General features: G+C 73.5%; 105 protein-coding genes, 1 tRNA gene and 1 riboswitch (2 of these 107 running past the window's edge). Of the genes, 54 read left to right on the forward strand and 52 right to left on the reverse strand.

Annotated elements, in window-relative coordinates:
• A protein-coding gene (locus ACFY4B_RS01340) for an alcohol dehydrogenase catalytic domain-containing protein (RefSeq protein WP_387966173.1) crosses the window boundary here: on the reverse strand, positions 1-714 show its 5' portion. 369 nt of this gene lie to the left of the window's left edge; the window shows 714 of its 1,083 coding nt (coding positions 1-714); its start codon is at positions 712-714; its stop codon lies off the left edge, out of view.
• A gap of 161 nt (positions 715-875) precedes the next feature.
• Here ACFY4B_RS01340 and ACFY4B_RS01345 point away from each other — a divergent pair, with 161 nt between their 5' ends.
• The 5 genes from ACFY4B_RS01345 to ACFY4B_RS01365 all read left to right on the forward strand — a co-directional run bounded on the left by ACFY4B_RS01345 (position 876) and on the right by ACFY4B_RS01365 (position 6,597).
• Positions 876-2,261 (forward strand): M48 family metalloprotease, encoded by a 1,386-nt coding sequence (locus tag ACFY4B_RS01345; protein WP_387966174.1) that lies wholly within the window; start codon positions 876-878, stop codon positions 2,259-2,261.
• A 121-nt stretch (positions 2,262-2,382) separates the two neighbouring features.
• Positions 2,383-3,036: a class I SAM-dependent methyltransferase gene (locus tag ACFY4B_RS01350; RefSeq protein ID WP_375874062.1), complete on the forward strand. Its 654-nt coding sequence runs from the start codon at positions 2,383-2,385 to the stop codon at positions 3,034-3,036.
• A 134-nt stretch (positions 3,037-3,170) separates the two neighbouring features.
• Positions 3,171-4,442 carry a hypothetical protein gene (locus tag ACFY4B_RS01355; protein ID WP_387966175.1) on the forward strand — a complete coding sequence of 424 codons (1,272 nt, stop codon included), beginning with the start codon at positions 3,171-3,173 and terminating at the stop codon, positions 4,440-4,442.
• 7 nt (positions 4,443-4,449) lie between these two features.
• Positions 4,450-5,490: an N-acetylmuramoyl-L-alanine amidase gene (locus ACFY4B_RS01360; protein ID WP_387966176.1), complete on the forward strand. Its 1,041-nt coding sequence runs from the start codon at positions 4,450-4,452 to the stop codon at positions 5,488-5,490.
• Between the two features lie 195 nt (positions 5,491-5,685).
• Positions 5,686-6,597 (forward strand): hypothetical protein, encoded by a 912-nt coding sequence (locus ACFY4B_RS01365; protein ID WP_074000831.1) that lies wholly within the window; start codon positions 5,686-5,688, stop codon positions 6,595-6,597.
• A gap of 184 nt (positions 6,598-6,781) precedes the next feature.
• On the opposite strand, the gene ACFY4B_RS01370 is transcribed toward ACFY4B_RS01365, so the two are convergent.
• The 3 genes from ACFY4B_RS01370 to ACFY4B_RS01380 all read right to left on the reverse strand — a co-directional run bounded on the left by ACFY4B_RS01370 (position 6,782) and on the right by ACFY4B_RS01380 (position 10,043).
• Complete coding sequence (locus ACFY4B_RS01370) at positions 6,782-7,843, reverse strand: prenyltransferase (RefSeq protein ID WP_234348709.1); 1,062 nt, start codon at positions 7,841-7,843, stop codon at positions 6,782-6,784.
• Positions 7,840-8,583, reverse strand: coding sequence for a class I SAM-dependent methyltransferase (locus ACFY4B_RS01375; protein WP_049660417.1), 744 nt, complete (start codon positions 8,581-8,583; stop codon positions 7,840-7,842). The genes ACFY4B_RS01370 and ACFY4B_RS01375 overlap by 4 nt, the downstream gene beginning before the upstream one ends.
• Positions 8,584-8,732: 149 nt before the next feature.
• Positions 8,733-10,043 (reverse strand): glycosyltransferase family 4 protein, encoded by a 1,311-nt coding sequence (locus ACFY4B_RS01380; RefSeq protein ID WP_074000830.1) that lies wholly within the window; start codon positions 10,041-10,043, stop codon positions 8,733-8,735.
• A 232-nt stretch (positions 10,044-10,275) separates the two neighbouring features.
• On the opposite strand from ACFY4B_RS01380, the gene ACFY4B_RS01385 reads away from it, so the two are divergent.
• The 6 genes from ACFY4B_RS01385 to ACFY4B_RS01410 all read left to right on the forward strand — a co-directional run bounded on the left by ACFY4B_RS01385 (position 10,276) and on the right by ACFY4B_RS01410 (position 16,843).
• Complete coding sequence (locus tag ACFY4B_RS01385; RefSeq protein ID WP_049660100.1) at positions 10,276-10,896, forward strand: TetR family transcriptional regulator; 621 nt, start codon at positions 10,276-10,278, stop codon at positions 10,894-10,896.
• 113 nt (positions 10,897-11,009) lie between these two features.
• A riboswitch (cobalamin riboswitch) is annotated at positions 11,010-11,093 on the forward strand.
• Positions 11,094-11,199: 106 nt separating this feature from the next.
• Positions 11,200-12,468, forward strand: a complete 1,269-nt coding sequence (locus ACFY4B_RS01390) for a prenyltransferase/squalene oxidase repeat-containing protein (protein WP_387966177.1) — start codon at positions 11,200-11,202, stop codon at positions 12,466-12,468.
• A complete protein-coding gene (locus ACFY4B_RS01395; RefSeq protein WP_387966178.1) occupies positions 12,468-13,277 on the forward strand; it encodes an SCO2322 family protein in 810 nt (269 codons plus the stop codon). Before ACFY4B_RS01390 ends, ACFY4B_RS01395 begins: the two co-directional genes overlap by 1 nt.
• A 16-nt stretch (positions 13,278-13,293) precedes the next feature.
• A complete protein-coding gene (locus ACFY4B_RS01400; RefSeq protein ID WP_375874112.1) occupies positions 13,294-14,409 on the forward strand; it encodes a CbiQ family ECF transporter T component in 1,116 nt (371 codons plus the stop codon).
• Positions 14,406-16,010 carry an ABC transporter ATP-binding protein gene (locus ACFY4B_RS01405; RefSeq protein WP_387966179.1) on the forward strand — a complete coding sequence of 535 codons (1,605 nt, stop codon included), beginning with the start codon at positions 14,406-14,408 and terminating at the stop codon, positions 16,008-16,010. Before ACFY4B_RS01400 ends, ACFY4B_RS01405 begins: the two co-directional genes overlap by 4 nt.
• On the forward strand, positions 16,007-16,843 hold the full coding sequence (locus ACFY4B_RS01410) for an ECF transporter S component (protein WP_074000827.1): 837 nt from the start codon (positions 16,007-16,009) through the stop codon (positions 16,841-16,843). The genes ACFY4B_RS01405 and ACFY4B_RS01410 overlap by 4 nt, the downstream gene beginning before the upstream one ends.
• On the opposite strand, the gene ACFY4B_RS01415 is transcribed toward ACFY4B_RS01410, so the two are convergent.
• The 3 genes from ACFY4B_RS01415 to ACFY4B_RS01425 form a co-directional block, all read right to left on the reverse strand.
• A complete protein-coding gene (locus ACFY4B_RS01415; RefSeq protein ID WP_387966180.1) occupies positions 16,840-17,640 on the reverse strand; it encodes a helix-turn-helix domain-containing protein in 801 nt (266 codons plus the stop codon). The two genes, ACFY4B_RS01410 and ACFY4B_RS01415, sit on opposite strands and share 4 nt — an antisense overlap.
• 239 nt (positions 17,641-17,879) lie before the next feature.
• Positions 17,880-18,419 carry a hypothetical protein gene (locus ACFY4B_RS01420; RefSeq protein ID WP_387966181.1) on the reverse strand — a complete coding sequence of 180 codons (540 nt, stop codon included), beginning with the start codon at positions 18,417-18,419 and terminating at the stop codon, positions 17,880-17,882.
• A 98-nt stretch (positions 18,420-18,517) separates the two neighbouring features.
• Positions 18,518-19,606, reverse strand: coding sequence for a methyltransferase domain-containing protein (locus ACFY4B_RS01425; RefSeq protein ID WP_387966182.1), 1,089 nt, complete (start codon positions 19,604-19,606; stop codon positions 18,518-18,520).
• Between the two features lie 151 nt (positions 19,607-19,757).
• Between ACFY4B_RS01425 and ACFY4B_RS01430 the strand changes: the two genes are divergently transcribed.
• The 5 genes from ACFY4B_RS01430 to ACFY4B_RS01450 all read left to right on the forward strand — a co-directional run bounded on the left by ACFY4B_RS01430 (position 19,758) and on the right by ACFY4B_RS01450 (position 25,039).
• Positions 19,758-21,071: an XRE family transcriptional regulator gene (locus tag ACFY4B_RS01430; RefSeq protein WP_387966183.1), complete on the forward strand. Its 1,314-nt coding sequence runs from the start codon at positions 19,758-19,760 to the stop codon at positions 21,069-21,071.
• Positions 21,072-21,169: 98 nt separating this feature from the next.
• On the forward strand, positions 21,170-22,297 hold the full coding sequence (locus tag ACFY4B_RS01435; RefSeq protein WP_387966184.1) for an RICIN domain-containing protein: 1,128 nt from the start codon (positions 21,170-21,172) through the stop codon (positions 22,295-22,297).
• Positions 22,298-22,362: 65 nt separating this feature from the next.
• Positions 22,363-23,028: a M15 family metallopeptidase gene (locus ACFY4B_RS01440; protein WP_387966185.1), complete on the forward strand. Its 666-nt coding sequence runs from the start codon at positions 22,363-22,365 to the stop codon at positions 23,026-23,028.
• A gap of 111 nt (positions 23,029-23,139) precedes the next feature.
• Positions 23,140-23,556: an NUDIX hydrolase gene (locus ACFY4B_RS01445; RefSeq protein ID WP_387966186.1), complete on the forward strand. Its 417-nt coding sequence runs from the start codon at positions 23,140-23,142 to the stop codon at positions 23,554-23,556.
• Positions 23,557-23,638: 82 nt separating this feature from the next.
• Positions 23,639-25,039 carry a hypothetical protein gene (locus ACFY4B_RS01450; RefSeq protein WP_387966187.1) on the forward strand — a complete coding sequence of 467 codons (1,401 nt, stop codon included), beginning with the start codon at positions 23,639-23,641 and terminating at the stop codon, positions 25,037-25,039.
• Here ACFY4B_RS01450 and ACFY4B_RS01455 read toward each other — a convergent pair.
• The 5 genes from ACFY4B_RS01455 to ACFY4B_RS01475 form a co-directional block, all read right to left on the reverse strand.
• On the reverse strand, positions 25,036-26,817 hold the full coding sequence (locus ACFY4B_RS01455) for an ABC transporter ATP-binding protein (protein ID WP_375874078.1): 1,782 nt from the start codon (positions 26,815-26,817) through the stop codon (positions 25,036-25,038). The genes ACFY4B_RS01450 and ACFY4B_RS01455 overlap by 4 nt on opposite strands.
• 238 nt (positions 26,818-27,055) lie before the next feature.
• The gene (locus ACFY4B_RS01460; protein WP_181970555.1) at positions 27,056-28,213 is read right to left on the reverse strand and encodes a cupin domain-containing protein; all 1,158 of its coding nucleotides are present in this window, start codon (positions 28,211-28,213) and stop codon (positions 27,056-27,058) included.
• A gap of 132 nt (positions 28,214-28,345) precedes the next feature.
• Entirely contained in the window at positions 28,346-28,507 is a 162-nt protein-coding gene (locus ACFY4B_RS01465) for a hypothetical protein (RefSeq protein ID WP_181970556.1), read from the reverse strand.
• A gap of 355 nt (positions 28,508-28,862) precedes the next feature.
• A complete protein-coding gene (locus ACFY4B_RS01470; protein ID WP_380738868.1) occupies positions 28,863-29,735 on the reverse strand; it encodes an ABC transporter permease in 873 nt (290 codons plus the stop codon).
• 4 nt (positions 29,736-29,739) lie between these two features.
• Entirely contained in the window at positions 29,740-30,672 is a 933-nt protein-coding gene (locus tag ACFY4B_RS01475; protein WP_117487520.1) for an ABC transporter ATP-binding protein, read from the reverse strand.
• Between the two features lie 261 nt (positions 30,673-30,933).
• On the opposite strand from ACFY4B_RS01475, the gene ACFY4B_RS01480 reads away from it, so the two are divergent.
• The 3 genes from ACFY4B_RS01480 to ACFY4B_RS01490 all read left to right on the forward strand — a co-directional run bounded on the left by ACFY4B_RS01480 (position 30,934) and on the right by ACFY4B_RS01490 (position 34,892).
• On the forward strand, positions 30,934-32,679 hold the full coding sequence (locus ACFY4B_RS01480; protein WP_387966188.1) for a helix-turn-helix domain-containing protein: 1,746 nt from the start codon (positions 30,934-30,936) through the stop codon (positions 32,677-32,679).
• Between the two features lie 136 nt (positions 32,680-32,815).
• Positions 32,816-33,664, forward strand: a complete 849-nt coding sequence (locus ACFY4B_RS01485; protein WP_387966189.1) for a LysR family transcriptional regulator — start codon at positions 32,816-32,818, stop codon at positions 33,662-33,664.
• A gap of 178 nt (positions 33,665-33,842) precedes the next feature.
• Positions 33,843-34,892: an HNH endonuclease gene (locus ACFY4B_RS01490; protein ID WP_387966190.1), complete on the forward strand. Its 1,050-nt coding sequence runs from the start codon at positions 33,843-33,845 to the stop codon at positions 34,890-34,892.
• A 52-nt stretch (positions 34,893-34,944) separates the two neighbouring features.
• Here the strand turns inward: ACFY4B_RS01490 and ACFY4B_RS01495 are convergent, their stop codons facing one another.
• Positions 34,945-35,268 (reverse strand): antibiotic biosynthesis monooxygenase, encoded by a 324-nt coding sequence (locus tag ACFY4B_RS01495; protein WP_049650519.1) that lies wholly within the window; start codon positions 35,266-35,268, stop codon positions 34,945-34,947.
• A gap of 176 nt (positions 35,269-35,444) precedes the next feature.
• Between ACFY4B_RS01495 and ACFY4B_RS01500 the strand changes: the two genes are divergently transcribed.
• Complete coding sequence (locus ACFY4B_RS01500) at positions 35,445-35,621, forward strand: hypothetical protein (RefSeq protein ID WP_199823059.1); 177 nt, start codon at positions 35,445-35,447, stop codon at positions 35,619-35,621.
• Between the two features lie 67 nt (positions 35,622-35,688).
• Here ACFY4B_RS01500 and ACFY4B_RS01505 read toward each other — a convergent pair whose 3' ends face one another.
• Complete coding sequence (locus ACFY4B_RS01505; protein ID WP_049650520.1) at positions 35,689-36,099, reverse strand: cupin domain-containing protein; 411 nt, start codon at positions 36,097-36,099, stop codon at positions 35,689-35,691.
• Positions 36,100-36,146: 47 nt separating this feature from the next.
• Here ACFY4B_RS01505 and ACFY4B_RS01510 point away from each other — a divergent pair, with 47 nt between their 5' ends.
• Entirely contained in the window at positions 36,147-36,638 is a 492-nt protein-coding gene (locus ACFY4B_RS01510) for a MarR family winged helix-turn-helix transcriptional regulator (RefSeq protein ID WP_107086393.1), read from the forward strand.
• Between the two features lie 14 nt (positions 36,639-36,652).
• Here ACFY4B_RS01510 and ACFY4B_RS01515 read toward each other — a convergent pair whose 3' ends face one another.
• Together ACFY4B_RS01515 and ACFY4B_RS01520 are read right to left on the reverse strand one after the other, a co-directional pair.
• A complete protein-coding gene (locus ACFY4B_RS01515) occupies positions 36,653-37,132 on the reverse strand; it encodes a CYTH domain-containing protein (protein ID WP_049650521.1) in 480 nt (159 codons plus the stop codon).
• Positions 37,133-37,184: 52 nt separating this feature from the next.
• Positions 37,185-39,257 carry an MFS transporter gene (locus ACFY4B_RS01520; RefSeq protein WP_387966191.1) on the reverse strand — a complete coding sequence of 691 codons (2,073 nt, stop codon included), beginning with the start codon at positions 39,255-39,257 and terminating at the stop codon, positions 37,185-37,187.
• Positions 39,258-39,713: 456 nt separating this feature from the next.
• Between ACFY4B_RS01520 and ACFY4B_RS01525 the strand changes: the two genes are divergently transcribed.
• Positions 39,714-40,964, forward strand: a complete 1,251-nt coding sequence (locus ACFY4B_RS01525; RefSeq protein ID WP_387966192.1) for a hypothetical protein — start codon at positions 39,714-39,716, stop codon at positions 40,962-40,964.
• Positions 40,965-41,006: 42 nt separating this feature from the next.
• Here the strand turns inward: ACFY4B_RS01525 and ACFY4B_RS01530 are convergent, their stop codons facing one another.
• The 4 genes from ACFY4B_RS01530 to ACFY4B_RS01545 all read right to left on the reverse strand — a co-directional run bounded on the left by ACFY4B_RS01530 (position 41,007) and on the right by ACFY4B_RS01545 (position 45,786).
• The gene (locus ACFY4B_RS01530) at positions 41,007-41,594 is read right to left on the reverse strand and encodes a TMEM165/GDT1 family protein (RefSeq protein ID WP_049656026.1); all 588 of its coding nucleotides are present in this window, start codon (positions 41,592-41,594) and stop codon (positions 41,007-41,009) included.
• A gap of 297 nt (positions 41,595-41,891) precedes the next feature.
• Positions 41,892-42,674 (reverse strand): ABC transporter permease, encoded by a 783-nt coding sequence (locus ACFY4B_RS01535; protein WP_074000810.1) that lies wholly within the window; start codon positions 42,672-42,674, stop codon positions 41,892-41,894.
• On the reverse strand, positions 42,674-44,296 hold the full coding sequence (locus ACFY4B_RS01540) for a dolichyl-phosphate-mannose--protein mannosyltransferase (RefSeq protein ID WP_387966193.1): 1,623 nt from the start codon (positions 44,294-44,296) through the stop codon (positions 42,674-42,676). Before ACFY4B_RS01540 ends, ACFY4B_RS01535 begins: the two co-directional genes overlap by 1 nt.
• 188 nt (positions 44,297-44,484) lie before the next feature.
• The gene (locus tag ACFY4B_RS01545; RefSeq protein WP_234348552.1) at positions 44,485-45,786 is read right to left on the reverse strand and encodes an MFS transporter; all 1,302 of its coding nucleotides are present in this window, start codon (positions 45,784-45,786) and stop codon (positions 44,485-44,487) included.
• A gap of 144 nt (positions 45,787-45,930) precedes the next feature.
• Here ACFY4B_RS01545 and ACFY4B_RS01550 point away from each other — a divergent pair, with 144 nt between their 5' ends.
• On the forward strand, positions 45,931-46,512 hold the full coding sequence (locus ACFY4B_RS01550; RefSeq protein ID WP_375874085.1) for a MarR family winged helix-turn-helix transcriptional regulator: 582 nt from the start codon (positions 45,931-45,933) through the stop codon (positions 46,510-46,512).
• A gap of 148 nt (positions 46,513-46,660) precedes the next feature.
• Here the strand turns inward: ACFY4B_RS01550 and ACFY4B_RS01555 are convergent, their stop codons facing one another.
• The 3 genes from ACFY4B_RS01555 to ACFY4B_RS01565 all read right to left on the reverse strand — a co-directional run bounded on the left by ACFY4B_RS01555 (position 46,661) and on the right by ACFY4B_RS01565 (position 50,108).
• A complete protein-coding gene (locus tag ACFY4B_RS01555; protein WP_082345988.1) occupies positions 46,661-48,484 on the reverse strand; it encodes a glycosyl hydrolase family 18 protein in 1,824 nt (607 codons plus the stop codon).
• A gap of 301 nt (positions 48,485-48,785) precedes the next feature.
• Positions 48,786-49,409, reverse strand: a complete 624-nt coding sequence (locus ACFY4B_RS01560; RefSeq protein ID WP_375874087.1) for an FxLYD domain-containing protein — start codon at positions 49,407-49,409, stop codon at positions 48,786-48,788.
• Positions 49,410-49,547: 138 nt separating this feature from the next.
• Positions 49,548-50,108 carry a DoxX family protein gene (locus ACFY4B_RS01565; RefSeq protein WP_049660922.1) on the reverse strand — a complete coding sequence of 187 codons (561 nt, stop codon included), beginning with the start codon at positions 50,106-50,108 and terminating at the stop codon, positions 49,548-49,550.
• A gap of 213 nt (positions 50,109-50,321) precedes the next feature.
• On the opposite strand from ACFY4B_RS01565, the gene ACFY4B_RS01570 reads away from it, so the two are divergent.
• Positions 50,322-50,954, forward strand: coding sequence for a MarC family protein (locus ACFY4B_RS01570; RefSeq protein WP_049660921.1), 633 nt, complete (start codon positions 50,322-50,324; stop codon positions 50,952-50,954).
• 46 nt (positions 50,955-51,000) lie between these two features.
• Here the strand turns inward: ACFY4B_RS01570 and ACFY4B_RS01575 are convergent, their stop codons facing one another.
• Together ACFY4B_RS01575 and ACFY4B_RS01580 are read right to left on the reverse strand one after the other, a co-directional pair.
• The gene (locus tag ACFY4B_RS01575) at positions 51,001-51,540 is read right to left on the reverse strand and encodes an NADPH-dependent FMN reductase (protein ID WP_387966194.1); all 540 of its coding nucleotides are present in this window, start codon (positions 51,538-51,540) and stop codon (positions 51,001-51,003) included.
• A gap of 101 nt (positions 51,541-51,641) precedes the next feature.
• On the reverse strand, positions 51,642-52,103 hold the full coding sequence (locus ACFY4B_RS01580; RefSeq protein ID WP_234348510.1) for an Lrp/AsnC family transcriptional regulator: 462 nt from the start codon (positions 52,101-52,103) through the stop codon (positions 51,642-51,644).
• Positions 52,104-52,291: 188 nt separating this feature from the next.
• Between ACFY4B_RS01580 and ACFY4B_RS01585 the strand changes: the two genes are divergently transcribed.
• The 3 genes from ACFY4B_RS01585 (at position 52,292) to ACFY4B_RS01595 (ending at position 55,044) form a co-directional block, all read left to right on the forward strand.
• Positions 52,292-53,122 (forward strand): tryptophan 2,3-dioxygenase, encoded by an 831-nt coding sequence (locus ACFY4B_RS01585; RefSeq protein WP_387966195.1) that lies wholly within the window; start codon positions 52,292-52,294, stop codon positions 53,120-53,122.
• Between the two features lie 56 nt (positions 53,123-53,178).
• Positions 53,179-54,405 carry a kynureninase gene (kynU, locus tag ACFY4B_RS01590; protein ID WP_387966196.1) on the forward strand — a complete coding sequence of 409 codons (1,227 nt, stop codon included), beginning with the start codon at positions 53,179-53,181 and terminating at the stop codon, positions 54,403-54,405.
• Between the two features lie 141 nt (positions 54,406-54,546).
• Positions 54,547-55,044: a hypothetical protein gene (locus ACFY4B_RS01595; RefSeq protein WP_387966197.1), complete on the forward strand. Its 498-nt coding sequence runs from the start codon at positions 54,547-54,549 to the stop codon at positions 55,042-55,044.
• A 13-nt stretch (positions 55,045-55,057) separates the two neighbouring features.
• Here the strand turns inward: ACFY4B_RS01595 and ACFY4B_RS01600 are convergent, their stop codons facing one another.
• Entirely contained in the window at positions 55,058-56,002 is a 945-nt protein-coding gene (locus ACFY4B_RS01600; RefSeq protein ID WP_387966198.1) for a hypothetical protein, read from the reverse strand.
• 76 nt (positions 56,003-56,078) lie between these two features.
• On the opposite strand from ACFY4B_RS01600, the gene ACFY4B_RS01605 reads away from it, so the two are divergent.
• Complete coding sequence (locus ACFY4B_RS01605; protein ID WP_387966199.1) at positions 56,079-56,708, forward strand: TetR/AcrR family transcriptional regulator; 630 nt, start codon at positions 56,079-56,081, stop codon at positions 56,706-56,708.
• A gap of 138 nt (positions 56,709-56,846) precedes the next feature.
• Here ACFY4B_RS01605 and ACFY4B_RS01610 read toward each other — a convergent pair whose 3' ends face one another.
• Complete coding sequence (locus ACFY4B_RS01610) at positions 56,847-58,295, reverse strand: choice-of-anchor A family protein (protein WP_380742222.1); 1,449 nt, start codon at positions 58,293-58,295, stop codon at positions 56,847-56,849.
• 319 nt (positions 58,296-58,614) lie between these two features.
• On the opposite strand from ACFY4B_RS01610, the gene ACFY4B_RS01615 reads away from it, so the two are divergent.
• The 3 genes from ACFY4B_RS01615 (at position 58,615) to ACFY4B_RS01625 (ending at position 60,970) form a co-directional block, all read left to right on the forward strand.
• Positions 58,615-59,322, forward strand: coding sequence for a 4'-phosphopantetheinyl transferase family protein (locus ACFY4B_RS01615; RefSeq protein ID WP_387966200.1), 708 nt, complete (start codon positions 58,615-58,617; stop codon positions 59,320-59,322).
• A gap of 175 nt (positions 59,323-59,497) precedes the next feature.
• Complete coding sequence (locus tag ACFY4B_RS01620) at positions 59,498-59,980, forward strand: hypothetical protein (RefSeq protein ID WP_380664762.1); 483 nt, start codon at positions 59,498-59,500, stop codon at positions 59,978-59,980.
• A gap of 120 nt (positions 59,981-60,100) precedes the next feature.
• Positions 60,101-60,970: a helix-turn-helix domain-containing protein gene (locus ACFY4B_RS01625; RefSeq protein WP_387966201.1), complete on the forward strand. Its 870-nt coding sequence runs from the start codon at positions 60,101-60,103 to the stop codon at positions 60,968-60,970.
• Here ACFY4B_RS01625 and ACFY4B_RS01630 read toward each other — a convergent pair.
• Positions 60,967-61,401: a hypothetical protein gene (locus ACFY4B_RS01630; RefSeq protein ID WP_387966202.1), complete on the reverse strand. Its 435-nt coding sequence runs from the start codon at positions 61,399-61,401 to the stop codon at positions 60,967-60,969. The two genes, ACFY4B_RS01625 and ACFY4B_RS01630, sit on opposite strands and share 4 nt — an antisense overlap.
• Positions 61,402-61,597: 196 nt before the next feature.
• The gene (locus tag ACFY4B_RS01635) at positions 61,598-62,590 is read right to left on the reverse strand and encodes an Lrp/AsnC family transcriptional regulator (protein ID WP_387966203.1); all 993 of its coding nucleotides are present in this window, start codon (positions 62,588-62,590) and stop codon (positions 61,598-61,600) included.
• Positions 62,591-62,705: 115 nt separating this feature from the next.
• Here ACFY4B_RS01635 and ACFY4B_RS01640 point away from each other — a divergent pair, with 115 nt between their 5' ends.
• On the forward strand, positions 62,706-63,509 hold the full coding sequence (locus ACFY4B_RS01640; protein WP_387966204.1) for an inositol monophosphatase family protein: 804 nt from the start codon (positions 62,706-62,708) through the stop codon (positions 63,507-63,509).
• Here ACFY4B_RS01640 and ACFY4B_RS01645 read toward each other — a convergent pair whose 3' ends face one another.
• The 6 genes from ACFY4B_RS01645 to ACFY4B_RS01670 form a co-directional block, all read right to left on the reverse strand.
• The gene (locus tag ACFY4B_RS01645; RefSeq protein WP_387966205.1) at positions 63,510-64,484 is read right to left on the reverse strand and encodes an amidohydrolase family protein; all 975 of its coding nucleotides are present in this window, start codon (positions 64,482-64,484) and stop codon (positions 63,510-63,512) included.
• Positions 64,481-66,115, reverse strand: a complete 1,635-nt coding sequence (locus tag ACFY4B_RS01650) for an acyl-CoA dehydrogenase family protein (protein ID WP_387966206.1) — start codon at positions 66,113-66,115, stop codon at positions 64,481-64,483. Before ACFY4B_RS01650 ends, ACFY4B_RS01645 begins: the two co-directional genes overlap by 4 nt.
• On the reverse strand, positions 66,099-66,812 hold the full coding sequence (locus tag ACFY4B_RS01655; RefSeq protein ID WP_387966207.1) for a TetR/AcrR family transcriptional regulator: 714 nt from the start codon (positions 66,810-66,812) through the stop codon (positions 66,099-66,101). Before ACFY4B_RS01655 ends, ACFY4B_RS01650 begins: the two co-directional genes overlap by 17 nt.
• A gap of 160 nt (positions 66,813-66,972) precedes the next feature.
• The gene (locus ACFY4B_RS01660; RefSeq protein ID WP_053112204.1) at positions 66,973-68,493 is read right to left on the reverse strand and encodes a S28 family serine protease; all 1,521 of its coding nucleotides are present in this window, start codon (positions 68,491-68,493) and stop codon (positions 66,973-66,975) included.
• A 295-nt stretch (positions 68,494-68,788) separates the two neighbouring features.
• Positions 68,789-69,652: a serine protease gene (locus ACFY4B_RS01665; protein ID WP_074000795.1), complete on the reverse strand. Its 864-nt coding sequence runs from the start codon at positions 69,650-69,652 to the stop codon at positions 68,789-68,791.
• 149 nt (positions 69,653-69,801) lie between these two features.
• Positions 69,802-70,431 (reverse strand): TetR family transcriptional regulator, encoded by a 630-nt coding sequence (locus ACFY4B_RS01670; RefSeq protein ID WP_049654505.1) that lies wholly within the window; start codon positions 70,429-70,431, stop codon positions 69,802-69,804.
• A gap of 120 nt (positions 70,432-70,551) precedes the next feature.
• Here ACFY4B_RS01670 and ACFY4B_RS01675 point away from each other — a divergent pair, with 120 nt between their 5' ends.
• The 3 genes from ACFY4B_RS01675 to ACFY4B_RS01685 all read left to right on the forward strand — a co-directional run bounded on the left by ACFY4B_RS01675 (position 70,552) and on the right by ACFY4B_RS01685 (position 72,236).
• A complete protein-coding gene (locus tag ACFY4B_RS01675; protein WP_158077657.1) occupies positions 70,552-70,707 on the forward strand; it encodes a hypothetical protein in 156 nt (51 codons plus the stop codon).
• A 57-nt stretch (positions 70,708-70,764) separates the two neighbouring features.
• On the forward strand, positions 70,765-71,103 hold the full coding sequence (locus tag ACFY4B_RS01680; protein ID WP_387966208.1) for a DUF4190 domain-containing protein: 339 nt from the start codon (positions 70,765-70,767) through the stop codon (positions 71,101-71,103).
• A gap of 248 nt (positions 71,104-71,351) precedes the next feature.
• Positions 71,352-72,236 (forward strand): metallophosphoesterase family protein, encoded by an 885-nt coding sequence (locus tag ACFY4B_RS01685; protein WP_387966209.1) that lies wholly within the window; start codon positions 71,352-71,354, stop codon positions 72,234-72,236.
• A gap of 129 nt (positions 72,237-72,365) precedes the next feature.
• On the opposite strand, the gene ACFY4B_RS01690 is transcribed toward ACFY4B_RS01685, so the two are convergent.
• The 6 genes from ACFY4B_RS01690 to ACFY4B_RS01715 form a co-directional block, all read right to left on the reverse strand.
• Positions 72,366-72,677, reverse strand: coding sequence for an SHOCT domain-containing protein (locus ACFY4B_RS01690; protein ID WP_117487545.1), 312 nt, complete (start codon positions 72,675-72,677; stop codon positions 72,366-72,368).
• Positions 72,678-72,842: 165 nt separating this feature from the next.
• Positions 72,843-73,520: a response regulator gene (locus ACFY4B_RS01695; RefSeq protein WP_380742244.1), complete on the reverse strand. Its 678-nt coding sequence runs from the start codon at positions 73,518-73,520 to the stop codon at positions 72,843-72,845.
• On the reverse strand, positions 73,517-74,761 hold the full coding sequence (locus ACFY4B_RS01700; RefSeq protein WP_387966210.1) for a sensor histidine kinase: 1,245 nt from the start codon (positions 74,759-74,761) through the stop codon (positions 73,517-73,519). Before ACFY4B_RS01700 ends, ACFY4B_RS01695 begins: the two co-directional genes overlap by 4 nt.
• Positions 74,762-74,864: 103 nt before the next feature.
• Positions 74,865-77,399, reverse strand: a complete 2,535-nt coding sequence (locus ACFY4B_RS01705; RefSeq protein WP_387966300.1) for an ATP-dependent Clp protease ATP-binding subunit — start codon at positions 77,397-77,399, stop codon at positions 74,865-74,867.
• A 143-nt stretch (positions 77,400-77,542) separates the two neighbouring features.
• The gene (locus ACFY4B_RS01710; protein ID WP_380742248.1) at positions 77,543-78,259 is read right to left on the reverse strand and encodes a VIT family protein; all 717 of its coding nucleotides are present in this window, start codon (positions 78,257-78,259) and stop codon (positions 77,543-77,545) included.
• Positions 78,260-78,427: 168 nt separating this feature from the next.
• Positions 78,428-79,069, reverse strand: coding sequence for an HAD family hydrolase (locus ACFY4B_RS01715; RefSeq protein ID WP_387966211.1), 642 nt, complete (start codon positions 79,067-79,069; stop codon positions 78,428-78,430).
• Between the two features lie 504 nt (positions 79,070-79,573).
• On the opposite strand from ACFY4B_RS01715, the gene ACFY4B_RS01720 reads away from it, so the two are divergent.
• The 6 genes from ACFY4B_RS01720 (at position 79,574) to ACFY4B_RS01745 (ending at position 85,201) form a co-directional block, all read left to right on the forward strand.
• Positions 79,574-81,040 carry a pyridoxal phosphate-dependent decarboxylase family protein gene (locus ACFY4B_RS01720; RefSeq protein WP_387966212.1) on the forward strand — a complete coding sequence of 489 codons (1,467 nt, stop codon included), beginning with the start codon at positions 79,574-79,576 and terminating at the stop codon, positions 81,038-81,040.
• An 89-nt stretch (positions 81,041-81,129) separates the two neighbouring features.
• Entirely contained in the window at positions 81,130-82,689 is a 1,560-nt protein-coding gene (locus ACFY4B_RS01725; RefSeq protein ID WP_387966213.1) for a hypothetical protein, read from the forward strand.
• Between the two features lie 71 nt (positions 82,690-82,760).
• Positions 82,761-83,273 (forward strand): hypothetical protein, encoded by a 513-nt coding sequence (locus ACFY4B_RS01730; protein WP_387966214.1) that lies wholly within the window; start codon positions 82,761-82,763, stop codon positions 83,271-83,273.
• A 28-nt stretch (positions 83,274-83,301) separates the two neighbouring features.
• Positions 83,302-84,099, forward strand: coding sequence for a hypothetical protein (locus ACFY4B_RS01735; protein ID WP_074000784.1), 798 nt, complete (start codon positions 83,302-83,304; stop codon positions 84,097-84,099).
• A gap of 42 nt (positions 84,100-84,141) precedes the next feature.
• Entirely contained in the window at positions 84,142-84,579 is a 438-nt protein-coding gene (locus ACFY4B_RS01740) for a hypothetical protein (RefSeq protein ID WP_074000783.1), read from the forward strand.
• 67 nt (positions 84,580-84,646) lie between these two features.
• On the forward strand, positions 84,647-85,201 hold the full coding sequence (locus tag ACFY4B_RS01745) for a hypothetical protein (protein WP_049654908.1): 555 nt from the start codon (positions 84,647-84,649) through the stop codon (positions 85,199-85,201).
• Between the two features lie 75 nt (positions 85,202-85,276).
• Here ACFY4B_RS01745 and ACFY4B_RS01750 read toward each other — a convergent pair.
• Positions 85,277-85,348, reverse strand: a tRNA-Val gene (locus ACFY4B_RS01750).
• A 145-nt stretch (positions 85,349-85,493) separates the two neighbouring features.
• Between ACFY4B_RS01750 and ACFY4B_RS01755 the strand changes: the two genes are divergently transcribed.
• Both ACFY4B_RS01755 and ACFY4B_RS01760 read left to right on the forward strand, forming a co-directional pair.
• Positions 85,494-86,903, forward strand: coding sequence for a hypothetical protein (locus ACFY4B_RS01755; RefSeq protein ID WP_387966215.1), 1,410 nt, complete (start codon positions 85,494-85,496; stop codon positions 86,901-86,903).
• A gap of 101 nt (positions 86,904-87,004) precedes the next feature.
• On the forward strand, positions 87,005-87,220 hold the full coding sequence (locus ACFY4B_RS01760) for a zinc ribbon domain-containing protein (protein ID WP_049659427.1): 216 nt from the start codon (positions 87,005-87,007) through the stop codon (positions 87,218-87,220).
• A 30-nt stretch (positions 87,221-87,250) separates the two neighbouring features.
• Here ACFY4B_RS01760 and ACFY4B_RS01765 read toward each other — a convergent pair whose 3' ends face one another.
• Genes ACFY4B_RS01765 through ACFY4B_RS01775 form a run of 3 tightly spaced genes read right to left on the reverse strand, consistent with a single transcriptional unit; the run spans position 87,251 to position 91,948 of the window.
• Complete coding sequence (locus ACFY4B_RS01765) at positions 87,251-88,084, reverse strand: HAD family hydrolase (RefSeq protein ID WP_387966216.1); 834 nt, start codon at positions 88,082-88,084, stop codon at positions 87,251-87,253.
• Positions 88,084-90,702 carry a phosphoribosyltransferase gene (locus ACFY4B_RS01770; RefSeq protein ID WP_387966217.1) on the reverse strand — a complete coding sequence of 873 codons (2,619 nt, stop codon included), beginning with the start codon at positions 90,700-90,702 and terminating at the stop codon, positions 88,084-88,086. Before ACFY4B_RS01770 ends, ACFY4B_RS01765 begins: the two co-directional genes overlap by 1 nt.
• A 37-nt stretch (positions 90,703-90,739) precedes the next feature.
• Positions 90,740-91,948, reverse strand: a complete 1,209-nt coding sequence (locus tag ACFY4B_RS01775; RefSeq protein ID WP_375874110.1) for an HpcH/HpaI aldolase/citrate lyase family protein — start codon at positions 91,946-91,948, stop codon at positions 90,740-90,742.
• A 357-nt stretch (positions 91,949-92,305) separates the two neighbouring features.
• Here ACFY4B_RS01775 and ACFY4B_RS01780 point away from each other — a divergent pair, with 357 nt between their 5' ends.
• Positions 92,306-93,463, forward strand: coding sequence for a TerD family protein (locus tag ACFY4B_RS01780; RefSeq protein ID WP_387966218.1), 1,158 nt, complete (start codon positions 92,306-92,308; stop codon positions 93,461-93,463).
• 111 nt (positions 93,464-93,574) lie between these two features.
• Here ACFY4B_RS01780 and ACFY4B_RS01785 read toward each other — a convergent pair whose 3' ends face one another.
• Positions 93,575-94,315: a Tellurium resistance gene (locus tag ACFY4B_RS01785; protein ID WP_049652604.1), complete on the reverse strand. Its 741-nt coding sequence runs from the start codon at positions 94,313-94,315 to the stop codon at positions 93,575-93,577.
• 329 nt (positions 94,316-94,644) lie between these two features.
• Here ACFY4B_RS01785 and ACFY4B_RS01790 point away from each other — a divergent pair, with 329 nt between their 5' ends.
• Positions 94,645-95,790, forward strand: a complete 1,146-nt coding sequence (locus ACFY4B_RS01790; protein WP_049652606.1) for a DUF2637 domain-containing protein — start codon at positions 94,645-94,647, stop codon at positions 95,788-95,790.
• Between the two features lie 99 nt (positions 95,791-95,889).
• Here the strand turns inward: ACFY4B_RS01790 and ACFY4B_RS01795 are convergent, their stop codons facing one another.
• The 5 genes from ACFY4B_RS01795 to ACFY4B_RS01815 form a co-directional block, all read right to left on the reverse strand.
• Positions 95,890-96,990 carry a DUF475 domain-containing protein gene (locus ACFY4B_RS01795; RefSeq protein WP_049652607.1) on the reverse strand — a complete coding sequence of 367 codons (1,101 nt, stop codon included), beginning with the start codon at positions 96,988-96,990 and terminating at the stop codon, positions 95,890-95,892.
• Positions 96,991-97,137: 147 nt separating this feature from the next.
• Positions 97,138-97,716 (reverse strand): TerD family protein, encoded by a 579-nt coding sequence (locus tag ACFY4B_RS01800; protein ID WP_049652609.1) that lies wholly within the window; start codon positions 97,714-97,716, stop codon positions 97,138-97,140.
• 339 nt (positions 97,717-98,055) lie between these two features.
• A complete protein-coding gene (locus ACFY4B_RS01805; RefSeq protein ID WP_074000774.1) occupies positions 98,056-98,631 on the reverse strand; it encodes a TerD family protein in 576 nt (191 codons plus the stop codon).
• A 232-nt stretch (positions 98,632-98,863) separates the two neighbouring features.
• Positions 98,864-99,322 (reverse strand): peroxiredoxin, encoded by a 459-nt coding sequence (locus tag ACFY4B_RS01810; RefSeq protein ID WP_387966219.1) that lies wholly within the window; start codon positions 99,320-99,322, stop codon positions 98,864-98,866.
• A 241-nt stretch (positions 99,323-99,563) separates the two neighbouring features.
• Positions 99,564-100,007, reverse strand: a complete 444-nt coding sequence (locus ACFY4B_RS01815; protein ID WP_049652614.1) for a DUF3052 domain-containing protein — start codon at positions 100,005-100,007, stop codon at positions 99,564-99,566.
• A 517-nt stretch (positions 100,008-100,524) separates the two neighbouring features.
• On the opposite strand from ACFY4B_RS01815, the gene aceE reads away from it, so the two are divergent.
• Both aceE and ACFY4B_RS01825 read left to right on the forward strand, forming a co-directional pair.
• A complete protein-coding gene (gene aceE / locus ACFY4B_RS01820; RefSeq protein WP_074000772.1) occupies positions 100,525-103,275 on the forward strand; it encodes a pyruvate dehydrogenase (acetyl-transferring), homodimeric type in 2,751 nt (916 codons plus the stop codon).
• 117 nt (positions 103,276-103,392) lie between these two features.
• Positions 103,393-103,851 (forward strand): nitroreductase/quinone reductase family protein, encoded by a 459-nt coding sequence (locus tag ACFY4B_RS01825; RefSeq protein ID WP_079271734.1) that lies wholly within the window; start codon positions 103,393-103,395, stop codon positions 103,849-103,851.
• Between the two features lie 89 nt (positions 103,852-103,940).
• Here ACFY4B_RS01825 and ACFY4B_RS01830 read toward each other — a convergent pair whose 3' ends face one another.
• Entirely contained in the window at positions 103,941-105,530 is a 1,590-nt protein-coding gene (locus ACFY4B_RS01830) for an MFS transporter (RefSeq protein ID WP_369808305.1), read from the reverse strand.
• Positions 105,531-105,763: 233 nt separating this feature from the next.
• Here ACFY4B_RS01830 and ACFY4B_RS01835 point away from each other — a divergent pair, with 233 nt between their 5' ends.
• The 7 genes from ACFY4B_RS01835 to ACFY4B_RS01865 all read left to right on the forward strand — a co-directional run.
• Entirely contained in the window at positions 105,764-106,450 is a 687-nt protein-coding gene (locus tag ACFY4B_RS01835) for a TetR/AcrR family transcriptional regulator (protein WP_074000770.1), read from the forward strand.
• A 116-nt stretch (positions 106,451-106,566) separates the two neighbouring features.
• On the forward strand, positions 106,567-107,895 hold the full coding sequence (locus ACFY4B_RS01840) for a sensor histidine kinase (protein ID WP_387966220.1): 1,329 nt from the start codon (positions 106,567-106,569) through the stop codon (positions 107,893-107,895).
• Positions 107,892-108,566, forward strand: coding sequence for a response regulator transcription factor (locus tag ACFY4B_RS01845; protein ID WP_049652627.1), 675 nt, complete (start codon positions 107,892-107,894; stop codon positions 108,564-108,566). Before ACFY4B_RS01840 ends, ACFY4B_RS01845 begins: the two co-directional genes overlap by 4 nt.
• Before the next feature lie 267 nt (positions 108,567-108,833).
• Complete coding sequence (locus tag ACFY4B_RS01850) at positions 108,834-109,958, forward strand: alpha/beta hydrolase (protein WP_107086471.1); 1,125 nt, start codon at positions 108,834-108,836, stop codon at positions 109,956-109,958.
• Positions 109,959-109,985: 27 nt separating this feature from the next.
• Positions 109,986-111,260 (forward strand): acyltransferase, encoded by a 1,275-nt coding sequence (locus ACFY4B_RS01855; RefSeq protein ID WP_387966221.1) that lies wholly within the window; start codon positions 109,986-109,988, stop codon positions 111,258-111,260.
• A gap of 158 nt (positions 111,261-111,418) precedes the next feature.
• Positions 111,419-111,772, forward strand: a complete 354-nt coding sequence (locus ACFY4B_RS01860) for an MmcQ/YjbR family DNA-binding protein (protein WP_387966222.1) — start codon at positions 111,419-111,421, stop codon at positions 111,770-111,772.
• A gap of 225 nt (positions 111,773-111,997) precedes the next feature.
• On the forward strand, positions 111,998-112,702 hold the 5' portion of the coding sequence (locus tag ACFY4B_RS01865) for an alpha/beta hydrolase family protein (protein ID WP_259316584.1). It continues 510 nt past the right edge of the window; the window shows 705 of its 1,215 coding nt (coding positions 1-705); its start codon is at positions 111,998-112,000; its stop codon lies off the right edge, out of view.

Raw genomic sequence — 112,702 nt, forward strand, 5'->3', positions numbered from 1 at the left:
CGTCGCCTTCAGCTCCTCGGGCGCGATCGCCTCGGTGGCGCCGAACGCCAGGGCGCGCTCGCGGCGCGAGGCCACCGGGTCGACGACGGTGATCCGGCCGGCTCCGCAGACCCGGGCGCCCTGCACGGTGGCCACGCCGACCCCGCCCGCGCCGATCACCGCGACGGAGGCGCCGGGCTCGACCCGGGCGGTGTTCACTGCGGCGCCGATGCCCGTGGTCACGCCGCAGCCGATCAGCGCGGCGGCCTCGTACGGGAGGTCGTCGGGCACCTTGATGACGGCGTTCGCCGCGACCACGACCTCTTCGGCGAAGGCCCCGGTGCCGTAGAAGCCGGAGGCGCTCAGCCCGCCCTCGGCGATCCGGAAGCCCGGGGCGCCGAGGCTGCGCAGGCTGGCGATGCAGAGGTGGCCGCGGTCCCGGCGGCAGTGGTCGCAGCGGCCGCAGGGGGCCATCCAGCAGAGCACCACGCGGTCACCGGCGGCGAGGCCGGTGATGCCCTCGCCGACCTCCAGCACGTCCCCGGCGCCCTCGTGCCCGGGGACGAACGGCGCGGGCTGCGGCAGGACGCCGCTCATCGCGGAGAGGTCCGAGTGGCAGAGGCTGGCGGCGCGCATCCGGACCCGTACGGTGCCCGGCCCGAAGCCCACGGCCGTCACGTCCTCGCGGACGTCGAGGGTCTCCTGGCCGGTCTTGTGCAGGACGGCTGCGCGCATGGGTGCTGCTCCCGGGGTGCCTGGTGTTCCTCGGATCGGCGGTCGGGCCGATTCTGGCACGGGCGGCGCGACGCGACTAGAACGCGTTCCACAACAACCGGCCGGCGGAACTGTACGAATTCACTGTCCTTCCACCGCTGCGACACGCCATGATCACCACCGTGTCGACACCCCTTCCGACGTCCCCGCCCGCGCCCTCGCAGGCCTCCCCCGAGCAGCCCGCCCACGGCGCGTCCTGCCCCCGCTGCGCCGCCGAGCTGACCGCCGACCCGCGCTTCACCGCCTGGTGCCCGGCCTGCGACTGGAACCTGTCCCCCGGTCAGGACGGCGCTCCCGCGCCCACCCGGCGCGAGCGGGCGGCGGCCGACCGCACCGACCGGCTGTTCGAGGAGCAGGCCGCCGGCGGCGACTCCCCGACCGCCCGCCGCGACTGGCTGCTGGCCTCCGCCGCCGCCGGCCTGGTCCACCTGGTCACCGTCGGCCTGCTCTGCCTGGCGGTCTGGCTGCTCGTCACCGGGAGCACGGTGCAGCGCTGCGCGGGCGTGGTGGCGCTGGTGGTCGCGGTCGCGCTGCGGCCCCGGTTCGGCCGGGTGCCGCGCGACCAGAACGTCCTCGACCGCGCCTCGGCCCCGGCCCTGTACGGGCTGGCGGACCGGGTGGCCGCCGAGCTGGGTGCCGCGCCGGTGGCCGTCATCCGGGTCACCGACGAGTTCAACGCCTCCTACGGGCTGGTCGGGCTGCGCCGCCGTCCCGTCCTCGAACTGGGCCTGCCGTTCTGGGAGGTGCTGGACGACCGGCAGCGGATCGCCCTGCTCGGCCACGAGTTCGGCCACCACGTCAACGGCGACCACCGCCGCTCGCTCTGGCTGCACAGCGCGGTCTCGGCGCTCGCGGCCTGGTACGGCATGGTCCGGCCCGACCGGCCGGGCCGCGCGCACGGCGACGAGCTCTCGCTGCTGATCCGGATCGGCGCGCTGGTCGGCGCGGTCGTCCTGCGGGCCGTCGCCTGGCTGCTGCTCCAGGGCCTCTACCTGTTCGACCGGCTCACCTCCCGCGCCGGGCAGCAGGCCGAGTACCGCGCGGACGCCCTCGCCGTCCGGGTCGGCGGCAGCGAGGCGGCCGGCGGGATGCTCGCGACGCTCCTGCTGTTCGGCCCGGTATGCACCGCCGTGGGCCGGATCCGCGCCGAGGAGCGCCGGCGCCCCCGGACGGTCCGCCGCGGCCGCGGCCGGGGCCCGGAGCGGCCCGAACAGCCCGAACAGTCCGAGCGGCCGAAGCCGCCCGCCCCGGAACTGCTCTGGGAGCGGCTGCGCGAGCACCTCGGCTCCGTCCCCGCCACCGAGCACGAGCGCCTGCTGCGGCTCAGCGCCCGTGACCACGCCGCCGTGGACTCCACCCACCCTCCGACCCACCTGCGGATCGCCCTGGTCGAGCGCGCCGAGGCCCGGCCGGCCGCCGTCACCGCCACCCCCGCCGAGGTCGGGGCGATCGCCGCCGAGCTGGCCCCGCACCGCGCCCGGATCGCCGCCGACCTGCTCGCGGGCTGACCGCGGCCCGATCGACGCACGGCACCGGTCGGCGCCGGCCGCCCCGGCGGCGCCGCTACCGCTACCGTCGAGTAGGGTCCGTGCACGTCCGCCCGCGTCCCGACCCCCCGAGGAGCACCGCATGTCCGACCTGCTGCTGAGCGCCGAGCCGGCACCCGAGGTGCTGGCGGCGTTCGAGGAGGCCACCGGGTTCATGCCGGTGGACGAGGGGCTCGCGCTGTACGCGGCGGCGGTGGAGGCGGCCCGGAGCACCGGGCTGCCGGTGCTGGAGATCGGCACCTACTGCGGCCGCTCGGCGATCCTGCTCGCGGCGGCGGCCCGGGAGGCGGGGACGGTCGCGCTGACCGTCGACCACCACCGCGGCTCGGAGGAGCAGCAGCCCGGCTGGGAGTACCACGACCCGACCCTGGTCGACCCCGAGGTCGGGCTGATGGACACCCTGCCGCGGTTCCGCCGCGCCCTGCACGCCGCCGGGCTGGAGGAGCACGTGGTGGCGCTGGTCGGCCGCTCGCCGCGGATCGCCGCGCTGTGGGGGCGCCCGCTGGGCCTGGTGTTCATCGACGGCGGGCACACCGACGAGCACGCGACCGGCGACTACGAGGGCTGGGTGCCGCACCTGGCGCCGGAGGGCCTGCTGGTGGTGCACGACGTGTTCCCCGACCCGGCGGACGGCGGCCAGGCCCCGTACCGGGTGTACCTGCGGGCGCTGGCCGAGGGCTTCGAGGAGGTCTCGGTGACCGGCTCCCTGCGCGTCCTGCGCCGCGCCGCGCGGTAGGACATCTGTTCGCTCCCGGGGTCCCGCGCCGATGCTCTAACGTCGTGCCGGGGCTGCCGGGCAGGGGTTCGAACGGTACGGTGGCCGCGCAGCACCAGGCAGAGCATCGGCGGACGGTGGGGGCCAGCAGCGACATGACGGACCAGCAGAACAGCGCTCCGGCGGTCTGGGACCCGACCGCGCGCGGCGGCGCCGGCGGCTGGGTGCGCGGCCCGCAGCGCCCGGCCGACGCGCAGCCCGTCCCCGAGGCGCCCGCCACCCCCCAGCCTCCCGCGGCCCCGCAGCCCACGGCCCCGCAGTCCGCCGCCCAGCCCGGTCCGATGGCCCCGCCGCCCTCGCCCGGCGCCGTCGGCGACCAGGGCCCGCCGCTGGGCGCCCGCCCGTACCTGGCCGCCTCGCCCGGCTACGACCCGCCGACCGCCCGGCTGTTCCCCGGCGCCGCCCCGCCGCCCCCGGCCGCCCCGCCGGCGTCCGCGCCGTTCCCCTCCCACGCGGGTCCGCCGTCCCACGCCCCGCAGCAGGAGACGCAGCAGACCCCCGGCTACGACTACCTCCTGCAGCCGCCCGCCGCCCCGCCGCAGTCCCCGTACGGCGCCCAGCCCCCGTACGGCAGCCCGCTCCCCTACGGCGCCCAGCCCGACTACCCGACCGGGACCGCCCACGGGGACGACGAGGACCGGCCGACCAACCGCAGGGCCCCGCTGCTGATCGGCTTCGCGCTGCTCCTGGTGCTGGCGGTCGGCGGCGGCCTGCTGTTCGCCCTGCGGGGCGGCGGCGACAAGGACGGCCAGGCCGCGCCCGCCCCGGCCTCGGCCCCGGCGACCGGCGCGGAGAACCCGCCGCCCGCGACCGCGCCCACGGGTGCGGACGGTGCGCCGAGCGCCGCCGCGAGCGCGTCCGGCTCGCCCGCCGGTACGCCGTCGCCGAGCTCGACCGCTCCCGGTCCGGGCGCCAAGGCTCAGGCCCAGGCGCTGGACGGCCTGCTCAGCGAGGGCGAGAGCGCCAAGGCCCCGATCGGCAGCGCCGTCGCCAAGGTGACCAGCTGCCCGCCGAAGGCCGACATCGAGAGCGCCGCGCAGGACTTCGACAACGGCGCGAGCCAGCGGACCGCCCTGCTGGCCAAGCTCTCCCAACTGAGCGTCACGGACGTGCCGGGCGGCGCGGACGCGGTGAACTCCCTGAAGTCCGCCTGGCAGTTGTCCGCCGACATAGACAAGGCATACGCGAGCTGGGCGCGCGCCGTCGCCGCCCAGGGCTGCACCGGCCGGGCCCCGGCCACCGCCGACAAGAAGCACGCGGACGAGCTCAACCCGCAGGCGACGCAGGCGAAGACGGACTTCATGACGAAGTGGAACGCGATCGCGAAGAGCTACGGCCTGACTCCGCGCACCCAGGACAGGATCTGACCGACCAGTGACCGGCACCGCCCCCCGACCGCCCCGCCGCTCCGCCCTGCTGCGCGCCACCACCGCCGCGGCCGTGGCCGTTCCGCTCTGCACGGCGGGCTGGTTCGGCTGGCGGGCCCTCGACCACTCAGGCCCGGCGGGCGCCACGGCGGCCCCGGCCGCGTCGGCCCCCGCCGCCTCGTCCCCGACTGCCGACCCGGCTTCGGCGCCGCCCGCCCCGACGGCCACGGACCAGCCGGGGACCGCCGACCCCGGCGCCCCGGCCGACGGCACCGCCGCGCCCCTCACCCCGCCGGTCGCACCGCCGCCGTCCACCACCCCGGCGGCCGAGGCCCCGTCCGCGCCCGCCGACGCCGCGGTCCTGACCGGCCGCACCGTCCTGCTCGACCCCGGCCACAACCCCGGGAACTCCGCCCACACCGCCGAGATCAACCGCCAGGTGGACATCGGCAACGCCCGCAAGGAGTGCGACACCACCGGCACCGAGACCAACGCCGGCTACACCGAGGCCGAGTACACCCTGGACGTCTCCCGCCGGGCCCGCGCCCTGCTGGCCGCCCGGGGCGCCACGGTGGTCCTGGTGCAGGACGGCGACCGGCCCTGGGGCCCGTGCGTCGACGAGCGGGCCCGCGCGGGCGCCGACGCCCACGCCGACGTCGCGGTCTCGGTGCACGGGGACGGCGGCCCGGCGAGCGGCAGCGGGTTCCACGTGATCATGCCCGCCCGGGTGGTGGCGGGGAAGGCGGACAACGCGGCGATCGTCGCCCCCTCGCGCCGGCTCGGCCTCCTGCTGCGCGACCGGTTCCACGCCGCGACCGGCGAGCCGTACGCGGACTACATCGCCAAGGACGGCCTGGACACCCGCTCCGACCTGGGCGGCCTCAACCTCTCGACGGTCCCCAAGGTGTTCATCGAGTGCGGTAACATGCGCAACTCGACGGACGCGAAGCGGATGACGGACCCTCAGTGGCGCCAGCAGGCGGCCCGGGGGATCGCCGACGCGCTGACCGCTTTCCTGACGACCCAAGAGAAGACCGAAGAGCGGTAAGGGAGTTGGGCCGCGACCGGCGGAGGACGACGCTCCGCCCGGACCGCACGGTTTGCAACGACTTCACCCCATTCCCGGTCCCGCCGTGCACCGGCAGGACGGTTGGGCCTAGGCTTCTGGTCCGTTCGGGAGTTTCGGCCGGTCGGCCCGACCGCGCGAACCACCGTCCACGACACGTCAACGAGGGGAACGTTAGTGAATCTGCGCGCTCTCACCAGGGGAGACGCCGCCGTCGCAGGCGCGGCCGTCCTGCTCTTCATCGCCTCCTTCCTGCCTTACTGGACCGTGGACTGCGGCAACAGCCGGTACTGCCCGCCGTCGCAGAACGCGTGGAGCACGGACCTGTTCCCCATCCTGCCGTCGATCTACCTCCTCGGCATCGCCGCCGCGGTGCTGATCCTGGTGCAGCGCTTCCAGGGTGCGGCCGCGGCCAACCGCCAGGTGCTCGGCCTGCGGCTGGACCAGTGGGGCATCGCCCTCTCCGTCGCGGCGCTGTGGACCTCGGTCTGGGCGCTCGGCGGCGGCACCTCCAGCTCCGTCGTCAGCCACGGCTTCGGCGCCTGGCTCGGCTTCATCGCGCTGCTCGCGCTGGCCGGCGCGGCCGCCGCGGGCCCCCTGGTGCCCGCACTGAAGGCCCCGCTGGCCGCCGACCGCCCGGCGGCCGTCCCCGGCCAGTACGGCTACCCGGGCCAGCCCGGTCAGCCGGGTGCCCCCGGCCAGCCCGGCCAGTACGGCTACCCGGCCCAGGGCCACGACCCGGCGTTCGGCGGCCAGGGCGGCTACGGCTACCCGGGTGCCGGCCAGCCGCAGCCCGGCCAGCCGGTCCAGGCCGCCCAGCCGCACGACGCCGGCGCCCCGGCCCCGCAGCCGGTCCCGGCCGCGCAGCAGGCGCCCGCCCCGGCGGCGGACTTCCAGCCGTTCTGGTTCGCCGTCCCGGCCCCGCGCCAGCTGGCCCCGAAGGACAACCCGGCCGGTGCCCCGGTCGGCGAGGTCGTGCCGGGCACCTGGTACCTGGCCGTCGAGCAGCGCGGCGCCGCGCTGGTCGCGCAGCTGCCGGACGGCAGCCAGGGCGTGCTGGCCGACACCACGGGCATCCAGCGCGGCTGAGACAGCACGGCTGACGCCCGCGGACGCACACCGCGAAGGGGCGGGACCGGTTCTCCGGTCCCGCCCCTTCCGCGTGTACGCGCCGTGTCCGCACCCGGTGCGCCCTGTGCGCCCGATCCGTACGGACGTCCGCTCCGCGTACGCCCGTCCCGCGCGCGCCCCGTCCCGCGCGCGTGCGCCGGGCTCAGCAGCAGTCCGCGACCACCAGCCCGGCCGGCAGCTGCTCCCCGCCGAAGACCGCGACCGTCGCCGGGTCCCCGCCGAGCGCGGCCACCGCGAGCAGCAGCGCCCCGGCCGTCCAGGTGGTGCGCTCCTCCGGCCAGATCGCGTCGTCCTCGAAGACGTACCCGGTCCAGTACGAGCCGTCCTCGTGCCGCAGGTGCTTCTGGATCCAGCGCAGGATGTCCACCGCGCGGTCGGACTGGCCGATGGCCCAGAGCGCGAGCGCCAGCTCGGCGCTCTCGCCGCCGGTCACCCACGGGCGGTCGCTGACGCAGCGCACGCCGAGGCCGGGGACGACGAAGCGCTCCCAGTCCCGCTCGATCCGGGCCACCGCCGCCTCGCCGCGCAGGCCGGTGCCGAGCACCGGGTAGTACCAGTCCATCGAGTAGCGGCCCTTGTCCAGGAACCGCTCGGGGTGGTGGGAGACGGCGTGCCCCAGCCGGCCGGCCGCGAGCTCCCAGTCGGGCTGCGGCTCCTCCAGGTACTCGGCGACGGCCAGGCCGCAGCGCAGCGCGTGCAGGATGCTGGACGAGCCGGTGAGCAGCGCCTCGTCGGTGGCGGTGCCGTCCCCGTCGACCCGCCAGGCGATCGGGCCGCCGGGCAGCCGCAGCCCGACGATGAAGTCCAGGGCGCGCCGGACGACCGGCCAGATCCACTCCAGGAACGCGTCGTCGCCGGTGCTGAGGTGGTGGTGCCAGACCCCGACCGCGATGTACGCGCAGAAGTTGCTCTCCTTGGCCCGGTCGGTGACCGCGCCGTCGGTGTACGCGGCGTACCAGGAGCCGTCCGGGTTCTGGGCGGCGGCGAGCCAGCGGTAGGCGGCCTCGGCGGCGGCGTGCTCGCCGGCCGTGTCGAGGGCCATCGCCGCCTCGGTGTGGTCCCAGGGGTCGAGGTGGTGGCCGGCGAACCAGGGTATGGCGCCGTCGGGGCGCTGCTCGGCCAGGATGCTGCGCACGGTGTCGGCGGCCTGCTCGGCGTCGAGCACCCCGTCGAGCAGCAGCACCTCGGGGACGGCGGCCGTCACGCCGTCCCGCCCGGCGCGCGGTTGGGCTTGGAGGCGTACGCGACGAAGCTCTTGCCGATCACCGGGTTGAGGGCCCGCTCGGCGGCCCTGGTGAGGCTGCTGATCACCGGGGTGCCGACGATGTCCCAGACCAGCAGCTGGTGGTAGGCCTTGACCGGCAGCGCCTTGTCGTTGTCGACGCCGACCGCGCACTTGATCCACCAGTACGGCGAGTGCAGCGCGTGCGCGTGATGGGTGCCGTACGGCTCCAGGCCGGCGTCCTTGAGCTTCTCGAGCAGCTCGTCGCCCCGGTAGATCCGGATGTGGCCGCCCTCGTTGGCGTGGTACTCGTCGGACAGCGCCCAGCAGATCTTCTCCGGGAGCCAGCGGGGCACGGTGACGGCGAGCAGGCCGCCCGGCTTGAGGACCCGGAACATCTCGTTGAGCACGCCCTTGTCGTCCGGGATGTGCTCCATCACCTCGGAGATGATGATCTTGTCGAAGTACTCGTCCTCGAACGGCAGCGCCAGCGCGTTGCCCTCCATCGCGACCGCCGACGCGCCCTCGGGGGCCTCACCGGCCTGCTCCATCGCCGCGAACCACTTCCTGACCTCGGCGATCTCCTCGGTGTTCTGGTCGAGGGCGATCACGTTGGCGCCACGGCGGTAGCACTCGAACGCGTGCCGGCCCCCGCCGCAGCCCAGGTCGAGCACCCGGTCGCCGGGGGCGAGCGGGAAGCGCGAGAAATCGACGGTCAGCACTGCAGGACTCCCATTCCTATTGCTACCAAGCGTTCTTGACGCTTCGTCACGCCACTCCCGGCACGTCACGCTTCGTCGGGCAGGCTCGCCCTGCCGCCACCGCCCCGCCTCCGCCGACCGGCCGTCACCGACCTGCCGCGGGCGGGCGGCTAGGCCACGTACCGCCAGCCCGGCCCCGAGCGGGCCCGGGCGCCGACGCCGGTGGCGAGCGCCGCGCGATAGGCCTCGGCGGTCAGCTCGGCGGCCCGCTCCCAGGTGAACCGGGCCAGCACCCGCTCCCGTCCGGCCGCGCCGAGCCCGGCCCGCAGCTCCGGGTCGTCCAGCAGCCGGCCGAGCGCGGCGGCCAGCGCGTCCGCCTCCCCCGGCGGCACCGCCAGACAGGACTCCCCGTCCGGCCCGGCCACCTCGGGGATCGCCCCGCCGGTGGTCGCGACCAGCGGGGTGCCGGTGGCCATCGCCTCGGCGGCGGGCAGCGAGAAGCCCTCGTAGAGCGAGGGGACGCAGGCCACCTCGGCCGAGCGGTAGAGGTCGACCAGCTCCTGGTCGGTCAGCCCGCTGCGGAACTCGATGTGCCCGGCCAGCCCGAAGCGGCGCACCGCCTCGGCCACCGGCCCGTCCTCCTTCTGCGGCTTGCCGACCACCACCAGGTGGGCGTCCCGCTCGGTACGGACCTTGGCGAGCGCCTCGACCAGGAAGACCAGGCCCTTCAGCGGGACGTCCGCGCTGGAGGTGGTGACGATCCGGCCGGGGACGCGCTCGATCTCCGCCGAGGGCGACCAGAGCCGGGTGTCGGCGCCGATCGGCACCACCGAGATCGCGCCGGGCGCGACGCCCAGGTGCTCGGCGATCTCGCGCTGCGAGGTGCCGGAGACGGTGATCACGTGGTCCAGCCGGGCGGCGACCCGGCGCTGCATCCGGGTGAAGGCGTACCAGCGGCGCAGCGAGAGCCGCTTGCCGCGGGTGGTGGCGGCGTCCAGCTCCAGCTGCCGGTCCACGGTGATCGGGTGGTGGATCGTGGTGACCAGCGGGAAGCCGTGCCGGGCCAGGCCGAGCAGGCCGTAGCCGAGGGTCTGGTTGTCGTGCACCACGTCGTAGCGGCCCTTGTGGGCGGCCAGGTAGCGGCGGGCGCGCAGCGAGAAGGTGAGCGGCTCGGGGAAGCCGCCGGTGCGCATGGTGGCGAACTCCAGCACGTCCACCGGGCCGCGGAACTCGTCGCGGGCCGGGGTACGGAAGGGGTCGTCGGCGCGGTAGAGGTCCAGGCTGGGCAGCTCGACCAGGCGCACCGAGCCGGGGCCGTCGACCTCGTCGAGCACCGGGAAGGGCTGGGCGCCGATCACGTCCACGTGGTGGCCGAGCCTGGCCAGCTCCCGGGAGAGGTGCCGTACGTACACGCCCTGACCGCCGCAGAAGGGGTCCCCTCGGTACGACAGCAGGGCAATCCGCAGCGGCTGCGCGGTCATCCTGGGCCCTCTTCTCTAGCTGCTTACGGTGCTGCCGGTCGTGCTTCCGGTCGCTAAAGTAGATCAGGTTTCAGTGGCTGGGGAACTCGTCGTCGACCACGTGAACAATGAGAGACCTCGAAGATACCGGCCCGTAGCTTTCCCTCAGGAGCCAGGGCTGGTGATTCCCGCCACGCCGGATCCTGCCGACCATGTGGAGCACGCCGCCACTCTCGCCCGCCCGGGAGCACCCTTGCCGCCACCCCCTCCTTCCACCTCTCCGCAGCTCTCGCCCCCGGGCGAGCCGCCGCTGACCGCGCGCCAGGCCGAACGGCGCCGGCGCATCCTGCGGGCCGCCACCGCGCTGGCGGTGCGGGGCGGGTACGAGGCGGTGCAGATGCGGGAGGTCGCGGAGGGCGCGCAGGTCGCCCTCGGCACGCTCTACCGGTACTTCCCGTCCAAGGTCCACCTGCTGGTGGCGGTGATGCTGGAGCAGCTCCAGGGCCTCCAGGAGCACATCCGGCGGCACCCGCCGACCGACCGCGAACCCGCGCCGCGGGTCGCCGACGCCCTCACCCGGGCCTTCCACGCGCTGCAGCGCGAGCCGCTGCTGGCCGAGGCCATGGTCCGGGCGCTGTCCTTCGCGGACCGCTCGGTGGGGGCCGAGGTGGACCAGGTCAGCACGGCCACCGGACAGCTCATCCTGGACGCGATCGGCCAGTCCGGGCCGCCCACCGAGAGCCAGCGCGCGGCGGTGCGGGTGATCGAGCACACCTGGCACTCGGCGCTGGTCGCCTGGCTCTCCGGGCGCGCCTCGATCGCCGAGGTCCGGGCCGACCTGCACACCGCGGCCCGGCTGCTCGCCCTGCCGTGAGCCGCCCTCCTCTCCCCACTGACTGGAACCTGTTCCTGGCCGCGCCGGGACGCTCGTCGTGCTCCGGCGGCTAGAGTCGACAGTCGGCACAACTCCATCCCGCTCCTCCCCCGGGGAAAGCCGGTGCGAATCCGGCGCTGACCCCGCAGCCGTGAGACCGGCGCCGCCATCGGCCGCCCGGACGAGTCGGAGCACCCGGGGAGGGGCGAGCGGCCAGTCCGGACGCACGCGCCCGGCACCGTCGAGGACTACGGAACGGCCCCGCCCGGGCCACCACCGCTCACCGAAAGGCACACCCGCACCATGCTGACCGCCGCCCGCCTGGGCGCCGCCGCCCTGTCCGCCGCGCTGCTCACCGGCCTCGCCGCAGGACCGGCCCTCGCCGACAGCCCCGCGCCGACCCCCGCCGCCGTTCCCGACGGGCTGTACGGCAAGAGCGACCCGACGTACGACGGCGTCTGGCGGCAGTCGCTGGCGCTCACCGCGCTGACGGCGGCCAAGGTCACCCCGGCCGACTCGGCCGTCGGCTGGCTCACCGGGCAGCAGTGCGAGGACGGCGGCTGGCCCTCGTACCGGGCCGCCGGCGCGGCCTGCGACCCCAAGACCGAGGACAGCAACGCCACCGCCGTCGCCGTCCAGGCCCTGGTCGCCCTCGGCGGGCACCAGGAGGCCGTCGACAAGGGCGTCGGCTGGCTCAAGGCCAACCAGAACGCCGACGGCAGCTGGGCGTACAACCCGGGCAGCCCCGGCGACGCCGACTCCACCGGCCTCGCCGTCAACGCGCTGTTCGCCGCCAAGACCGACCCGGCGGGCGTCGCCAAGGCCGGCAGGTCCGCCTTCGACGGGCTCGCCCTCTTCCAGCTCGGCTGCGCCGCCCCCGCCGACCAGCGCGGCGCCTTCGCCTACCAGACCGACCCGGCCGGCGGCGCCCTCACCCCGAACGCCCTGGCCAGCGCCCAGGCCGCGCTCGCCGCGAGCGGCGGCCACCTGCCGGTCGCCGGCACGGTGCACGCCGACGCCGCGCCCAAGGCCCTGGCCTGCGCCGACGCCCCGGCCGCCCAGGGCTCCTCGGCCTCCTCGGCCCCGGTTTCGCACGCGGAGTCCGGCGAGGCCGTCGGCGCCTACCTCGCCGCCCAGCTCGCGGCCGGCGGCGACCACCTCACCCTCACCACCCCGGGCGCCGCCCCCACCCCCGACTACACCGCCACCGCCTGGGCCGCCCTCGCCCTCAGCCAGAGCGGCCACCCCCAGCAGGCCGCCGGCGCCGTCGACTGGCTCGGCAAGGAGGGCGCCACCTGGACCAAGGGCGGCACCGACGCCGGCGCCACCGCCACCCTCCTGCTGGTCGCCCAGGCCACCCACCGCGACACCGCCGCCCTGACCGGCCAGCTCACCGCCCTCGGCCCGGCGCCCAAGGCCACCGGCGCCTCCGCCACGGCGACGGCGACCGCCCCGGCGAAGAAGAAGGACAGCGGCATCGGCCAGTACTGGCTGATCGGCGTCGGCCTGCTCATCGGCGTCGGCGGCGGCCTCCTCCTCAGCCTCCAGCGCAAGCGCAACACCCACCTCTGATGCGTCCCGCCTCCCACGCCGCTCCCGGCGGGCCGGGGCCCGGCCTGCCGGGCGGAGGCGCCCGCGCCCGCGCCCGCCGTCGCACCGCCCTCGCCGCGCTGCTCCTCCCCCTCCTCGGGGCGGTGCTGCTGCTCGCCTCCGCCGCTCCGGCGCAGGCCGCCGGGTACCGGTACTGGTCGTTCTGGCGCGGCGCCGAGGGCGGCAGCTGGACGTACCAGCAGCAGGGGCCCTCCGTCGCGGTGCCGCCGGACGGGGCCGTGGACGGCTGGCGGTTCGCGCTGAGCCCGGACGGCGGGCAGGACGCCGCGAAGCCCCGGACGGCCGGGAGCTTCGCCGACATCTGCGCGGACACGCCCGCGCAGGAGGGCCGCAAGCGGGTGGCCGTCGTGCTGGACTTCGGCACCGCCGAGGACGCCGGCTCCGCCGCCGGTTCGTCCGCCTCCGGCTCGTCCGCTTCCGGTTCGTCCGTCTCCGGCTCGTCCACCTCCGGCTCGTCCGCCGCCTCGGTGCCCGAGCAGCGCACGGCGTGCGCCACCGTCGCGCCCCGCGCCACCTCGGCCGAGGTGCTGGCCACCGTCGCCCCGCCGCTGCGCTACGACACCAACGGGCTGCTGTGCGCCATCGCCGGGTACCCGAAGGCGGGCTGCGGCGACCAGGTCGGCGCGGCCGGTGCCGCCCAGCCGGCCGCCGGATCCGCCGACCAGAGCACCGGCAGCGGCCCGGACGTCGGCCTGATCGCCGGTGGCGCGCTGGTGGCCGTCCTCGCCGGTGGCGCCGTCTGGCAGGCGCGCCGCCGCCGTCACCCCTAACGTCCCCCACCCAGGAATCACCGTGAGCAGCACCGCCGTCCGTACCACCCGGCCGCCCACCGGCCCCCGTCAACTGCACCCCGGGGCCTGGTGGTTGTGGGCGCTGGGGCTGGGCGCGGCAGCCACCCGCACCACCAACCCGGCGATCCTGCTGCTACTCGTCGCCGTCGCCGGGTACGTGGTCGCGGCCCGGCGCGGCGATGCGCCGTGGTCGCGCTCGTACGGGGCGTTCCTGCGGCTGGGCCTGCTGGTGCTCGGCATCCGACTGGTCTTCGCGGTCTTCCTCGGCTCGCCGGTCCCGGGCACCCATGTGCTGTTCACGCTGCCCGAACTCCCGCTGCCCGTCTGGGCGCAGGGCGTGCGGATCGGCGGCCGGGTCACCGTCGAGGGGCTGCTCGCGGCGCTGTACGACGGGCTGCGGCTGGCCACCCTGCTGGTCTGCGTCGGCGCCGCCAACTCGCTGGCCAGCCCGGCCCGGCTGCTGCGCGCCCTGCCCGGCGCGCTCTACGAGGCGGGCGTCGCCGTCGTGGTGGCGATGACCTTCGCGCCGAACCTGATCGCGGACGTCCGCCGGCTGCGTGCCGCGCGGCGTCTGCGGGGCCGCTCCGACAAGGGCGTCGCGGCCGTGCTGAGCGTCGGACTCCCGGTGCTGGAGGGCGCGTTGGAGCGGTCCATCGCACTGGCCGCCGCCATGGACACCCGGGGGTTCGGCCGCACCGCCGACGTCCCGCGCCGGCTCGCCCGGGCGACGGCCGCGCTCACCCTGGCCGGACTGCTCGGGGTCTGCCTGGCCGCGTACGGGCTGCTGACGGCCGGTGGCGCGGGCTGGGCGCTGCCCGTCCTGTTGCTCGGCCTGGCCGCCGCCTTCGCCGGCCTGCTGCTGGGTGGCCGACGGTCCGTCAGAAGTCGCTACCGGCCCGACCCTTGGGCCGTCCCCGAGTGGCTGACGGCCGGTTCCGGGGCGGCCGTGGCGGCCCTCACCACCTACCTGGCCGCGCGGGACCCGGCCGCCTTCGCCCCCACCGTCGTCCCGCCGACCGTCCCCGCGCTGCCACTGGCCGCCGTGCTGACCGTGCTGCTCGGCCTGGTACCGGCGTTCGCCGCCCCGACCCCGCCCCGGAGGGCATCGTGATCACCTTCGAGCAGGTCTCCGTCCGGTACGCGGACTCGGCCGCACCCGCCCTCGACGGCGTCGACCTGACCGTCCCCGAGGGCGAACTCTGCCTGCTGGTGGGCCCGTCCGGCTCCGGCAAGTCCACCCTGCTGGGGACGGTCAGCGGCCTGGTGCCGCACTTCACCGGCGGGGTGCTGCACGGCCGGGTCACCGTCGGCGGCCGGGACACCCGCGAGCACCGTCCGCGCGAACTCGCCGACCTGGTCGGCACGGTGGGGCAGGACCCGCTGGCGCACTTCGTCACCGACACCGTGGAGGACGAACTCGCCTACGGCATGGAGTCCCTGGGCCTGCCGGGCGACGTGATGCGCCGCCGGGTCGAGGAGACCCTCGACCTGCTCGGCCTCGCCGACCTGCGCGACCGCGCGCTGAACTCCCTCTCCGGCGGCCAGCAGCAGCGCGTCGCGATCGGCTCGGTGCTCACCGTGCACCCGCGCGTGCTGGTCCTGGACGAGCCCACCTCGGCGCTCGACCCGGGCGCGGCCGAGGAGGTGCTGTCCGTCCTCCAGCGGCTGGTGCACGACCTCGGCACCACCGTGCTGATGGCCGAGCACCGGCTGGAGCGGGTCGTCCAGTACGCCGACCAGGTGCTGCTGCTCACCCCCGACGCCCCGCCCGTCCTCGGCGAGCCCGCCGAGGTGATGGCGCACTCCCCGGTGCACCCGCCGGTGGTCGGCCTCGGCCGGCTCGCGGGCTGGCGGCCGCTGCCGCTCTCGGTCCGCGACGCGCGCCGCAAGGCCGCGCCGCTGCGCGCCCGGCTGGACGGCCGGACGCCCGCTCCCGCCGACCTCCGCGCCACTGCCGCCCCCCTCGCCGTCACCGACCGCCTCGCCGTCCGGCGCGGCCCCGTCCCGGCCCTGCGCGGCGTGGACCTCTCCCTCCACCCCGGCGAGATCACCGCCCTGATGGGCCGCAACGGCGCCGGCAAGTCCACCCTGCTGGGCAGCCTGGTCGGCCTGCACGCCCCCTCCTCCGGCAGCGTCAGGGTCGGCGGCCGCGCCCCGCACCGCACCCGCCCCGCCGAACTGATCCGCGAGGTCGGCCTCGTCCCGCAGGACCCGCGCGACCTGCTGTACGGCGAATCGGTCGCCGCCGAGTGCGCCGCGGCCGACAGCGACGCCGGAGCCGCCGCCGGCACCTGCCGCGCCCTGGTCGAGCGCCTGCTGCCCGGCATCGACGACGACACCCACCCGCGCGACCTCTCCGAGGGCCAGCGGCTCACCCTCGCCCTCGCCGTCGTGCTCACCGCCCGGCCCCCGCTGCTGCTCCTCGACGAGCCGACCCGCGGCCTCGACTACGCCGCCAAGGCCCGGCTGGTGGAGATCCTGCGCGGCCTGGCCGCCGAGGACCACGCCGTGCTCCTCGCCACCCACGACGTCGAGCTGGCCGCCGAACTCGCCCACCGCACGGTGATCCTCGCCGAGGGCGAGATCGTCGCGGACGGTCCGACGGCGGAGGTCGTGGTCTCCTCCCCCGCCTTCGCCCCGCAGGTCGCCAAGGTGCTGGCACCCGGGCCGTGGCTCACCGTCCGGCAGGTCGCGGAGGCGCTGGACGCATGAGCACTCGTCCCGTCCCGCTGGGACGCCGGTCCGTCGCGGCGCTGCTGTCGGTCTCCTTCGTCGGCGTCGCCGCCTTCGGCTGGCCGCTGCTCGCCTCCACCAAGTCGGCGCTGGTCGGCCACTCCACCGACGCGCCCTGGCTGTTCGCCCTGCTGCTCCCCCTCCTCCTCGCCGTCGTCATCGCCCAGATCTCCGAGGGCCGCTCGGCGGGCGGCGGCGCCCCCGGCCTGGACGCCAAGTCCGTGGCCCTGCTGGGCGTCCTGGCCGCCGCCGGCGCGGCGCTGCGCCCCCTCGGCGCGGGCACGGCGGGGCTGGAGCCGATGTTCTTCCTGATGGTGCTGTCCGGGCGGGTGCTCGGCCCGGGCTTCGGCTTCGTCCTCGGCTCGCTGTCGATGTTCGCCTCCGCGCTGCTCACCGGCGGGGTCGGGCCGTGGCTGCCGTTCCAGATGCTGGCGATGGGCTGGGTCTGTCTGGGTGCGGGCCTGCTCCCGGGGGCCTCCTCGCTGCGCGGCCGGCGCGAACTCGTGGTGCTGGCGTCCTATGGCGCCATTGCGTCCCTCCTCTACGGCACGATCATGAACCTCCAGGGCTGGCCGTACATCGGCGGCCTGGCCGGCTCCATCTCCTTCGTCCCCGGCGACCCGCTGCCCGCCAACCTGGTCCGCTTCGCCGCCTACTGCCTGACCACGTCACTGGGCTGGGACCTGCCGCGCGCCGCACTCACCGTGGTGCTCTGCCTCACCCTCGGCACCCCCGTCCTGCGCGCCCTGCGCCGCACCACCCGCCGCGCCGCCTTCGACGCCCCGGTCACCTTCCGCCCGCCGGAGCGCTAAGCCCGGCACGCCCCGCACACCTGCCCGGCTCCCGCCACGGGCCGTCCGCACATCCCGCCCCGGCCGGGGCACTCGTGCCGACGGGTCCCATCGCTTGCCTTCCTGGACGCCGGAACGGTCGGCACCTTGGCGATCCGCGCCGCCAGGATCGCCCCGACGCTGTGCGTGACCTTGTCCGGCAGCGGAGCCGCGATAATCCCCGCCAGCGCGTCCCGCGTCCACCCACTCGCGAGCAACCCCTCCACCCGCGCGGCTTGATCACTCAAGGGCTTCCCCGCCAGGGCCATCTTCGGCTCCCGGCACCCGAGTTCGAGCAGCAGCGCCATGCCAGCCGTCAACTTCTCCGGGGGACGGACGGAAGGTTCTTCCACGTCCTTGGTTTCCCGTTCCTTGGAAGGGCTTCCCGCCTTCCCGACGCCTGGCCCACCTGGAGCTGGACCACCGGCGGCCGGGGGCACGGGAAGCGGCGGCACCGTGTGCACCGCCTTGCCCGTCGTCACCGGCACCTCGTGCACCGAGACGACCGTCCGCACCTGCCCGGTCAGCGGGTCCCGCTGGGTGCGCCGGACGTAGTGCCCGGCCGTCTCCAACTCCCTGAGCGCCCGCGCCACACTCGTCCGACCCTCCACGCTCTTGGCGGCCAGCGTGCGGACGTCTTCGCGCGCCCCGTCCGGCAGGCTGAGCAGGTAGCTCAACAGCCCCCGCGCGGCCCACGACAGCGAGTGCTTACGGACGACATGCCCGTTGTCCAGGATCGTGTACCCGGGAGCATGCTGAGGGATACGATGAATCTGCATCTGGAGTTGCTTTCTCCTGGTGCCAAACCCCGGGGTGTTGGAGCACCGCCGGGGTTACTTGTGCCCATGCACCGGGCGCTTCTCCAAGCACCCGACACCACAATCTTCACCGCAACGCCGTAACACCTCGTCAAACCCCCACCCACATCACCCTTTCGTGCGGCACGAACGCACGCCCCCCAGCGCCCCCACCAAGCACACAAGCCCCGGGCGCACAGGGGCTCTTCCCCTGGTGACGCCTACGCCTTCCTCGCCTTGCGCCGCTTGCCGTACGGCTGTTCCCGACCCCCGGCCGACACTTCCGCGTCGAACCGGACCTTGCTCATCACCACTCGCGGCTCGGGTACGAGCACGGTCGCGGCCGACCGCCAGGGAACGGCCGAAGCCCAACCGATCAGGGGCATCGTCTCGTCGTAATGCGAAGCGAACCGAGCGACGGAGACGGCGGGCATCCGGTAGTCCAGGCTGCGGACGTGCTCCACGAAGGCCCCGGGGAGCGCCACGTGGTGCGTCTCCAGGTAGTGCGGGAAGTCCAGACGCCACAACCACACACCGTCGGTCATCGGGGAGGAGCATCCCGAGGAATGCCGGTGCACGCTGCCGGTGATGACGTCGCGGCCGCCCTCCATGACGTCGATGAGGACATGGCCCGCGTCCAGGTAGGCCACCAGGTCCGCCTCATCCGGCTCCCCCACCGGCCGGACGGCGTCGAGTATCGACCCGTTCGGTGAGCCGGAGCGTTCGTCCAACTCGTCGTAGAAGCCCAGCAGTCCCAACACGGTCTCTCCTTTGCCGCACGGTCCGTCCCACAGACAATGATCCTGGCCGCGCCGCCGGGTCGGCGACGCGGCCAGAAGTCCAGTGCGGCCGTCACCCCTCACCCGACCACGCGATCCGGCTCGTCCAGCCACACCCGGTGCTCGCCCGCGACGGTGACGGTCAGGCCGAACCGGTCGAGGCCCGGCTCGCCCTGGCGCCGCCACCAGGCATGGGCGGCGGTCACCTCGTCCCACAGGTCGCGGGGGCCGGACTGCGAGACGGCGTGCTCGCCGTCCCGGTCGGCGAGGCGGCAGTGGGCGTACGAGACGCCGTCCCACACCTCGAACCGGCCGGTACCGAAACGGTCGTAGCCTGCCCACACCTCCCGCCGGAACAGGCCCGGCAGTCGCAGTCCGATCGCGAACGCGGCGTCGGTGCGCTCGGCCACGGTGGCGGGGTCGAGGGCGGACGGGCCGTGCCGGACGTCCTCAATCTCGAACTCGCCGCTCCCGGGGCGCTGGTCCCGCACCCACATGAACGCCACATCCTCGACGAACGGCCCGCTCGCGGACCGGCCGTCATCGGCGACGGTGAGCCTCAGCAACCCCCCGTTGCAGAACGCCGTGCCGTACGGGACGACGATCACGCCGCCGGGCACCGTCTGCTCGATCAGCGCCCCGGGGACGCGTTGCACGGCCGCGGTGACATGGATCCGGTCGTACGGCGCGCCCGCCGGATGGCCGAGCATGCCGTCGCCGACAACGGCCGTGACCGGCAGGCCGTTCGCCGCCAGGCGCCGCCGCGCGGCACCGGACAGTTCGGGATCCAGCTCCACGGTGGTCACGTTCTCCACCCCGAGCCGGCGCGCCAGCAACGCGGCCGTCCACCCCGCACCGGTGCCGATGTCCAACACCCGCATGCCGTCGGCGACCCGGAGGTGCCAGAGCATCCGGGCCACGACGGTGGGCATCGAACTGGACGAGGCCGGCGTGCGGCCGTCCTCGTCCAGCCTCGTCACGAGCGGGACGTCCGAGGCGACCAACTCGCCCCACTCGCCCGGCCGTTCCGCCCGGTCGAGCCAATCACCCCCGTGGTGGACCCGGTCCGGGACGAACAGGCGTCGGGGCACGGCCCGGAACACCGGCTCCCAGTCGACCGACAGCGCCCCGGACTCCCGGAGCGCGTCGGTGAGCGCGTTCCACTTCACGCGGCCATCCCCTTCGTGGAGGAACTCGGTCGGTGCGAGTCGAGTACAGCCCAACTCGCCCTCACCGGAAAGCCATTGCCCGTGGTCCCGGGGTTGTCCCGCCCGCACCGGCGGTAGGCTCGCGGTCACTGTCGATGATGGGATTGACCCCGTGGACGACCCGATCCGGCATCCCCTCGCCTACGCGCGCGAACTGCGTCACTGGTCGCAGGGCGACCTCGTCGCGGAGCTGAACAAGGCCGCCCGGCGTCACGGGCTCCGCTCCGGCGCCGACAAGGCGGCCGTCAGCCGGTGGGAGCACTGGCGCAAGACGCCGAACACCGACTCCCAGCTCCTCATCGCCGAGGCCTTCGACGTCCCGCTGTCGGAGTTGGAGGCGTACGGCTGGCCGTACTGGCTGCCCGGGCGGGACGAGCCGCTGCCCCTGGGCGCCGCCCACACCGTCCGAGCACTCCACGACGCCCAGAGAGCCGCCATGGACCGCCGCAGCTTCATGACCTTCAGCGCGATCTCGCTGGGCGGCCTGGCCGCCCAGTGGGCCACGACCGGGCCCGGGCGCCTCGCCTCGGCCCTGGACGGCAAGCACGTGGACGGCGAACTCGTGGACTGGCTGGAGGAGACCAGCAGGAAGCTGACGGCCCTGCCCACCGAGCAGCGCCAGCACACCGTCCGCCTGATGGACGCCCACCTGGCCACCGTCACGGAGCTGATCGAGGAGGGCCGCTACGGCGAGGCGACCGGTCGACGCCTCCACCGGCTGGCCGCCTCGCTCGCCACCACCTGCGGCTGGTACCGCTTCGACCAGGGCCGGCACTGGGCGGCCGGAAAGCTGTGGGAGGCCGCCCTGCAGTCCGCGAACGCCGCGGGCGACCGCGACCACGGCGCCGGGGTGCTGTCCGACTTCGCCTACCAGGCCACCTGGCTAGGCGAGGCGGGGGTCTCCGTCGGCCAGCTCGGGCACGCCCTGTCCGGCGTCTCGCACCCGACCGCCCGCTCGCTGCTCCTCCTCCGCCGCGCCAGGGCCCACGCGGTGCTCGGCGACCGCGCCGCCTGCTACCGGGACCTGTCCGACGCCGAGTCCGCCCTCGCCGTCGACGCCGCCGACCCCGCACCCGGGTGGTGCGCGTGGATGGGCCCCGCCGACCTGGCCGTGGACTCCGGCCAGTGCCTCCTGGACCTCGGCCGGCCGGACGAGGCCCGGGCCCGGATCGCGGAGGGGATGGCGCTGCTGCCCCGCGCCAGGGACAAGACGCGCGGCGTCTTCCTGACGTACCAGGCCCGGGGCTACCTGGAGGCCAAGGAGGTCGAGCAGGCCGTGTCCGTCACCGGCGAGTCGCTCGACCTGGCCACCCGGATCGGCGCGCCCCGCTGCGTCGCCCTGGTCCGCGAGCTCGCACCGGCCTTCGAGCCGTACCGCCGGGTCGACGGCGTCCCGGAGTTCCTGGAGCGCCTGCGGGCCTGCTGACCACCGACCCGTTCCTTCGTCCCCGCACGCCCTGGCGCCAATCCGTCCGATCAAGCGATCATGGTCTTGACGTTCTGTCATATCCCCATGCTGAGAAGGTGTCCACGATGCTGGTCGACTGGCCCACCGAAACGTTCGTCCTACGCCTCCACCGCATTCCCGGCCTGGTGGCCGGAGCCGCGCCGGGAAGCCCCGAGGGCACCCCCGTGGTACTCGCGCCCGAGACCGGTGGCGACGGCGAGCAGTGGGTGGCCGAGCGGTTCCGGGTGCTCAACCACCGGATCCGGCACGTGGCCACCGGCCTCTACCTGACCGCCGAGGAATCGAACCGGGGCGCCAAGGTCACCCTGCGGCCCAAGTTCTCCGACACCGGCAGCGACTCCTCGTACTGGCGGCAGGCCTGGCGGGCCTTCGTCCAGCGCGACACCGGCCGGCTGATGGCCCTCCACGACTCCTCCAACTGCCTCCTCGGCCTGGCCGAACCGGCGGCCGAACGGCCGGGCGGGCCCCTGATCCTGGAGAAGGGCGCCGGGGCCCAGGACCTGAACTGCACCGCCTGGGCGCCCGCGCCCCTCCCGGCACCGGAGCCCGCACCCGCCCCGGCGCCGAAGGCCACCGACCTGCCGGTGGGGACGGGACGGGTCCGGGTGCCGGCCCGCCGCTTCGAGAAGCGCGTGCGGACCATCGAGCAGATCTACGACGAGACCAGCTTCCGGGAGGTCCCCGGCGAGCTCCTCACCCCGGGCACCCGCATCGGCGCCTTCGACTTCGACCAGTACTCCCAGGGCGACTGGTACCAGGAGGGGCGGGAGGGAAGTCTCGTGACCTTCACCGACAGCTACGACACGGCGGGCGCCGTGCGCAGGGCCTTCCACCGGCTGAAGGGGGAGCCCGCCCGCTACGTGGACTCCGGCGAGGTCGACGTCCACTACGTCCCGCCGAAGCTCGTCGCCCGCACCAACTTCCCCGCCGCGCTGTTCGACGACTACAGCGGCTCCCTCGTCCGGACGCCGTACCGGCTGCCCAACGGGCACGGCTTCTACAACCAGCCCGAACGCCGCGAGGGCCTCTACTTCCCCAAGCGCGACGGCGCCGGCACCGTCATCCAGTGGAACAAGACCTGGATCGCGGACAACGACACCACGTCCAAGGTCTTCCTCCGCTTCGACAACCGCTACTTCATCGACCAGATGGACATCACCTGGGCCGACGACCAGAAGAGCTGACCCCGCTGCCCGCGAAGTCGTCCTGCCCGGCCCCGTAGCGTTGCCCCCCTTACCCAGGAGGCGTGTTGAGCGAGATCATCCTCATGTCCGACCCGAAGGTCGCCGCGGTCCCCGTCCAGGACTGCGGCGAGCGGCTGTCAGACGTACGGCTGTCGGACGTACGGAGCGGCGGCGTGCTGCCCGTCGACGGGCGAAAGCAGGACGGCACCGGGGCCTTCGCGCAGCTGCGGGCCGGCGTGCTCGACCGGCTGCTCGACGCACAGGCGGCCCTGCCGGACGGCCTGCGGCTGCTGTTCGTCGAGGGCTACCGGCCGCCGGCCCTCCAGAGCCGCTACTTCGACGAGTACGCCGCCGAGTTGCGGGCCGCGAACCCCGACTGGCCGGACGACCGGGTCAGGTCGTCGGCCAGCCGCTACGTCTCCCCGCCGGAGATCGCACCGCACAGTGCCGGGGCCGCCGTCGACCTCACCCTGGTCGACGCCGACGGCCGTGAGCTCGACCTCGGCACCAGGGTCAACGCCAACCCGGAGGAGAGTGCCGGGGCCTGCTACACCCACGCCGACAACATCGGTGCTCAGGCCCGCGCCAACCGGCGACTGCTCGGCAGCGTCCTGACCGGCGCCGGGCTCGTCAACTACCCCACCGAGTGGTGGCACTGGTCGTACGGGGACCGCTACTGGGCACTGGCCACCGGCGCGCCGTCGGCGCTCTACGGGCCAGCGCACCGGTAGCCGACACTGCGCACAACCGACACGACACGCGACCCGCTGCCTGCTGTCGGCCGCGGCCCCGGGTCAGGATGGCGTCGACACCGACGCCGTCCTGACCCGAGGAGCAGAGCGATGACCGAGCAGAACCCCGAGCACGCACCCCCCGCCGTCGCCGTCGCGATCGTCGTCGAGGACGGCCGGGTGCTGATGGTGCGGCGGCGGATCGCCGAGGGCGAACTGTCCTGGCAGTTCCCGGCCGGGGAGGTCGAGGCGGGCGAGTCCGCCGGGGCGGCGGCCGTGCGCGAGACCGCCGAGGAGACCGGCCTGCGCGTCGCCGCCGCCCGGCTGCTCGGCGAGCGGGAGCATCCGCAGAACGGGCGGCGGATGGCGTACACGGCCTGCGAGGTGGTCGGCGGCACCGCCACCGTGGTGGACTCCGACGAGCTGGACCGGGTGGTGTGGGCGTCCCGCGCCGAGCTGGCCGAGTACGTGCCGTTCCCGCTGTTCCCGCCGGTGCGGGAGTACCTCGACGGCGCGCTCGCCGAGTAGGGGCACGCGGTCTCCGGAACTCCTCCCCGCCGGAAGGACGTTCGGACGGGAGACCCCTCTCCCCCGCCCCGGAAGGAAACGCGTGACACCCGCGCACGGAGCCCCGTCCGACCACCCCGCACCGCGAGCCCGCCGGCCCGGGCGGGAACCCGTCACCGACGAGACGGTCGCCCGGCTCCGGGTCCAGGCCCGCACCGACCCCGCCTCGGGCCTGCCCGCGCTGGCCGAGGCACTGCGGGGCCGGGCCTACGGCCGGCCCGAGCCCCGGCCCGAGGACGCCGTCCCGCTCCTGGAGGAGTCCGCCCGCATCTACCGCGCCCTGGTCGCCGACGGCGGCACCGAGCACCTGGCCGACGCCGCCCGCGCGCTGTCCTCCCTCGCCCTGCAACTCTCCCTGGCGCACGCCGACGGCCCCGCCCTCGCCGCCCGGCGGGAGGCGGCCGACCTGGCCCGGCGCGCCGAAGCGGACCAGCCGGTGGAAGGCCTCGGCCAGGCCGCCGTCCTGCACGCCGACCTCGCCCACGGCCTCGCCGAGGCAGGACGGTTCGACGAGGCCGTGGACGCCGCCCGCACGGTGGCCGACCGCTCCCGGGCGGTGACCGAGCCCGGCGGGAGCGACCTGGCGTGGCGGCTGCTCGACCTCACCGTGCTGCTCCGCCTCGCGGACCGCACCGAGGAGGCCGTCGCCGTCGAACACGAGGCCCTCGCCCGGCTGCGCGAGGGCCGCACGGAACCGGCCCGCAGCCCCGTCCCGGTCCTGCGGACGGCCGGCGCCGCCCTGTGGTTCGCCGATCTGGGCCGCGCCGAACAGTCCCACCGGCTGCTCGCGGACGCCGCCCGCTCCTGCGAACTCCTGCCCGCCCGCGGCGACGCCGGCAACTTCGGCTTCAACGAGGGCCTGCGGAGCGCCCTGTTCGCCCGCTCCGGCGTACGGGACGAACAGGCCGCGGCCGACACCCCGGACCCGCTCGCGCTCGGCGTCGACCCGGGCCGACCCCTCCAACCGGTACTGGGCCTGAGCCTCCACCACTGGTCCTTCAGCCTGCGCGAGTCCTTCGAGGACGGCCTGGCCACCCTCGCGCGGGCCGTCGAAACCGTCACCGGCAGGCCCGAGCCCACCGACCACCTGCCCGACGAGGACGGCCCGTCCGAGCACCCCGACGACCCCCTCCCCCTGCCGGAGGACCGCGCCCTGCTCGCCACCCTCGGCACCCTCACCCGGCGGCTCGACCTCCGCCGGGCGGTCCGCGGAGACCACCCCACCTACTACGCCCACCTCACACTCCCCCGGCTACGGCGGAGCGTCCGGATCGAACGCCACCTCCACGCGACCGGCCCCACCGACGACACCCACCGCCTCGTCCGGGCACTCACCGACCTCGCCATGGCCCAACTCGTCCACGGCGCCCACGCCGAAGCGACCGCCACCCTCCACGAGGCCCACACCCTCGCCGTCCGGCCGGAGGACCCAGAAGGGCGCTAACCGCCGGCGGCGGCGAGCGTGTCGCCCACCCGGAGCAAGTGGGCGTACCGCCCGTCCCGGGCCAACAGTTCGGTGTGGGTGCCGCGTTCGACGATCCGTCCGCGGTCCAGGACGACGATCTCGTCGGCGGCCCGGATGGTCGACAGGCGGTGGGCGATGGTGATGGTCGTCCGGCCCGCGGACAAGGTGTCGAGGGCGTCCTGGACCGCGCGTTCGGTATGGGTGTCCAGGGCGCTCGTGGCCTCATCGAGGATGAGGACCGGCGGGTTCCGCAGCATCGCCCGGGCGATGGCCAGCCGCTGCTTCTCGCCGCCGGAGAAGCGGTAGCCGCGCTCTCCGACGATGGTGTCGTAGCCCTCGGGCAGGCTGACGATGAGGTCGTGGATCTGGGCGGCCTTGGCGGCCGCCACGATCTCCTCGTCCGAGGCTCCGACCTTGGCGAAGCGCAGGTTGTCGGTGATGGTCGTGTGGAAGAGGTGGGTGTCCTGGGAGACGACACAGACCTGGTCGGCGAGGTCGGAGAAGCCGAAGTCCCGGACGTCGACCCCGTCGATCGTGACGCTGCCGGCGGTGACGTCGTAGAGCCGGGGCACGAGGTAGCCGAGCGTGGTCTTCCCCGCGCCGGTCGCGCCGACCACGGCGAGCCGGCCGCCGGGCGGCAGGTCGACGTCGATGCCGTGGAGGATCCGCTCGTCGCCGTAGGAGAAGTCGACGCCCTGGAAGCGGATGTGGCCGCGGACGGACGCCGCCGTGACGGGTCGCGGCGGTTCGGCGACCTCGACCGGCAGGTCGAGGTACTCGAAGACCCGCTCGAACAGGGCGAAGGAGCTCTGCAGGTTGATGCCGACCTGCAGGAGTGAGACGGTCGGTCCGAACAGGCCCTGCTGGAGGGTCGTGAAGGCCACCAGGGTGCCGACGGACAGCGCGGGCCGCCCCTGGTCGCCGGTGAGGCCGGCGCTCCAGTAGATGGCGATCGGCATGATCGCCATGATCACCTGCACGACGGACTGCCGCCACCGCCCCGACAGGGCGGACCGGACGGTCAGGTCCGCGAGCGTCCGGGACTGTCCGGCGAACTCGTTGTTCAGCGTCGCGGTGCGCCCCATCACCCGGCCGAGGAGGAAGCCGTTGACCGACAGCGACTCCTCCACGAGGGTTGCCATCGTGGCCAGTTGCTGCTGCCGTTCGAGCACGAGCGCCCGGCGCTCCTGCCCGACCTTGCGGCTGATCCAGACGCACAGCGGGAGGATCAGCAGGGACACCACCGTCAGCCGCCAGTCCAGCAGCAGCATGGCGACCAGGCTGGCCACCAGGGTGGTCACATTGCCGACGACGCCGGTGACGATGTTGGTGACACTCGACCCCATGCCGCCGATGTCGTTGGCGATCCGGGACTGCACCTCGCCGTTGCGGGTGCGCGTGAAGAAGGCCAGCGACATCCGCTGGAGGTGGGTGTAGACGGCGTTGCGGAGGTCGTCCATCACGGACTGGCTGACCGTCAGTGACAGGTACGACTGCAGGACCCCGACCGCGGTGGAGAGCAGGACCAGGCCGAGCATCGCGGCCGCCAGGGCGGTGAGCAGGCCCGTCCTGCCCTGCGGCAGCGCCGTGTCGAGGATCTGCCGCAGGAGGAAGGGCGGCGCGAGGGCCACCAGGGAGGAGCCCAGGATCAGGGTGCAGACCAGCAGCATCCGGCCGCGGTAGGGCCGGAAGAGTCGGGCCACCCGCCGCAGCGACACGTCGGGGACGGGCGCCTCGGGGGTCTCGTTCGCGTCCAACGGGGGTGATCTCCTCGGTGCCGTCACAGGGCTCTTCCGGCGAGCCCGGGCTGTGGTGACGTGTCCCGTCCGGGGCCGGAGCCGGACGGGACGGACGTCGGACGTTCCGCCGCCCCCAGGGGGTGGCGGTCGGGGCCTGCGCTCGGCCCGTCGCTCAGGCCGGCTTTCAGACCCGCGTTCGGGCCTGCGTTCGGGCCTGCGCTCAGGCCAGCGCTCAGGCCAGCGCTCAGGCCAGCGCTCAGGCCAGCGTGAGGAAGCCTTCCCTCAGCAGGGTCCGGACCAGGACCAGGCGGCCGGGCAGGTCGAGGTTCCCGCGGACGTCGTCCGCGGTCAGACCGCCGCCGGCGTGCTCGGCGACGTACCGGACCTCGTCCGCCACGTGCGCGGGGAACTGGACGGTCTTGTTGTTGAAGTCCAGGCACACCTGGCCCTCGGCCACCGTCAGGTTCCACTGCGTCCCCGGACGGCGGGACACCCGGGTACCGGCGTCGACCTCGGCCGCCTGCTCCAGGTCCAGGAGGTGGTGGCGCAGCTGCGGGAGGCTGAGGGAGGCGGCGCGCTTGAGCGAGTTGTCGACCATGGCCTTGGCGGACAGCCGCTCGTGCAGCACGTCCACCAGTTCGGCGAAACGCTTCTCCGCCTGCTGTGGCAGCTCGTCGCCCGCGGCGAAGGCGAGCGGGAGCCCCTCGCGGAAGCGGACGTCGTCCTCGAAGACCTGGCGGACCGCATCGGCCATCATCTCGGACCAGATGACCGGGTGGACGCCGATCGTCACGTGGGCCGAAGCGGTCTCGTTGGAGGTGGCCGAGTGGATGGTGCCGCGCGGCAGGTAGAGGAGGTCGCCCGGGCGCAGCTCGAGTTCCTCCACCGGCCCGTCGGGCAGGGTCCCGGAGCGGTCGAAGGGCTGGGTGCGCAGCGGCAGCGGGTAAGGGGCCCCGTGCAGCTTCCAGCTCTTGGTTCCGTGCACCTGGGCGATGAAGACGTCGTGGGTGTCGTAGTGGGGTGTGAACCCCTGGTTGCCGGCGGGCGTGAGGTAGAGATTCGCCTGGAACCGGCAGTTCGTCTCGACGCCCAGCCGCGCGGTCAGCCGCGCCAGCGGCTCCCAGCGGCCTTCGAGGGCGTTGAGCACGATCGTCGAACCGTTGCGGTACCGCTCGTAGAGCGCCTCCAGGGAGTTCGCGATCCCGTTCCAGCCGAAGCTCACGCCCAGCGTGGAGACCGGCGTCTCCTTGCCGTCGATCACCAGCCGGATGCCCTCGAGGGTCGCCCTGGACGTGGACAGGATGCTGTCCACCTCGTCGAGGGTCGGCAGCTGCGTGTAGTGCGTCGGATCGTCCCGCCGGATGAACAGCGGTTTCTTCTCCCAGTAGTCCCGCAGGAATTCCTCGACGGGCACGGGGTGGATCAGATCGGAGAGATCAGAAAAAGGCTGCGCGCCGGGCGCAGCCTTTCCCTGATCCGCAAGAGTCGTCATCGGGCGAGTCACCTCACGGATTTTCGAACTACGGTCGGACCGGCCGGACCTGGATCAGTCGCGGTCGTCGTGCTCGCCCCACGGGTGCGAGTCCCACGTACCCATGTCGTTGTAGTCGTCGTCGTCGTTGGCGCCCCGGTCCGGGTCGTGCAGGGCGATGTTGGCGGCGATCGGACGAACGACGGTGATGTCCGCCGGGTTCAGCGATGTCGACATCGGTAACCCTCCTTCTGTTGGTAGGAATTACGTGCGGTGAACGTCCGGCGCGGGCGGTCCGGGATGCATGCACGCATGCCACGGAGATGCACGGGGTGATTCCCCCCGCACATGACCCGTCCTCTGGAGAAACGGTTCAGAGCCCGGATTCTCCGCCTGCCGACCGTTCGCTCGAAGTCTTTCGCAGCGGTGGTGGTGTGGCCAGGAGGTCTGTCCGGCAGACTCGGCGGCAGACTTCCACCGAAAGGTGCCGGTCCGCCGGTCTGCCGGTCCCCAAGTCCTGGCCGGGTCCCCGGGTCCGAAGCGGCGCCGGGGACCGGGGACCGGCGTCTGGAGCCCGGGGACAGGCGCCGGGTCAGACGTCCCTGCGGTCGATCACCACCGCCGCCACCGAGAGCAGGACGAGCGGGGTGATCACGAGGACGGCCCAGGCCCCCGGGGTGGAGGGGCCGTGACGCTCCACGTGACCGACGGTGAGGTGGCGGACCGCGCTGTCCATCAGGGACTGGTGGACGCGCAGGAGCCAGCCGCGGTCACCCTGCAGGAAGACCGGCGCCAGGAAGAGGAACCCGAAGCACGCGGTGACGGCGCCCGCACCGTGCCGGAGCAGGGCGGCCAGGGCCAGTCCGACCAGGGTGACCCCGGCGAGGTGCAGCGAGCTCGCGAGGATCGCGCGCAGGGCGCCCGGTGAACCGAGGGAAAGGCCGAAGTGCTTCTCCGCGAACATGGCCTGGCTGACGGTGAACGTCGTCAGGGAGGCGGCGAGGCCGACCCCCGCCGCGAGGGCGCCGACCGTCGCGGCCTTGGCCGCGAGTACGGCGCGGCGGGCCGGGGCGGCGGTGAAGGTCGTCCGGATCAGTCCGCTGGAGTACTCCCGGCCCATGGTGAGGGCACCGACCGCCGTCAGGGCGAGTTGGAGCAGGGCGAAGCCGCTGAAGGAGGCGGCCAGCGGGTCGAAGGCGGCGCGCTCGGCCGGCTCCCAGCCGTCCCACTTGCCCACCGTGGAGTTGTTGTACAGCAGTGCGCTCCCGATGGAGCCCAGCAGCCCGAGGGCGACGATCAGCCAGGTCGACCGGGCCCCGCTCAGCTTGATCCATTCGGCGGCGAGCAGGTCGACGGCGCGCTTCCAGCGGCTGTCACGGGTGGCGATCGGGCCTTCGGCGAGCGGGCCGGTGGCGGCGAGCGGGCCTGCGGCGGGCTCGCGGACCGCCGGACTGTCAGTGGTCATGGTCTCAGTTGTCCTGTTCTGCACCGGCGGCCGGGTGACTGGTGTGCTCGGCCTCGGCCGAGGCGAGGTCCATGAAGGCCTCCTCCAGGCTGGCCGAGCGCGGGGTGAGTTCGTGGATCGCGATCTGCCGGGCGAGGGCGAGGTCCCCGATCCGGGGGGCAGGCAGTCCGAGCACCTCGATCGCCCCGTCCGCGAGGACACGGGTGCGGGCGCCGGCCGCGGCGAGGGCCGCTTCGAGGTCCGCGCCCTGCGGCGTCCGGACGGTGACGGAACTCCCGCTGGAGCCCTGCCTGATGAAGTCCGCCATTCCGGTGTCGGCGATCAGGCGGCCCCGGCCGATGACGATCAGGTGGTCGGCGGTGTTCTCCATCTCGCTCATCACGTGACTGGAGACGAGAACGGTCCGCCCGTCGGCGGCGAGCCGGCGGAACAGCATCCTGATCCAACGGATGCCTTCGGGGTCCAGGCCGTTGACGGGCTCGTCGAAGATGAGCACGGGCGGGTCACCGAGCAGGGCGGCGGCGATGCCGAGGCGCTGCTTCATGCCCAGGGAGTAGCCGGCCGTCCGTTTGCGGGCGGCCGAGGCCAGCCCGACCTCTTCGAGGACCGCGTGCACCCGCGCGCGGCCGATGCCGTTGCTGCGGGCGAGCGCCGCCAGGTGGTGGTAGCCGCTCAGGGCCCCGGGGACGGCACCGGCGTCGAGCAGCGCACCGACCCGGTGGAGCGGGCGGCGCAGCTCCCGGTAGGGGCGGCCGTCGATGACCGCCGATCCGGCGGTGGGCGTGTCGAGGCCGAGGACCAGCCGCAGCGTGGTCGACTTTCCGGCTCCGTTCGGGCCCAGGAACCCGGTCACCCGGCCGGGTTTCACCTCGACCGAGAGTCCGTCGAGCGCGACGGAATTCCCGTAACGCTTCGTCAGGTTTGTTGTGGTTATCATTCGTTGCCCCGTTGCGGATCGTCACTTCCTGTACACGGAGCAGCCTGCCGGAACTTCACCGGCGGAACATCGAACCTGAGAAGGACTGTCGGCGGCCCCACGACGGCGAACGTGCCCGTTCACGGCCGCCACCGTGAGTTCGTAAGCTAGCTTTAGATCCGAACGAATGCTCGATCACTCGACGGGGGGCCGCCGGGGGTGCGGGGCCGACCTGGAGGAAGTCGGCCAGGTGTGACATGTATCGATCACGGGGGATTCTTGATGTCCAGTGAGACTGGGGCACTCATCCGGCATTGGCGCCTACGCGCCGGACTCACCCAGGAGGACCTGGCGACCCGGTCCGACCTGAGCATACGAACCATCAGGGACATCGAGACGGGCCGCAGTCGGCAGCCCTACCGCAGGTCGCTGGAGCAGCTCGCGGCAGCCCTGGGGCTGGACGCCACGACGGTCGTCGCCCTGACCCGCCGGCGACCGGGGCACGACCTGCCGCCGGACCTGCCCGGCCACCCCCGGCCCCAGACCCCGGTCCCGGCCCCGCAGGCTCCGTCGCACCCGACCGCCCTGCCGCACTTGGCCGCCGCGACCGGACCAGAGCCCGCGTACCCCGCGACCACCCTGCCGCGACCAGCTCAACTCCCCCCGGACATCGCTCACTTCACCGGCCGCCAGGAAGCGCTTCGACAGTGCGACGACGAACTCCTGCTGTCGCCACGGCAGCGGATGGGCCGGGGCAAGGTCGTCCAGCTGTTCGGCGCCGCGGGTGCCGGGAAGTCCGCGCTCGCGGTGCACTGGGCCCACCGGGTGGCCGACCGGTTCCCGGACGGCCAGCTCTACGTGGACCTGCACGGGCGCGACGCGAGCGAACCGCTGCGGCCCGCCACCGTCCTGCGGAGCTTCCTGCGCGCACTCGGCATCCAGCAGTCCGCCCTGCCCGAGTCCGGCGCCGAACTGGCGGCGCTGTACCGGTCGACCGTGGCCGGCAAGAGCCTCCTCATCCTCCTCGACAACGCCCGGTCCGCCGAACAGGTACGCCCCCTCCTGCCGAACTCGCCGTCCTGCGCGGTCGTGGTGACCGCCCGGGCCCACCTGACCGGACTCACGGTCAAGGACGGCGCCCGCCCGGTCGGACTCGGCCGGCTGCCCGACCACGACGCCGTCCGGCTGCTCACCTCGATCATCGGCGCCGCATCCGTCTCCGCCGCCCCGGAGGCCCTCGTCGAGCTCGTCGAACTCGCCGAGCGGTGCGCCGGACTCCCCCTCGCCGTCCGGATCATCGGGGAGCGGCTCGCGGGACACCCCGGAACCGTCCTGGCCCACCTGGCGGAAGCGGTCGAGACCGACCCGCTCGACCTCTTCGACAGCCCCGACGACCCCTCGGTCGGCATCCGGACCACCCTGTCCTGGTCGTACCTCCGCCTGCCCGAGCGCTCCGCCCGGCTGTTCCGCCTGCTGAGCCTCCACTGCGGACCGGATCTCAGCCTGCGCGCGGCCGCGGAGATGGCCGACGCCGGCCACACCGCGAAGGCCCTCCACCGGCTCCGGGCCGACCTGGCGGCCCTCGTCCACGAGCACCTGGTCGAATCACCCGAACCCGACCGGTACCGCTTCCCCGCCCTGGTCCGCCTCTACGCAGCCGAACGCGCCGCGGCGGAGGAGCCGGAACACGAGCGGGAGCAGTCCGTCCGGCGCCTGCTCGCCTGGTACGGACACACCTCCGCACTCGCCGCCCACCTGGTCGCGCCCTCGACCGCCCGCACGCCGCAGCCCCGGCCCGCGCCACCGGCGAGGGCACTCCCCTTCAGCCACGCGCAGGACGCCCGGGCCTGGCTCGCACGGGAGTCCGCGAACCTGCGGGACGCCGTCGGAGCGGCCAACCGGCAGCGGGCCTTCACCGCGGCCCAGGCCATCCGCCGATCGCTGAACACCTGGACCGGCTTCCCCTCCGACGCCGCGACGGACCCCGACCGAGCCACCCTGCTGCCCAGACTCGCCGCGGGAGCCTGAACCCCGGGCCGAACGCGGTCCGCCGAAACCACCGAACCGACCGGAATCCCCGTCCGCCCCCGGTACACCCCCCGTACCCTGTCCCGCAGCACTCGCACAGGCACCGTACGGACCTTCGGGGGAACCGGGGAAACCAGTGGAACTACGTCAGTTGCGCGTCTTCGAGGCCCTCGTCGCCCACCGCACCGTCACCGGCGCGGCCATGGCGCTCGGACTCGCCCCGGCCTCCGTCTCCGAACAGGTCCGCACCCTCGAACACAGCCTCGGCACCGACCTGTTCGACCGGGCCGGGCACGACCTGACCCTCACCCCGGCCGGGGAACGCCTCCTGCCCTGGTCCCGCCGACTCCTCGACCAGGCCGACCAGGCCCGCCGCGAAGTCGCCGTCACCCGGACCCGCCTGCGCCTCGGCGTGCTGGCCGCCGTCTCCGCCACCCACCTCCCGGCCGTCCTGGCCCGCCTCACCGACCACCGCCCCGACCTGGACATCTCCCTCCACACCGACACCACCCGGGACGTCCTGCTCGACGGCGTCGCCGCCGGAGCCCTGGAAGCGGCCCTCGTCCTAGACGCCCCCGGCCCGCTCGGCGCCCTCGGCTTCCCCCTGCCGCCCGCCCCGCTCGACCACCTCGACCTCCAGACCGTCCCCCTCACCCTGGTCGCCGCCCCCACCCACCCGCTCGCCCGCGCCACCGCCCTCACCCCCGAGCTCCTCCGCGGCCACCGCCTCCTCGTCGACACCCCCGCCTGCTCCTACCACCTCGCCGGCGAACGCCTCCTCGGCCACCACGTCCGACGCCTCCACACCGGCACCGTCCCCACCACCCGCGCCTGCGCCGAACAGGGCCTCGGCATCGCCCTCCTCCCCACCCACGCCGTCCACACCCACCTCACCGCCGGCACCCTCACCCGCCTCCCCCTCAACCCCCCGCCCCTCCACCTCCGCCTCCTCTGGCCCACCCACCACACCCCCTTCCCCACCTGACCGCCTGAGCCATCGGGGCCACCGAAACACCTCGCAGCAGCTTGCCGTCCCGGCGCGAGAAACCCCGAACCGGACGAGAACCGCCCCCTTCCGGATCATTCACCTCAGGACAGTGCTGCCCCTCCTGTCAGTGCGACATGCGAACCTCTTCCCAGCAGAGGAAGACAAGGGGCAGGCCGTGGGAAATCGCAAGAAGATGAAGACCAAGTCAGCGAGTGACACGGCACCGAAAGGTGTTGCGATCTACCACGACATGAAGGTCTACGAGAACTTCGAGCGAGCAGCAAATAGAATATTTGAGTGCGTGCAGTCGGCACAGAAGACCCGCCCCGGGGCCCCTCGCCACCTGTACCTCGATATCCAAGGGCATCGAAACAGTCAGGGCGGATTCGACCATGACGCCCTGGAGTTGATGCAGGAATTCATTATTGGATACCTCGGCAAATATCTCACCACGATCAATATGCCTCTGCTGCATGGCAGCAATACTGTTCCGCAGAGAAATGACCTCCCCGAGGCCCTGATGATTGGATATCCCGACGACGGCAGCGATTACGGGTACGAGGTTTCCGACCTGTCCCCGAAGCCGCGCGAGAAATTTCCAATCGACCGAAAGTCTCCACCATCCGTGCGAGCAATCGCCGACTACCTGGGTATCGACGATCCGGCATGTCTCGTCTGCTGGCGCACCCCGGTGGAGCGTGCACATGTCGTACCGACATCCCTCGGCGGCTCGATGGACGTACGAAACTTCGCCCTGCTCTGCAAGGGGCACCACTCGGAAGCTCCGGACGTGGCCGATGCGGAGAGCTTCTGGGCATGGGTGGACTACGCCGAACTGCGCGACAGTCCAGACAAATGGCTCGACGCCTCCGATGACCAGAAGGAGTGGCTGGCCCGGAACGGTGTCAAAATTGGCATCGGACAGCGCGAGCCCATGTCGTTCTTCTCTGCCGTAAAGGGCGAGCTCAAGTCACTCTACGGGTGGAGCGAGTCAGATTTCCTGAACATTGACTGGCAACACCTCATGGACGAGTTTCACCAGGTTATGGAATCGGCCACCGGGAGGCACTTCTCCATCGAGAAGAAGGCGTCGACCTATGCATGGGCTTACCATATCGCGCGACAAAGGTGCACCGACCGAGACGGGCGAGCTCTTCCGATCCCGCGCCTCGGCAAGGAACTGCAAAGGCATGCCCACAAAGCCCCGACCATCGCGAAAAGCTGAGCAGGCCCTGCCCGAGAAGGGCAGGGCCTGCAACAGAACGGTGCGCGCCAGGTCAGGCCTTGGGGCCCGCCGACTGGACGACCTCGAAGGACCAGAGGGTGGAGCCGGAGGCGGCGGGGCGCTTGGGGGCCTCGCCGGCGGGGCCGTTCTGGTGGGCGGCCTTCATGGGGCCCTCCATCCAGGCCTTGAAGTCCTCCTCGCTGCGCCAGCGGGTGTAGACGAGGTACTGGTCGGTGCCCTCGACGGGGCGGAGGAGCTCGAACCACTCGAAGCCGTCCGAGTTCTCCACCGCGCCGGCCCGGGAGGCGAAGCGCTGCTCCAGCACCTCGCGCTGCTCGGTCGGCACCGTCAGGACGTTGATCTTGACGACGGACATGGCGCACTCCTTCTGCTCCGGTGACTGCTTACGGGGAGCAGTCTGCTACACCTCACGGCCGGACCGTTCGGAGGCACCGGCGGTCACGGCGGGTAGTGGGGCGTCGACGTGCAGGGACCGGGCCCGGGTGGAAGCCTGGAGGTAGAGCCCAGAACCCGAGGGACAGGGGAACGGTCATGGGTATCGGCGACAAGTTCCGGGACAAGGCCCAGCAGGCCGAGGAAGAGGCCAAGCAGCGCATCGGAAGCGGGCAACCGCAACAGGACGAGGCCCAGCAGAAGGCCTCGCAGGCCCAGCAGCAGGGTCAGCAGAACCTGGACGACGTGCAGGACGACATCGAGGGCCAGCGGTAGCGGCGGCTGTCGAGCGGGGACGGCCGGGGCGAGTCCTCGGCCGCCCCCGTCCCCGTCGGCATCGGGCTCAGGCGATCCACGGCGGGAGGACGCGCTGGTCGTCGCGCGGGGCGAGGGCGCAGGCGTCGGGCGGGGTGACGGCGTCGGGGTTGTAGGCGTGGGCGGGGGACGGGGAGGCGACGACGGCGGTGAAGCCGGTGTCGGTGGCGATCTGCCGGAGGGTGTCGGCGGGGAGGGCGGCGGTGTCTCCGGCGGCGAGGGTGAAGGTCTCCCCCGCCAGGTCGATCCGGGCGGTGCCGGTGAGGAGTGTCCAGACCTGCTCGGTGTCCATGGCGTGCAGCGGGCCCCGGGCGCCGGCGGTCATGTCGACGTGCCAGACGGCGAGGGAGGTGGCGCCCTGGGTGGGCGAGGCGTAGGTGGTCATGACGGCGTTCGGGGTCTCGGTGCGGCGGGCGTCGGTCCGGCGGATGACGGGCATGGCGAGGGAACCCCCTAAGATGGACAATGAAGTTGTCTATATGGTCAATGAGGTTGTCTATCGTGTCAAGTGAACCGTCCCCGCCCGGCTTTGAGCTGCCGCTGCGCCTACTGCTCGCCTTCCGGACGATCATCGACGAGCTGCACGAGCGCATCGCCCGCGAAGGCCACCCCGACCTGCGCCCGATGCACGGCTTCGTCTTCCAGGCGATCGGCCCGCACGGCACCACCGCCACCGAGCTCGGCCGCCGCCTCGGCGTCACCAAGCAGGCCGCGGGCAAGACCATCGACGGCCTGGAGCAGCTCGGCTACGTCGAGCGGGCCGCCGACCCGGCCGACACCCGGCGCAAGCTGGTCCGGCTCACCGCACGCGGGGTGGACTGCCTGCTCCGCTCGGCCCGGATCTTCGACGAGCTGCGCGAGGAATGGTCGGCGGCCCTGGGCGAGGAGCAGCTGCGCCAACTGGAGGACGGCCTGCGCCTGCTCGCCCCCGGCGACCCGTTCCGCCTCGACACCCCGCGCTGGTTCGGGGCACCGTAACCCCGTTACCGGTCTCAGGAGTTGGGCAGACCGCCGGTCGCCAGGGTCTGGTTCTTGTACGCCTTCACGCCGGTGATCTCGGCGCCGAACCACTCCGGCGCCGAGAATGCCGCCGCCTCGGCCTCCGAGCCGAACTCGACCTCGACGGTGCGCAGTCCGGCCAACTCCCCCTGGTAGACGTCCGCGTAGACCGTGACGCCGGACGCGTCGAAGGTGTAGCGCTCCTTGACCAGCCGCGCGCCCTCGGTGGCCGGCCAGAGTTCGGTGAACTCCTGTTCCCCCAGCTCGCGTTCCACCTCGATCCGCACCGGGGAACCGGCACCGGACGCCTTGCGCTTGACGCCGAGGACGCAGCTGCCGCCGATCCGCCGCAGCCGCACCTCCGTCCCGTCGTCCTTGATCGCGATGTACCCCTGCTCGATGTGCTGCCGCACCGCCGTCTCCGGCGGCTCGAAGGCCTCCAGCAGGAACTTGCGCTCGATCTCGAGCGGCACGCCGCACCACCCTTCCCGGTCACGCCCCACGGGCCGACGGACGAACGGACGGTCAGAACGACCGCCCCTCCCCACGGTACGGCCCCTGCGGCCCCGACGGGTCCGGACGGTCGCGCCGGTCCGCGCAGAGCGAGGAGCTGAGCCGGTTCAGGACCCCGGCGAGCTCGGCGTACCGCTGTTCGTCCCAGTCCCCCAGCAGTTCGGCGAGCTGGGTGCGCCGGGCGGCGACCAGCCGCAGCGCCGCCTCCTCCCCCGGTTCGGTGAGCCGCAGCGGCAGCCCGCCGGCCCTCGCCGCCAGCCCCCGGCCCTCCACCTCCCGGACGGCCTCCTCGATCACCGAGACCGGGACGATCCGCCGCTCGGCCAGTTCGGCCGGCTCGACCGAGCCGTGCTGGTGCATCTGGAGGAGCAGCCAGCTGGAGGCGGGCCGCAGGTCCAGCCCGGCGGTCTCGGTGATCCGCCGGAAGAGGTCGCGCCGGGCCTCGCGGCTGTTCAGCACCGAGAGGGCGCGGGCGATCTCGTCCAGCGAGGTGCGCTCGACCGGGTTGAACCCGATGGACTCGCTGAGGTCCGGAGCGGTGACGGTGGAGCGCAGCTTCTGTTCGCGCAGGAACAGCGACAGCACGAAGGCGACCACCGCGACCGGCACCGCGTACAGGAACACCCGGGTGATCGACTCGGCGTACGCGTGGTAGACGCCCGGCTGGACGGCGGCCGGCAGCCGGGGGATGACCCGCGGGTCGGAGGTGATGACCTCCGGCCGGAAGCCGGGCGGCAGCGGCACCCCCGCCAGGGCGTCGGCGAGCCGGCTGCGCAGTCCGCTCGCGAAGACCGTCCCGAAGATGGAGACGCCGAAGGAGGCCCCGATGGAGCGGAAGAAGGTGGCGCCCGCGGTGGCCACGCCGAGGTCCTCGTAGCCGACCGAGTTCTGCACGATCAGCACCAGCACCTGCATGACCAGTCCCAGCCCGAGGCCGAAGACCAGGAAGTAGAAGCTCATCTCGGCGGTGCTGCTGTGCTCGTCCAGCCGGGAGAGCAGCAGCAGCCCGACCGTCGTCACGGCCGTCCCGGCGATCGGGAAGATCCGGTAGTGGCCGGTGCGGGCGACGATCTGGCCGGAGCCGATCGAGGTGAGCAGCATGCCGAGCACCATCGGCAGCATGTGGATGCCGGACATGGTGGGCGAGACCTGCTGGACCACCTGGAGGAAGGTCGGCAGGTAGGTCAGCGCGCCGAACATCGCGAAGCCGACCACGAAGGAGATCACCGCGACCAGGCTGAACGTCCGCGAGCGGAACAGCCGCAGCGGCAGCACCGGCTCCACGGCCGTCCGCTCGACCTGGACGAAGGCGAGCAGCAGCACCAGCCCGAGCACGCCGAGGCCGACGACCTGCCAGGACGTCCAGGCCCAGGTGGTCCCGCCGAGCGAGGTCATCAGCACCAGGCAGGTGGCGACGGCGGCAATCAGGACGGTGCCCAGGTAGTCGATCCGGTGCTCGCGCCGGACCTCCAGCCCGTGCAGCACCGCCGCGATCACCACCAGGGCGACGATGCCGATCGGCAGGTTGATGTAGAACACCCAGCGCCAGCTGAGGTGGTCGACGAACACCCCGCCGAGCAGCGGGCCGAGCACGCTGGTGACGCCGAAGACGGCGCCGAAGAGGCCCTGGTAGCGGCCGCGGTCCCGGGGCGCGACGAGGTCGCCGACGATCGCCTGGGAGAGCACCATCAGCCCGCCGCCGCCCAGGCCCTGGAGGGCGCGGAAGGCGATCAGCTCGCCCATGTTCTGGGCGATCCCGCACAGCACCGAGCCGAGCAGGAAGATCACGATGGAGGCCTGGAAGAAGCGCTTCCGGCCGTACATGTCGCCGAGCTTGCCCCACAGCGGGGTCGCGGCGGTGGAGGCCAGCAGGTAGGCGGTGACCACCCAGGAGAGGTGGTCGAGGCCGCCGAGGTCGCTGACGATGGTCGGCAGCGCGGTGGAGACGATGGTCTGGTCGAGGGCCGCGAGCAGCATCGCCAGCAGCAGGGCGCCGATCGGCACCCAGAGGTTGGGGACGGTGACCGCCGGCGGGCCGGGCTCGCCCGCCGGGCTCCGGCCGGACGCGGTGCGCGGCTCCGTCATCGGGTCCCCGCGGGCGTCACGGCGTCCGCGCGGGGCATCACGGCGTCTCCCCGGGCATCACGGCGTCTCCGTGGGCATGGCGTCTCCATGGGGTCCCGGGCCCGTCGGCCGGGCCGTGCGGATGATCACTCCCAGCTCACCGCGCTGGTCGGTTTCGTCCCGGTATGTTCCACCGGGTTGAGCCGAGCGTAAGCGCCGGGGACAACCGCCGCGCTCCGGGCGTTCTCGGAGGAGCCAACCCGCACCAACCGGCACAACACCCCCGCCGGGGGACGGACGCCCCTGTCCCCTCTTCGGACGGTCCTGCATAATCAGGCCCGATCGTGCGCCCGGATCCGCCGGGAACACGCGCCGAACGCGCGCCGGACGATCGACCGACTGAACGAACGAACGACGACTGACCGACGACCGACCGACCGACCGCGAAGTCGACGCGAACCCGAGGAGGACCGGCCGATGCCGGACCAGCACTGCCCGACGTGCGGCACCGCACGCTCCACCGGGTGCGGCTGCGTCCCGGACCCGAGCCTCACCGAGACCGCCGTCCTGCCGCACGTCGAGGGCCCGCCGCTGGTCCGCCCGTACGTTCCGCAGACCGCCGACCAGGTGGCCGACGAGAGCCACCCGAACGCGCCGGTGGTGGACCCGTTCGCGACCACGGTGCTGCCGCCGGTCCCCCCGGGGCAGCCCGCCCCCGGGCAGCCGGCCGCTCCCCCGCTCGGACCGGACGCGGACGCGTACGCCACCACGGTGCTGCCGCCCGTCGCCCCGGGACAGGACCCGTTCGGGTCGGCGCAGGCCCCCTTCGGGTCGGGACAGGCCCCGGCCGGCCCCGGGCAGGACCCGTTCGGCCCCGCCGCCGACGGCTACCCCGGCGCCTACCCCGAGGCCCACCCCGGCGGCCACGGGGACGCGTACGCCACCACCGTGCTGCCGCCGGTCCCGCACGCCGGGCCGGGCGGGAACGAGATCGGCCTCTTCGCCTTCGGGCAGGCACCCGGCGCCGGGCAGGGCCCGGACGTCGCGCGGGCCCCGGACGTGCCCGGGCCCGAGGGCGGCGGCCGGGCCGCCAGACGGGCGGCCGAGCAGGCCGAGCGGCGCCCGCTCGCCCAGCGCAAGGGGCTGCTCGCCGGGATCGGCGCCGCCCTGGTCGCGCTCACCATCGGCGTCGCGTACGCGGTGACGCCCTCCGCCGAACCGCCGGCCAAGCAGGCGCAGCCGCTGCCGACGAGCACCCTGGCGCCCGCCCCGGTGGACCCGCCCACCCTGGCGACACCCGTTCCGACCACGGCGGCGCCGACCAGCGAGGCGCCCAGCCCGACGCCCACCGCCACCCGCAAGCCGAGCCCGACGAAGACGGTCACCCCGCCGCCGACGGCCGCACCGACCACCGAGGCCCCGGCCGCTCCCCCCGCCCCGGCCCCCACGCCGACCGTTCCCCCGGCCCCCTCCCCGACCCCGACGCCCACCACCGCCCCGACCCCGCGCGTGCTGCAGTCCGGGATGAGCGGGCCCGACGTGACCGCCCTCCAGCAGAAGCTCGCCGTCGTCGTCTGCTGGGCGAGCGTGCCGGTGACCGGGGTGTACGACGACACCACCGTGAACACCGTCGGCTACGTCCAGTGGATGTGGGCCGTCAAGGGGGACAAGCGGGGCGTCTTCGGCCCCAACACCCGTGCCGCCCTGGACGCCCACAACAGCTGCTGAGGCCGACGGGCGACACGCGGCGGACGGCGGACGACGGACGGATCAGCCGGTGATCGCCCCGAAGATGCTGATGCCCGCCAGCACCACCATGATCGCCGCCGCCACCCGGATGATCAGCTTCATCGGCACGTACTTGAGCAGCTTCTGGCCGCCCACGATGGCGATCCCGCCGACCGCGCACAGCGCCAGCCAGGAGCCGAGGCCGACGGCCAGCGGGTCGGCGTACTTGGCGGCCAGGTTGGCGGTCATGATCTGGGTCAGGTCGCCGAACTCGGCGATCGCGACCACCACGAAGCTGGCCCCGGCCACCTTCCAGAAGCTGTTCGAGGACGGCTCCTTGGCCGCGTGCTCGTCCTCGTCCTCGCCGCCGTGGAACAGCAGCATCGCCGCGCCGACCAGGAACAGCAGGCCGGTGACGCCCTCCACCCAGCGGTGCGGCAGCAGCGAGAGCAGGTGCCCGGCGGCGAGCGCGAGGCCCACCTGGAGGGCGAAGGCGGCGGCGATGCCCGCGAAGACGTAGCTCGCGCGGTACTTGGTGCCGAGCACCAGGCTGGCCAGCGCGGTCTTGTCCGGCAGTTCGGCCAGGAAGATGATGCCGAAGGTCAACGCGGCAACGGTGAGACTCATCAGGGGTTTTCCTCGGTCGGAGGCTGCCCGGCCGCCGCGGCTCCGTCAGGGGACGCTTCGGCCCGACAGCACTGGTCATGGTCACAGCACTGCGGCCGAAGGTCTCGCCGGCACCGTTCATCGAGCGGTGCCCCGGGCGCCGGGCCCCTGGGGGCCAGTATGTCGACGGTCCGGTGGAGGGCTACTCCCCTTCAACGGCCCCAAGCGTACCCGACGGCGTCAACCGACCCCTCTCGGAAGACCGACGAGGGCCACGACGACCCACGGTGACCTACGACGGGCCGACGGGGACCGCCCCGCCTACCGGCCGCCCCCGTCCGGCTCGACCGCGACCAGCCCGCGCCCGACCAGTTCCAGCACCACCACGATCGCCACCGATTCCACCGCCAGCAACCCGATCAGCACGAACAGCTGCACCGCCCCCGCCTGGACCGGCGAGGACCCGCCCAGCAGCATCCCGACGAACGCCCCGGGCAGGGTGACCAGGCCGACCGTCCGGGTCTGGTCCAGCGCCGGGACGAGCGAGGTCGCCGCCGCCGTCCGGCAGATCTCCAGCCGGGCGTCTCGCTCCTCGAAGCCGAGCGCCAGCGCGGCCTCCACCTCGCCGCGCCGCAGCCGCAGCTCGTCCAGGGCCCGCCGCCCGGCCAGCGAGGTCGCGCTGAGCGCGCCGCCGATCAGGATGCCCGCGACCGGGATGACGGACAGGCCCTCGGCCGGCAGCAGTCCGACGCCCAGCAGCAGGGCGAGCACCGGCAGCACCCCGGCACCGATCGGGGCGGCCGCCCAGACCCAGCCCGGGCCCGGGGTCATCCGCCGGCCGGCGGTGCGCACCGCGACCGAGAACATCACCAGCACGAACAGCGCCGACCACCAGAGCGAACCGACCACCCAGCTGATCACCGCGGCGACGGCCGCCAGCTGCACCACCGCGCGCAGCCCGGCCCGCAGGACGGCGTGCCCGTGGCCGAGCAGGCCCCGCCCGGCCACCGCGACGGCGGCCAGCAGCAGCACCGCGGTGACCACCCCGAGCACCGGGGTGACCGGCAGCAGCTGGCCGCCCGACGCCGCCAGCGGCACCGGCATCAGATCCAGCTGGTGAACCACATCCGGTCCTGCCAGGACGACATCGGGATCACCTCCGCCGTGTACAACGGGTAGAAGAAGGCGAAGCAGCCGACGATCGCGAGCACGACCGCCCCGGCCCCGATCGCCCCGACCCGGCGGCGCTCGGGGCTGCACCCGGCCGGGCCGAGGACCGCCCCGAGCATCTGGGCGACGGCCAGGCAGAGGAAGGGCACCAGCACGACCATGTAGAAGGAGAAGATCGTCCGCTCCTGGTAACGGAACCAGGGCAGGTAGACCGCGGCGACCGCGCACAGCACCGCGCCCGAGCGCCAGTCCCGCCGGAAGAACCAGCGCCACAGCAGGTAGACCAGCGCGAAGCAGGCCGCCCACCACAGGAACGGCGTGCCGAGGCCCAGGATCTGCGCCGCGCAGCCGCCCGAGGAGGTGCAGCCGTGCTGCCCGTACGGGATCTGCTCCCAGTACATCGAGACCGGGCGCCCGTCGACCAGCCAGGCGAAGGGGTTGGACTGGTAGGTATGCGGGGTGCTCAGGCCGGTGTTGAAGTCGTACATCTGCGCGTGGTAGTGCCACAGGCTGCGCAGCGGCGCGGGCACCCAGCCCATCGGGACCTGCGGCAGCGGGATGCCGAGGACGCTGTCCGGGGAGAGCCCGGCGCGCCCGTCGGCCCAGTGCCGGTCGTAGCCGCCCCCGCCGTTGGCGCCGCTGCCTCCGGTGGCCAGCCAGCCGCTCCAGGCGCCGACGTACACCACCACGGCGGAGCCGACCATGGCGAGGAAGGCGGGGACGGCGTCCAGGCGCAGCATGGAGCGCCAGGGGCGGCGGGCGCCGGCCCCGCGGCGGCCGGACTGGTCCCACAGGACGGTCAGGATGCCGAAGGCGGCGAGGATCGGGGCGCCGTTCCACTTGACCGCGCAGGCGGCGCCGACGAACACCCCGGCGGCGATCCGCCAGGGGCGCCAGCCGAGCCGGACGGCGTCGGCGTCGGCCACCCCGGCGAGCCTGGCGCGGACGTGGTCGCGGTCGACCAGCAGGCTGCCGAAGGACGCGAGCACGAAGAACATCTGGATGCCGTCGAGCAGGCCGACCCGGCTCATCACCAGCTGGAGGCCGTCCACCGCCATCAGCAGCGCGGCGGTGCAGCCGACCAGGGTGGAGCCGAAGAGGCGGCGGCCGATCCGGGCGAGCATCAGCACGGCGAGGGTGCCGAGCAGGGCGGTCATGAACCGCCAGCCGAAGGGGTTGAGCCCGAACAACTGCTCGCCGGTCGCCATCACCCACTTGCCGAGCGGCGGGTGCGCGACGAACTCGGGCGCGGAGCCCAGCGGGATCGACTGCGGGACGGAGAGGATGTCGGCGTTGGCGTGGTCCGGCCAGGTGCCCTCGTAGCCCTGCTGGAGCAGCGACCAGGCGTCCTTGGGGTAGTACGTCTCGTCGAAGACGAAGGCGTTGGGGTGGCCGAGGTTCCAGAACCGCAGCAGGCCGGCGAAGAGCGCGACGGCGATCGGTCCGAGCCAGCCGGAGCGGTCGGCCGCCCAGCGGACCAGGCCCCCGCGCGGGGCCGGGGCCGGGGCGGCGGAGGTCGGGGCCGCCGGTGGGTGCGTGAGCGCCGCTTGCGTCATAGCCTCGCCGATTTCGCCTGTCTGCTCTGCCCGGGGCCTGGCTCCGCCCGGGTCGCGCCGCGCCCGCCGGGGCCGGGCGGTCAACAGCCACTGACACTATGTGGCGGTGCCCGCGAAGCCAAGCGCGACGGGCGCCGACCAGGTGACCTGGTCGGCGCCCGTGACGAACACCCGTGCGGGCCGTTCCGCTACGCGGCGGTCTGCAGTTCCCGGACCGGGACGGCGTGGACCACGGCCGGGGCCGCGTTGTCCTGCTCCGGCGTGAGGTACGGGCGCAGCCGCAGCGCCAGGACGACGATCAGCACCGTGGAGCCCGCCATGGCCGCCAGGTAGAGCGGCCAGGCGCCGGAGCCGACCAGCAGCACGCCGACGGCGGGGCCGACCGCGATCGCGATCTGCTTCACCAGGGAGTACCCGGCGTTGTAGGTGCCCAGCAGCCGGGCCGGGGCGAGGTCCGCGACGATCGGGCCCATGGTGGGCGCGAGCAGCGACTCGCCGACGCCGAAGAGGGCGTAGATCGAGACGATGGCGACCGTGGCGGCCATGGTCTCCGTCCGGATCAGGCCGGCCACCAGGGCCATCGCCCAGGCGCCGAGCCAGACCACGCCGGCCGCGGCCATCGCGGTGGTGCGGCGGCGGCGCGCGGTGATCCGCACCATGAACATCTGCAGCACCACGATGGTCAGCGCGTTGGCGCCGATCGCGAAGCCCAGGGTGGAGGGCGCGGTGCCGACGGTGGAGGTCGCGAAGGCCGCGACACCGGACTCGAACTGGCCGTAGCAGGTGAAGAAGATCAGCCCCGCGAGCAGGCAGAGCCGCAGCATCGCCTTGTCGGCGACCAGGGCGCGCAGGCCGGTCGGGCCGTCGGCCTTCTCGTGGACGGCGGTCAGCTGGACCTTGGATATCCGGGCGGTGCCGGTGACCAGGGCGAGGCCGAGGAACGTCGCCGCCTCGATGGTGAACAGCCGGGTGAGGCTGGCCGGGTCGGACACGTTCACGATCTGCCCGCCGACCAGCGCACCGATGCCCATGCCCAGGTTGACCAGGGTGAACTGGAGCGCGAAGGCACGCGAGCGGGTGGCGGCCGTGGAGCAGCGGACGATCATGGTGGCGAGCGCCGGCTGGCAGGTGGTGACACCCGCGCCGAACAGGAAGGCGGAGACCAGCAGGGCCGGGGTGCCGGTGGCGTGGCCGAAGGCGAACGCGCCGGTGGCGGCGAGCGCCGTACCGGCCAGCAGCACCGGGCGGGGGCCGTACTTGTCGATGCCGCGGCCGATGAACGGGAGGACGGCGAGGGCCGCCAGCGCGAAGAGGGTGAACACCATCCAGGCGACCATCGACCCCAGCCCGCGCACCTGGTCCACGTACACGAACATGTACGGCATCGTGAACCCGCTGCCGAACGCACTGAGTGCGTTGCCGATCTGGACGCGGCGCAGCGGGCCGCCCGCTCCACGCCGCTGCCTCTGCTGCTTCACCGTGCCGGTCACCGTGCACATCCCTTCCTGGTTTCAACTGGATACTCTTAAGTCCAGAAGATTTCAGAGCTAAAGTTTGACGAGATAAAGTCTTAGCACCGGAAGAGTGCGGAGTCAAAGGCTTAAGGAGTGCACGCTCGTGCGACACTGGTCCGCATGACTACGGACAAGCCGCGGCCGGCCGCTGACAAGCCCGCCCCGGCCACCCCCCTGGAGTTCGGCATCGCCGAGCAAGTGGCCCTCTACCAGCGGGAGTTCCCCACGGTCGACCCCCAGGTGGAGACCATCGTGCAGACCCTCAACCGGGTCTCCCGGCGGATGGGCGTGGCGTACGACCGCCAGCTGACTGTGCTCGGAATCACCTCCGCCGAGTGGGAGGTGCTCAAGGCCCTGGTGGTCGCCGGCAGCCCGTACCAGCTGGGGCCGGGCGAGCTGGCCAAGCGGCTCGGGCTCACCCCGGCGGCGATGACGCACCGGATCGACCGGATGGTCGCCGACGGCCTGGTCACCCGGGAGCGGGACGAGAACAACCGGGTGCGGGTGATCATCGAGCTGACCGAGACCGGTCGGGACAAGTGGCTGGAGTCGATGCGGATGGCGGCGGTGTTCGAGGAGGAGCTGCTCCAGGACGTCGCGGGCGAGGACCGCGCCGCGCTCTCCGCGATGCTGGGCCGGATGCTGCGGCGGATCGAGGAGAGCCGGCCGGACGCCCCCGGCCGCACCCCCGGCCAGGCGTAGCCCGGCACTGGGAACACAAAGGAGCCCGGGGCCGGGAACGCGGACGAGTCCGGCCTGCCGGGAGGATGATCCTCCCGGCAGGCCGGACTCGTCACTTCAGGTGCCGCGAGGGTCCGTCAGGCCCCTCGGTCAGTCGGTGGTGCGGGTCTCAGCAGGGGCCGTTGTCGGTCCAGACGCCCCACTGGCCGCTCTGGCTCGGGTCGTCGCCCTTGGTCCACCACTTGTTGGTGTAGTAGTGGCCCTTCCACGAGACCTTGGTGCCGCCGGCCGCGTAGGTGGTGTTCGCGTCCCAGCTCGGGGCGGCCGGGCAGGAGGCCGGCGTGGTCGGGGTGCCGGTCGGGGTCCCGGTCGGCGTGCCCGTGGGGGTCCCGGTCGGGGTGCCGGTCGGCGTGCCGGTGGGGGTGCCGGTGGAGGTCGGGGTCGGCGTGCCGGTCGGCGGGGCCGGGCAGGCGGACGCGGAGCCGTTGGTGGCGCTCACCATCTTGTCGAACAGGGCGGTCTTGGTGCCCAGGTCGTACAGCGAGAAGGCGAAGGCGCCGCCGAGGCCGTTGCAGTGCGCGTAGTCGAGCTTGGCCTGGATCGACTTGGCGTCCTCACCGCTCCAGAAGGTGTTGCCGTCGTAGAAGTACGTGGCCTGGGCCGCGTCGTCCCAGAAGGTCTTGGACGGGTTGTCGACGAAGCCCGCGAGCTCCTTGAACATCTGGATGCCGGGGACGTTGCCGGACATCGCCGCGCCGGCCGCCGGCTGGGTGGCGGGCTGGTACAGGCCGTGCTTGCCGTTGTCCTTCACGCCGGTCCAGCCGCGGTAGTAGAACGGCACACCCATGTTGATCTTGTTGGCGGGGAAGCCGCCGGGGATGCCGTACTCCTTGTCGCCGACCGTCCACGCCTTGATGGCGTTGTCGATGGAGTACTTGCCGTTGCCCGGCTTGGCCGGGGTCGACGGGTCGTCCGGGGTCGAGTAGAGCGCGGCCTGGTGGTTGGTCGGCCCCTGGGCGTCCCAGCCGCCGTGCATGTCGTAGGTCATGACGTCGAGGAAGGTCAGGTACTGACCGATCTTGTCGGTCTCGACGTTCATGATCTTGTCCTGGCCGGCGCCGACCGCCGCCGCCAGGGCGTAGGTCTTCTTGTCGGCCGCGCCCTGCGCGTCCAGCTGGGTGCGGAACTCCTTCAGCAGCGCGGTGAAGTTCTGCTTGTCCGCAGGGCTGGAGATGTTGCCGGTGTGGCCGCCGCCGCCCGGGTACTCCCAGTCGATGTCGATGCCGTCGAAGACGCCGGCCGCCGAGCCCGGCCCGCCGAAGCCGGCGTCGGCGGGCAGGTTGCCCTTGATGAACATGTCGATGCAGGACGACACCAGGTGCTTGCGCGAGGCGTCCGTGGCGGAGGCCGGCGAGAAGTACTTGGAGTAGGTCCAACCGCCCAGCGAGAGCAGGACCTTGAGGTTCGGGTTCTTCGCCTTCAGCTTCTTCAGCTGGTTGAAGTTGCCCGCGATCGGCTGGTTCCAGACGTCGCCGACGCCGTCGACCGAGATGTCCGCGCCGAAGCTCTTCTGGTAGTCGGCGAACGCGTCGGCGGCGCCGTCACCCGCGTTGGGGTTGTTGTCGTTCGTGTCCGCGGCCTTGGTGGCCTCGAAACACCCCAGGTCGGTCGGGTGGATGTTGGCGAAGTCGTAGATCAGGTAGTCCAGCTTTCCGGCGACGCCGGTGTCCTGGATCGTCTTGGGGTAGTACGCGTTCGCGTAGACCGACCACTGGTCGTAGTAGGCGACCTTGATGCCGCCGCTGGTGGCGGGCGCGCCGGTGGAGTTGGTGGTCGCGGCGTTGGCCGCGGCGCCGCCGGTCAGCGCGAGACCGGCGCCGAGCAGCAGGGAGGCGGTGGTGCCGGCCGCGATGGCGGCCAGGCTCTTGGGACGGCGTCGGCGGCCGCCCTGCGGAGCCGGGGTCCCGGCCCTTTCAATGCGTGAGCGCAGCATGGGTGCGTGACTCCTGGTTGTGGGGGTACCCGCCGTCCCGGGGGCGCGCGTCCGGGGTGGGGCCGGACGACCGGGACATGACAGGCATGGGTGGGGAATCGAGCGGATCAGACCATGACGGACTACCGGGATGTGCCGAACCGGCGCCGGCAGCACGAGGCCGCCGGCGCCGGTTCAGGGGCTCCCTGCACCTGGGCAATAAAAATGGACTAGACCAACTCGCCCGTCAAGGGGTGCTGTTGGGCCTTGAGCCCCGCTTAAGGTTCCGCACCCGCGCTGAGCTGGGCGGCCGGGCCCCGACTCAATAGCGGACGGCGTTGGCCACCTCGGCCTTGACCGTGCCGGACAGGTCCCGGTTGGCGTGCCCGGTGGCCTGGGCGCTCTGCCCGGCGGCCACGTCCTGGACGGTCACCGCGGTCGCGTCCAGCACCTTGCCGGACTCGTCGGTGAAGTCCAGCTGGATCACGTACCGGTACGACTGCTGCCCGTGGTTGGTGACGGTCAGCGACACCTGCGGCTTGCCGTCCGAACCGGTGCTCACCGCCCCGACCGCGACGTCCCCCTTGGCGTCCAGCCCGCCCTTGATCCCGGCGACGGCCGAGGAGGCCGCCGACACCGCCGCCGAGGCCTGCGCCTCCGCCGAGGCGATCGCCGCACCCGCCCCGCCGGCCACCGAGGCCAGCGCCGAGGCCGCGGAGGCGGCGGCGCTCGCACCCCGCTCCACCGCGGCCGCCGCCCCGGAGGCCACACTGCTCGCACTCTGGCCGGAGGAGCAGCCCGCGAGCACCGCCGCACCGACCACCGCGGCGACCAACACCCCTGCCACCGCCCGCCGTTGGCGGCGCAGCGGCGGTGCGTCCAGGTCCTGGGCGGTGGCCCTCGGCGGGGTACAGGCCCTCGCGCGGGTGAGCGGCTGGCGGTCCATGCGGTCCCTCGTTTCCGGTCGGCGCCGGGCTGCCCGGCACACCTCCCGGCCCACCCTCCGAGGGCGGGCGGGCCTCCGCCAGCAGGGCTGCTGCCTCCGGGTGAACCGGCCTGCGGGACCCGCCCTCCACGAGGGGCCCTATGAGAGCCCCGAGCCCTCCTGCTCGTCCGCCTCCACCGCGGCCCGTTCCTCGCGCAGCCGCACCTGGTGCCGGCGCCGGGCGACCGCGCCGTACGCCCCGGCGGCACTCGCCACGAAGGCCACCAGCCCGACCCACGGCCGGTCGAAGACGTGGCCGGTCAGGTGGTCCAGCGAGTACCGGCCGGCACCGGCCAGGCCGATCGCCAGCCCGGTCGCGCCGAGGAAGGCCGGGTACTCGTAGCCACCGGACATCGCGAAGAAGCCGGCCGGGGCGTGCACCGACACCGCGCCCGCCATCGTCCCGGCCACCACCGCGCCGGCCGCCGGGGTGGCCAGCCCGGCCACCAGCAGCGCCCCGCCGCCCGCCTCGCCGAGGCCGGCCGCGAGCGCGCTCTCCCGGGCCGGGTGGAAGCCCATGTGCTCCATGGCCTGGGTGGTGCCCTCCAGGCCGCCGCCCCCGAACCAGCCGAACAGCTTCTGGGTGCCGTGCGCGATCAGCACCCCGCCGACCGCGCCGCGCAGGGCCAGCAGGCCCAGGTCCTTACGGTTCAGGCACATGTCGCATCCTCGCTTCCGCGGCGGGCTGGTCCCGCTCGCTGGCAGTCCTGCCTCCATAGCAACCGAGAGCGCCCGTCCCTTCGAGCCGGGACCGCCATCCGGGCGAATTCGCCCCTGACCAGGAATGGAACGGCCGCCGGGGAGATTCACGCCACGCCCGGCCGCGGGGCGTGGCGCCCCGGCCGCCCGGGGCCGCGCGGTCATGCTGGGCCCATGTTCGTCTTCAACCTGGGCAGCGCCTTCATCACCTTCTTCGCCGTGGTCGGTCCGCCGAAGACCCTGCTGGCCTTCGCCCGGCTGGCCGGGACCAGGAGCAACCTGGAGCTGCGGCGGCTGGCGGCGCTGAGCACGGCCATCTCGGCGGTGATCGGCCTGGTGCTCGGCTTCGGGGCCGACGAGCTGACCACCCTGTTCCACATCAGCGACCAGTCGCTGCAGCTCGCGGGCGGGGCGATCTTCTTCGTCTACGCCGTCGCGCTGGTCTTCGGCGTCCACCTCGGCTCGGACGGCGAGGAGGACGAGCACCTCGCGAACCCGCTGGTGGACGGAATCCGCGAACTGCTGCTGCCGTACATCGCCAGCCCGCTCGCCATCACGGCCGTCCTGGTCGCCTCGCTCAACCAGGACAACTGGGGCTGGAAGGCCGCCGTCTCCGGGGCGTACGTGGCCGTCGCGGTGATCAACTACCTCTGCGTGGCGGTGCTCGCCCCGCTGATGCGGCGCACCCACCGCACCTCGCTGGAGGTGCTGTCCCGGCTGCTCGGGCTGCTGCTGGCGGCGGTCGGCGTCGAGCTGTTCCTGGAGGGCCTGGCCGGGCTCGGGGTGCACCTGCCGACGGGGCACTGAGCCCGGCCCGCCCCCAGCCCCCGCCCGGCCCCCGCTCAGCCCCCGCTCAGCCCGCCGCGAGCCGGGCCAGCACCCCGCCGATCCACTCGCGCACCAGCGGGTCGGCGACCAGCCCGTCCGGGCCGACCGCGCCGCGCTCCAGCGGCAGTCGGACGCAGGCCTCGTCCAGCACCGCCGCACCGGTGTAGCCGAGGACGGTGCGCAGGGTGGCCTCGGCCCCCAGACCGCGGCCCGGGCCGGCGGCGTTGATCCAGCCGGTCGGCTTGTCCGAGATCTCGACCCCGCCAACCGTCCAGTCCAGCAGGTTCTTGAACGCGCCCGGCAGCGTCCCGGCGTACTCGGGGGTGCAGACCAGCAGCGCGTCGGCCGCCCCGATCGCGGCCCGCAGCCCGGCCACCGGCTCCGGCAGCGGGTCGGTGTCGTGGTCCGGGTTGAAGTGCGGCAGCCCGGCCAGGCCCTCGTAGTAGGCGGCCCGCAGGCCCGGGGTGGCGGCCGCCACCGCGGCCGCGGTGCGCAGCACCGTCTCATTGGTGGAACCGGCCCGCAGGCTCCCGGGCAGCAGCAGGATGTGGCGCTCGTTCGGCATGCCGGGCAACCTACCCCTTGACGTCCGCGTCAGGGCCGGCCGGCCGCGGTGCCGCGACCCGACCGCGGCCCGACCGCGGCCCGACCGCGACCCGGCGGCGCTCAGTGCGGCACCACCGGCCGCCAGGGCACCGGGCTGGAGAGGATCATCGAGCTGGACGGCTGGCCGTAGCCGCCGAGCCGGTCGCACACCGCCTCGAACTCGGCCATCGTCGACACCGCGACCAGCAGCACGCAGCACGCCCCGCCGGTGACCCGGTGCAGCTGGACCACCTCCGGCCAGGTCGGCACCTCCGGGTCGCGCAGCACGCAGCGCGGGCCGTAGCACTGGATCTGGACCAGCGCGGTGATCGGCAGCCCGGCCCGGGTGAGGTCCACGTGGGCGTGGTAGCCGCTGATCACGCCCTCGGACTCCAGCCGGCGGACCCGTTCGGCCACCGCGGGTGCGGACAGGCTCACCCGGCGGGAGAGTTCGTTGTACGAGAGCCGGGCGTCGGCCTGGAGCTCGGCGAGCAGACGGCGGTCGACGGCGTCCAAGGCGGCCTCCCGGGTGGTCGGGATCAAGGGATTTCCATTCGTAAAGCGAATCGGCGGAACGCCTCGCGAACGACAGCTCCGAAGGCGGTTGTGATGCCCGTCGACCATTCAAGCGGGGGGCACCGCCGCCGCACAATGGGCACCCGGTGGAACCCGGCAGTCCGGCTGGTCCACCGGACCGGGTGACGCGGCCCGGAGGATCTGGAGGGATCGGGATGGGGCACGACACGGTGGAGACGCCCAACCTGTCGTTCGGCCGGGGCGGAGCGCCCGGCCGGGGCACCCCGTACGCCGAGTACGTACGCCTGGAGGAACTGCACGGCCTGCAGCACCCGCGCAGCAAGGAGCCGGCCGAGCTGTCGTTCATCGTCACCACCCAGGTGATGGAGCTGCTGTTCGACCTGCTGCGGCACGAGTGGACGCTCGCCCGGCAGGCGCTGCGCGAGGACGACCTGGCCGCCGCCCTGGCCGCGCTGCGCCGGGGCACCCACGTCCAGGACGTGCTGGTGGAGTCCTGGGACCTGCTGGCCACCATGACCCCGCACGAGTTCAACTCCTTCCGCTCGCTGTTCGGCGAGGCCTCCGGCTTCCAGTCCGCCGCCTTCCTGCGGCTGGAGTTCCTGCTCGGCAACAAGAACGCCGCGCTGCTGGCGATGTACGACGGGATGCCCGACACCCGGGCCGAGCTGGCCGAGGCACTGCGCTCCCCCGGCCTGTACGACGAGGCGCTGGCGCTGCTGGCGCGCCGCGGCCTGGCCCCGCACCCGGCCCCCTCCGAGCAGCGCTACCAGCCGTCGGCGGAGGTCGAGGCGGCCTGGCGGCGGGTGTACACCGAGCCGGAGCTCGCCGCGCTCCGGCCGCTCGGCGAGGCCCTGCTGGACGTGGCCGAGCGGGTCACCCGGTGGCGCCAGCGCCACCTCTCGGCGGTCAAGCGGACCATGGGCGGCAAGCCCGGCTCGGGCGGCTCCAGCGGGCTGACCTGGCTGCGCAAGTCGGCCGAGCAGGACGTCTTCCCGGAGCTGTGGACGATCCGGGACGGGCTGTGACGGGCACAACGGGTACGGAACGGGACGGGCAGAGGATGACGAGGGAGGAACGGGCAATGACCACGCGCGAGGACTGCGCGGCGCTGGACGCCGCCGACCCGCTGGCGGCGTTCCGCAAGGAGTTCGCCCTGCCGGACGGGGTGGTCTACCTGGACGGCAACTCGCTGGGCGCGCTGCCGGCGCGCACGCCCGAGCGGGTGCGCCGGGTGGTCGAGGAGGAGTGGGGCCGGGAGCTGATCCGCAGCTGGAACGACGCCGGCTGGTTCGAGCAGCCGTACCGGCTGGGGCGGCGGATCGCGCCGCTGGTCGGCGCCGCTCCGGCGGAGGTGGTCGTCTGCGACACCACCTCGGTCAACCTGTTCAAGGTGCTGTCGGCCGCGCTGCGGCTGCGCCCGGGCCGGCGCACGGTGCTCGGCGACGCCGAGGCCTTCCCGACCGACCTGTACATCGCCGAGGGCGTGACCGGCCTGGTCGAGGGCGCGCGCAGCGCGCTGATCCGCCCCGAGGAGCTGGACCGGCACCTGGACGAGGACGTCGCCGCGGTCGTCCTCTCGCACGTCGACTACCGCACCGGCGAGCTGCTGGACATGCCCGGGATCACCGCCCGGGTGCACGCCGCGGGCGCCCTGATGATCTGGGACGTGTGCCACTCCGTGGGCGCGCTGCCGGTCGGACTCGACGCCGCCGGCGCGGACTTCGCGATCGGCTGCACCTACAAGTACCTGAACGGCGGCCCCGGCTCGCCGGCCTTCCTGTACGTCGCCGAACGGCACCTGGCGGCCGGCCCGTTCCAACCGCTCAGCGGCTGGTTCGGCCACGCCCGGCCGTTCGCCTTCGAGCCCGGCTACGAGCCGAAGCCGGGCATCGGCCGGTTCCTGACCAGCTCGCCCTCGCTGCTCGGCCAGGCCGCCCTCGGCGCCTCGCTGGACATCTGGGAGCGGGTCGACCTGGCGAAGGTGCGGGCGAAGAGCCTGGCACTGACCGACCTGTTCATCTCACTGACCGAGGGCCTGGACGGCGTCGAGGTGGCGACCCCGCGCGAGCACGCCCGGCGCGGCAGCCAGGTCGCGCTGCGGCACGCCGACGGCTACCCGGTGGTGCAGGCGCTGATCGAGCGCGGGGTGATCGGCGACTTCCGCGCGCCGGACCTGATGCGCTTCGGCTTCACGCCGCTCTACCTGTCGTACACCGAGGTCTGGGACGCGGCCCGGCAGTTGGCCGAGGTGCTGGAGAGCGGCGAGTGGCGGGCGGAGCGCTTCTCCCGCCGGGGCGAGGTGACGTAGCCGGCCGGGAGGGCCGGCCCCCGGAGCGGCGGCACGACCCGGGGGCCGCCGTGACGCAGCTCATGCCCGGGCCGAGTTCGACCTCCGTCGTCCTTGGGGATGCTCAAGGCTGACGGAACGTCACACCCTGGGGAGGCGTGCGTGAACCTCGAACTCGGCCCGCTCAAGCCCGAACCGGCCCCGCTGCTGCTGGGCCTGGCACTGCTCTTCCTGCTGATGTGGGCGCTCGGCCGCCGTCTGCTCCCGCGGATCGAACGGGTGCAGTCCGAACGCTGGGAGGCCACCGAGGGCCGCGCCGAACGCGCCGAGGCCCTGCTCGCCGAGGCCGAGGCCACCCGGGAGGCCCGACTGCTGGAGCTGGCCGAGGCACGGCACGAGGCGGCCCGGATCCGGGAGGAGTACGCCGAGCGCGGCGCGGCGGCGATGGTCGCGGCCCGCGCGGAGGGCATCCGCACCCGGGACGAACTGCTCACCACCGGCCGCGCCCGGATCGCCGCCGACCGGGCCGAGGCGGCCCGCGTGCTGCGGCAGGACGTCGGCGAGCTGGCCGTCGCCCTGGCCGGCCGGGTGATCGGCGAACCGGTGCACGCCGTCGCCGCGCGACGTCGCACGGTGGAGCGCTTCTTCGAGGCGAACTAACCTCGCCGGAAGGTCAGTTCGTCAGCTCCTGGACCAGCCCGCGGTAGACCGCGAAGGCCGGCTTGGGCGTGTAGTCGTCGCGCAGCAGGCCGAAGCGCGGGAACAGCCCGGCACCCGCACTGTCCGCGTCGCGCAGCGCGAAGAACGCGTAACCGGTGACGTGGAGTTCGGCGGCGAGCCCGGCGACCGTCCGGACCACCTCCGCCACCACCTCGGCCTGCCGCGCCTCGCTCCGCCCGGGGCCGGTGGGCCAGCCGTTCTCGCAGATCCGCAGCGGGACGTCCGGCCCGATCCCGGCCCGGGGCAGCGCGTCCCGGCGGAAGCCGGTGAGCACCGCCCGTACCGCGTCGGCGAGTTGGGACGGCTGGACGGGGCGAAAGACGTCCGGGAAGAAGTCCAGGCCGACGTAGTCCAGGGCGCGGTGGAAGCGCTCGTCGGCGAGCTCCCCGAGCTCGGTCCAGAAGGTGTCCGCGGGGTCGAAGGAGGGCACCGCGTTGAAGCCGACGGCCAGCCGGTCGAATCCGTGGGCCAGCGCCTCCTCCTTGGCCGCGACCACGCCCTCGACCAGCGCCCGGCGGACGTTCGGGATGCTGCCGTCCACGGGCGGGAGGTCCAGGTTGGGCTCCTCGCAGATCTGGAGCAGGGCGAGGCGGTGCCCCTCGGTCCGGACCGTCCGCCGGACGAAGTCCAGCCAGCCCGCCAACTCCCCGCTCCGCTCCCGGTACTGGACCACCAGGTCGAGCCGGCGGCCGTCGACGGCGTACCGCTCGGGCCGCTCGGGGGTGTGCTCGCCGCCCGGGTACGAGCGGTAGGCGCGGACCAGGAACTCCCCTGCACCGCCCTGGAGTTCGCGCAGGGCGGCGGTGATCCGGGCCGGGTCGTCGGGGCGGGCGGGGGTGATCACGCCGGTGTCGTCGCCCGCCAGCCCGCCGGGATAGATGCCGAAGGTGAAGGTCATGCCGTCACCGTAGCGGATATTTTTGGTGTCACTGCAAGTTTTCAGTGACACCATGATTGGCGGATAGGATCCGGCCATGGGACTTCGCGAACTCAAGAAGCAGCAGACCCGGGAGCTGCTCTCCGACACCGCCATGGGCCTGTTCGCCGAGCGCGGCTTCGACCGGGTCACGGTGGTCGAGGTGGCCCGGGCCGCCGGGGTCTCGCCGAACACGGTCTTCAACTACTTCCCGACCAAGGAGGACCTGTTCTTCGACCGCCAGGAGGAGGTGGTCGCCCACCTGGCCGAGGTGGTCCGGCACCGCCCCCCGGGCAGCTCGGCCGTGGACGCCGTCCGGGCCGACCTGCTGGCGGCCTTCGCGAGCGGCGAGCCGACGGTCGGACTGAACCCGGGGATCGCGGCGTTCTGGCGGATCGTCGAGGACAGCGCCGCCCTGCGGGCCCGACTGCTGGAGCTCGGCGAACGGGCCGAGGCGGCGCTGGCGGCCGCCCTGGCCGAGGAATCGGGCGCCGCACCGGAGGACCCGCTCCCCCGGGTCGTGGCCGGAGCCGTCGCGGGGGCCCACCGGGCGGTGCTCGGCGAGATCCGGCGGGCCATGGTCGCCGGGGAGCCGGCCGAGGCGGTACGGACCCGGGTCGAGGCGGCGGTGCGGCACGCCTTCGGCCTGCTCGCCTCTGGCCTCGCCCACTACCCGGCCGGGCGGTAGGCGGCCGGACCGGGGGAAACCCGCGGCGCCGGGGGCGGGAACGGCGCAGGCCGCCCGGTCGGGGTCGACTCGGGCGGCCTGCGCCGCTGTCCGGCTGATCAGTTCGTCAGTTCGTCAGTTCGTCAGCGGTACGGTCCGTCAGCTGTGGCGGCCGCGGCGGCGGGCGGCCAGTACGGCCAGACCGCCGAGGCCGAGCAGGCCGACGCCCGCCAGGCCGAAGACCACCGGGGCGTTGCCCGCACCGGTGGAGGGCAGCTCACCGCCACCGGGGTGCTGGCTGGTCGGCGCCTTGGTCGGGTGGTGGCTGGTCGGGCCCGGACCGGCGCTCGACGTCGTCGCGCTGGCCGACGGCGAGGTCGGCGCCGGAGAGGTCGGCGCGGGAGACGTCGGGGACGGCGAGGTCGGGGACGGGGACGTCGGCGACGGCGAGGTCGGCGACGGCGACGTCGGACTCGGCGAGGTCGGTGAGGGGGACGTGGGCGAGGGGGACGGCGTCGGCGAGGTCGGCGACGGGCTGGGCGTCACGGCGCAGTCCGGCAGGTCGCCGTCGAACGGGTAGCTGTGGATCTCGTAGCCACCGGTACCGGTGTGGACCAGGTTGCCCGCCAGGTACACCCGGCCGTTCATGCCCGGCTGGGCGATGGTCGTGGTGCCGCCCGGGTTGCCGGCCATGACCGAGCCCTGGAACTGGGCGCTGCCGAGGATCTGCGCCGAGGTCGCGGTCGGGAAGTTGTACATCAGCTTCGAGCGCATGTCGGTGGTCTGGTCCCCGGCCAGGCCGGTGCCGGTGTAGGTGTTGATGATCGGGCTGTCCCCGAGCATGTTCACCACGACGGTGGCGCCGGCCGGGATGTTGTTGAAGACCAGGCCGATCTGCCCGCCGGACGGCGAGGCGAGGTTCTGGGTGACGTTGAAGACCTGCTTCATGCTGGTCCCGTCACCGGTGAAGGTCGCCTGGCTCGGGGAGATGTCGACGGTGCCGGTCGCGGTGGCCCGGCCGACGCAGTCGGAGACCTCCTCGATCTGGGTCAGCACCGACTGGTAGGGCGCGGCCGCGTTCGGGTCCTGGATCGACTCGCCGGTGGGGTCGATGTTCACGGTGCCGGTGACGGAGCCCGCGTGGCGCAGGTTGCCGAAGGCCGGGCCGTGCGAGTCGCTGCCGCCGATCAGGATCGCGTTGCCGGTCAGCACGTCGACGTTGCCGCCGGTGGTCACGAAGTCGCTGCCGTTCGGCGGTACCACGCGCGAGCCGACGCCGACGACGCCCATGTTGTAGATGCCGCCGCCGTTCTTGTCGACGGTCAGGTTCCCCAGCGTGACGATCTTGCCCTCGGCCTCCGCGGCGCGGCCGGTCACCGTGTAGTCGCCGCCGGTGAAGACGTTGATGGTGGCGTCGCGGCCGGGGAAGTCGCCGTTGTTGGGCGGCGGCCAGGTGGCGGGGCAGTCGGGCCCCGAGCAGGCGCCCAGCGGCGGGGCCAGCGGAGCGGCGGAACCGACCGTCAGCACCGCGGCCAGCGGCAGCGCGGTGAGGGCGGTCGCCACCGCCACCCGGACGGCCCGGCGCCTTCGTGTGGCCGGTGTTCTCACGGCGGTCGTTCTGTGATCCGGCGAACCGGTGGCCTGACCCATCGACAATTCCTCCGTGCATGAGAAAAGGACAGGCCGGGACGACCTGCCATGTTCCGTGCCATCTGCTGGCGATCTCACAGATCCGGGACATCCAACCCCAAAACGGACCATCCGCACTTTACAGACCCTCAGATCGGATCCGAAATTCATCCGTACGGAGCAGCGCTTCCTCGGGCGGGCGCCGACGGACGGCAAGGCCCTCGGGCGTGTCTTCGAGGTGCGTGCCCTGGCGTCGCCCCGCAGACGCGAGTTCGAAGACAGGCCCTAAGTTGGAGGCATGACCACCGAGGCCCAGGAACAGAGCGCGCCGCTCGTCGCCGTCGCGTCCGCCGACGCCGTACTGCGGCACCCCGAGGCGGGCGAGCACCTGCTGACCGCCATGGAGCGGGAGCGCGCCGCGCGCTTCCGGCACGAGTCCGGGCGGACCGACTTCACCGCCGGCCACGTCCTGGTCCGGCTCTGCGCCGCCCGGCTGCTCGACGTGCCGGTGGCCGGCCTCGTCCTCGCCCAGCAGTGCCCGGACTGCGGGCTCGCCGACCACGGCAAGCCCTACCTGCCGGACCACCCCGGGGTGCACGTGAGCCTGTCGCACACCCGGGGCGTGGTCGCGGCCGGCGCCGGGTTCCAGCCGATCGGGGTCGACGTCGAGCTGTCCACCCGGGGCGGCTCGCTGCGCTCGGTCGCCCGCCGGGTGCTCGCCCCGGCCGAGCTCGCCCTGGTCGAGGCCGACCCGGAGTCGGAGCGGGCGTTCCTGCGGCTCTGGGTGCGCAAGGAGTCGCTGATCAAGATCGGGCGGGCCACCCTGGACACCCTCGGCCGGGTCGACCTCTCCGCCCTGCCGCTGACCGTCCCGCCGGGCGCCCCGCTGCGCAGCCGGTACGAGGACCTGCACCTGCTCGACTGGACCGACCCGGAGCACGCCGCCGCCGTCGCGGCCGTCAGCACCGCCCCGCCCCGGATCGTGGAGCTCACGGCGGCCGGCTGAGCGAAGGGGCGGGGCGCCGGGCATCGGCGGGCTCCGGCGGCGGGCTCCGGCGCCCACCCGCGCGGTGGGCCGGTGAATAAGCGGTGTTAGCGTGCCTGGTCGTGGGCCCGCCGATCGCGTGCGCCCCGCCCCCAGCCGACCAGCTGCCCACCGGAATTCAAGAGGGTGCCCCGCCATGGCCAAGTTCCTGCTGAGCCTGCACGTCCTCGTGTCGGTCCTGTTCATAGGCCCGGTCGCGGTGGCCGTCAGCATGTTCCCGCGCCGGGCGAAGGCCGCGCTGGCGGGCGGACCGGACCGGGCCTCCGACGCCGGCGTGCTGCGGGTGCTGCACCGGATCACCCAGGTCTACGCGCTGCTCGGGGTCGCGGTGCCGGTGCTGGGCATCGGCTTGGCCCAGGTGATGGACGTGCTCGGGCAGTCCTGGGTGATCGTCTCGATGGTGCTGACCGCGATCGCCGCGCTCTCCCTCCTGCTCTTCGTGCTGCCCGGCCAGCAGGCCGCCGTGGACGCGCTCGAACTCGACCCGTCGGACGAGCAGCACGCCAAGGCCGTCGGCGGCCTGAAGCTGCTGCCGATGACCGCCGGGGTGTTCAACCTGCTGTGGGCCGTGGTCGTGGTGCTCATGGTCATCCGCCCGGGGTCCAGCACCGGCGTCTGAGCCCCGGATCCCCCGGGCTCTGATCCCCCAGCCCTGATCCCCCGGGCCCCGGGCTCCTTGTCGCCTGGTCCCCCGCGCCCCCTCCCGCCGACCGGGGTGGTTCGAGTACCGTCCTGGGCCATGACGATCATGGCGGGCATGGGCAGCCCGACGGGAACCGGCGTCGGTCCGCTGCTGCGCGGCTGGCGGGTACGACGGCAGCTCAGCCAGCTGCAACTGGCACTGCGAGCGGACTCCTCGGCCCGCCACCTCAGCTTCGTCGAGAACGGCCGCTCCCGCCCCAGCCGGGAGCTGGTGCTGCGGCTGGCCGAGGAGCTGGACGTCCCGGTGCGCGAGCGCAACGCCCTGCTGCTGGCGGCCGGTTACGCCCCGCACTACCCCGAGACACCGCTGGACGACCCGTCGATGGCCGCGCTGCGCGGCGGGCTGGAGCGGCTGCTGGCCGCCCACGACCCGTACCCGGCGGTCGTGGTCGACGGGTCCTTCCGGGTGCTGGCGGCCAACCGCTCGCTCGGGCTGCTCCTGGCCGGCGTCGCCCCGCACCTGCTGGAGCCGCCGTTCAACGCGATCCGGATCACCCTGCACCCGGACGGGCTCGCGCCGCGCATCGTCAACCTGCGGCAGTGGCGGCGGCACCTGCTGGAGCGGATGGAACGGCAGCTGGAGCTGGTCCGCGCCGAGCCGCTGCGCCGGCTGTACGAGGAGGTCCGCGGCTACCCCGAACCGGCCGGCGACCCGGCGGACGAGCCGGCCGACGACCGGGTGGACGGGCCGGCCGCGTACGGGTCCCCGTTCGCGCTGCCGCTGCGGATCCGGTACGAGGAGCGGGTGCTCTCCTTCCTCTCCACCATCGCGACCTTCAACACGCCGCTGGACGTCACCGTCTCCGAGCTGGCCATGGAGACCTTCCTGCCGGCCGACGCGGAGACGGTGCGGTTCCTGCAGTCCGTGGTCGGCCCCGAGCGTCAGGTCGTGCCCGACACGCCTTAGCCCTGCTGCCGGGCCCGGCGCCGCAGGGCGGTGAACTGGAGGACGGCGAACAGGGCCACCGCCGCGGCCTGCACCGGGATCCAGACGAACCCGGCGGTGGTCGGCTCCAGCCACACCTCCATCGCGACCAGGCTGAGCACCACCCAGGCCAGGTTGACGCCGATCACCGCCCGCACCCCCGGCCCCGGCGGCTGCCGCCGGGCGGCCAGCGCGCCGACCGCGAGGGCGTACCCGAGGAGCAGCAGCCCGACCTCGACCAGGGTGGTGCGGCCCGCGCCGAGCAGCTCGCCGAGCGGACCGGAGAAGGCCAGGTAGGCCAGGCCGTTGCCGCCGGTCACCAGGGCGTCCAGGGTCAGGGCGCCGCGCACCGTCCACGGCGACAAGACGGAACCGGGCCGGGCGGGGCTGAGGGTGTTCGCGTGGGCGGACATGGCGGATCGCCTCCTGTCGGGGGTGGGCCCCGGGACCGTGGCGGCCGCACCGGGTGCCCCCACCCTGCCCGGCCCGGCGGCGGGCGTCGATTACCCCGCAGGTAAGGGCGGGCGCCCGCACGGGCACGGGCGTCGGGCTACGGCCGCCGGGCCACGGGCAACGCGGGCTACGGCCGCTGGGCCACGAGCAGTCGGGCTACGGCCGCCGGGGTGGCTGCCGGAGCAGGACGCCCGCCCGCTTCACCGCGCGGGCGGTGATGGTGGTCTCGGCCCGGGTGACGCCGAGCGGTCCGAGGGTGTCGGTGAGGAAGCGGTACAGCTCACCGTGGTCCGGGCAGAACACCGTGGCCAGCAGGTTGGCCGGGCCGCTGGTGGCGAACACCCCGTGCACCCGCGGGTGGCGGGCCAGCACCGTGCCGACCTCGGCGATCCGGCCGGGCGGCACGTCCAGCCAGAGGTTGGCGTCCACGGCCAGGCCGAGCAGCCGCGGGTCCACGGTGGCGTGGGTGCGCAGCAGCCCGGCCCCGTCCAGCCGGTGCAGCCGGCAGCGCACCGTGGACTCGGGCGCGCCCACCGCCGCGGCCAGTACGGCGTGGGACTGCCGGGCGTCCTCGCCGAGCCGCTCCAGCAGCGCGCGGTCGAGATCGTCCAGCGGCGGGGGCGCGGCGGGGCGCAGGACGGCGGGCCGGGCGAGCGCGGCGGCCTCCTCCCCGGTCAGGTACCCGGCCCGCCACTGCCCGGCGTCGGCGAAGGCGTGCAGCACCGCGTGGGTGGTGGTCTCGGTGACGGCGCCGGTCGCGGGCAGCTGCCCGTACAGCAGCCGGTCGCGGGAGCCGGCGTCGGTGAGCACCACGGCGCCGACCTCGTGGCCGCCGAGCATCACGTCGACGAACGGCACGTCGGGGCGGTCGGCGAGGGCCCGCGCGATGGCGTCCACCCGGCCGCTCAGCACCCGGACCCGCAGCAGCAGCGCGCCCACGGCGGCGTCCTCGACATCCGGCAGCCGGACCACCCGCAGCACCCCGGCCTGCCGCATCCGGCCCAGCCGGCGGGTGACCGTCCGGGCGGAGACGCCCAGCACCTCGGCGATCCGGCCGGGCTCGGCCCGTCCGTCCACCTGGAGGGCGCACACCAGGCGGCGGTCGAGGGTGTCCAGCACGCTGTCCGGATCGGCGGTGGAGAGGTCCATGGTGTCCGATCCCCGCCACTTCCGGCGGCTGCTGCGTCCTCTTCGGCAGCCCTGACGGTACTCCTTGTCCCGGGCGGCCGGAGCGGACACCGGCCCGGAGCGAGGAGGAGTCACCGTGACGGACGGGCTGTGGAGGCTGGCGGAGGACGTGGAGGCCGCGGTGCGCGAGGTCGGTGCGGGGCTGGCGGCACGCCGGTCCGCCGAGCCGGTCACGGCGCGGACCGTCGAGGAGGCGGCGGCCCGCTTCGCCGAGCTGGACGGCCCGGCGGCCGCCGCCCTGCGGGAGCGGCTGACGGCGCTGCGCCCCCGGGCCGGCTGGGTGTCCGAGGAACTGGACGGCCCGGTGCCCGCCGAGGGCGAGTGGTGGCTGTGCGACGCGACCGACGGCGCGGTGCAGTACCTGCTCGGGCAGCCGCACTGGGCGGTGACCGCCACGCTGGTGCGGGACGGCGCGGCGGTGCTGGCCGTGGTGCACGCCCCGGAGCAGGACGGCCGTACCTACCGGGCGGTGCTCGGCGGCGGGGCCGAGCTGGACGGGCGGCCGATCGCGCCCCTGGAACGGGAGTTGGCCGTCACCGTCGCCGCCACCAGCCAGCCGCCCCGGGTGGCCGCCGACCCGGTGGCGCTGCGCCGGGCCGGCGAGTCGCTGTCCGCGATGGCGGGCGCCGTCCTGGCGGTGCGCAACCTCGGCCCGACCGCGCTCCAGGTGGCCCAGGTCGGCTCCGGGCACCTGGCGCTGTTCTGGGAGTACGGCCTGGACGCGGGCAACCTGCTGCCCGGCGCGCTGATCGCGCGCGAGGCGGGCGCCACGGTGACGGACGCCGCCGGGGCGGCCTGGACGGCCGGCTCCGACGGCTTCCTCGCCGCCGCGCCCGGGCTGCACGCCAGGGCGCTGGAGGTGCTGCGGACGGTGCGGTGATCAGCCCCTCGGCTCGGGCCCCGCTTCGGACCCCGGTTCGGACCCCGGTTCGGGTCGCGGTTCCGGTCGCGGTTCCGGTCGCGGTTCGGGGCCCGGTCCGAGTCCGAAGAGGGCGGCCGCGTTGTCGTGGCAGACCGCCCGCAGCCACTCCTCCCCCAGCCCCAGCCCGGCCAGCGCCTCCAGCTGGTGGACGTACCGGTAGGGGATGTTGGGGAAGTCGCTGCCGAGCAGGACGCGCTCCCGCAGCCCGCGCAGGCGCGGCAGTTCCGCGCGCGGGAACGGGACGTCGGCCTCGGCGAAGTCGGTGAACGCGATGGTGGTGTCCAGCCGGACGGCCGGGTGGCGCTCGGCCAGGTCGAGGAAGTCGCGGTACTCGGGCATCCCGAGGTGGGCGACCACCAGGACCAGGCCGGGGTGCCGCTCCAGCACCGCGCCGATCGGGCCGGGGCCGGTGAACTTGCCCGGCACCGGCCCGGACCCGCAGTGGGTGACCACCGGGGTGCCGGTCTCGGCGAGCAGCCCCCAGACCCCGTCCAGCAGCGGGTCCGCCGGGTCGTAGCCGCCGACCTGGAGGTGCGCCTTGAACACCCGGGCGCCGTCCTCGATCGCCCGGGCCACGTAGCCGGGCGCCCCGGGCTCGGGGAAGAAGGTCGCGGTGTGCAGGCACTCCGGGGTGCGGGCGGCGAAGTCGGCGGCCCAGCCGTTCAGCCAGCCGGCCATGCCGGGCTTGTGCGGGTAGAGCATGGACGTGAACGCCCGGACGCCGAAGTCCCGCAGCCGCCGGACCCGTTGCTCCTCGGCCTCGCGGTAGGTGATCGGCCACGGGCGGTTCACCAGCGGACCGGCCGCGTCGAAGTACGCCCACACCTTGTCGAGGACGTTCTTCGGCATGAAGTGGGTGTGCACGTCGATCAGCCCCGGCAGGCCGAGGCCCTGCCAGAACGCCCGGACGCCCTCCGCCTCCCGGTCGCTCACGCGATCACCGGGCGGGCGCGGTCGATGATCGCCCCGGTGTCGACGCCGGACGGCAGGGTGCCGAAGGCCGCGCCGTGGTCGCCGCCGAGCCGGCTCGCGCAGAACGCGTCGGCGACCGCCGGGCTGCCGTACCGGACCAGCAGCGAGCCCTGGAGGGCCAGCGCCATCGACTCGACCAGCCGGCGGGTGCGGTACTCCAGGTCCCCCGGGTCGGTCAGCTCCTTGCGCAGCGCGGCGACGGCCGCGTCCAGCCGGCGGTCCGCGCCGGCGGCGGCGTCGAGTTCGCCGAGGAAGGCCTCGACGGTCTCCGGGCGCTTGGCCATGGCGCGCAGCGCGTCCAGGGCGGCGACGTTGCCGGAGCCCTCCCAGATCGACACCAGCGGCGCCTCCCGGTAGAGCCGGGGCATCCCGGACTCCTCCACGTAGCCGTTGCCGCCCAGGCACTCCAGCGCCTCGGCGGCGTGCGCCGGACCGCGCTTGCACACCCAGTACTTGGCCACCGCGAGGCCCAACCGCCGGACCAGCGCGTCGGTTTCGTCGCCGGCCAGGGCGCGGTCGGTGGCCCGGGCGAGCCGCATCGCGACGATCGTGGCCGCCTCGGACTCCACCACCAGGTCGGCGAGCACGTTGCGCATCAGCGGCTGGTCGACCAGCGCCTTGCCGAACGCCCGCCGGTGCAGGGCGTGGTGCACCGCCCGGGTGGCGCCGTAGCGCATGCCGGAGGCCGCGCCGACGGTGCAGTCCAGGCGGGTCATGTTGACCATCTCGATGATGGTCGGGACGCCCCGGCCCTCCTCGCCGACCAGCCAGCCGACCGCGCCGTCGTACTCCAGCTCGGCGGAGGCGTTGGACTTGTTGCCGAGCTTGTCCTTGAGCCGCATCAGCTGCAGGCGGTTGCGGCCGCCGTCCGGCAGGACGCGCGGCAGCACGAAGCAGCTGAGGCCGCCCGGGGCCTGGGCGAGGGTCAGGAAGAGGTCGGACATCGGCGCCGAGGTGAACCACTTGTGGCCGGTGAGCCGGTAGGTACCGTCGGCCTGCGGGGTGGCGGTGGTGGTGTTGGTGCGGACGTCCGAGCCGCCCTGCTTCTCGGTCATCGACATGCCGGCGATCAGCCCGCGCTTGGTACGCGGCTCGCGCAGCCCGTAGTCGTACTCCCGGGCGGCCAGCAGCGGCTCCAACTCGGCGGCCAGGGCCGGGTTGGCGCGCAGGGCCGGGACGGCGGCGTAGGTCATCGAGATCGGGCAGGTGTGGCCGGCCTCGACCTGGCCCCAGACGAAGAACCGGGCGGCGCGGGCGGAGTGGGCGCCGGGGCGCTCGTCGCGCCAGGGGGCGGCGTGCAGGCCGTACCCGACGGCGGTGCGCATCAGCTCGTGCCAGGCCGGGTGGAACTCGACCTCGTCGATCCGGTGGCCGAAGCGGTCATGGGTGCGCAGCACCGGCGGGTTCTCGTTGGCCAGCCGGGCCCACTCGGCGGCCTGCTCGGAACCGGCCAGCCGGCCCAGCTCGCGCAGCTCGGGCTCGGCCCAGCCGGCGTCGGCCCGCTGGAGGGCGGCGAGCAGGGTGGGGTCGGCGGCGGTGTCGTGTCCGTACGGCAGGGGCACCTGGTTGGTGACCTCATGCGTCGCTGTCATCGCGTCCTCCCAGGGCACGCAGGGTGAAGGAGACCAGGGCGGGGACCACCGTGGTCTTGTCGCTCTGTTCGGGCTCGGCGGCTCCGGTCCCGGCCGCTCCGGTCTCGGCCGCTCCGGGTGTGGCAGCGGCTCCGGACGCGGCTGTTCCGGGTACGGCTGTTCCGGGTGCGGCGGCGAGCGGGCCGGCCAGGGCCTCGCCGACCGCGCCGACCAGGGCGGCGGCGGTCAGCACCGGGTCCTGCTCGGGCAGTTCGCCGCTCGCCACGGCGGCGGCGATCTCGGTGGCGATCACGTCCCGGAACGCCCGCCGGAACACCAGGCGCTCCTCGTCCACGACCGCGTCGGCCGGCTCGACCAGCAGCGCGTACGCCAGCCGGGGCGCGCGCAGGGCGCGGGCGGCGAAGGTCTCGACCACGGCGGCGATCCGCCTCCGCGGGGTGTCCTGGCGGGCGACGGCGGCGTTGACCGCGTCGATCTCGTGCGTGACCACCCGGCGGAACAGCTGCACCGACAGCTCGGCCTTGCCGCTGAAGTGCTGGTAGAGGCTGCCGGTGGCGATCCCGGCTCGGTCCGCCACGGCGGCCATCGTGCAGCCGCCGTAGCCGCGCTCGGCGAGCAGGCCGACCGCCGACTGGAGCACCGCTTCGCGCTGGGCGTCCAGGCGGGCTTGTACGGCGGGCGTGCGTCGGTAGGCCATGCAAGCATTGAAGCACTGATTCACTGCTTCGGGGAGGGGCTGGGGCGGCCCGACCTTCCCGCCGGCGGGGCGCGGGACGACGCGAGGAGGCCGCCCCGGGTTCCGGGACGGCCTCCTCCTCGTGCGTGGTGGTGCGACCTGCCTAGCGCGAGCGCGAGCGCTACAGCGGGCGGCGCTCCTGCTCCAGCCGCTGGCCCTCGACGTCCAGCGGGCCGAAGTCCGAGCCCGGCTGCGGCGTCTTGGCGAGCGAGCGGGCGGCGTTCGCGTCGCCCAGACCGGCCCACTCCAGCACCTTGGCGGTGGCCTCCGCCGACTGCGCGGCGGGCAGCTGCTCGATCTTCGAGCCGTGGTTGCCGCCGGGCACGGTGTAGACGTAGCTGTCCTCGCTGCCCCGGCCGAGGTGGAACGGCTTGGCACCCCACGGGTCGTTGCCGCCGTAGACGTACATGATCCGCTCACCCTCGCGCTTCACCCAGCGGTCGATGTCGGGCATCGCGTTCGGGTTGAAGACGGTCGGGATCTCCTTCGGCACGTAGCTGCGGACCGAGTAGAGCTCCTTGTAGTCGTAGTGCAGCACGTCCTTCAGGTGCGAGACGTCGAAGAACGGCGCACCCAGCTCGGTCGCGGCCTGGTAGTAGTACGCGGTGTACTTCGCCAGCGACTGGTCGCTGTTGCCGGTGATGCCGGACTGCGAGTCGAACCAGGCGTACAGCTCGTCGTCGGTCGCGGTCGCGGCGACCGGGACCTTGGCGCAGTCGGCCTCCAGGCTGTACTGCCAGAAGCCCCAGACCACGTCCAGCACGCCGGCCTCGTACGCGCGGTCCGGGGAGCCGAGGGTGTTGAAGGTGGAGCCGGACGCCTTGTTGTCGGCGACGTAGCGGGGCACCAGGCGGTCACGGCGCACCAGCAGCTCGCGCTGGGCGGCGTTCAGCCTCGCCCGGCACTCGGGGGTGCCGACGGTCCGGAAGAAATCGCTGTACGCCTGGTAGTCGTTGACGTTCGTGTTGTTCGGCGCGACGTAGGCGATCGTGCCGGCCACGTCGTCCGGGTAGAAGCGGCGGAAGTAGGTGGAGGACATGCCGCCCTTGCTGGCGCCGGTGGACAGCCACTCCTCCTGGTAGATCCGCTTGAGCGCGGTCACCAGCCGGTGCGAGTCCGCGGCGCCCTGGCGGATGCCGGCCTTCGACCAGTCCGCCGGCTCCGGGCGGGAGGGGGTGAAGAACCGGTACTCGATGGACACCTGGTTGCCGTCCACCAGCCGGGTCGGCTCGGTGCGGGACGGGTTGGTGCCCAGCGTGTAGCCGTTGGTGTAGAAGACGGTCGGGCGGTCGTAGCCGCGGTGCAGCAGGCTGAAGCGCTGCTGGAAGGTGCCCAGCCAGGGCCGGAAGTGGTCGATCGGCTGGGTGTACGTGGCGACGAAGTAGCGGTGACCGGTGGTGGTCGGCTTCTCCTCGGTGATCGTCACGCCGGGGATCGCCGCCAGGCGGTCCTTGATGTCGGCGGTCGGGTCGTCGGCGGGGCTCCGGCCGTGGCGGGACCCCTTGCCCTGGTCACCCTGCGCCCCCTGGGCACCCTGCGCGCCCTGGCCGTCGGCGGCGGACGCCGGGCTCGCCAGGCCGCCGAGCGCGAGCAGCGGTATCAGCAGGGCGGAAGCCAGCAGCCTTCTCACGGTGGTGGTCATCAACTCTCCATCTGTTCAGCTGACATGATCGCCGCCCGCCGGTACGGCCGCGCGGCGCGGGTGGAGCGGATGGTGCGGGTGGAGCGCGGTGGAACTGGTGGAACTGGTGGAACGGGGTGGAGCGGATGGTGCGGGTGGAGCGCGGTGGAACTGGTGGAGCGGTGGCCGACCGTCGGACGGCCGGGTGGAGCCGGGTGGAGCGGTGGCCGACCGATGGACGGCCGAATGGGCCACCCGCCGTTCGCGGATGGCCCATCGGGGGAAAAGTGCTGGTCAGCGCGGTTGCCCTGGTGGCTTACGGGCGGGGCAGGGTGCAGCCGGCGAGGGTGAGGTCGAAGCGGTTGCCGGCGGCGAAGCAGGCCGGGATCCCGTAGGTCTCCTGGGCGTAGCCGATGCCCGGACGGACCGTCACCGCGCCGTTCTGGTCCACCTCACAGGGGTTGTCCAGGGTGCAGGTCTCGCCGCTCTCGTTGATCGTGTTGTTGACGGCGACCACCTGGCCGGTCGAGGCGTCGACCACCGGCGAGCCGGAGGTGCCGCCGATCACGTTGCAGGTGGAGGTGTAGCGGACCGAGTCCTTGAAGGTCCAGTCGGCTTCCTTCAGCCGGTAGGCGAAGCCGTCCACCGAGCAGGAGTAGATCTTCTTCCAGTAGCCGGAGACGACCTTGATCGAGGTGCCCTGGACCGGGTGGGTGGCGGCGATCGTCAACGGGGCTATGCCGTACCGGGACTGGATCGAGGCGTAGGTGGTGTTCAGCTGGTAGATCGACACGTCGGTGTCGGTCATCGCGCCGTAGACGATCTTGTTCGCGCGCAGCGTGGCGACACCGCTGCCGCTCCCGTTGAGCAGGGTGAAGGTCCGGCTGGAGGACCGGTTGAGGACCACCTCGCCCGGACCGGGCATGCCGGTCTCCAGGCAGTGGCCGTTGGAGAGTATGAGGGCCGGGTCGTTCGCGGTCGAGCCGGGCATCCGCACCAGCGAACCGGAGCAGTTGCTGAGGGCGACCGTCCCGGCGAAGTTGACGGCGGTGACGGGCTTGGCGGCGGACTTGTCGGCGGAGGCCGCGGCCTGGGCCGGAGCGGCTCCGCCGAGGGCGGTGGCCCCGGCGACCAGGAGCGCGGCGACCGTGCCTATGAGCGGCTTGAGCGGCTTCTTCATGAGAGACCTCTCGATGTGGGGGGATCCACTGGTGGGGGTGCACCAAAGCTGTCGCGGACATGACCCACTGTCAAGAGTCAAAGCAACACCAAGAACCGCCCAAGCCGCAATGACCGGTTATCGTCGCCACCCGGCCAACTCCCGGACGGTCAACCCGCCTGCCAGTGCTCCCGACCGAGACTGATCAGGCGCAGTTGGAGGCGCGCGGTGGCGGCGATCCGCCGCTCCCGGGCCGGGTCCGTCTCCAGCGCCTCCAGGAAGGCGGCGGCCGTGGAGACCATGTGGTCGACGTACAGCTCGGCGAGCATCCGCAGGTCCTGCTCGCTCCACCCCCGCGACTGCGGCTGCAGCGCCAGGGCGGCTCCCACCTCGGCGGCGAAGCGGCCGAGTTCGGCGTCGATCGCCTCGCGCACCCGCCGCACCCCGCCGTGCCGCTCGCGCGCCAGGAAGCGGACGTGCGGCCGGTGTTCGCGGACGTGCCGCTCGATCACGTCCACCGCGCGGTCGATCAGCTCCTCGGCGTCGCCGGCCTCGGCGAGCACCGAACGGATCATGACGTGCAGGCTGGCCAGCGACTCCTCGACCAGCGCCACCCCGAGGGCGGCGAGGTCCGGGAAGTGCCGATAGAAGGCGGCCGGGGAGAGCCCCGCCTCGCGGGTGACCTCGCGGACGCCCAGGCTCGCCAGGTTCTGATCGGCCAACAGGTGCAGCCCGGCGTCCAGCAGGGCCCGCCGACTCTGCTGCTTCTGGGCCTGTCTGGCCCCAACGGTGTGACTCACGCCATTCAGTAAACATTCGTTTGCCGAACTTGGCCAGCCGAGCGTAGAGTGGGGCCGAAGTCAGTGAACACTTGTCAACCGAAATCGGCGCAGTCCCCGCCGCAGCCGAAGGAGTCAGCCGTGATCCTGCTCTCCGCCCTGGTCGCCATGGGCATCCTGATCGGCACCGCCGCCCACACCTCGCTCCCGGTCTTCCTCGCCGCTTCCGCCGGCATCACCGCCTGGTTGCTCGCCTTCGGCGCCCGTGAGGGCATCGCCCGCCTCCGGCACCGCTGACCCGGCCGCTCCGCGGACCGCACCCGCGGCCACTCTCCAGAGAGGACCCGCACCACCATGAGCACCGTCACCGACCGCATCGCCACCGGCCGCCAGAACATTGACCGCCCGGAGCGCCAGGCCCAGCAGACTGCCCGTCAGGCGGCCGGCCGTCAGGGCACCGCCGAGGCCGACGGCCTCGCTGTCGCCTCCTTCCTCCTCGGCCTGCCCGGCCTGCTGCTGTTCAACATCGTCCTCGGGCCGATCGCCATCACCCTGGCCACCCTGGCCCTGGTCCGCGGCACCAACCGGCGCGGCCGCGCCGTCCTCGGCCTGACCCTCGGCATCGCCTCGCTGGCGATCCTCGCCGTCACCACCACCACCTCCCACGGGGTGCTCATCGACATCAGCTCCTGAACCGGCTCGACCCCAACTCCCCTTCTGCTCCTGGCCCCTGATCCAGCCTCCTGTCCTCAGCCCGCCTTCCGCTCGGCTCCCGATCCACCGTCCCGGCCCTGACCCGCCGGTGAACCACCGGTGAATCGCCGGGCTGACCTCGGCTCCTGAACCGACGGTTCGAACGACTGATCCCGTCAACCCGCCCCACTCCCCCCGCCCGCCACGTAGGGTGGGCCCCATTGGCCAGGCGACCTCAGGGGGCAGGAGTGACTACGGAGAACCGCAGCGAGGCACAGCCGGAACGGACCACCCCGACGGGTGGACGGCTGCTCGCCGTGAGCGATCTGCACATCTCCTACCAGGAGAACCGCGACCTGGTGGAGAAGCTCCAGCCCTCCCACCCCGGGGACTGGCTGCTCGTCGCCGGTGACGTCGCCGAGATCACGACCAGCATCGAGTGGGCCCTCGGCCTGCTCGCCGAACGCTTCGCCCGCGTGGTGTGGGTGCCCGGCAACCACGAGCTGTGGACCCACCCCGAGGACCCGGTCCAGCTGCGCGGAGTGGCCCGCTACGAGCACCTGGTGGAACGCTGCCGCCGGCTCGGTGTGGTGACCCCCGAGGACCCGTACCCGGTCTGGGAGGGCCCCGGCGGACCCGTCCGCATCGCCCCGCTCTTCCTCCTCTACGACTACACCTTCCGCGCGCCGGGCACGACCACCAAGGAGGCCTCCCTGGCGGCCGCCTACGAGAGCGGCATCGTCTGCGCGGACGAGCGGATGCTCTACCCGGACCCGTTCCCGGACCGCGACTCCTGGTGCCGCGAGCGCATCCGGCTGACCGAGAAGCGACTGGCGGCCTGCGACCCGGACATCCCGCTCGTCCTGGTCAACCACTACCCGCTGGTCCGTCAGCCCACCGAGATCCTCTGGTACCCCGAGTTCGCCCAGTGGTGCGGGACCGAGCTGACCGCCGACTGGCACACCCGGTTCAACACCGCGGCGATGATCTACGGCCACCTCCACATCCCGCGCCGAACCACCTACGACGGCGTCCCGTTCACGGAGGTCTCGCTCGGCTACCCGCGCGAGTGGCGCAAGCGCGGACTGCCGGACCCGCTGCTGCGGGAGGTCTTCCCGCAGCAGGCGGGCTGAGCCTCCGGCCCGCCGTCACGCGGCCGGATTGCCGGCCCCCGGTGCCGCCGACGCCGTGGACCTCCACGGCGTCGGCGACCCGGTCGTCGGCCACCCGGGCGGCGGCGCCCCGTACGACGCCCGGGGCGGTCACTTGGCGCCACCTCCTCCGGGGTCGCCCCGCGGCGGTTCGCTGAGCACGGCCCGCTTGGCGCGGTACTCCTCGGCGTCGATGTCGCCCTCGGCGTAGCGGCGGCCCAGGACGGCCAGCGGATGCTCCGCGACGGCCCCGGCTCCCGATCCGGGCCCGAACCCGGCCCTGGCGCCGTACCCGCAGCCGTGCCGCCGCCAGACCGTGCGGCGCAGGACCGCGATCACCAGGACCACCACGGCGATCCAGACCAGGGGGATCAGCAGGATCCACGGGCCCGGGCCGTGCCAGTCGGCCAGCTGGGTGTACATGGTGGTTCAACTCCTCGGTGGTGGGCTTCCAGCACCTCGGGCGGTTCCCGAGACACCTGAAGCGTCCCGCCGAAGACCCTCATCGCGCGTCCTACCAGCAGCGGCAGTTGGGATACTCCCGGGAGAGTACGAACCACCCGCGACGCTCCGGCCCGGGAGCAGCCCTCAGCCCAGCCAGCCCGGCCGCACCAGCCCCGACTCGTAGGCCAGCACCACCAGTTGCGCCCGGTCCCGCACCCCGAGCTTCACCATCGCCCGGCTGACGTGCGTCTTCGCCGTCAGCGGGCTGACCACCAGCCGCCGGGCGATCTCCTCGTTGGACAGCCCCATCCCGACCAGCGCCAGCACCTCGCGCTCCCGCTCGGTCAGCATCGAGATGTCCGAGAGCCCCTGCGGCACGGCCTCGGGCCGCTTCGACCGGGCGGCGAACTCGCCGATCAGCCGCCGGGTGACCCCCGGCGAGAGCAGCGCGTCCCCCGCGACGGCGACCCGGACCGCCCGCAGCAGGTCGGCCGGCTCGGTGTCCTTGACCAGGAAGCCCGCCGCCCCGGAGCGCAGCGCCTCGAAGACGTACTCGTCCAGCTCGAAGGTGGTCAGCACGACCACCCGCACGGAGGACAGCGCCGGGTCCTCGGCGATCCTCCTGGTCGCCTCCAGCCCGTCCATCCGCGGCATCCGGATGTCCATCAGCACGACGTCCGGCACGAGTTCGCGGGCGAGCCGAACCGCCGCCTCGCCGTCGTCCGCCTCGCCGACCACCGTGAGGTCGTCCTGGAGGTCCAGCAGGGCCCGGAAGCCCGCCCTGACCAGCAGTTGGTCATCCGCCAGCAGTACCCGAATCAATCGCTCTCCGCCTTCGGTGTCGGCAGCTCCGCCCGGACCCGGAAGCCGCCGTCGGGCAGCGGCCCCGCCGTGATGGTGCCACCGAACGCCGCCGCGCGTTCCCGCATCCCGACCAGCCCGCTGCCCGACCCGCCCGCGTCACCGGGCACCGCGGGCCCCGGGTCCTCCACCCGGACCACCAGCACGGCCCGGTCCGTCCAGTCCAGCACCACGACCGCCTGCCGGGCCGCCGAGTGCCGGACCACGTTGGTGAGCGCCTCCTGGACGATCCGGAAGGCGGTGAGGTCGACGGCGGCGGACAGCGCGCGCCGCTCGCCGCGCTCCTGCACCTCCGCCTCCAGGCCCACCCGGTCCGCCTGCTCGGTGAGTTCGTCCAGCCGGTCCAGCCCCGGGGCCGGCCCGCGCGGCGGCGCGCCGGGCCCGCGCAGCGTCGCGAGCACCTGGCGGACCTCGCCGAGCGCCTCCTTGCTGGTCGACTTGATGGTGACCAGCGCCCCGCGCGCCTCCTCCGGCCGCCGGTCGAGCAGCGCGAGCGCGACCCCGGCCTGGATGTTGATCAGCGACAGGCTGTGCGCCAGGATGTCGTGCAACTCCCGGGCCATCTTGAGCCGTTCCTCGTTGGCCCGGCGCTCCTCCAGCTGCTGCCGGTAGGCCCGGTGGGCGGCGATCCGCTCGCGCCGGAACCGGACCAGCTCGCCGCCCGCCATCACCAGCAGCAGCCAGGCCAGCAGCCCGAGCTCCTGCGGCCAGACGCTGCCGGACGGCGGGGCGGCGCGCTGCCAGCTCGCCGGCAGCACGAAGGCGCCCAGCAGGTGCACCAGGTAGACCCCGGCCGCGCCCGTCCAGGCCGCCCGGCGGTGCCCGGAGCCGATCGCCGCGCAGCAGGCGATCAGCCAGCTCACGAAGACCGGCCCGTACGGGTACCCGGCGGCCAGGTACCCGGCGGTGACCACCGAGGTGCCGGCCGCCACCGCGACCGGCCGGCGGCCGCGCAGCACCAGCAGGGCAGGCCCGAGCAGCAGCAGGAGGTAGCCGAGGGCGTCCAGCGGGACCCGCCCGTGCTGGCCGTGCGCGGCGACGGTCGAGCCGACCACCTGGATCGCCGCGACCGCCACCGCCGGCCCCAGCGCGTGGCCCACTGCGGCCGCGCGCGCCCACGGCGGGCGCGGCGGCTCGGGCGGCTCCCCCGGCGGCTGCTCCGCCACGGGCGGCTCGGTCGGCGGGGAGGTGGGCGGCATCATGCCCACAAGCTAGACCCGCGCCGCGCCCGTACGCGTCCTCCAGCAGTGGCGTTCGGGCGTACTCCCCCTGGAGTACGCCCGAACCAGGCCCGCCGCGACCGGATCAGCCCTCGGCGGCAGCGGCGGCGGCCTTCGCCTCCGCCTCCTCGAAGGTCGCCGAGGCCTCCGGCCGCGCCAGCGTGACCACCAGCTCCCCGTCGCTCACCTCCGCGATCAGGGTGTCCCCCTCCCGCACCGAACCGTCCAGCAGCAGGTTGGAGATCCGGTTGTCCAGCTCCGACTGGATCGTCCGGCGCAGCGGCCGGGCCCCGAACTCCGGCTGGTAGCCCCGGTTGACCAGGTACTCCTTGGCCGCCTCGGTGACCTCCAGCCGGACGTCCTGGGCCCGTAGCCGCCGCCGGCTGCGCTCCAGCAGCAGGTCCACCACCGACAGCAGGTCCTTCCGGGTGAGCGCGTGGAAGACGATCACCTCGTCGATCCGGTTGAGGAACTCCGGCCGGAAGTGCTGCCGCAGATCCCGCATCAGGTCGTCTCGGATCTCGTCCACGTTGCCCGCGTGGTCGAGGATCCGCTGCGAGCCGATGTTGCTGGTCATGATCACCACGGTGTTGCGGAAGTCGACCGTACGCCCCTGGGAGTCGGTCAGCCGCCCGTCGTCCAGCACCTGGAGCAGCAGGTTGAAGACGTCCGGGTGGGCCTTCTCCACCTCGTCGAAGAGCAGCACGCTGTACGGCTTGCGGCGCACCGCCTCGGTCAGCTGCCCGGCCTCCTCATAGCCGACGTACCCGGGCGGGGAGCCGACCAGCCGGGAGACGGTGTGCTTCTCCTGGAACTCGCTCATGTCGAAGCGGATCATCCGGTCCGGGTCGCCGAACAGCAGTGCCGCCAGCGCCTTCGCCAGCTCGGTCTTGCCGACGCCGGTCGGCCCGAGGAAGAGGAAGGAGCCGGTCGGGCGCTCCGGGTCGCCCATCCCGGCCCGGCCGCGGCGCACCGCCTGGGAGACGGCGGTGACCGCCTCGTCCTGGCCGATCACCTTCTGGTGCAGGTGGTCCTCCAGCTTGAGCAGCCGCTCCTTCTCCGTCGCGTTCAGCTCCGCGACCGGGATGCCGGTCCGGGAGGAGAGCACCTGCGCGATGTCGTCGGCCGTCACGTCGACGACCTCCTCGCGGGACTCGGCGACCGTCGCCAGCTCGTCCTCGGTCTGCCGCAGCTCGGTCTTCAGGTTGGCGGCCCGGACGAACTCCTCGTCCGCGACGGCCTCGTCCAGCTCCCGCTTCAGCTTGGTGATCCGGTCCCGCACCCCGGTCGCCTCGGTGGAGCCGCTCAGGCTGCGCAGCCGGACCCGCGCACCGGCCTGGTCCAGCAGGTCGATCGCCTTGTCGGGCAGGAAGCGGTCGCTGACGTACCGGTCGGAGAGCGTCGCCGCGGCGTCCAGCGCCTCGTCGGTGAACCGCACCTGGTGGTGCGCCTCGTACGCGTCGCGCAGCCCCTGGAGGATCTCGATCGTCTCCTCGACGCTCGGCTCGGGCACCAGCACCGGCTGGAAGCGGCGCTCCAGCGCGGCGTCCTTCTCCACGTGCTTGCGGTACTCGTCCAGGGTGGTCGCGCCGACCACGCTCAACTCACCGCGCGCGAGCGCCGGTTTGAGGATGTTGCCGGCGTCCATCGACCCCTCGCCTCCACCGCCCGCGCCGACCACGGTGTGCAGCTCGTCCAGGAACAGGATCACGCTCTTCTCGGCCGCGGTGACCTCGTCGATCACGTTCTTCAGCCGCTCCTCGAACTCGCCCCGGTACTTGGAGCCGGCCACCAGCGCGGTCAGGTCGAGGGTGACCACCCGCTTCTCCCTGAGGCTCTGCGGCACGTCCCCGGAGACGATCCGCTGGGCCAGGCCCTCGACGATCGCGGTCTTGCCGACGCCCGGCTCACCGATCAGCACCGGGTTGTTCTTGGTCCGCCGGGAGAGGATCTCGACGGTCTGCTCGATCTCCTCGGCCCGGCCCACCACCGGGTCCAGCCGGCCCGAGCGCGCCTCCTCGGTGAGGTCGCGCCCGTACTCGTCCAGCGTCGGCGTCTCGCTCGGGTGGGCGCCCGTACTGCTGCGCTCGCCGCCGGTGCCGCGGCCCTCCAGCACCGACTTCAGCGCCTCCTGCGAGGGCGCCGCGTTGCGCAGCGCCACCCCGGCGCCCGAGCGCTCCTGGTCGAGCAGCGCGCCGAGGATGTGCTCCGGGCCGATGTACGAGGCCCCGGCCTCCTGCGAGCGGGCGTGCGCGGCGAGCAGCGCGCGCTTGGCCGAGGGGGTGAGCGCCGGCCGGCCGTCCACCGTGTCGGGGTTGCCGGACGGCAGGGCGTGCTCCAGGTCGCCGGAGAGCCGGTCCGGGTCGATGCCGGCCCGTTCCAGCATCCGGCGCGAGGGGTCCACCCGGGTGGCCGCCCAGGCCAGGTGCGCGGTGTCGAGGTCGCTGGAGCCGTCCTCGGCCGCCCGCTGCGCGGCCAGCGCGAGCAGCTCCTGCGAGGACTCGCTGAGCAGCCGCCCGATCGGCACCCGCTGCACGGCGGGCGGGGAGGCCATCGGGCTCATCCCGAAGAACCGGCTGAGCAGGTCGGAGAACGGATCGTTCGATCCGAACGGGGGCATGGTCACGGCAAGTCACCTCTCCCAAGCGGTTTGCAGCCACACAAACACAGGCCGGACGGGCCCGCCCGTCGAGCCGACCGGGGCCGTCACCCGGCGTGCCCGGGCCCCGCCGCCACGGTCCGCCCGTACGGCCGGGGGCGCGATCACCCGGTGACCTGGTCCAGCAGCACGCCACCGCTGTACGTCACCGCCATCGCCAGCAACCCGCCCACGACGTTGCGCAGGACCGCCCGGGCCGGACCGGCTCCCCCCAGCCGGGCGCTCGCCCAGCCCGACAGGGTCAGCGCGGCCACCACCGCCACCACCGTCACCACCAGCCGCCACGACTCCGGCGGCAGCAGCACCGCCAGCAGCGGCACCAGCGCGCCCAGGGTGAACGCCGCCGCGCTGGCCAGTGCCGCCTCCCAGGGGTTGGTCAACACGTCGGGGTCGATGCCGAGTTCGGTCTGCGCGTGGGCGGCCAGCGCGTCCCGCTCGGTCAGCGCCGTCGCCACCTCCCGGGCCAGGCCGTCCGCCAGCCCGCTGCCCCGGTAGTAGTCGGTCAGCTCGTCGAGCTCCCCCTCCGGGTCCTCCGCGAGCTCCCGCCGCTCCCGCGCCAACGCGGCCCGCTCGGTGTCCCGTTGGGTGCTGACCGAGACGTACTCGCCGGCCGCCATCGACATCGCCCCGGCCAGCAGCCCGGCCACCCCGGCCGCGAGCAGCGCCGTCCGGGAGCCCGCCGCACCCGCCACGCCGGTCAGGATGCCCGCCGTCGACACCACGCCGTCGTTGGCCCCCAGCACGGCCGCGCGCAGCCAGTTCAGGCGCGAGGACAGCTCCGCCCGCGACCCCCCGGCCTGCGCCCCGACCTGCTCAGCCATCCGCCCACCGCTCCCAGGGATCCGACCGGTCCCCCCGATCCTCGCCCGGCGCCCCCGGCCCCGCCACCCGCCGCCGAGCACGGCCCGCCGACCCGAGCCCCCTCAGCCCGAGCACCGCCCGCCGACCCGAGCCCCCTCAGCCCAGCACCCCCTCAGCCCAGCACCCCGTCAGCCCGACACCCCCCGCCCGTCCAGCACCGCCGCCAGCGCCCGCCGCAGGTCCTCCGGCCCCCGGTAGCGCACCCCGGTCATGCCCAGCGCCACCGCCGCGTCCACGTTCTCCTGGCGGTCGTCGACGAACAGGCACCGCTCGGGCGCCGCCCCGGCCCGCTCGGCGGCGATCTCGTAGATCCGCCGGTCCGGCTTGGCACTGCCCACCCGGGAGCTGTTCACCACCTCGTCCGCCAGGTCCGTCAGCCCCAGCAGCGCCAGGTCCTCGTCCAGCCACGCTGTCGCGTTGGTCACCAGCACCACCCGGCAGTGCTCCCGGGCCCGCCGCAGCAGCCCCACCACCGCCGCGTCCGCCCGGAACGGCGAGTCCGCGAACGCCTGTGCCAGGGCGCGCGCCTGTGCGTCCGTCACCCGGCCGGCCAGCCCCCGCGCGATCGAGTCCACCCACTGGGCCTTCCCGATCCGCCCGAGCAGCAGCGGGAGGTCGTTCTCCGGCGCGAACCCGACCTCCGCCGTGCTCCCCTCCGCCAGTCCCGCCGCCCGCTCCAGCGCGGCCACCCGGTTCCCGTCGAAGAACCGGATCACGCCGTCCACATCGCACAGCACCGCGTCGAACGCCACCTCAGCCACCTCAGCCATCCCACCTCCCTATCACCCGGGATCGCCGGCCCCCGGAGCGGGTGCGGCACGAGGACCGGGCGGCGGTCCTGGTCCGTTACCGGCCAGAAGGGGCAGAATCGGCCCGCCGGGCGGACCCGGGGGCCAAAACGGCACATTCCCGGCTGGCGTTCGAATAACAACCTCAGCGTTCGATTGCAATGTTCGAAATGTGACAAGCCGCCCTACCACCCTGGCCAGCAGCGATGCCGGATGTCACACACCGGAGTCGTCCGGCGACGGGCCGCAATCGAACGCCGATAAAAAACGAAGATTCACCCGTTGGAGTGACCCAGCTGGACATGCACCGTTCCGGAAAGGGAAAGTCTCGATGTCCTCAACAAGGGCCATTGGGGGGCTCCTATGGTGGAATCTCGCTCGAATCAGAAGACGATCGAGCAAAAAAGCGGAGTCGGATCGCTGCTCGGCGCTCAGAAGCCGAGTCGCTCCGCAACTCCCGGGGTCGGAAAACCGTGCGACGGCGGAATGCCGGCGGACACGTTCGACCCCGAGCTGTTCCGGGAGAATTCCGAGACGGTACTGAACCGGCTCGAAAGCCATCTGGCCGATTCCTCGATCAGAGGGCTCGAACTCATCGACCCCGAAACGCTGACCCTGGCCGCCAGGGCCCTGATGACCTCCGAGCGCGAGAAGATCGCGGCCTTCGACGAGAAGCGGCTGGACGCGATCACCGACCTGTACATCAGGACGGGGATCCAGGTCCACTCGCCGGGGTACATGGGCCGGCAGTTCTCGGGCGTGGTGCCGCTGGGCGGGGTCGTCGACTTCGTCAGCTCGGTGGTCAACCAGCCGTCCTCGTTCTACGAGGCCGGCCAGCTGCCCAGCGTGGCGGAGCGCATCATGGCCGAGGAGCTGAACCGTTTCATCGGGTGGGAACCGGACTCCTTCGCCATGGTGACCACCTCGGGCGGGTCGCTGGCCAATCTGACCGCGCTGCTGGCGGCCAGGAACAAGATGTTCCCCGGCTTCTGGTCGGACGGCAGTCCGTCGGGGGACGGCCTGCCCCGCCCGGCCATCGCGGTCGGCGCGGACGTGCACTACAGCGTCTCGCGGGCGGCCGGGATCCTGGGGATCGGCGAGTCGCAGATCGTCCGCCTGCCGATCAACGCGGAGCAGCAGATCTGCCTGGAGCAGGTGCGGCCCGCCCTGGCGGCGGCCGAGCAGCGGGGGCTGAAGGTGTTCGCCCTGGTCGCCTCGGCCGGCACCACCTCGGTCGGCGCCTTCGACCCGCTCGACGGACTCGCCGACATCGCCCGGGAAGCCGGCATCTGGCTGCACGTGGACGGCGCCCACGGCGCCAGCCTGCTGGTCTCCGACCGGCTCCGGCACAAGCTGCGGGGCATCGAGAAGGTCGACTCGGTGGCCTGGGACGCGCACAAGATGATGTTCGTCCCGGCGCCCTGCACGCTGCTGTTCTACCGGAACAAGGAGGACAGCCTCGGGGCCTTCCAGCAGCGCGCCAGCTACGTCTTCGACGAGGAGCCGGACCGCTACACCGAGCTCGACAGCGGAGCCCGGAACTTCGAGTGCACCAAGCGGCCCATGATCATGCCGCTGTGGACCCTCTGGTCCGTCTACGGCCCGGCCCTGTTCGCCGAGAAGATCGAGTACCTCTGCGACCTGACCGGGGAAATCCACCGGATTCTCCTGGACGAGCCGGATTTCGAGACGCTGCACTGCCCGGAGGCCAACATCCTGTGCTTCCGCTACCGACCGGCAGAACTTCCGGACGACGGCGTGCACCGCCTCCAGGTGGCGATCAGGAACCGGATCAAAATCCGGGGGAATTTCTTCATCTCCAAGGTGAACATCGACGGGGTCGCCGCCCTGCGCGTGGTGATGATGAACCACCAGATCACCGCCGAACACTTCCGGATGCTGCTCGGTGAGATCAGGCGGGTCGGTACCGACCTCCTGGCCGACGCCCGCTGAGGGCCGCCGAAGAACCGTGCCCGAACAATCCCTGCCGAACGAACGACGGCACATGAACACGTGAACAACAGAAGGACGGGGAATTGACGATGAGTGCAGTGAGTGTCGCGCCCGACCGGCCGGCGGCACCCGGCGGCATCGACGAACTGGCGAGCTGGCTGATCCCCGAGTGGGAGCTGAATCCGGAGTCGGTCGACGCGGTGGAGAAGCTCCCCTCGTTCGCGAGCAAGCTCCGCGAGTGCGAGCGGGTCTGCCAGGCGCCGTACAGCGAGGTGTCGCACGAGCTCCAGGACGCCCTGGTGCTGCGCCGCCTGCAGCAGATGGTCAACACGGTGCGGCTCAACCCGCTCTGGCGCAGCCGCCTGTCGGGCGCCGGCGTCGACGCCGCCCCGCAGACGTACGAGGACTGGCAGCGGATCCCGCTGTCGGACAAGGAGACCCAGCGCGAGTTCTTCATGGGTTCGCGCCCGGGCATGGTGGTGCCGCTGGCGCGCGGCGGCTTCGAGATCGTGGCCAGCGGCGGCACCAGCGGCGGGAAGCCCCTGGAGTCGGTGTACTCGCTGCGGGAGCTGCGGGACACCTACGAGGTGGCCGGCCGCTTCATGGGCACCTACCAGCTCGCCAAGTACCTGCCCGGCACCGACCCCAAGTGGCTGTACACCACGCTGGCGGACTACCAGATGTGGAGCAGCGGCACCATGGTGGGCGGGGTGCTGGCCCAGGTGCCGGGGGTCAACTACATCGGCGCGGGACCGGTCACCGCCCCGGTGCTGGAGCACATGTTCTCCTACCCCGGCCCGAAGGCGCTGATGGGGATCACCGCCGGCATCGCGATCCTCAGCGAGCTGGGCGCGGGCATGAGCCAGGAGGCCAAGGAGAGCTTCCGGGTGGCGCTGTACGGGAGCGGGGTGCTGCCGCAGCGCAAGCGGGCGGAGCTCAAGGCGATGTACCCGAACCTGTCGATCCTCAGCTACTTCGCCGCCACCCAGGCCGAGACCATCGGGCTGCAGCTGACGGAGGAGTCCCCCTGCCTGGCGGCCGTGCCCGGGCTGCACCTGGTGGAGATCGTCGACGAGAAGGGCCGCTGGGTCGCCGAGGGCGAGGAGGGCGAGCTGGTCGTCACCCGGCTGCACGGGCACGAGGCCCCGCTGCTGCGGCTGAAGCTGGGCGACCGGATGATCCGCCGCCCCCGGCTGGACGGGCCCGGGCTGAAGACCGGCCAGTTCGAGTTCGCCGGCCGCACCGGGGACATCCTGCACCTGAACGACAGCCAGTACTCGGCCCCGCGCGCGTACGAGGCGCTGCGGGACGACCTGCTCAAGGCCACCGCGATGGACCTGGACGTGGTGGCCCACGAGATCCAGTTCGTGAACCACCGCGAGGGCAAGACGATCACGCTGCTGGCCTCGGTCGACGACGTCGCCGGTCTGACGTACCGGATGGACGCCGCGCTCGGCCCGTACGGGGTCCAGCACGTCTTCGTCAACGCGCTGCCCCGCTCGCTCTCGCTGTTCAACCAGGGCGAGGCGAACCCCGCCTCGATCGAGAAGACCGGTTACCGGTTCCTGGTCAAGTTCGTGCCCCGGGCGTCCACGGAGATCGAGCGGACGTCGGTCGGCAAGGTGCCGCTGGTGCGCGACCGGGGCTGACCGGGACTGACCAAGCCGGCGGGGCGGTACGACCGCCGCTCCGGAACGTTGGTTCGAGGAATGGAGTGAGGATGAAACCGCAAGTGAACATCGCCGTCGTGGTGGACGTGATCGGCGCGCTCTCGGACAAGTCGCTGCTCAACGGCAACCTCTGCCTGATCGACGACGGGTCGTTCGACAGCAAGAACCAGGGGACGCCCGACCTGGTCACCGTGGTGGTCCCCGGCCAGGTGGTCCAGTGGTCCGCCCTGGCGGTGGACCTGCAGACGCCCGTCGAGATCCGGAGCATCAGCTTCGTGCCGGCGGACGGGACCGCGGGCGCGGCCGCGTACGGCGTCGACCCCGCCGCTCCGGCCGGCTCCGCGGTCGAGGGCGTGGACGCCGGTGCGGCGGACGGCGCGGACGGCGCTGCGCCCGCCGACCACCGGGTGGCGGCCGGCCAGCTGGACCTCAACGTCTGGTCCGGCGTGGTCCCGCCGTACCTGGTGCCCGGGGTGCCGTACCGGTACCGGCTGGAGCTCCAGATGTACGAGGGCGAGCACAGCGTGCTGCACATCGACTCGCCCGCACTGATGTGCCTGTAGGCGGAACACCGACAAGGAGGGTGGGCGCATGGCCCAACAACTGGCGATCATCGTGCTCGTGGACGTCGGCAACGCGCTGGAGTCCCGGACGCTGACCGGCAACACCTATCTGTTCGACAACATGAAGCTCCACGGCTCCCTGAACCAGGGCACCGGCGAGCTGGTCACCGCGATCAACGGCAGCTACTGGAGCGACGGCTCGCAGGCCGGCGAGCAGGTGCTCAACTGGCTGCCGTACAGCCTCGGTTCGATCCCCCCGACGGTGCCCCGCGGCTACCACACCACCCGGGCGCGGGCGGCCGAGAAGGAGGCGCTGGCGGAGCTCGCGAACCTGAGCGAGAAGGCCGGGGTCGCGAACGGCGACACCGAGGCCGCGCTCACCCGGATCCGGCAGACCGTCGGCACCCGGGTCAACGGCGCCTCGCGCACCGCGGCCCTCTCCGGGCAGCGGGTCCTGGACGTCACCGGCCGGGTGGTCTCCGACCACGGCCAGGACACCCACAGCTACCCGGCGCCGGTGATCACCGACATCTTCGGCGAGGCGGTGGACGAGAAGATCATCTACCCGGCCGAGTACGGCTCCCCGGACCTGGTCACCGACGGCTGGTACTGGTCGGCGACGATCGACACCTCCCGGCCCGGGACCTACAGCTACAAGATGCGGATCCAGCTCCACGAGCTGATCCAGCGGGCGGGCGAGTGGACCTGGGAGCCGGTCAACCTCACCTGCGAGTCGAAGCTGCGGATCACCGCGGAGCCCAAGCGGAACGGCTTCACCGGGGCGGGCGTGGGCTACCTGCCGATCGCCCCGGCCGCCTTCGGCTGAACCGCTGTCCCAGGAAGTCCCCGTAAGGACGAGGAGGAGTAGATGACCACCAAGCCACGGCTGAAGACCACGCCGAAGCGCCCGATCTCGATCACCGCGGTGGTGGACTGCGTGGGCATGCTGGCGTCCCAGAGCACCCACGGCCACCTGTACCTGTACGACACCAACAAGGCCGGCGGGTCCGCCGACTTCGGCACCGAGGAGCTGCGGACCAAGGTCAAGGCCGGCGACCAGCTGCTCTGGAACGTGCTGGCGCTCGAGTGCGAGGCCTACGTGGCCATCGACGGGATCGAGATCGACCACGAGGTGTGCGAGCCGGTCCGGAAGGTGTACCCGGGCACCGACGTCGCCTACTGGACCGGGACGGTGAAGAAGGACGCCGCGTCCCCCGTGCCGTACCGGATCCGGTTCCGGCTGGGCACCCAGGCCGAGCCGATCACCACCACCGTGTCGCCCGTCCTGGTCGGCCGGGCCACCTGACCGCTCCGCGCAACGGACGGCTCCGGGCGGGTGGACCGCCCGGAGCGGCGCGCTCGAAGGAGGAACCTTGACAACCACGGCAAGCAGCGCCACCGAGGGGAAGCAGAACCCCGGGCAGCTGAACTCGGTCCAGCTCAACGTCGTCACGCTCGTGAACATGGAGCGGGCCACGGCCAACCGCTCGCTGGGCGACGCGATGTACATGATGGACAACAGCGTCGGCGGGTCCGGCCAGGGCACCCGGCAGCTGGAGACGGTCTGCAAGCAGGGCCAGGTGATCAACTGGATCATCCGCCCGCTCGACATGGAGCGGCGGCTGGACGGCACCTGGCCGCCCATGCCCAAGATCAACAACATCGTGGTCCTCGACACCGAACTGGGTGACGAGGAGGACGTGGCCGAGCGGAAGCTCTTCACCGAGCTCAAGATCTACGGCATGCCCGACCGCATGCGCTCCCCGCTGACCCCGGTCTACTACTACTGGGCCGGCACCGTGCTCAGCACCGCCAAGCCCGGCCTGTACCGGTACCGGCTGGTCGTCGAGCTGGAGCAGGAGGGCACCAAGGAGAAGCTCTACCTCAACACGGTCGACCACCCCGCCCTGCGGGTCCTCGAGGTCTGACCCGGCCCCGGCGCCGACACCACGAGAGCCCGGTGCCCCCGACCATCCCGGTCGGGGGCACCGGGCTCCCTGCTGTGGGCGCGGACGGTTTCGAACCGCCGACATCTGCTTTGTAAGAGCAGCGCTCTACCACTGAGCTACGCGCCCCCTGCCGTGGCCCGACCGGGCGCACGACGAGAGCCTAGGGTACCTGGTCCCGGGAGGTGGTGGGGGACGGGCGCCCGGTGAGGGGCGGGGCCGTGCGGCGGGCGGGGTGGGAGGGGGTGCCGGGCCGGCGGGGGGATCGGGGAGAATGGGGGCCGGATCAGCGGGTCGGAGCAGGGAGCGCGCAGTGACGGTGGCCGGCGGGAGCGGGCGGGGGCGGCGTCGGGCGGGAGCGGCACTGGCCGACGCGTTGGTGGTGCCGGTGGCGCTGGCGGGTGCGCTGGCCGCGGTCGGGCTGGCCTCCGCCGGAACCGGCGGCTGGTGGGGCCGGCGCGGCGGCGGCGAGGGCGGACGGGCGCAGGCCCGGGAGGCCCGGGCGGCGGCCCAGGAGGCGTTCTACGAGCTGGAGGAGACCCAGCGCGAGGTGCAGCTCGCGGTGGAGACCGTCCGCGCGGCCGAGGAGGGCCCGGCGGCGCAGCGCGCGCTGGCCGACCTGGCGGCGATCTCCGGCCGGGTCGAGCAGGTCACCGTGAACTACCTCGCCGCGCTCGACGCCCACAACCTGGACAGCGAGACCCTGGACGCCGGCACGGCCGCGCAGGCCAGGCGCCGGCTGGAGGACGTGAAGAGCCAGCTCGGCTCGGCCCGCGCGGAGCTGAACGACTTCCTGCGCCGCCTGCAGCCGACCGTCGAGCACGCCGAGCAGCAGCTGATGCGGGTCACCCCGGCGGTCGAGCAGGCCAAGCGCGCGCTGCTCGCGGCCACCACCGCGCTGGACGGGGCGCGCGGCGCCGGCCTGCGGGCGGACGACCTGGCGGCCCGGCTCGCCGAACTGGCGCCCGAGCTCGGCCGGCTGAACGAGGGCCCGGCCCGGCACGGGGTCGCGGACACCCTGCGGCGCGCGGAGGACGTGAAGCAGCGCGCCGAGGCGATCGCCGCCGACGCCGGACAACTGCCGGAGCGGGCGCGGGAGATCGACCGGCGGGTGGCGAGCCTGCGGACCCGCATCCAGGCGCTGGAGACCAAGGCCGAGACGGTCGAGCCCGCCCTGAGCGAGCTGCGCCGCCGGTTCAGCACCGCCTGCTGGCAGGACCTCCAGCGGGTGCCGGACCAGGTCGCGGAGGCCGGGCGGGCCGCCGAGCGCAAGCTCGCCGAGGCCGCCCGGGCCCGGGACGAGCAGCGCTGGGCCGACGCCACCGCCGCGATCGGGACGGTCCGCGCGCTGCTGGAGACCGCCGACGGCTCGGTGCTCGCGGCGAACGACCGGCTGCGGCAGCTGAACGAGGTGCAGCACGACCCCAACCGGGAGATCGAGCGCGCCCGCTTCGCCATCCGGGACGCGCAGCGGCTGGCGATGGCCGGGCGCAGCGCGCCGGACCCGCGGCACGCCGCCCCGCTGGACGAGGCGGTGGCCCGGCTGGACCGCGCCGTGGCCACCCTGGAGGCGGCCGGCCGGCACCCCGACTACTGGCACTTCCTGACCGAGCTCGCGGCGGTGCGGGACACGGCGGCACGGGTGATCGAGCTGATCCGCGGGGACCTCGGCGGCCACCGGTAGCACCGGGAGCGCCAAGGCATCGGTAGCACCGAAGCACCCGGAAGCCCTGGAAGCACCGGAAGCGGGCTGCCGGCGGGGACCCCGCTCGGTACCCTGCCGGTATGCCTCGCTACGACTTCCGCTGCCGCTCCTGCGGCGCCACCTTCGAGCTCCGCCGCCCGATGGCCCAGGCCAACGACCCCGCCGTCTGCCCGCAGGGCCACCAGGACACCGTGAAGCTGCTGTCCACCGTCGCCGTCACGGGCGGCGCGGCCGCCGCCCCGCAGGCCCCCGCCGGGGGCGGGGGCGGTTGCTGCGGCGGCGGCTGCTGCGGCTGACCCACCCGGACCCGAACCCGGACCCGGGGGTCAGCCCCCGACCGGCAGGGCCGACGCCCCCGCCAGGAACCGCCGGACGATCTCCTCCCCCGCCGTCACCCCCACCTCCGTCAGGGCGGTGACGCCGGGGGCCGTCCAGCCGCTGTCCGCGAGTTCGCCGTGCCCCGGGCGCCAGCCCGCGTCCGCCGCGAGCAGCAGGTCGGCGTCGAGCAGCGAGTCCCCGGCTGCCAGCACGGTGTCCGCGCCGCGGCGCCGGACGACCTCGGCCAGCGCGGCGCTCTTGGTGAGCGGCGCGGGCACCGCGTACACCTTGCGGCCCTGCAGGGAGACCGTCCAGCCGCGCTCGGCGCACCAGCCGGTCAGCTCCGCCAGCCAGCCCTCCGGCAGCGCGGCGCGCTCGACCAGCAGGTAGGCGAACAGCTCGTCGGCGACCCGCCGCTTGTGCGTCCACTCCGGGTCGGCGCACAGGGCGAGCCGCCGGACGACCTCCTCCAGCGGGGCCGAGCCGGCGGCTATCCGCGCGGTGATCTCGGCCCGCCAGTCACCGTCCGGCACGCCGTCCACCAGCAGCTGCCCGCCGTTGGCGCAGATCGCGTACGCGGGGACCCAGTCCGGCGTCGGGCCCGGCAGGTTGACCCGCCCGTACTGCTCCGGCGTGCGGGTGGTGGCCGGCACGAAGCAGGCCTCCCGGGCGAGTTCGGCGAGCAGCCCGGCGGCCCGCTCGGTCATGAAGGACAGCGGCCGCCCCTGGTACACCTCGACGCAGAGCAGCCTCGGCGCCAGCCGGTCGGGCCCGGCCAGGGCCATGGCCCGCTCGGAGTAGATCAGCGTCCGGTCGAGGTCGCTGGCCACCAGGACACCCATCAGGATTCCCTCCCCGTCGTCTCGGTCACGGTGCCCCCGTCGGCCACCGCGCGCCCGTCTCCCCCGGTCGCCCCGCGGCTGTAGCGGGGGTGGATCAGGCCGACGCAGGTGTACGGCAGGCCGTCCACCTCCTCGACCTCGACGCCGCGCTGGGCGGCGAGCAGCCGGACGTGGTCGAGGTCCGCCCCGGCGCCGCGCCGGGCGAGGATCCGCCAGGGGACGCGGCGCAGCAGCACCCGGGTGGTCTCGCCGACACCGGGCTTGACCAGGTTGACGTTGTCGATGCCGTACTCGGCGCTGATCCGCTCGACGGCGGCCCAGCCGGCCAGGTCGGGCTCCCGGTGCGGGTCGGCGGCGAGCCGGTCGGCGCCCTCGACCGCCGCGGCGCGGACCTCGCCGAAGCGGGCGGCCACCGCGTCCAGGAAGAGCGCCGAGACGTCGTTCCCGGCCAGGTCGGCGTAGTGCTTGGCGCCGTGGAAGTCGTCCGGCCCGATCAGCCCGGCGCGCAGCACGGTGCGCGAAACCAGCCCGGAGACCGTGGAGTTGAGGCAGGCGGACGGGATCAGGAAGTCGTCCCTGGTGCCGTACGTCCGCACGCAGCGGCCCGGGTCGGCGAGCACCGCGAGGTCCGGGTCGAAGCCGGTGCCGGCCAGCGCGTCGGCCAGTTCGCGGGTGATCGCGCCCTTGCCCGTCCAGCCGTCCACGAACACCACGTCCTGCGCCCGGTGGTGGGCCGCCAGGTACCGCAGCGCGACCGGGTCGATGCCGCGGCCGCGCACGATCGAGACCGCGTAGTGCGGCACCGACAGGCCGTGGGCGAAGGCCAGCCAGCGGCGGACCAGGATGCCGACGGGCGTGCCGGCCCGGGCCAGCGAGGCCAGCACCAGCCCGGGGCCGCGCTCGCGCAGCAGCGTCTCGGCGACGGTGCCGACGGCGAGCGCGATCCGGCCGGCGGAGCCGCGCAGCGCCTGGTGGAACAGCTCCTGGTACTCGGGGCTGGGCTGGTACTCGACCGGCAGCGACTCGGCGTAGTGGGCGCCGCCGTTCTGGACGGCCTCCTCGCGCTCCTCGGTGGGGGCTTCGAGCGCGACCCCGGAGAGGTCCTTGAGCAGCCAGGCCACCTCCTCGGCCGGGTACGAGGAGAACGCCGGCCCGTACAGGGGCGCGGGCAACTCCGAAGACCCGGGCAGCTTCGAAGACCCGGGCGGAGACAGGGGTGCGGCGAGCGGAGCGGGCACGACGGGCACCGGCCGGTGCGAGGGCAGCACGGCGAGCACCACCCGGTCGGTCACCCGCCGCAGCTGGCCGAGCAGCGCGTGCTCGCCCTCGTGCAGCGCTGGGGTGTCGGCCACGTCGTCCACCACCAGCACCACGGCGTCGAAGCGCCGCGCCGGGTCGCTGCCGGGGGCGACGTTGTACGCGTAGCGCTCGGACGAGCCACCGTCCCGCGGGTCGTCGTGGGCGGGGAAGGCGAGCCGGGTGCGGATGGCGTAGCCGGGGTCGTCCACCGCCAGGACGGGCGAGCGGGTGGTGGTGGAGAACCGGACGCGGTCGCCGCCGAGCCGCTCGGCGAGGGCGTCGGCCAGGCGCAGCGGCGCGTACATCAGCTCCTCGAAGCCGAGCACCAGCACCCGCCGCGCACCGGCGGGCAGGGCCTCGGCGAGCTGCCCGGCCAGCCGGGGCAGTGCGGCGTCCAGCCGGGCGCGGTCGCGGGCGGTGAAGCCGTGCCGGCCGCCGTCCGGGAGCCCGGCGGGCCAGTCCAGTTCGACCCGGTCCAGCGGCGCGGGGCCGGCCGACGGCGGCTCCCCGGCCGGGGGCGCCGTGGTCGGCGCCGCCTCGGCGATCAGCCGCTCGGCCCGCGCCACGACGTCCTCCGGCAGCTCGACGCCGCCGCTCGCGGTGGCCACCAGGTCCAGCCGGACGCCGAGTTCGGCGGCGGCCTCATCGAGCCGGCGCCGGTCGGCCGCGGAGCGCAGGTCCACCAGGGCGACCACCACGTAGTGCCCGCGCGGGTGGCGGGCGTGCAGGTCGCGGATGGTGTTGAGCACCGTCCGTCCGGTCGAGAACTCGTCGTCCACCAGCACCAGCGGCCCGTCGCCGGCGAGGAGTCCGGGGTCGGCGGGGAGCAGCAGGTGCGAGGTGGCGTGCGAGTGCTCCTCCTCGAAGCCGCCGACCGGGTCCAGGCCGGGCACCGGCCGGCGGGTGGAGTGCAGGTAGGGGGCGTCCAGGCCGTCGGCGACGCTGTGGCCGAGGCCGGTGGCCGTCTCCGCGTAGCCGAGTACGACGGCCCGCCCGGCCGCCTCCGCGCCGAGCAGGTCGCGGACCCGGCGGCCGAGTTCGAGCCCGGCGCCGTGGACCACCGAGGGCCGCTGCGGCACATGCTTGCCGAGCACGGTGGAGACCAGCAGGTGGGCGCGCTTGGGGTTCCCCGAGCGCAGCGCCAGGCCGACGAGTTCGGGGAGGCGCTCGGAGCCGGTCAGGGCGATCCCGGCCCGGTCGGCGACCCAACGGCCGGTCCACGTCTGCGGTGTTGCTGTCACTGCTGGTCCTGCCTTCGGTGGTGCGATGGTGCGTTCGTCGGTGCGTTCGTAGCCGGCGTTCACGGGTGCGTTCGTCATGTCCGTCGGTGTGTCCGTCGTGTCCGTCCGGGCGCCGTCAGCCGCACAGGCAGGCCGACAGCAGTTCGGCGAAGCTCACGTCCTCCCGGGCCACCCCGAACACCTCCGCCCGCAGCAGCACCCGCTCCGCCCAGGCCCGGTGCGGCCGGGCCTCGTTCATCTTGTTGGTGTACGCCGAGCGCAGTACCCCGCCGCCGTCCTGCTCCTGCCGGAGGATGTCGCGGGCGTCGCAGTACTCCTCGTGCGTGACCACGGAGAGGGCGTGCACGGCCGGTACGTGGCTGGGGTGGATGCAGGTCTTGCCGAGCAGGCCGTTGGCCCGGTCGAGTTCGACCTCCCGGATCAGCCCGTCCAGGTCGTGTTCGATGATCCGCCGGCGGACCTCCTCGCCGGAGGCCCGGAGCACCCCGGCCGCGGCCGGGACGGAGGCCCCGGCGAACGGGGTCCGGCGCAGCTGCGGCTTGAACATCCGCTCCTGCACCGGGAAGTACTCCCAGACCGGGCCGGTGACGGTGTACCCGGTGCCGTCCGCCCGGCCGAGCACGTTGACCACGTCCCCGATCACCGAGGCGACCAGCGCCACGTCGTACGCGGTGAGGTCGGGCGAGCGCCGCAGGCCGTACGCGGAGCAGAGGTCGGTGACCCCGAGCCGGACGGCGAGCACCCGTTCGCGGTGGCCGGCGAGCAGCTCGGCGATGCCGAACAGCTGCTCCCGCCTGGTCTCCAGGTGGGCGAGTTCGGGCGACTCCAGGACGGGCATGGCGAACAGCCGCCGCCCGGTCGCGGCCTCGGCGGCGGCCAGCGCGGCCAGGTACCCGCCGCCGTTCGCCGGGGTGAACTTCGGCAGCACGAAGCCGCTGAGCAGTTCGACGGCCGGGCCGAGACGCTCGGCCAGGTCGAGGATCTGGGCGGCGCTGCGGACCCTGATGAAGAGCAGGGGGTGGCTCTGTGCACAGTCGGTGAAATCCTTGACCAGGTCATTCAACTGCTCGACCAGGTTCCGTTCGCCCGCGTCCACCTCGTGGTCGGCGATCGCGTCCTCCAGGCAGAGCACCATCGACACCACGCCCCGACCAGCGAGTTTGCGGATGTCGGCGGCCAGGGCGGGCCTGGTGGCCGGGCTGTAGAGGGTGCCACCGAGGGCGGTGGCGATCACCTCCGGCCCGCTCCGCGCGCTGAACGGGCGCGGCTGTTCCAGGAAGAGCCGGCCGCGTACGTCCTCGGCGAGGTGGCCGAAATGGCGCAAGGTGCTCTCCTCCAGGAAGTGGACCGGCCCCCGGCCCGTTGCCGACGACACCCTGGTCAACCGGCCGACCGGGCGCCAAGGTTCCCGGGCACGCCACCGCCGGACGCCCCTCCGCCGAACCCCCGGAGACCTTTCGACCGCCCATCGTACGGACGGGATCCGGCCGGTCCCGGTTCCCCGGCACTGAACTCCCGGAACATCCCGGTCCACTTGGACGATCATGGGCGCATCGATGCCCCATCCCGGAAACGACGGCGGCAAACCTCGGAAAGCGCAAGTCTTGGCAAAGTCCGACTCCGCGCGGACCGGTCCGGTCACGTTGTCCGAAGGGGTGGCGAACAGGCAGGATGGTCGGCTATGACGCACGTGATGGCCAAGGGCGCCAACATCGCACTGCCGGCGGCGGCGGTCCGCGCCGTGCTGCGCTGGAGCGCCACGCCCGGTGCGCCGGACGTGGACGCGTCCGCGCTGCTGCTCGGCGCCTCCGGAAAGGTCCGCTCGGACGCCGACTTCGTCTTCTACAACCAGCCCCGCCACCCCTCCGGCCTGGTCCGCCACCTGCCCAAGCAGCAGACCTCCGGCGGCGCCGAGATCATCGACACGGTCGAGGTCGAACTGGGCAAGCTGCCCGCCGAGGTGGACCGCGTGGTGCTGGCCGGCTCCTCCGAGGGCGGGCCGTTCCGCGCCGTGCCGGGGCTGCGCCTGCTGCTCTTCGACGCCACGGCCGGCGAGGGCGTCCCCGCGCTCGCCGAGTTCGCGATCGACGACGCCGAGAACGTCACCGCCCTGGTCGCGGGCGAGCTGTACCGCCGGTCCGGGGCCTGGAAGTTCCGGGCGATCGGCCAGGGCTACACCTCCGGGCTGATCGGCCTCGCCACCGACTTCGGCATCACCGTGGACGACGAGGCGGAGGCCGACCAGGCCCCCGGCGCCACCCCCGCCCCGTCCGGCGCGTTCGACCCGCGCAGCACCCCGCTGCCGGACCCGCGCTCGACCACCCCCGAGCCGGGCACCTTCACCCTGGCCCCGGCCGTCCCGCAGTCACCGCCCACCCCGGCCCCGGCCACCGCACCGGCCCCGGCCACCGCCGCGAACGCCGCGCCCGCGCCGGCGACCCCGCCGCCGCCCACCGCCCCGCCGACCGTGCCCCCGCCGCCCACCGCTCCCCCGAGCAACCGACCCGGCACCGGCTACGGCTACCCCCAGCAGCCCGGCACGGGGTACGGCTACCCCCAGCAGCAGCCCGCACCGCAGCAGCAGCCCACCGGCGGCTACGGCTACCCGCAACCGGGCACCGGCCAGCAGCCCTACCAGCAGCAGCCGGGCGGTTACGGCTACCCCCAGCAGAACCAGCCCGCGCCGCCGCAGCAGCGCCCCGCCGGCTACGGCTACCCGCAGCCCGGCACCGGCCAGCAGCCGCCCGTCCCACCGCAGCCGCCGACGGCCCAGCCCCCGGCGCCCACCGGCGAGGAGTTCGCGCTGCCCCCGCAGGGCCCGCAGTTCCAGCCCCGCTGACACCCCCGGCGGGGCCGCCGGACGACCCCGGCCCCGCCGCGCGCACCGCCCTCCGCCGTGGAACCGCCGCCCGCACCGCCCTCCGCCGTGGAACCGCCGCGCCCGCCGGCGTCAGTCGCCCTTGTACCCGCGCTGCCACTGCATCCCGAACCCGTACAGCCGGTCGATGTCCGCCTGGAACCCGTTGACGTACCGCACCTCGCGCCGCACCGTCAGCTGGTTGTCCCCCGCGTTCTCGATCAGCACCACCGCGCAGGAGCGCGCCGCCCGGGCCCGCTCCTCCAGCTTGATCTCGATCCGCGGCCCGGTCTGCGGCACGATCGTGACCACCGCGTGCGACTGCTCGAAGGCCGGCGTGCCGTCGTAGATGTAGACGAAGATCAGCAGCCGCTTGAACTTGTCCTTCTTCTCCAGGTTGACGTACATCGTCTCGCCGGACGGCGCCCCGTACTGGTCGTCGCCGCTGAGCTTGATGTACGGCGCGTTCTGGAGGTCGCCGAAGAGCCCGCCGAGCGGCTGCACCACGCCGGTGCTCCCGTCGGAGAGCTCGTACATGCAGGCCAGGTCGAGGTCGACGTTCATCGGCTCGCTGTTCTGCGGCGAATCCGGGTCCTGCGGCCGCAGGATCCGCGGGCTGAAGAACCGCTTGACGGACTCCCGGGCGCTCGGCCGGCGGGAGCCCCCGGCGCTCATCGTCCAGTGCAGGTTGACGTAGAGGTAGCCGGTGGTGGCGGCCGACCCGGTGATCGCGTGCTGCGGAGTCGACTTGGTGAGTATGACCTTGTGCTGACCGCCGGGGTTGTCGAAGGTGTAGCTCTTGTCCCCGCGCAGGTACTCCCAGATCGAGACCATGCCGTCCTCTCCCCCTGCTCCCGCCAGGCGTTCTGACGGTCCGCCGACCAATGATCGGGCATCGGCCCGGCCGTCGGATACCCCGTCCACCCCTCCCCTATCCAACCGGCGGGTCGATTGGCAGGAGGAAGCCGCCCTCCCGTAACATGCCGCCCCTTCGGACGCGATATCGTCTAGCCGCACAGGCGTCCCGTCCGCCCCTGCGCGGGTGCGGCGGGCATGCCGTGCGGCGACGAACCGACCGTCAGGCGGTGCCCGTACAGCGGGCCCTGACCACCTGTGTCGCGCTGTGATCCTGTCCCCTGCGGAAACCCGAGGCCCGACCCGCAATGAACCTGACCTCCATACAGCTGGTCTGGACCGTCATCGGCGGCGCAGCCCTGCTGTTCGTCGCCGTCCTGCTGGCGACGCTGCGTTTCAAGAGCTCGAAGAAGGACGAGTCCGGCGACTCCTGGGAGCGCAGCGAGGAGCGCCGCCGGCGCAAGGAGATGATCTACGGCATCTCCTCGTACACGCTGCTGTTCTGCTGCGCCGGCGTCGCCGCGGCCCTCTCCTTCCACGGCCTGGTCGGCTTCGGCAAGGAGAACCTTGGCCTGTCCGGCGGCTGGGAGTACCTCGTCCCGTTCGGCCTGGACGGCGCCGCGATGTTCTGCTCGGTGCTCGCCGTCCGCGAGGCCAGCCACGGTGACGCCGCGCTCGGCTCGCGCCTGCTGGTCTGGGTGTTCGCGATCGCCTCGGCCTGGTTCAACTGGGTGCACGCCCCGCGCGGCGTGTCGCACGACGGCGCCCCGCAGTTCTTCTCCGGCATGTCGATCTCGGCGGCGATCCTGTTCGACCGCGCGCTGAAGCAGACCCGCAAGGCCGCGCTGCGCGAGCAGGGCCTGGTGCCGCGCCCGCTGCCGCAGATCCGCATCGTCCGCTGGCTGCGCGCCCCGCGCGAGACCTACGCGGCCTGGTCGCTGATGCTGCTGGAGAACGTCCGCAGCCTGGACGAGGCGGTCGAGGAGGTGCGCGAGGAGCGCCAGGCGAAGCTGGACGCCAAGGCCCGCGCCCGCACCGCCGACCGCCGCGAGCGGGCCGAGCTGAAGGCCATCTCGCGCCAGGGCGGCATGCTCGCCCGGGGCCGCGGCGGCCGCCAGGTTCCCGCCCTCACGGCTGCCGGAGACGGCCCGAGCGCTACGGAGCCTGCCCTAGCCGCGGAAACCGACGCCACCACCTCGACCTCCCCGGCCTCCTCGTACGCGGACTCGCACCGGTCCGCCGACTCCTTCGAGCCGGCCGCCCTGGACGCCGGCCGCCGGCCGCGCGCCGCCGTCGGCTCCTCGTACGCGTCCTCCTCGTACGCGTCCTCCGGCACCGGGTCGTCCCGCAGCGACTCGACCATCGACCTGACGGCCGACGACGACACCCTGTCGATGCCGAAGCTGGACTCGCTGGAGCGCAAGCTGCGCGCGATCGAGCAGCAGCTCGGCTGACCGGGCGTCCCCCGGGGACAACCAGGAAGCACGGGAAAGGCCGCCCCCGGGAGACCCCGGGGGCGGCCTTTCCGCTTGTCCTGCGGACCGCGTGGGCGGCTACTTGCCGCTGCCCACCAGCTCCGGTTCCTCGTCCTCGCCGGCGCCCTCGCGCCGGTTGCGCAGGATCGACGAGCCGAGTGCCAGTCCGATGAAGGCGACGCCGATCAGGCCGGTGACGATCTCCGGGATGTGGAACTTGATGCCGACCAGCAGGATCGCCGCCAGCGCGCCGATCGCGTAGTGCGCGCCGTGCTCCAGGTAGACGTAGTCGTCCAGGGTGCCCTTGCGGACCAGGAAGACGGTCAGCGAGCGGATGTACATCGCGCCGATGCCGAGGCCCAGGGTGATCTGGAAGATGTCGCTGGAGATGGCGAACGCGCCGACCACGCCGTCGAAGGAGAACGAGGCGTCCAGGACCTCCAGGTAGAGGAAGAGGAAGAACGCGGCCTTGCCGCCGACCTGCATGATCGACTTGCCGGACTTCTCCGCCTCCTCCTCGCGCTCCTCCTCGGCCTCCAGGCCGGACTCGAAGATCGAGGAGAGGCCGTTGACCGCGAGGTAGGTCACCAGGCCGAGGACGCCGGCGAGCAGAACGGTTTCCGCGTGCTCCCCGGCGAAGAAGTTGGAGGCCAGCAGCAGGGCGACCAGGGCGACGACGGTGGAGAAGGCCTCCAGCTTGCCGACCTTCTCCAGCGGGCGCTCGATCCAGGACAGCCAGTTGTAGTCCTTCTCCCCGAGGATGAAGTCGAGGAAGATCATCAGCAGGAAGACGCCGCCGAAGGCCGCGATGGCCGGGTTGGCCGCCTCCAGGTACTGGCCGTAGGTGAGGCCGTCGTGGGTCTTGTCGGAGTGCAGCGCCAGGTCGATGACCGTCGTGGGGTTGAGCTTCGCGGTGAGGCCGACGACCAGCAGCGGGAAGACCAGGCGCATGCCGAAGACCGCGATGAGCACACCGACGGTCAGGAAGATCTTCTGCCAGTACGGGTTCATCCGCTTCAACACCGTGGCGTTGACCACCGCGTTGTCGAACGACAGGGAGATCTCCAGGATGGAGAGGATCAGCACGATGCCGAAGCCTTGGGCTCCCCAGAGCAGTCCGGCCGCGACCAGGCCGATGGCGGTGATCGCGAGCGACCAGCCGAATGTGCGGAGGAACACGGGAGTTGGCTACCTTTCGGGTTTTGGCCGTGCCGGGGTCGGCCTCGTACCCGAGACGCCCTGACCGGGCCGGGCCCGGTCAGGCCACCCCCGCACTGCCCTCTGTTCTCATGATCGGGTCGGGTGCGATAAGTCCGATTTCCGCCCTTACTGTACGTTCACGCCGAAGTCGAGCGCGATGCCACGCAGGCCGGAGGCGTACCCCTGGCCCACTGCGCGGAACTTCCACTCGCCCGCGTAGCGGTACAGCTCGCCGAAGATCATCGCGGTCTCGCTGGACGCGTCCTCGGACAGGTCGTACCGGGCGATCTCCTGGCCGTCGACCGAGTTGACGACCCGGATGTAGGCGTTGCGGACCTGACCGAAGTTCTGGAGCCGCGCCTCGGCCTCGTAGATCGAGACCGCGAAGATCACCTTGTCGGCCTGCACCGGGACGAGGTCCAGGTTGACCTCGACCACCTCGTCGTCACCCGTGTCGTCGCCGCCGGTGAGGTTGTCGCCCTGGTGCTCCACCGAGCCCTCGGGGCTCTTGAGGTTGTTGTAGAAGACGAAGTACTCGTCACCGAGCACTCGCCCGCCACCGCAGATCAGGGCGCTCGCGTCGAGGTCGAACGGGGCGCCCGTGGTTGAACGGGCGGACCAGCCGAGGCCGATCCGAACCTGCGTCAGGTTCGGCGCGGCCTTGGTGAGCGAGACGTTGCCACCCTTGGCAAGCGTGACCACCATGACGTTCTTCCTCCCTTGCTTCTCCCGGGGCGCCATCCAGGTGTAGTCCCCCGCGGCCCCGGCCGACCGGCTTTGGTCGGCTGAACTTCCTGAACTCACATCCTCGCAGCGCCGCGGACCAGCGCGGCACCGGGTCGGACGAAGCCGGGGCGGGCCCCGGCCCCCGGGGGGGGGGGGCGCCCCCCGGGGCCCGCGCGCCGCCCGCGCCGCCGGGGGCCGGCGCCGCCCCCCCCCCGGCCCCCGGGGGCGCCCGCGGGGGGGGCGCCCCGGCCCCCGGGGGGGCGGGCCCCGCCCCGGGAGAACGGCGCGCAGCCCGCGCCGCAGGGCGCCGGCGACGGCTCAGACGTTGACGCCGAAGTCCTGCGCGATGCCGCGCAGGCCGGAGGCGTAGCCCTGGCCGATGGCGCGGAACTTCCACTCGCTGCCATTGCGGTACAGCTCGCCGAAGACCATCGCGGTCTCGGTGGAGGCGTCCTCGGAGAGGTCGTAGCGGGCCAGCTCCGAGTTGTCGGCCTGGTTCACCACGCGGATGAACGCGTTGCGCACCTGGCCGAAGTTCTGGCTGCGGGTCTCGGCGTCGTAGATCGACACCGGGAAGACGATCTTCTCCACGTCCGCCGGGACGCCGGCCAGGTTGACCTTGATCGCCTCGTCGTCGCCCTCGCCCTCGCCGGTCAGGTTGTCACCGGTGTGCTCGACCGAGCCGTCCGGGCTCTTCAGGTTGTTGAAGAACACGAAGTTGCCGTCCGAGGCGACCTTGCCCTGGGCGTTGCACAGCAGGGCGCTGGCGTCCAGGTCGAAGTCCGCACCGGTGGTGGTCCGGACATCCCAGCCCAGGCCGACGACCACGGCCGTGAGGCCGGGTGCCTCCTTGGTGAGCGAGACGTTGCCGCCCTTGCTGAGGCTGACTCCCACTAGTCCTCCAAGAATCGGGAGGCACGTCCAGTGGTGCCCCCGGTGGTGCGGTCCGGGGCGGCGGGAGGCCGATCGGCCCCCGCGTCCCACCCCGCCAACGGCCCGAGCGTAGTACGGGGTTCCCGCCCGCACCCCTGATCAGGCCGGACACGGCCCCACGGCACCCGGCCGGCGGGCGCCGAAGGGGCCCGGCGGGCGCGCCCGGGACGCGTCCGGGGCCCCCGGCGGGGCCTCAGAGCGCCGCGAGCACCTTCAGGTACTCCTGCTCGTCCCGGGCGTCCGGGAGGCCGTTGACGACGCTCCAGCGCACCGCGCCGGCGGTGTCGACCACGAAGGTGCCGCGCAGCGGGCAGCCCCGCTCCTCGTCGAGGACGCCGTACGCGCGGGCGACCTCGCCGTGCGGCCAGAAGTCGGCCAGCAGCGGGAACTCCAGGCCCTCCCGGTCGGCGAAGACCCGCTGGGAGAACTGGGAGTCGCAGGAGAGCCCGAGCACCTGCACGGTGTCGTTCTGCAGGCCCGCCAGCTCCCGCTGGATCGCGCCCAGCTCGCTGGTGCAGACGCCGGTGAAGGCGAACGGGTAGAAGACCAGGACGACGTTCTTCCGGCCGCGGAAGTCGGAGAGCCGGACGGACTCGCCGTGCTGGTTGCGGAGCTCGAAGTCCGGAGCCTGGGTGCCGACCTCGATGGCCATGAACGGGACCTTTCTGACGCGAGCGCGCCGCGCGGCGGGCGCGGCAGGCCACATCCTCGCATTCGTTTACGGCCGTTCCGCCGAACGGATGAGGCGGGCGGCCGCGGCCCGCCGCGTTCGCCGTCCGCGAACGGGCCGGTCCGGAGCGCCGGCCGGGCCCCGGGCGGGCGGCGGGCATGCAGCGGGCCCCGCCGGAGGGGGTTCCTCCGGCGGGGCCCGGTGCGGGGACTTCAGAGCCCGCTCAGCGCTTTCCGCCGCTCTGCTTCGCCGTGGACTTGGTCGCGAGCCGGGTGGCCGCCCAGTCCTTGACGATGTTGATCGAGCTGGTCTGGGAGAGACCGGCGGTCTTGGCCGAGTCGTTGATGTCGGACGCCTCGATGTGGCCGTCCCGCCCGGTCTTGGGCGTCATCAGCCAGATGAGGCCGCCCTCCGCCAGGTACTCCAGCGCGTCGACGAGGGCGTCGGTGAGGTCCCCGTCGTCGTCGCGGTGCCACAGCAGGACGGCGTCGGCGACGTCGTCGTAGTCCTCGTCGACGAGATCCGTCCCGGTGAGCTCCTCGATGCCTTCGCGGAGGTCCTGGTCAGTGTCTTCGTCGTACCCCAGCTCCTGGATGATCTGGCCCTCTTCGAAGCCGAGACGGGTCGCCGGGTTGGACTTGTCCGCGGGGTCCGCGGTCGCGCTCACGGGAATAACCTCCAGTATTCGGCTCGGCATCCATGCCGAGGCTGTGGCCGTAGTCCACACGGGCGCGGCGGTTCGCGCAAGTACCCGACCCCCGATCCCCTCCAAAGGTTGACGTGTCGCACCGGAACACGCCGTGGGACGTGTCGGGAATCACACCGATTTGCCCTTTTCTGCATGGTCCGAGGATGCTTCGGGTGGTCCCGGCCCACAGGCCGTACGTGTGCCCGAGATGCGAACGGCATTCGGGGTCCGCGCGTGCGCGGGCGTAGAGTCTCCTGTTGGCCCTCACCCCGGCCGCCCGCCATCGGGCGGACGGGACACCAGGTCGGACCACCTCTTTTCGTAACACCCGGGGGTGTGCGGAGCGGACGGAGACGCCCGCACCGCGCACCACCAGACCGGACCGCCCACCGGGCGCGACGGTTACCGATCGGTAGAGATGACGGATCTCCGAGCGCGGTAGCACGATGGAGGCGGCGCGACACACCTCAGTTTCGACCGACAGTGAAGGAACAGCGTGGCTTCCGGATCCGATCGCAACCCGATCATCATTGGCGGCCTTCCGAGTCAGGTCCCGGACTTCGATCCCGAGGAGACCGCGGAATGGCTGGAGTCGCTCGATGCGGCCATCGACGAGCGGGGGCGTGAGCGTGCCCGTTACCTGATGCTGCGGCTGATCGAGCGCGCCCGCGAGAAGCGTGTCGCCGTGCCCGAGATGCGCAGCACGGACTACGTCAACACCATCGCGACCAAGGACGAGCCGTTCTTCCCCGGCAACGAGGAGATCGAGCGGAAGATCCTCAACGCGACCCGGTGGAACGCGGCCGTCATGGTCTCCCGGGCGCAGCGCCCCGGCATCGGCGTCGGTGGCCACATCGCCACCTTCGCCTCCTCCGCGTCGCTCTACGACGTCGGCTTCAACTACTTCTTCCGCGGCAAGGACGCCGAGGGCGAGTCGGGCGACCAGATCTTCTTCCAGGGTCACGCCTCCCCCGGCATCTACGCCCGCGCCTTCCTGCTGGACCGGCTCACCGAGCAGCAGCTCGACGCCTTCCGCCAGGAGAAGTCGAAGGCCCCGTACGGCCTCTCCAGCTACCCGCACCCGCGGCTGATGCCGGACTTCTGGGAGTTCCCGACCGTCTCGATGGGCCTCGGCCCGCTCGGCGCGATCTACCAGGCGCGGATGAACCGCTACCTGGAGCACCGCGGCATCAAGGACACCTCGGACTCGCAGGTCTACGCCTTCCTCGGCGACGGCGAGATGGACGAGCCCGAGTCGCTCGGCCAGCTCTCGCTGGCCGCCCGCGAGGGCCTGGACAACCTGACCTTCGTGGTCAACTGCAACCTGCAGCGCCTGGACGGCCCGGTCCGCGGCAACGGCAAGATCATCCAGGAGCTGGAGTCCCAGTTCCGGGGCGCCGGCTGGAACGTGATCAAGCTGGTCTGGGACCGCTCCTGGGACCCGCTGCTCGCGCAGGACCGCGACGGCGTCCTGGTCAACAAGCTGAACACCACGGTGGACGGCCAGTTCCAGACCTACGCCACCGAGACCGGCCAGTACATCCGCGAGCACTTCTTCGGCGGCGACCTGCGCCTGCGCGCCATGGTCGAGAACATGACCGACCAGCAGATCCAGCACCTGGGTCGCGGCGGCCACGACCACAAGAAGATCTACGCGGCGTTCAAGGCGGCCCGCGAGCACAAGGGCCAGCCGACGGTCATCCTGGCGCAGACGGTCAAGGGCTGGACGCTGGGCCCCAACTTCGAGGGCCGCAACGCCACCCACCAGATGAAGAAGCTGACGGTCGAGGACCTGAAGCGCTTCCGCGACCGGCTGCACCTGCCGATCACCGACAAGCAGCTGGACGAGGGCTACCCGCCCTACTACCACCCGGGCCGCGACTCGGAGGAGATCCAGTACATGCACGACCGCCGGGAGGAGCTCGGCGGCTACGTGCCGACCCGCAAGGTCCGCCCGCGGAAGCTGGAGCTGCCCGGCGACGACGCCTACAAGGCGGTCAAGAAGGGCTCCGGCAACCAGACCATCGCCACCACCATGGCGTTCGTCCGGGTGCTCAAGGACCTCATGCGGGACAAGGGCATCGGCAACCGCTTCGTGCCGATCGCGCCGGACGAGTACCGCACCTTCGGCATGGACTCGCTCTTCCCGTCGGCGAAGATCTACAACCCGCTCGGCCAGACCTACGAGTCGGTCGACCGGGACCTGCTCCTCGCCTACAAGGAGTCGCCGACCGGCCAGATGCTGCACGACGGCATCTCCGAGGCGGGCTGCACCGCCTCGCTGATCGCCGCCGGCTCGTCCTACGCCACCCACGGCGAGCCGCTGATCCCGGTGTACGTCTTCTACTCGATGTTCGGGTTCCAGCGCACCGGCGACCAGTTCTGGCAGATGGCCGACCAGCTGGCCCGCGGCTTCGTGATCGGCGCCACCGCCGGCCGCACCACGCTGACCGGTGAGGGCCTGCAGCACGCCGACGGCCACTCGCACCTGCTGGCCTCGACCAACCCCGGCGTCGTCGCGTACGACCCGGCGTACGGCTTCGAGATCGCGCACATCGTCCAGGACGGTCTGCGGCGGATGTACGGCTCCAGCGCCGAGCACCCGCACGGCGAGGACGTGTTCTACTACATGACCGTCTACAACGAGCCGATCAAGATGCCGGCCGAGCCGGAGAACGTGGACGTCGAGGGCATCCTCAAGGGTCTGCACAGGTACGCGCCGGGCACCGCGGGCCAGATCCCGGCCCAGATCCTCGCCTCCGGCGTGGCCGTGCCGTGGGCCCTGGAGGCCCAGCGCATCCTCGCCGAGGAGTGGAACGTCAAGGCCGACGTCTGGTCCGCGACCTCCTGGAACGAGCTGCGCCGCGACGCGGTGGAGGCCGAGGAGTTCAACCTGCTGCACCCCGAGGAGCAGCAGCGCGTGCCGTACGTCACCCAGAAGCTCCAGGGTGCCGAGGGCCCGGTCGTCGCGGTGTCCGACTGGATGCGCGCGGTGCCGGACCAGATCGCCCGCTGGGTGCCGGGTCAGTACCAGTCGCTGGGCGCCGACGGCTTCGGCTTCGCCGACACCCGTGGCGCGGCCCGTCGCTTCTTCCACATCGACGCGCAGTCGGTCGTCCTGGGTGTGCTCACCGAGCTCGCCAAGCAGGGCAAGATCGACCGCTCGGCCCTGAAGGACGCGATCGACCGCTACCAGCTGCTCGACGTGACCGCGGCCGACCCGGGCGCCGCCGGCGGCGACGCCTGACCGGCCGGTAGGCACTGAGGCACCGAGGGGCCGGACCTCCCGCACGGGGGGTCCGGCCCTTCGCCGTCCGTCGTGTTCTTGACCCTCACACCGGTGTGAGGTCCTAGGCTCGGCGTCATGACCGACGAGACGAGGCCCGGGCCCTCCGGGCGGCACCCCGAACCCGCCGACGGTGCGGGCGAGTTCAACCGGAACGTGATCGCGGAGTTCCGCACCCGGCAGGGGGCCGTCGGCGGCCCGCTCGCCGACGCGCCGGTCCTCCTGCTCACCGTGGTCGGCGCCCGCAGCGGCGAGCCGCGCACCACTCCCCTGGTCTACCTGCCGGACGGCGGGCGGCTGGTGGTCTTCGCCTCCAACGGCGGCAGCGAGCAGGACCCGCTCTGGTACCGCAACCTGGTGGCCCACCCCGAGGTGACCGTCGAGGTCGGCGCCGAGCGCTACCCGGCCCTGGCGGCCCCGGTCGACCCGGCCGAGCACGACGCGCTCTGGGCCCGTCAGATCGCCGCCCAGCCCCAGTTCGCCGGCTACCGCACCACCGCCAGGACCGTCCCGCTGGTGGCCCTCAGCCGCGCCTGACGCACAGGGGCGCCCGCCGCCCGGGCACCACGACGGCCCCGGACTCCGAGGAGTCCGGGGCCGTGGCGTGCGGCGGGGCCGTGGGGCCGTCAGATGTGCACGGACGGGCCCGCGTCGGTGGTGCCGCGGCGGGTGAGCAGGCCGAGCGCGGCGGCGGCGAGGGCCACCACGGAGGCCACCGCGAAGGCGAGCGACATGCCGCTGACGAAAGACTCGTGGACGGCGCCGGCCATCGCGTCCACCGCCTGCTGCGGGGTGCCGGCCGGGGCCGGCGGGGCGATGCCGAGCTGGGCGGCCTGCTTGAGGCCCTCGCCCGCCGCGCCCTCGACCGGCGGCAGGCCGGCCTTCGCCCAGTTGCCCGGCAGCACGTCGCCGACCTTGGCGGCCATCAGCGCGCCCAGCACCGCGGTGCCAAGGCTGCCGCCGACCTGCATCGCGGCCTGCTGGAGGCCGCCGGCCACGCCGGAGAGCTCCAGCGGGGCGTTGCCGACGATCACCTCGGTGGCGCCCACCATGACGGGGCTGATGCCGAGGCCCATCAGGACGAACCAGAGCGACATCACGCCGTTGCCGGAGCCAGTGTCCAGGGTGGACATGCCGTACATCGCGACGGTGGTGATCAGCATCCCGGCCACGATCGGGATGCGCGGGCCCAGCTTCCCGATCGCCAGGCCGGCCAGCGGCGAGCCGACGATCATCATGCCGGTCATCGGCAGCAGGTGGACGCCGGCGTCGACCGGCTTCATCCCGTGCACGTTCTGGAGGTAGAAGGTCACGAAGAAGATCGCGCCGAAGAACGCGAAGGCCATCAGCGCCATCAGCAGCACGCCCGCCGACAGCGGCACCGAGCGGAACAGGCCGAGCGGCACCAGCGGCTCGCGGGCCTTGCCCTGCCAGAGCGCGAACAGCACCATCAGGACCACCGCGCCGCCCAGGAACAGCAGCGTCCGCCCGTCGCCCCAGCCCCACTCGGGGGCCTTGATGATGCCGAAGACCAGCGCGAACATCCCCACCGAGAGCAGCGCGATGCCGGGCAGGTCGAAGGACTTGGCGGCCTTCTCGGCGCGGACGTCCCGCAGGATCCACAGGCCCAGCGCCAGCGCGATCAGGCCGACCGGGACGTTGATGAAGAACACCGACTCCCAGTTGACGTGCTCGACCAGCAGGCCGCCGACGATCGGGCCGGCCGCGGTGGAGGCGCCGATCACGCCGCCCCAGATGCCGATCGCCATGTTGAGCCGCTCGGCCGGGAAGGCCCCGCGCAGCAGGCCGAGCGCGGCCGGCTGGAGCAGCGCGCCGAACAGGCCCTGGAGCACCCGGAAGGCGATCACGGTCTGGATGTTGCCGGCGAAGCCGATCGCGGCCGAGGTCACGGCGAAGCCCACCGCGCCGACCAGGAAGGTGGCCTTGTGGCCGAAGCGGTCGCCGATCTTGCCGGCGGTGACCAGGAAGACCGCCAGGGCCAGCAGGTAGCCGCTGGTGACCCACTGGATCTCGGCGGGCGCCGCGTGCAGCTTCTCCTGGATCACCGGGTTGGCGATGGCGACGATCGTGCCGTCCAGCGCGACCATCATGACGCCGACCGCGACGGTCAGCAGGGTCAGCCAGGGGTGCCCCTTGAGGCCGCCCCCCGACGGCGGGTTCGGCGGCGGCGGTGCGTCCGCCTCGGAGTTCTTCACGACGGACTGGCTCATCAGGGCCCTCCGGGGGCGTGGCTGGGGTGCAGGACGTGGTCGTGGCGCCCCGGCCCACCCGTCCCCACAGGTGCCCCGGCCCGACGGGCGCCACCTCGGCAGATTATGTCAGCCGCTGACATTCGGCAAACAGTGACTTCTGGCCATAACTGACATTTGTCAGAGCGCTAGGATCGTGCTCCCACCGCCGTACCCAGCCCTCCGGAAGGCCCCTGCTCATGGCCGCTCACACCCCCCGCACCACCGACGCCCCGGAGGGCCCCGGGCGCACCCCCGGACTGCGCGAGCGCAAGAAGCAGCAGACCCGGTACGCCCTGATCCAGGCCGCCCACGTGCTCTTCCTCCGGCAGGGCTTCGCCCGGACGACCGTCGACGAGATCGCCTCCGCCGTCGACGTCTCCCAGCGCACCTTCTTCCGCTACTTCGCCAACAAGGACGAGGTCGCGCTCGCCGTGATGGCCGTGGCCGAGGACTACTTCATGGAGTGCCTGCGCCACCGCCCGGCCGAGGAGACCCCGCTCCAGGCCCTGCGCGCCTCGATCGTCAAGGCCTGGCACGACCTCGGCAGCGAGGAGGCCGCCGGCCCCGGCTCGATCCACAGCGCCCTCGAACTCATGCGGATGATCGAGGAGACGCCCCCGCTGCTCGCCGCCCACCTGCGGCGGGTCAACGAGCAGGAGCGGCTGGTCGTCCGGGTGCTCGCCGAGCGCGAGGGCCTGGACCCGGCCGAGGACCTGCGCCCGGCCGTGCTCGCCGCCGTCTTCGGCGGACTGCTGCGCCTGGCCCACCTCTCCTGGAGCGCCGAGCACGAGCCGGCCGGCCCCGAGGGCATGGTCGCGGTGATCGAGCGTCACTTCGACCAGCTCGGCCCGGCCCTGGCCGGCCACTGGCACGACCGCGCGTAGTACCCGGCCGCGCACCCGCGTCATACCGGGGTATCACCCGGTACCCCGGTAGCACCCGGAAAATCGGGCTCCGGTGCGACGCCCGGCGGGGCCCCGCCCTCCTAGGCTGGCGCGCGATGAAGAACCTCACCGCCGCCGAGCTCCGCCCGCACGCCCTGCGCCTGCTGGGCACCTTCCGACACCACCTGACCACCCCGAGCGGCGGCCACACCCCGCTGCTCGGAACGTCGCCCCGGCGCTGGGTGCGCCGGCTGCCGTACGCCGTCGTCCTGATCATGCTGTCCTCGCTGATCCCCGCCGGGATCGCCACCCTGGTCGGCTTCTTCGGCCTGGTGCTCCCGGTGGCCGGCGCGCTCACCGTCGCCCAGACGGTGCCGCTGCTGCTCGCCATCACCCGGCCCCTGGCCGCCTGGTGGATCAGCGCGGGCACCCTGGTCGCCACCGCCACCATCACCGCCCGGTACGACCAGGACGGCGGCACCTGGCCGTGGACCGCGCCGATGATCCTCTCGTACCTCTTCCTGCTGATCGCCCTGGCGCTGCGGGAGAGCCGGGCCACCCTGCTCTCGGTCTGGCTCGCCACCATCGCGCTCACCGCGCTCACCACCACGCTCGGCCTGCCCCGCTCCGGCGACGGCACCACCATGCTGCTGATCGCGCTCAGCGGCGCCGTGCTGCTGCTCGGCTGGGCCGTCCGGGACCGCGCCGAGGCGCGCCGGCTGCTCAGCGAGCAGGAGCAGATCAGCGAGGTCGAACGTGAACGCCGCACCCTGCTGGAGGAACGCGCCCGGATCGCACGGGAGTTGCACGACGTGGTCGCGCACCACATGTCGGTCATCGCGGTGCAGGCCGCCAGCGCGCCGTACCGGATCACCGGGGTGCCGGACGAGGCCGCCGAGGAGTTCACCGCGATAGCCGGCACCGCCCGCGAGTCGCTGGCCGAGATGCGCCGGCTGCTCGGCGTGCTGCGCAGCGAGGAGTCCGGCGGGGAGCGGGCCCCGCAGCCCGGGGTGGGCCAACTCGCCCAGCTGGTCGAGACGGTGGGCCGGGCCGGGGTGCCTGCCGAACTGACCGTGGAACCGGGCCTGGTGGACCTGCTGGACCAGGCACCGCAGGCCGTCGGCCTGTCCGCCTACCGGATCGTGCAGGAGGCGCTGGCCAACGTGGTGCGGCACGCCCCCGGCGCGCGGGCCTGGGTGTCGCTGAGCACGGACGGCCCGGCGCTGCTGGTGACGGTGGTCAACGCGCCCCCGCCGCAGCGCACCGAGTCGCTGGAGGCCTCGGTCGAGGGCACCGGGCAGGGGCTGGTCGGAATGCGTGAACGCGTCCGGTTGGTCGATGGCAGGCTGGACACCGGCCCGTTGCCGGACGGCGGCTTCAAGGTGGCCGCCGTCCTGCCCGTCGACCGCCCCGACACCGACACCCCCCAGGAGACCACCGCATGACCATCCGCGTGATCATCGTCGACGACCAGGCCATGGTGCGCGCGGGCTTCGCGGCCCTGCTCAACGCCCAGAGCGACATCGACGTGGTGGGGGACGCGGCGGACGGCGCCCAGGCCCTGGAGGTCAACGGCCGCACCCACCCGGACCTGGTGCTGATGGACGTCCGGATGCCCGTCATGGACGGCCTGGAGGCGGCCCGGCGGCTGCTCGAACCGGCCGTGCCCGGCGCCCACCGGCCCAAGGTGCTGATGCTGACCACCTTCGACGTGGACGACTACGTGTACGAGGCGCTGCGCGCCGGGGCCAGCGGCTTCCTGCTCAAGGACGCCCCGCCGGCCGACCTGATCGCCGCGGTCCGGGTGGTCGCGGCCGGCGAGGCGCTGCTCGCCCCCTCGGTGACCCGCCGGCTGATCGAGGACTTCGCCCGCACCCGCCCGGCCAGGCGCCGCGACCCCAAGGTGCGGCTCAACGGCCTGACCCCGCGCGAGACCGAGGTGCTGGAGCTGATCGCCCGCGGCCTGTCCAACCAGGAGATAGCCGCCGGGCTGGTGCTCGCCGAGCAGACCGTCAAGACCCACATCGGGCGCATCCTCGCCAAGCTCGGCCTGCACAACCGCGCCCAGGCGGTGATCCTGGCCTACGAGTCCGGCCTGGTGACACCGGGTCAGTAACCGGCAGCTGTTCGCCCGCTCGCCTCCGGGCGCTCTCGACCCGGCGCCGACGGTCGGCGCTCCCTCGCTCCTTCGTCACTCCCTCGCTTCTCCCTTTCGGCACCGGCGCGCCCTTCGGCTCGGGGCGGCCGTCTCCCCTGATACCCGGGTAGCACCCGGGAGTTGGCCCCGCGGTGTGACGTCCGCGGGGCCGTCGCATTCCTACCTTCCTCCTCGTCGGAAGCCGAACCGAGTCGGCGGCCGAACGGACGAGGAGGGAGCAGGGACATGCGCAGGTTTCGAGCCGGGCGGGCGATCGCCGGCGCCGCGGTGGCAGTGGCGATCATGCTCGGCGCGGGCGGCTGGGCCGCCGACACCCAGACCCCGGTCACCGGCCCGCCGCCCGGCAGCGCCGCGTGGACGGCCGACACCTCGCTCGGCCTGCGGCTGCCCGACCCGGCCACCACCGAACCGGCCCGGGTCGCCGCGTTCTTCGCCGGGCTGGACCCGGCCCGGCAGGACGCCCTGACCGCCCGGTACCCGCTGGTGGTCGGCAACCTGGACGGCGCCCCGGTCGCCCTCCGGTACCGGGCCAACGCCCTGGCCCTGACCGCCGAGCGCACCCGCGAACTCGCCCGGGCCACCGACCCCGCCCTCACCCCGCAGGACCACGAGGCCGCCCGCACCCGCGCCGAGCGCTACCGCGCCCTGCTGGACGGCGGCCGGCGGATCCTCGCCTTCGACCCGCGCGGCCGCGGCCAGGTCGCCGAGGTGTACGGCGACCTCGCCACCGCCCGCCGCACCGCCGTGATCGTCCCCGGCTCCGACACCGACCTGCTCCGCTTCGACCGCGCCGGCGACCCGTACGGCACCCCGGCCGGCATGGCCCGGGCGCTCCTGGACGCCACCGGCGGACAGACCGCCGTGATCGCCTGGGCCGGCTACACCACCCCGCTCGGCCTCGGCCTGGACGCCGCCACCGAGGACCTGGCCCGGGCCGGCGCCCCCCGCCTCACCCGGCTGCTCGACGGACTCGCCGCCACCACCCGCCCGCAGGACCCGCCCACCGTGTTCTGCCACAGCTACGGCTCGGTGGTCTGCGGCCTGGCCCGCCCCACCCCCGCACAGGCCTCCGGCGTGGTGGTGCTCGGCTCGCCCGGCATGGGTGTCGGCTCGGCCGCCGACCTCGACCCGGGCGTCCCGCTCTGGGCCACCGCCCGCAACGACTCCGACTGGATCGGCGACGTGCCCAAGGTCCGGCTGTTCGGCCTCGGCCACGGCGCCGACCCGACCGCCCCCGGCTTCGGCGCCCGCCCGCTGCCCGCCGCCGGATCCCACGGCCACACCGGCTACTTCGCCCCCGGCACCGCCTCCCTCGCCGCCTACGCCGCCGTCGCCCTCGGCCGCGCCTGACCCGCCCGCACCGGAAGGAGCACCACCATGGCCGACACCCTCGCCGCCCCGCCCCGTACCCCCCGAGCGCTCGCCGCCGGACCGCTCACCGCCCTGCGCCGCGCCGCCGCGCGGGTCGACGCGAAGACCCCGGCCGACCGCGACCGCGCCCTGGACGGGCTGCGCGCCCTCGCCCTGCTCGCCGTACCGGTCGGCCACTGGATGCTCGGCGGCTTCACCCGCTCCCCCGACGGCGCCCTGCACAACGCCAGCCCGCTCTCCACCCTCGGCTTCTTCGCCCCGCTCAGCTGGGTGCTCCAGATGCTCGGGGTGTTCTTCCTGGTCGGCGGCCACTCCTCGGTCCGCTCGCTGGAGCGGGCCCGGGCCAAGGGCGTCACGTACGGCGGCTGGCTGCGGGCCCGTGCGGTCCGGCTGCTGCGCCCGGTGCTCGGGGTGGCGGCCGTCTGGGCGGCGCTGATCCCGCTGCTGCCCGCGCTCGGCGTCCCCGAGGACACCGTGCGCACCGGCGCCACCCTGGTGGTGCAGCCGCTCTGGTACATCGGGGTCTACCTGGGGCTGACGGCCCTCACCCCGCTCTGCGTGGCCGCCGGGCGCCGGCTGGGCGGCTGGTCGGCGGGCCTGCTGGTGGCCTCGGTCGCCGCCGTCGACCTGCTGCGGTACGGGCCGTGGGCCGGGTCGGTGCCGTCCTGGGTCGCGCTGCTGAACATCCTGCCGGGCTGGCTGTTCGGCTACCAGCTGGGCGTGCTCTGGGCGCAGGGCCGGCTCGGCCGCCCGACGGCCCGGGTGCTGCTGCTCGGCGGCGGCGCGCTGTTCGCCGCGCTGCTGCTGGTCTTCCACTACCCGGCCAGCATGGTCGGCGTGCCCGGGGCGGAGCGGACCAACTCGCACCCGCCGTCCCTGCTGGTGCTCGCCCTGGCGGCGTTCCAGTGCGGCGCCGCGGTGCTGCTGCGGGAGCGGCTGGGCCGGCTGCTGACCGGCCGTCCGCTGCTCTGGCTGCCGGTCGTGGTGGTCAACCTGTCGGCGATGACGATCTTCTGCTGGCACCAGAGCGCGATGCTCGCGGTGGCGGTGCCCGGCGCGGCCGCCCTGGGCGCCGTCCCGGGGCTGAGCACGGCGCCGGACTCGCTCGGCTGGGTGGTCGCCCGGCTGGCGCTGCTGCCGCTGTTCGGCGCCGTGCTGGTGGCGGTCGGCTGGTTCACCCGCCGGTTCGACGGCCCGTGGACGGCCTTCTCCCGGGGCGGCAAGGCGGTGGCCGGGGCCGCGGCGGCGCTGTTCGCGGCGTACGCGCTGGGCATGGTGTGACGGTCCGCCGGGTGCGGCCTGGCCGAACGACGGGGCGCACCACCGTCGATGGGGCGTGGACCGGTCGGTCCGCGCCCCTGCGGCCGTCGCCCGCCGCCCCCGGTGCGCCGTGCCGCGCGCCGGGGCGCACTGTCAGTGCCCTGCCCTACCCTGCCGCCATGGTGACGTTCGACGAGTTCCGCACGATGGCCCTGGCCCTGCCGGAGGCCGCCCAGGAGCCGACCTGGGACATCGAGACGCTGCGGGTGCGCGGCCGGATCTTCGCGATGGGCGCGCCCGACGGGGACCGGGTCACCGTCAAGGCCTCCCCCGAGGACCAGGCCGAACTGCTCGCCGCCGAGCCCGAGGTGTTCTCCTCCGCCCCGTACGTCGGCCGGCACGGCTGGGTGAGCGTCCGGCTGGACCTGGTGGACGGGGACGAGCTGCGCGACCTGGTCACCGAGGCCTGGCGGCGGACGGCGCCGAAGCGCCTGGTCCGCGCGTTCGACGAATCCGGAGAGTCCGGGGTCTGAGCGCGCCCCTTCCCACCGGCCACACCGGCCTCCGTACGAACCACTGTCCGAACCACTGGGAGACGTCGGACAGACACCCCTGGTTCATGTGAGCCATCCCACAGTTTAGGCGTTCCCGGCATCCCTTCGGGCCCCCTAGGCTTGCGCAGGGAAGTCAGCAGAGCTATCGCACCCTCCGGGCACCACCGCCCGCGAAACGGTGCGGGCCCCAAGGGAGTTGGTGCGGTGCGCATCCGTCGGCGCTGGAAGCGGGTACTGATCGGGGCGTTCGCCGGCTGCGCGGTGCTCGCCGACGCCGGGGCCGTCGCCGCCGCGGCCGCCGTCTCCTCCGAACAGCTGGCGATCTCCACGCCCCCGGCCGGCAGCGCCGCCTGGGTCGAGGACCACTCCTTCGGCCGCTCCCTGCCCGACCCGGCGACCACCACGCCGGCCGCCGCCGCGGCATTCTTCGCCTCGCTCGCGCCCACCGAGCTGGACCGGCTGATCCAGGACTACCCGCTGGTCGTCGGCAACTACGACGGCGCCCCGCTGGACCTGCGCTACCGCGCCAACCGGATCGCCCTGGCCGCCGAGCACGACCGGGCCCTGGCCCGCGCCGCCGACGGCACGCTGGACTCCGACACCCGCGCGCTGGCCGTCTCCCGCGCCAACGACGTCGAGCACCTGCTCGCCCCCGACCGGCAGATCCTGGCCTTCGACCCGCGCGGCCGCGGCCTGGTCACCGAGGTGTGGGGCGACCTCGCCGACGCCGAGCGGATCTCCGTGCTCGTCCCCGGCTCGGACGCCGACCTCGGCCACCACGACCAGGCGGCCGACCCGCTGCGCTCCCCGGCCGGCATGGCCCGCGCCCTCCACACCGAGGAGCAGCGCCAGGCCCCGGACACCCGGACCGCCGTGATCTCCTGGACCGGCTACGTCACCCCGTCCGGC

Origin of the sequence: Kitasatospora sp. NPDC001261 (assembly GCF_042896795.1) — a bacterium.
GTDB lineage: Bacteria > Actinomycetota > Actinomycetes > Streptomycetales > Streptomycetaceae > Kitasatospora.

Coding starts and splice junctions, on each gene's coding strand:
- ACFY4B_RS01700 (WP_387966210.1), bottom strand. CDS start 74,761: ATGATGCCGCCCACCTCCCCGCCGACCGAGCCGCCCGTGGCGGAGCAG.
- ACFY4B_RS01710 (WP_380742248.1), bottom strand. CDS start 78,259: ATGGCTGAGCAGGTCGGGGCGCAGGCCGGGGGGTCGCGGGCGGAGCTG.
- ACFY4B_RS01790 (WP_049652606.1), top strand. CDS start 94,645: ATGAACCTGACCTCCATACAGCTGGTCTGGACCGTCATCGGCGGCGCA.
- ACFY4B_RS01495 (WP_049650519.1), bottom strand. CDS start 35,268: ATGTCCGTCGTCAAGATCAACGTCCTGACGGTGCCGACCGAGCAGCGC.
- ACFY4B_RS01620 (WP_380664762.1), top strand. CDS start 59,498: ATGGCCAAGTTCCTGCTGAGCCTGCACGTCCTCGTGTCGGTCCTGTTC.
- ACFY4B_RS01395 (WP_387966178.1), top strand. CDS start 12,468: ATGCGTCCCGCCTCCCACGCCGCTCCCGGCGGGCCGGGGCCCGGCCTG.
- ACFY4B_RS01585 (WP_387966195.1), top strand. CDS start 52,292: ATGGGGCACGACACGGTGGAGACGCCCAACCTGTCGTTCGGCCGGGGC.
- ACFY4B_RS01560 (WP_375874087.1), bottom strand. CDS start 49,409: ATGGACCGCCAGCCGCTCACCCGCGCGAGGGCCTGTACCCCGCCGAGG.
- ACFY4B_RS01755 (WP_387966215.1), top strand. CDS start 85,494: ATGGGGGCCGGATCAGCGGGTCGGAGCAGGGAGCGCGCAGTGACGGTG.
- ACFY4B_RS01550 (WP_375874085.1), top strand. CDS start 45,931: ATGACTACGGACAAGCCGCGGCCGGCCGCTGACAAGCCCGCCCCGGCC.
- ACFY4B_RS01445 (WP_387966186.1), top strand. CDS start 23,140: ATGACCGAGCAGAACCCCGAGCACGCACCCCCCGCCGTCGCCGTCGCG.
- ACFY4B_RS01825 (WP_079271734.1), top strand. CDS start 103,393: ATGACCGACGAGACGAGGCCCGGGCCCTCCGGGCGGCACCCCGAACCC.
- ACFY4B_RS01660 (WP_053112204.1), bottom strand. CDS start 68,493: ATGACCACCACCGTGAGAAGGCTGCTGGCTTCCGCCCTGCTGATACCG.
- ACFY4B_RS01635 (WP_387966203.1), bottom strand. CDS start 62,590: ATGGACCTCTCCACCGCCGATCCGGACAGCGTGCTGGACACCCTCGAC.
- ACFY4B_RS01630 (WP_387966202.1), bottom strand. CDS start 61,401: ATGTCCGCCCACGCGAACACCCTCAGCCCCGCCCGGCCCGGTTCCGTC.
- ACFY4B_RS01655 (WP_387966207.1), bottom strand. CDS start 66,812: ATGGCCTACCGACGCACGCCCGCCGTACAAGCCCGCCTGGACGCCCAG.
- ACFY4B_RS01730 (WP_387966214.1), top strand. CDS start 82,761: ATGAAACCGCAAGTGAACATCGCCGTCGTGGTGGACGTGATCGGCGCG.
- ACFY4B_RS01740 (WP_074000783.1), top strand. CDS start 84,142: ATGACCACCAAGCCACGGCTGAAGACCACGCCGAAGCGCCCGATCTCG.
- ACFY4B_RS01500 (WP_199823059.1), top strand. CDS start 35,445: ATGGGTATCGGCGACAAGTTCCGGGACAAGGCCCAGCAGGCCGAGGAA.
- ACFY4B_RS01505 (WP_049650520.1), bottom strand. CDS start 36,099: ATGCCCGTCATCCGCCGGACCGACGCCCGCCGCACCGAGACCCCGAAC.
- ACFY4B_RS01380 (WP_074000830.1), bottom strand. CDS start 10,043: ATGACCGCGCAGCCGCTGCGGATTGCCCTGCTGTCGTACCGAGGGGAC.
- ACFY4B_RS01415 (WP_387966180.1), bottom strand. CDS start 17,640: ATGCAGATTCATCGTATCCCTCAGCATGCTCCCGGGTACACGATCCTG.
- ACFY4B_RS01735 (WP_074000784.1), top strand. CDS start 83,302: ATGGCCCAACAACTGGCGATCATCGTGCTCGTGGACGTCGGCAACGCG.
- ACFY4B_RS01480 (WP_387966188.1), top strand. CDS start 30,934: ATGTCCAGTGAGACTGGGGCACTCATCCGGCATTGGCGCCTACGCGCC.
- ACFY4B_RS01705 (WP_387966300.1), bottom strand. CDS start 77,399: ATGCCCCCGTTCGGATCGAACGATCCGTTCTCCGACCTGCTCAGCCGG.
- ACFY4B_RS01850 (WP_107086471.1), top strand. CDS start 108,834: ATGCGCAGGTTTCGAGCCGGGCGGGCGATCGCCGGCGCCGCGGTGGCA.
- ACFY4B_RS01665 (WP_074000795.1), bottom strand. CDS start 69,652: ATGAAGAAGCCGCTCAAGCCGCTCATAGGCACGGTCGCCGCGCTCCTG.
- ACFY4B_RS01720 (WP_387966212.1), top strand. CDS start 79,574: ATGCCGGCGGACACGTTCGACCCCGAGCTGTTCCGGGAGAATTCCGAG.
- ACFY4B_RS01780 (WP_387966218.1), top strand. CDS start 92,306: ATGACGCACGTGATGGCCAAGGGCGCCAACATCGCACTGCCGGCGGCG.
- ACFY4B_RS01570 (WP_049660921.1), top strand. CDS start 50,322: ATGTTCGTCTTCAACCTGGGCAGCGCCTTCATCACCTTCTTCGCCGTG.
- ACFY4B_RS01615 (WP_387966200.1), top strand. CDS start 58,615: ATGACCACCGAGGCCCAGGAACAGAGCGCGCCGCTCGTCGCCGTCGCG.
- ACFY4B_RS01520 (WP_387966191.1), bottom strand. CDS start 39,257: ATGACGGAGCCGCGCACCGCGTCCGGCCGGAGCCCGGCGGGCGAGCCC.
- ACFY4B_RS01835 (WP_074000770.1), top strand. CDS start 105,764: ATGGCCGCTCACACCCCCCGCACCACCGACGCCCCGGAGGGCCCCGGG.
- ACFY4B_RS01625 (WP_387966201.1), top strand. CDS start 60,101: ATGACGATCATGGCGGGCATGGGCAGCCCGACGGGAACCGGCGTCGGT.
- ACFY4B_RS01470 (WP_380738868.1), bottom strand. CDS start 29,735: ATGACCACTGACAGTCCGGCGGTCCGCGAGCCCGCCGCAGGCCCGCTC.
- ACFY4B_RS01650 (WP_387966206.1), bottom strand. CDS start 66,115: ATGACAGCGACGCATGAGGTCACCAACCAGGTGCCCCTGCCGTACGGA.
- ACFY4B_RS01725 (WP_387966213.1), top strand. CDS start 81,130: ATGAGTGCAGTGAGTGTCGCGCCCGACCGGCCGGCGGCACCCGGCGGC.
- ACFY4B_RS01715 (WP_387966211.1), bottom strand. CDS start 79,069: ATGGCTGAGGTGGCTGAGGTGGCGTTCGACGCGGTGCTGTGCGATGTG.
- ACFY4B_RS01800 (WP_049652609.1), bottom strand. CDS start 97,716: ATGGTGGTCACGCTTGCCAAGGGTGGCAACGTCTCGCTCACCAAGGCC.
- ACFY4B_RS01565 (WP_049660922.1), bottom strand. CDS start 50,108: ATGTGCCTGAACCGTAAGGACCTGGGCCTGCTGGCCCTGCGCGGCGCG.
- ACFY4B_RS01575 (WP_387966194.1), bottom strand. CDS start 51,540: ATGCCGAACGAGCGCCACATCCTGCTGCTGCCCGGGAGCCTGCGGGCC.
- ACFY4B_RS01770 (WP_387966217.1), bottom strand. CDS start 90,702: ATGACGAACGCACCCGTGAACGCCGGCTACGAACGCACCGACGAACGC.
- ACFY4B_RS01410 (WP_074000827.1), top strand. CDS start 16,007: ATGAGCACTCGTCCCGTCCCGCTGGGACGCCGGTCCGTCGCGGCGCTG.
- ACFY4B_RS01475 (WP_117487520.1), bottom strand. CDS start 30,672: ATGATAACCACAACAAACCTGACGAAGCGTTACGGGAATTCCGTCGCG.
- ACFY4B_RS01540 (WP_387966193.1), bottom strand. CDS start 44,296: ATGACGCAAGCGGCGCTCACGCACCCACCGGCGGCCCCGACCTCCGCC.
- ACFY4B_RS01845 (WP_049652627.1), top strand. CDS start 107,892: ATGACCATCCGCGTGATCATCGTCGACGACCAGGCCATGGTGCGCGCG.
- ACFY4B_RS01785 (WP_049652604.1), bottom strand. CDS start 94,315: ATGGTCTCGATCTGGGAGTACCTGCGCGGGGACAAGAGCTACACCTTC.
- ACFY4B_RS01760 (WP_049659427.1), top strand. CDS start 87,005: ATGCCTCGCTACGACTTCCGCTGCCGCTCCTGCGGCGCCACCTTCGAG.
- ACFY4B_RS01510 (WP_107086393.1), top strand. CDS start 36,147: ATGAGGTTGTCTATCGTGTCAAGTGAACCGTCCCCGCCCGGCTTTGAG.
- ACFY4B_RS01855 (WP_387966221.1), top strand. CDS start 109,986: ATGGCCGACACCCTCGCCGCCCCGCCCCGTACCCCCCGAGCGCTCGCC.
- ACFY4B_RS01555 (WP_082345988.1), bottom strand. CDS start 48,484: ATGCTGCGCTCACGCATTGAAAGGGCCGGGACCCCGGCTCCGCAGGGC.
- ACFY4B_RS01465 (WP_181970556.1), bottom strand. CDS start 28,507: ATGTCGACATCGCTGAACCCGGCGGACATCACCGTCGTTCGTCCGATC.
- ACFY4B_RS01525 (WP_387966192.1), top strand. CDS start 39,714: ATGCCGGACCAGCACTGCCCGACGTGCGGCACCGCACGCTCCACCGGG.
- ACFY4B_RS01810 (WP_387966219.1), bottom strand. CDS start 99,322: ATGGCCATCGAGGTCGGCACCCAGGCTCCGGACTTCGAGCTCCGCAAC.
- kynU (WP_387966196.1), top strand. CDS start 53,179: ATGACCACGCGCGAGGACTGCGCGGCGCTGGACGCCGCCGACCCGCTG.
- ACFY4B_RS01535 (WP_074000810.1), bottom strand. CDS start 42,674: ATGCCGGTGCCGCTGGCGGCGTCGGGCGGCCAGCTGCTGCCGGTCACC.
- ACFY4B_RS01765 (WP_387966216.1), bottom strand. CDS start 88,084: ATGGGTGTCCTGGTGGCCAGCGACCTCGACCGGACGCTGATCTACTCC.
- ACFY4B_RS01350 (WP_375874062.1), top strand. CDS start 2,383: ATGTCCGACCTGCTGCTGAGCGCCGAGCCGGCACCCGAGGTGCTGGCG.
- ACFY4B_RS01840 (WP_387966220.1), top strand. CDS start 106,567: ATGAAGAACCTCACCGCCGCCGAGCTCCGCCCGCACGCCCTGCGCCTG.
- ACFY4B_RS01390 (WP_387966177.1), top strand. CDS start 11,200: ATGCTGACCGCCGCCCGCCTGGGCGCCGCCGCCCTGTCCGCCGCGCTG.
- ACFY4B_RS01680 (WP_387966208.1), top strand. CDS start 70,765: ATGAGCACCGTCACCGACCGCATCGCCACCGGCCGCCAGAACATTGAC.
- ACFY4B_RS01355 (WP_387966175.1), top strand. CDS start 3,171: ATGACGGACCAGCAGAACAGCGCTCCGGCGGTCTGGGACCCGACCGCG.
- ACFY4B_RS01600 (WP_387966198.1), bottom strand. CDS start 56,002: ATGACCTTCACCTTCGGCATCTATCCCGGCGGGCTGGCGGGCGACGAC.
- ACFY4B_RS01860 (WP_387966222.1), top strand. CDS start 111,419: ATGGTGACGTTCGACGAGTTCCGCACGATGGCCCTGGCCCTGCCGGAG.
- ACFY4B_RS01690 (WP_117487545.1), bottom strand. CDS start 72,677: ATGTACACCCAGCTGGCCGACTGGCACGGCCCGGGCCCGTGGATCCTG.
- ACFY4B_RS01605 (WP_387966199.1), top strand. CDS start 56,079: ATGGGACTTCGCGAACTCAAGAAGCAGCAGACCCGGGAGCTGCTCTCC.